An 87,000-nucleotide genomic window follows, 5' to 3' on the forward strand; every position below is an offset into this window, starting at 1 on the left:
AACCGGTCAGCGGCTGACCGGCCGATCATGCCCCGGGCCGCGCAACATTGCTGCGCGGCCCTTCTGTTTTCGGCAAAAGTGGAAGCGGGTCACGGTAAAGGGGTGTCTGGTCTGCGAGTCTTCGGCAACAGTCGTTTGTGCCGGCGTGCTGTGAACTCGCCGAATTCCATCTGCGGCACAATCGGCTCCACTTACGTGTCATGGAGGACCGATGAAGCCGATTTCTCTATCCGTTATGGCACTGTTCCTGGCCGGTATCGGCACCGCATGCGGAGCACGTTCGATGTCTGACCCGATCGCATCCAATCCTTACGCGGATGTAAAACACAGGGCGCCGCCGCAGCCCGAACTCAAGCGCAACCCCACGCCCACCCCGTACGAAATCACGGTGACTTTGAAAGACGCGCCGGGGCCATTCGCCTCGATCAAAGGCTTCATGCAGTACGAGACGAAACTGGCCGATCCCTGTCTGCCGGATCTGGGGGGCATGGCCGGTACGCGGATGCGGATCAAGGAAAACGTGCCGTTCGAACTGCAACAGGTCAATGTCGATACCTATCGTGGTGTGATCTATACCGATCTGTTCGAGGACCACGATTACTTTGGTCTGGGGAGCTGCCATGTGGGCCTTGTAGCAGCAAGGGTGGAGTTGCGGCCAACCGGAGCGACGACCGAAAGCGCATTTGTTGAATACCTGTCGCTGGATGAAATCCAGAAGCAGACTCCCATGCATTCGGGATTTCTGAAGCGTCAGTATCCCGCAGGGACGTTCGGTGGCGCATCTGTTCCTTCATTCCGGGAAGGAACCCAGATGCGCGCCAGAGTGGATGGGAAAGACCTCTTCGGCATCGAGCTTGTTGCCCATAAGCGGAACTGACCGGGCATGGACACGACCATCAATTCCAGGTTGGCCGTAGATGTGTATGAGGCGGCGAAGCCGCGTCAAGAAGAAGAATGGTTTGATCTTGATGGACACAGGATCAAGGTTGTCAGGCGCTTCGATGATGAATCCGGCTATCAGGGAGTTCTGTATGAAAGCCTGCAGACCGGTGAGCTGATCCTTGCCCACCGCGGCACCGAGTTCGACAAGCAACTGGTCAAGGATGGTCTTATCGCCGACGGTGGAATGGTGATGTTTGGAGCGAACAGCCAGGCCAAAGCTGCGATGAACGCAACAGAGTTCGCGTTGGAATATGCGAAGAACAATGCTGAAGCCTGTGGAGCAATGCCACTCTCAGTTGTTGGTCATTCTCTTGGTGGAACGCTGGCGCAGATCACCGCTTACCGCTATGGCCTGCGCGGTGAGACCTTCAACGCCTATGGTGCTGCAGGTCTGACCGCCGACCTGCATGAAGGGGGCAGCCAGATCATCAACCATGTGCGTGCGACCGACTTTGTGAGCGCTGCGAGTCGGCATGTCGGCGAAGTCCGTGTTTACGCCGCACAGAAGGATATTCAAGCATTGGAGTTGGCTGGGTACGCCAACGATGACCGTCGTTTCACTGATCTACGCAATCCGCTGGCCGTAGTGGCTGGCGTTGGCGTCGAGGCGCACTACAGCCGCAACTTCCTCGCGGACAATGATCTCGGTATCGGCGGCTCGATCACCGGTGCTGAGAATGCCGCCCGCTACGAACAGTACAAGCCGATGATCGATAAGTACCGCGCGGACGTGGCCACGCTCCACAACACACTGGCGCTGCCACGGAACGTTGTCGACGGTGTCGTTGACCGGGCCCGCAACGTGTTCGCCGGACGTGACATGCAGGAACAGCCCGCGGCATTGCGACAGACCGGCTGTGCATTGCCTGCATCCGTTGATGCCCGCGATCCTGCACACCCGGATCACGGGCTCTACGTGCAGATCCAGCAGGGCATGAGGGCGGTGGATGCCATTCTTGACCGGGTCCCGGACGCAGCGACAGATCGCGCCAGTGCGCGACTGTTCGCGGAGGCCAAGGCCGGTGGCATCACCCGTGCCGACCATGTGCTGATGAGCCCGGGAGGCGCTGCCCCTGTCGCAGGTCCCAACCTGTTTGTTGTCCAGGGCGCGTTGAATGACCCGGCGCACCTGCGCGTGCAGGTGAGTTCATCCGAAGCCGTGGCCACTGCCGTGGAGCAGTCTTTTGAGCGTGCTGCGCTCTTTGAAAAGCGGCAGGCCGCTTCGCCTTCGCAACAGATGCAACAACAGGAACAGGGCGCACCCCGTCTTTCGATGTGAGGGCGCGCGCTTGCCGATAGCACGGCGGGTGCGCGCCGATTCACTATTTCATCGCCTCTATCGCTGTCCGGCGGTGCGTCTCAACGGTGTAGTCCACAGGAACACCTGCACCCCCCCGACTTTTCGGATGCCGATGTCGAAAGCGTCTGGTTCCGATTCCGCAAAGGCGTTCTGCTTTCGTCCCGTTTGGATCAACGTGCCCGTCATGGAGGACTGATGAAATCGATACTTCGCATCCTTGGGGCGCTGCTGCTGAGCAGTGTGTTTACGGCATGCGGCGTTGGCTCTTTCACCTCAGGTGCCTACGCGGATGTGAGGCATAGAGCGCCGCCGCAGCCCGAACTCAAGCGCAACCCCACTCCCACCGCGTACGAACTGACGGTGACGCTGAAAGACGCGCCGGGTCCATTCGCCTCGATCAAAGGCTTCATGCAGTACGAGACGAAACTGGCCGACCCGTGTCTGCCGGATCTGGGGGGCATGGCCGGTACGCGGATGCGGATCAAGGAGAACGTGCCGTTCGAACTGCAACAGGTCGATGCCGATACCTATCGCGGTGTGATCTATACCGACCTGTTCGAGGACCACGATTACTTTGGTCTTGGTCCATGTCGCGTCGGCTTTGTCGAGGCGCGAATAGATCTAAATCCAGATGGCGGCAGTACTTCGACGCGTTTCATTGGTGGTGTCGATGGTGGCGAGATTGAAACGGAAAGCGCTGTTGACGTCTATTTCCCCCGTAGGCAATACGGTCGAAATGATATGGATGGCGTGGGTGTGCCGGGTATGCGGCCGGGAACCCCTTTTCATGAACGCTGGAAAGCTGAAGATCTGTTTTCCGTGGAGATGTCAGTCCTGAGGAAGCCATGAGTCCCTCAACGGATGCGATGGCCGTAATTGCCGTCGACAGCTACGTTGACCCACGCAGCCGTGGCGATGATGAGACGATCAAGATCGATGGACATGGGTTCCACGCGATCAACCACTTCAATAACCCGGCTGGATATCAGGTAGCCGACTATCAGGACGAGGTGACGGGCCAGCTGGTTGTCATCCATAGCTGTACGGCCTGCGACAAGTCACTTATCGAGGAGTGAGCACCGCTCCCGATACGATTCCCGCGAGCAACGAGAGGTAACGGTAAGAAGCGATGCGGGCAACGGAGTACGTCCTCAAGACACCGCTGCGGCAGATGATCCGGCAGCTTCCAGTTCATGCCGACTTTCGTCGTTGCGCTGCTCCTCGACCAGCCGCAGGAACAGCTGCGCCAGCGTCACCACATCCTGATGGTTGTGCTCACCGACACGGCGCAGGTTGCGGGCGCTGCCGCCGCGCAGATAGCCCAGCCACGCCGCCGGGGCTTCGGAGCCGGGCAGGTCATCCTCGCGGGCGATCTGCAGCAGCTGCCGTTCGATGGTGCCCAGCCTGCAGTTCTCCCAGGTGCCGCGATAACGGCGGCGGGTCGGGAACAGCAGGTCCACATGGTCCAACGCCGAAATGGGATCGCCACGCCGTGCCAGCCGGTAGCGCGTCTTCAGCAGCGGCGCGTCGTAGCAGCGGCCGTTGTAGCTGGACAGCACGGTGGACGGCGCCAGCCAGCTGGCGAACAGCTCCAGCATCGCGCTCTCGGCGGCCATCGTGGCCATCAGCAGCTGGCGCACACGCAGGCCTTCACCACGCGCGGCATCACGATGCCAGTCGGCGACGCCGACCATGAAGGCGCGGGTGCCGGTGCCGCCGGCCAGACCGGTGGTTTCGGTATCGAAGAACAGCAGATCGTGCGGGGCCACCGCCTCATCGGGGCGCTTGCTGAAAGCCAGCGACAGCGGCTGCGCGGGAATTGGCTGGGGCAGAAAGGCTTCGATCAGATGCAGGCCGGGCGCGATCTCGCTGCCGGGCAATTCGCGATCAACGGGGCCCGCAGGTTCGGCGCGCAACGGAGCGCCGGCAGCCCGCTTGCGGGTGGCGAGCAGGCGCCGCAACACGTCGCCATCCTGCGGCCGGCGCACAGCTGGCCGCGTGGAAGTTGCGGCAGGCGCACGCGGTGCCGCGACCGCTTTGTGCTGGATCTGCTCGACCCAGCCGAACACCGAGGTTTCGCGCGGCGCCGGTGGATGTTGTTGCGCGCGCGCTGTCGTATCGCCGTGCGCGGGCAATGGCGGTGTGGCGACATCTGCGATGGGGGAGGCGGTGGCGTTTTCCGCGGTCGATGTCGGCGACGTCGCTACCGTCGCCGCGTCTGCAATCGTCCCATCGCTGTCTGGTTGCGAAGAACCTCGCGCGTCCCTTGTCGTCGCTGAAAAAGCGGAAGCGGGTGACGTCGCTGCATCCACCACCAATGCGGAAGACGGCGCAAGCGCTGCCTTGTCCACATGCCCGGCCTGTTTCCGCAGCGCTTTGAGCTTGTCCAGGCTGATGCTCATGGCAGCAGGTCGAGCGCCTCGTCCACGTCATCGACCATCACGGCGGGCACCTGATCGCAGCGCTCGGCCGACAGCAGCGCCAGTACCCGCAGCGCCAGCGAACGCGGCGTGACGTCGTTGTTGTCCTCCTGCGCGGCCAGCACCGGACCGACACAGGCCGGGCAGCCGGCGCTGCAGTCGCAACGCTCGACCAGTTCCAACGCGCGCTGTACCAGCTCGTCCTGACGCTGCCACAGCGGCTCGCTCAGGCCCACGCCGCCGGGGAAGTTGTCGTACAGGTACACCGTCGGCACGAAACTCTGCATCAGTTCCACCGTGGTCTCGCCGGCGTCGTTGCCACGCAGCTGCCCGCGGCCGGTCTGGTCGGCGATTGCAAACCAGGCGCCATCGCCGCTGCCCACCGCCTTCTGCAGGTCGCGCGCATCGGCCATCACCGCCACCGTGGCGACGATGTGCAGCGCATAGGCCGCGCCGAGGAAACCATCCAGCGCGTCCTGCTTCTGCGCGAAGCTGCGCAGCAAGGTCGCCTGCGGCAACTGCCACCACACCGCGGTGGTATGCAGTTCCTGGTCGGGCAGGTTGACCGGGCCGTAGCCGATGTTCTCGTGCGTGTAGTAGCGGATCTTCTTGTAGCCGGCCACGCGCCGCACGACATGCACCTCGCCATGGTGCGAATCGCCGCGACCGGCGCCGTTGCCGTCGAAGCGGTCCAGCACCTTGAGCTTGGTGAAGTCGATGCTGTCGGTGTAGTAGTCCACGTGCGTGCGGGTGACGTAGGCCTTGCGCCCGTCCCAGTCCAGCCGCTCCACCTGGTAGGGCGTGCTCTGCACCATGTGGATCGCGCCTTCGTACAGGGTCAGCGCGGCGGCGGAATAGTCCACCTCGGCGATGATCTGCTGCTTGCCGTCGCTGCGGTCCACCACCACGAAGTTGCCATCGGCCACCGCGCGCAGGCTCACCGCGTTGGCGGGGTAGCTGTCGGCGATCCACTCCCAGCGGTCGCCTTCCTGGTGCACCACTTCGGTCTCGGCCAGCGCCTGCAGGAACACCAGCGGGTCGATCGGCCCGAACGGCTCGCCGGCCAGGAACGGCAGTTCGAAGGCGGCGCAGCGGATGTGGTCGAACAGGATCAGCGGCTGGTCCGGCGAGATGCGTGCGTGTTCGGGCGTGGCATTGGCGAAGAAATCCGGATGTCGCACCACGTACTGGTCCAGCGGCTGGCTGCTGGCCACCATCACGCCCAGCGCCGCCTGCTGACGCCGACCTGCGCGGCCGAAGCGCTGCCAGGTGGCGGCGACGCTGCCCGGGTAGCCGTTGAGGATGACCACATCCAGCGCACCGATATCCACGCCCAGCTCCAGCGCCGAGGTGCTGACGATGCCGTCGATGCTGCCCGCGCGCATCGCCCGTTCCACCTCGCGCCGTTCGGTCGGCAGGTAGCCGCCGCGGTAGGCGCGGATGCGGGCCGGCTTGCGCGGGTCGTTGTCAAAGATGTCCTTCAGGTACTTGGTCAGCACCTCGACCATCAAGCGCGTCTGTGCGAACACCAGCGTCTTCAGGCCGCTTTTGATCGCGATGCGGGCGATGCGGTTGGCCTGCGAGCGGGCGGAGGCGCGCAGGCCCAGATCGGCGTTGATCACCGGCGGGTTCCACAGCAGCACGTGCTTGGGTCCGCTCGGCGCGCCGGACTCGGTGATCGCATGCACCTTCTCTTCCACCAGCGCCTCGGCATGCGCATGCGGGTTGCCGATGGTGGCCGAGCACAGGATGAACTGCGGTTGCACGCCGTAGAACGCGCAGATGCGCTTGAGCCGGCGCAGCACATTGGTGACATGGCTGCCGAACACACCGCGATAGGTGTGGATCTCGTCGATCACCACATAGCGCAGGTTCTCGAAGAACTGCGCCCACTTGGTGTGATGCGGCAGGATCGCCTGGTGCAGCATGTCCGGGTTGCTGACCACGATATCGCCATGCAAACGGATCGCCTGCCGCGCATCGCCGGGCGTATCACCGTCGAAGGTGAAGGCCTTGACCCCAAGATCGCCGGCCCGGTTGAGCTCCAGCAGCTCGGCCACCTGGTCCTGCGCCAGCGCCTTGGTCGGGAACAGGTACAAGGCCTTGGCATTGCCCTGCATCGCCGCGCTTACCACCGGCAGCGTGTAGCACAGCGATTTGCCAGAGGCGGTCGGGGTGACGATGGCAACGTGCTCGCCGCGCTGGCTGGCGTCCCAGGCCTGCGCCTGGTGCGAGTACAGCTGCTCGATGCCGCGCGCCTTCAATGCGGCTTTCAGCGCCTCCGGCACGTCATCGGGAATCGGCGCGTAACTGCCTTCGCGGCCGGGAAGGGTGAAGCTGCCGGTCACCCGGTCCTTGTAGCGCCGGGCCAAGCGCTGGCCCAGCAGCGAGCCGTCACGCGAAGGCAGGCCATCGGTGGTTGCCAGCGCCCGTTCGCTGGCTTCGGTGCGGGGAGCGAGGGAGAACGCCATGCACGCAACTGCCGGTCAAAGGAGCGGCATGGAAGCACACCCCGATCTCAGCGTGTGAGACGGATTTGTTTTCTACGCTGAACAGGGCCGGGCATCCACCAACAAAATCTGAAGCCGCGCCGCCGTATCCTGCGCGCTCGGCGGAACAGGCGGACGTGGATGATGGTGGCAACACGTGGATGGCAGGCGATGATGGCCGGCCTGCTGTTGGCAGGGGCGGCGCAGGCGCAGCAGACGCCGCCGTCCGCACCGGCGTTCCCGGGAACCGCCGGGGTGGCGCCCCCCATCGCGCCGCCGGCTCCACCAACGCCGGCGCAGGACAAGGTCACCACCCTGGAAGAGGTGCGCGCGCTCAAGCCCGAGGACGAGCAGCCGCTGGACCTGTACCGCTTCAAGAGTCCGGTCGCACCTGCGCCCAACCGTTTCAGCAAATCCTGGAGCGAGCCGCCCACGCCCGAACAGGTCAGCCTCAGTGGTGGCTACCTTTTCATGGGCATCAACTACGGGCTGATGGCCGCGGCCAAGGGCCTGCATAAACTCACCAATGGCCGTGACCAGATCCAGTCCGCCATCGCCCGCCCGCCACCGGAGTTCGACGCAGAACAGCAGCGCCGCGCGCTGCTGTTCTGCCAGCAGCAGGGGGACTGCCCGGCGCCGCCGGGTTCGTGAGTCGAACGGTCCATGCCGACAGGAGGGTGCCCGCGGGGCTTCACCGGCGCTGGGTGGGCGCGGCGGGTTCCGTTAAAGTAGCGCCATGAACAAAGAAAAGATCACCGGCGGCCTGCTCATCGCCATCGAAGGCATTGATGGCGCTGGCAAATCCACCCTCGCGCGCAAACTGGCGGGGGTGCTGGAATCTGCCGGTGCGGAAGTCGTCCTGAGCAAGGAGCCGACCAATGGCCCCTGGGGGACGCGCCTGCGGGAAACCGCGGCTACCGGAAGGCTACGCCCGGAAGAGGAGGTGGAATACCTGCTTCTGGATCGCCAGCAGCATGTGGAAGAGATCATCAGGCCGGCGCTGGACAGGGGGCAGATCGTCATCCTGGATCGCTATTTCCCTTCGATGGTGGCGTATCAGGGCGCTGCGGGTCTGCCGGTGGAGCAAATGCTGCATTCCAATGATTTCGCACCCCGGCCGGATCTGCTGCTTTTGCTGGACCTGACGCCGGCACAAGGGCTGCAGCGGATCCGCGCGCGCGGTGATGTGCCCAATCATTTTGAAACGGCCCAGAATCTGGAGCGCTGCCGCGAGATCTTCAATCAGCTGGAGTTGCCCGGCAAAACGGTGATCGATGCCAGCCGGGGTGAAGCCGAAGTGCTGGGGGATGCACATGCCGCCACCGTGGCCGCCCTTACCAGGCGGATTGCGGAAGATGGGGGCCTGACGCCGGAAAATGTCCAGAAACTGGAGCGCCTCACGGCCGCGGTTGCCTCCTGACCTGCGGAAGCGGCGCCCGGTTCTCCCGGACCGGTGTCCACGCACTGCCCGTGTCTGCCGGGCGGTGGCGGCCCGGAGCGTTTGCGGTGGCTGCATCCCGCGCTCCCCATGGCGTCTAATACGTGCATGAATTCCCCACCCCCGCGCCCGTCACCGCGGCGTACCGCCGCCACGCCTGCCGCGGCGACGCCCGGCCTGCATCCCCGCAATCGCCACCAGGGCCGCTATGACCTGCCACGGCTGGTTGCCGCCAACCCGGCGCTGAAGGCGCACCTGGTCCGCACGCCGGCGGGCACGCAGAGCATCGATTTCAGCGATCCGCTGGCGGTGCGCGAGCTCAACCGCGCGCTGCTGGCCAGTGATTACGGCATCAGGCACTGGGATATTCCCGAAGGCTACCTGTGCCCGCCGGTGCCGGGCCGGGTGGACTACCTGCACGGACTGGCCGATCTGCTGGCCGCCGATGCCGGCGGCACGATCCCGCGCGGACCGCACGTGCGCGTGCTGGATATCGGCGTCGGTGCCAACTGCATCTATCCGCTGCTTGGGCAGGCCGAATACGGCTGGTCGTTCGTTGGCAGCGATATCGATCCGGACGCGTTGCAGTGCGCCGCCGCCAACCTCCAGGCCAACGGTCTGGCCAAGGTGATCGAGCTGCGCCAGCAGCATGCGCGTGGCAGCCTGTTCGCCGGACTGCTGCAGCCGCAGGACCGCTTCCAGCTGACCATGTGCAATCCGCCGTTCCACAGCTCGGCCAAAGAGGCCGCGCAGGGCAGCCAGCGCAAGCGCCGCAACCTCGGCAACGCGCGGGCGCCACGCGGCAGCCGGGCGCCGGCATTGAACTTCGGTGGCCAGGCCAACGAGCTGTGGTGCACCGGCGGCGAAGCCTCGTTCCTGCGCCGGATGATCAAGGAAAGCGTGGTGTTCCAGACGCAGGTGCTGTGGTTTTCCTCGCTGGTGGCCAAAAGCGAGCATCTGCCCGACCTGCACAAACAGCTGACCAAGGCCGGCGCCGCCGAGGTGCGCGAGGTCGCCATGGCCCAGGGCCACAAACAGAGCCGCTTCGTGGCGTGGAGTTTCCACGCGCCGGCCGCGCGCAGGGCGTGGTTGCAGGAGTAGGTCGCGGGGGGGAGGGATAAAACCTGCTTTGGCAACCGGCCCAGCCGCCCACAGCCCGGGCCAATGCCGACATTTCCGTCGGCGCCTGGCCGCACGCGGCGGGATGCCTGTCAGGCCGCCGGACCTCGCGCAGGTATTTCGGGTATACAGGAATGCGCTTTGCCCGCCGTTTCCCTGACCGACTTTCGAGGATCAACGTGCTGACCCATTACCGTGCTGGAAGACTCGTCGCCAAGATTTTCATCAGGCTGGCCTGGGCCATTTTGATGGCCTTCGCTCTCATCCTGTTGATCGGGTTGCCCGGCTATTTCCTGTTTACCGGCAACTCCATCGCCGGGAGTTTGCAGCTGCTTCCCCATTCTGTTTTTCCCCTGCTGCCGTTGACATATGCGTGTCTGGCGACCGTGCTGTTCGGCCATGTCGCGCTGGCGGTGTTCGACATGGCCGATGCGGCGCGGAAAACCGGCTGACGCCGCCCCGGCCGCCAGCGCTGGCGGTCGACTGGAACGGTGCCAACAGAAACCGCGGCCTCGGCCGCGGTTTTCCATTTCAGAAAACGTGCCGCCGCCGGACCCTGACGATCCCGCATCCCGCATCCATGCCCCCTGCAGCGTGCGCCGGGGACACTCGCGGCGCCGCCATCCGACTTCGTTTTCACATGAATGAATACGAGCGCGGTTATGTGCAATGCTCCGCTGCCCGCCCTCTGGGCGTCCACCTGTGGAGACCGGAAGACCCACCATGCTCAAGCCACTTGTCCTCTGCGCCGCGTTGTTCCCCGCCACCGTCTTCGCCTGGCCGACCCCGGAGCAGGCGCTGGACGCGTTTGTGAGATTCGAACTTTCCGGCGGCCGGCTGGAAACGGACCCGGACACGCTGGCGCCGCTGGTCCACGCCCCTGCCGACTACGAAACCATCGGCGCGGACACGATCTCCGTGGCCAGCACCCACCGCATCGGCAAACTGCGCTGCAGCACCGGCAGCTGCATCGCCGAGGTCGCCTACGTGCTGCCGGCCGCGGCCAAGTACGGCGATATTCCGCTGTACAACGGCACCCGCCAACGCACCGAGAAGGTCCGCTACCGGCTGCTCAACCGCGACGGCGACTGGCGCGTGGACGCCGGCTCGATCAGCGATGCGCCGATCGTGGATGAGGCGGCGCTGGCCGCGCACCTGGCCATGCTGCAGGAAGATGCTGGCGAGGCCGACGCCGAAGGCTGATCCCCCCGCGCGGAACCGGTCGTCGTAGCTCCACGCGTCGCGTTCGATTCCCGCCCGTCGCAACAAAAAGGGCTGCCTTCTGGCAGCCCTTTCGTTAGGTCGCGGTGTTGCGGCGACGGTTTATCGCCCGGTCGCCAGCCGCTCCTCCTCGGCGGTATAGGCCGAGTGTGTGCCGGCCGGGGCGCCGTCCATGCCGGTGGCGAAGTAGGCCACGCCGGTGCCGCTGGCCGGGTCGATCCACAGCCCCGAGCGCAGGCCGTAGGCGTTGCCCGAATGGCCCACGCGCACGATGCCGTCGCCGAACGGGTCATCGCCGCAGTCCGGGTGGCCGCTGGCCAGGGTGATGGTGGACAGGCCGTAGCGGCACATCGTGGCGCGCGGCTGGCCCGGCGGCGGCTCCGGCTCGCCGTCCTCCCAGGTCTGGCCGTTGCCCGGCGCGTACACCCACTGCGGGGTCAGCAGGGTCTGTACCGAGGCCGGACTGAGCACCCGCACCCCGTCGATCTCACCCTTGCCCAGCAGCAGCCGGCCGACCCGCGCCAGCGCGGTGGCGCTGATCCGCAGCCCGCCCTGCGGCGAGAACGCGCCGCCATTGCGGCCCGGCTGCCACAACGCCAGGTCACAGCTGCCGTTGGCGGCGCGGCGCACGTTGCATTCGGGTTTTGCGCCGCGGTTGTCATCCACCGCCGGCTTCCCTGCGGCGTCATACAGCACCACCGCACGCGCGGCGGTGGCGGCATTGCAGCTTTCCCAGCCGTAGCAGGCGGTGATCTTCGCCGGCTGCAGCACCAGCCGCTGCATCAGCAGGTCGAAGCGCTCGCCCGTGGCGCGCTCCATCATCGAGGCCACCAGCGGCGAGTTGAGGTTGGTGTAACGGAACCAGGTGCCCGGCGCGTGCGTATCCCAGGCGCGCGGATCGTCCAGAATCTCGCGGATGTCGCCATCCAGCGGTGTGGCCCAGTAGCCGGCGTCATCGGTCAGCCCGGAGCGGTGCGAGAGCATCAGCCGCAGGGTGATCGGGGTATCGGCAAAGCGCGGATGGCGCAGCGGCCAGCCCAGATAAGTCGACACGTCGGTATCCAGGTCGAAGGTGCCTTCCTCCACCAGCCGCATCACGCCGATAGCCAGCACCAGCTTGGAGATCGAGGCGATCCGCACCGGATCCTCCACGCTGAGCGCGCGCTGGGCCTGCACATCGGCCAGCCCCTGGGCCTGGGTGGCGGTGACGCCGTCGCGGTCGAAGGCCACCCGCGCGCTGGCGATGGGCTGGTGGGCCGCGGCGGGCAGGGCGAACAACAGCAGCGCGGCAAGGCTGCCGGACAGGACGGTACGCATGGTGATTCCCCGGTGATGTACCGGTGTTGATAGCCAGCCGGCGGGAAACCGTCAAGCCGGCGTGACGCCCGTCGCCCGGAAAGCCGGGGCCGACGTGGGGTGCGCGGAGCAATTTGCTCGGGCCGTCGAGCAAAAAGCCCGGCGTGCCGAGTAGGAGAGTTCGGCGTTTGGAGCAAATTGCTCGGGCTTCCGAGCAAAAAGCTCGACGCTCCGGGTAATTTGCTCGGGCTTCGGAGCAAAAAGCCCGGCGTGCCGGGCAGGGGAGCTCGGCGTTCGGAGCAAATTGCTCGGGTCTCCGAGTAAAAAGCTCGACGCTCCGGGCAAATCTGCTCGGGCTTCGGAGCAAAAAGCCCGGCGTGCCGGGTAGGGTAGCTCGGCGTTCGGAGCAAATTGCTCGGGTCTCCGGGCAAAAAGCTCGACGCTCCGGGCAAATCTGCTCGGGCTTCGGAGCAAAAAGCCCGGCGCGCCGGGTAGGGGAGCTCGGCGTTCGGAGCAGATTGCTTGGGCTTCCGAGCAAAAAGCTCGGTCGATGGAGCAATTAGCTCGACGCTCCAGGCAATATGCTTGGCTGTCCGAGCTCTGAGCTCGGAACAGTCATCCCCGGTGTGCCGCTGCGGTGCCGCGAAGCTTTCTGCTTTCCGCTGTTGACGTGCCCAAGCCGTGAAAGCATGCCGAGCATCGCAGCGGAGCGGGGGAATAAGGCGCGGGTGTCTGAGCGCAGCGAGTTCCGCGCCGCCCCGTTCCGCGAGAAGCGCAGGGCACCGATGCGGCTTTACCGCATCGGCATGCGTCCGGCGGAAGCGGTTTTGGTTCCTTTTGCCGCAACCAAAAGGAACCCGGCTGCGCAGCAGGCGGAAGCCTTTGCTCTCGTCTTTAAATCTTGAAAAGCCAAGGCAGAACAGCTTTCGTGCACCTGCGGTGCGCGAGTCACTTTGACCAGCCATTCGGCTGTTGAGGACCTTCTCTTTGTCTGTGCAAAGAAAAGTAACCAAAAGAGGCGCTTTTCCAACAGCCGAATGGCTGGTCAAGCACACCCGGGACGCATGCCCGCGCGATGCGCGGGTCCGCCAATGCCCGGCGCATTTTTCGACGGCACATCCATGTACCGGCGAAAAACGACGCGCTCCTGCGCGTCGCCCTGCGGGTATCCGAGCCGGTCATTGGCCATGCTCTACGGGGTGAACGTCAAAAGCGGAAAGCAGAAGCTTATAAGTCAACCTCACCCGGCTATCGTGACCCCGTTATAGCGAGTTCCCAGGATTTATTGTTGAAGCCAAGTCGCTAGCCTCTGGATAGTTGTTTTATCGCCTGCGTGATCGATATTTCCGTTAGTTTCAGTTTTGTACGCGAACTGAGCCTTGGCGGAGTTGGATTTTGGTATTCCCAAGTGCGACTCAATTGCGCCGCCTGGCCATATCCAAATATTCTTTGGAAGAAGCTTGCTATGCAGATTCATACAGCTTTGAGTGTTTGCACCAGCCATGATTGCATAAGCTTCTTCGGCCTTTATGGATGCGCCTGATTTTTCCGGGAGGCCGGCTTGGTTGAGGTTTATGTTGTGTGCTGCGCTATTTGTGGATAGCCAAGATAGGCATGCTAAGAGATCTGGATCGTTGTTTGATATCAATCCAATTGATGGGGCTAGCTTGAAAGCAAAATCCAGGTCATAGATGCACTTGGGTGAATATCCAAGACTCTCTAGCAATTCAGAGATTGGACGCGATCCGCTGCCTCCCCCGGCTTCAATGAGGGCGATGCTGGATTCTTGAAGTGTTTTGTTTGAACAGATTTTGTAGATTAATGGAAGTAGGGTTCTCTCCGTTTTTCCCTCTACGACAACCGGGCGGTCGGAGAATAGCCATTGAGAACTATGATTAAGCGAAAAAAGAACATCTGCAGAGTTGTTGTTGTTCAATGAGGCTAGCGCATTGGATGCCTTTGGACGGGCATTCGTTCCGCCATTTGGGCATTTCCAAAACACCATGGTTTGAGCAGCGTCTCCTGCTTCAATCATCAGTGGTGAGTGTGTTGAGAAAAATATCTGAAAGTCCCCATTTGATAGTGTCTTTAGCGCCGACTTGACCTTTCCTATTGCTTGGGGGTGTAGATAAAGCTCCGGCTCGTCAATTAAGATCAAGGTATTCGTGTTTGAGTGGGTGTTCTTGGTTGTTTCGGCGAGCAGGTTTATCAAGGCCATTTGCACGGTTCTTTGTGTGCCGTGACCGTAATCTGAAAAGTCTCGGTCTTGTCCGCCAATTTCCCTTAATTTTATTTTCGTTGCTTTTATTATTTCATCGATGCTTGGAGGGGGCATTTCTAGGTTTATAGAGATGCCGGGAAATAGCGAGTTGATGCTATTTGTTGCCCTTAGCTCAAGGTTGTTGATCTCATTTAATCTGTTTGGCCCGTTCAGATGTGCTCCCACTCTTGCTATATCAGATTCAAGAGTTTGGACCGACGCCTGGTTGTTGAGTCGAGCACTTTCCATTGCGAACTTTATTAGTAGTCCGATTGTGTTCCGCGCTCCGAATTTGGCAACGTCATCTTCAGCATCATCCATTGCTTTTATATATACCGGCTCTGGAAGGGCCTTCCCAATTGCGGTATCAAGCCCGGTAGGGTTGGCAGCCCACTGCCCGTTTCCGTCGAGGACTTCGATTTTTATATCTTTCGCAGAACAGTTTGGGCTCGGCTGAATTCTTCTAAATGTGATTTTGTCGTTTGCGATGAAGCTTTTGATTTGCCTTTGTTGGTTATCCGGGAGTACCGATATCATGCTCTGGGCATCATCTATGGTTGCGGATACCCATAGTTCGCTTCCTTGATCATTGAAGTCGCGTGCATCTAGAGTCGATTTCTTCAGGAGCCAGTAGATGGCCCTAATTAAGTTTGATTTTCCACTGTTGTTGTATCCAACAATTGGGTTGAAGTTGCTGGCATCTATTTCGAGAAATTTTATTGTTCTAAAGTTGCTTATTGAAAGTTTTATTATTTGAGACATTGGTTTTCCTTTCGTGAATATTGAGATTTCGGTGTTAATCCGAATTGGATTCACCCACCCCGACACCGCTGCCAGCCACCGGCTGCGGCGGATACCTGCTCCCAGCCATTGCTCAGGCGCTTGAATGCCTGCCCGCCGACGCAGGCATAGCCCAGCGTCTTGGCCGGCTCGGAGCCCAGCGGCGGTAGTTCGATGATGGAAGACGAGGGGGCGGGGCGGCCCTGCCGGCGGGCTTCGCCCTGCAGGGTCATGTTCTCGATGCCCTGGCAGTAACCGGCCATGCCCGGGTGCGGGTGGTGGCGGTACTGCTCGCAATTGAAGGGCGTGGTGTCGCGCGCCATCGAATTGTGTGGCTGCCGCGGCGGCGGAATGTATTGGCGCTGCTGCGTACCCACCGCCGCGCGCACCGTCTGCGCATGGGCGGCGGTGCTGCACAACATCCCGGTTATCACGATCCACCGCACGACAGCGCGTGCGGACAAAACACATTCCATGTGTCCCCCTGTGATTCCCTGCGGAATCGGACTTCGTGAAGACTCCTTCACCCCGGCCCTTATTTCAAGTCCGTGACTCTTACGATCAGGGCATTCCCCGCGTCGGCGTAGGAATTGTCGCGATTGGAATGTCGGTGGTTGCCGGGTGATGATGGCTCCAGAGCAACAGGGAGCGTGCAGGGAATGCTGGCCGAAGTCGTCGCTACGCCGCTGGTCGAGAACCGGCGCATCAATTACGTGCTGATCGATCACGAGAACGTGCAGCCCACCGATCTGCAGCTGCTGGACCGGGAGGATGTGCGCTTATGGGTGTTTGTGGGGGCCGGACAGGCCAGGTTGTCGGCCGATCTGGCAATCCAGATGCAGGCCATGCGCGAGCGGGCCGACTACGTGCGCATCTCGGGCAATGGTTCCAACGCGCTGGATTTCCACATCGCCTTCTACATCGGCCAGCTTGCGCGCGAAGACCCGCGTGGGTTCTTCCACATCATTTCCAGAGACACCGGCTTCGATCCGCTGATCGAACACCTGAAGGCGAAGAAGATATTTGCCTGCCGTTCGACGGCGATTGCGCAGATGCCCCTGTTCAAGCCGGTGGTGGCAAAAGCCGTTGCCGCATCGCCCGCGGTGACGCCGGAGGCGAAGCCAGTGGTCAAGCCCGCCGTGAATGCGGTGACGGTGATAGTGGAGAAGGCGTCCCAACAGTCGAAGCCAACGAAGATGGCGGCAGCCAAGGGGATGACAGCCGCGGAAAAGCTGGTGCGGATGAAAGAGCTGTTGGCCAAAGCGAAATCCGGCAAACCCGGAACCTTGGCGGCGTTGAAGAAGCACGTGGCGTCGCACTTTCAAAACCAGCTCAAGGCCGAGGAAGTGGATGCGCTGATTGCGGGGCTGACGAAGGCCGGCGTGGTGAAGGTGGAAGGCAGCAAGGTGCGGTATGCCTGAGGCCCACAGCGGGAGACGTCAAACAGCCAGCGCTCTGCATTCGGCGGTACTGGTCTATCTGCGATCCGGGACGCGCGGCGTCATGACGCCAGATGCGCAAGCGGCGCCGCCGCCGCGTGCGGGCTGGCGGTTCTTCATCGCCCGGCACCGGGTTCACGGCGGGCACATGGGGGCCGGCGCACCGTCGCTGGGGTTTTGCGGGCGCGCGTCCGGTCGCCGCGCCGTTGAGGAGAGGTGTTGATGGTCTTCCTGCTGATCGCCTACCTGGGCGGGGTACTCACGATCCTGAGCCCGTGCATCCTGCCGGTGCTGCCGTTCGTGTTCGCCCGCGCCGACCGCCCGTTCCGCCGCAACGGCCTGCCGCTGCTGATCGGCATGGGCGTGACCTTCGCGCTGGTGGCCAGCCTGGCCACGGTCGGTGGCGCGTGGGCGGTTCGGGCCAACCAGTACGGACGCTGGATCGCGCTGGCGGTGCTGGCGCTGTTGGGGCTGACGCTGTTGTCCGAGCGGGTGGCCGAATGGGTCAGCCGGCCGTTCGTGCGTATGGGCCAGCGCCTGTCGCAACGGGCCGATGCGGGCGGCGATTCGATCTGGGCCGCGCTCGGGCTGGGCGTGGCCACCGGCCTGTTGTGGGTGCCGTGCGCCGGGCCGATCCTCGGCCTGCTGCTGACCGCCGCGGCGATCAACGGGGCCAGCGTGGCCACCGCCTTGCTGCTGCTGGTGTACGCCGCCGGGGCCGCGACCTCGCTGGCACTGGCGTTGCTGATTGGCGGGCGCGTGTTCGCGGCAATGAAGCGCACCCTGGGCGCCGGGCAATGGTTGCGCCGCGCGCTGGGTGTACTGGTGCTGGCCGGGGTGGCGGCGATCGCCCTCGGGCTGGATACCGGGCTGCTGACCCGGGTGTCGCTGGCCAGCAATGGGCCACTGGAGCAGAAGCTGCTGGATACCTTGAAGCCGCCGCCGGGCGGCCCGGCGGTGGCGCAGCCGGCGTCCGAATCCGAGGTGCTGCTGGCCGACCTGGGCCCGATGCCGCCGCTGGCCGGCGCCACGCTGTGGTTGAACAGCCCGCCGCTGGACAATGCGGCGCTGCGCGGCAAGGTGGTGCTGGTCGATTTCTGGACCTACTCGTGCATCAACTGCCTGCGCGCGCTGCCGTATGTGCGCGCGTGGTCGGACAAATACGCCGCGCAGGGGCTGGTGGTGGTCGGCGTGCATGCCCCGGAATTCGCCTTCGAGAAGGACCCGGGCAACGTGCGCCGGGCGGTGCGCGAGCTGGGCATCGGCTATCCGGTGGCGTTGGACAACGACTATGCGATCTGGCGCGCGTTCAACAACCAGTACTGGCCGGCGCACTACTTCATCGATGCCAACGGCCGCGTGCGTTACCGGCATTTCGGCGAGGGCAACTATGCGCGCAGCGAGGCGGTGATCCGCCAGCTGCTGCGCGAGGCCGGCGATGCCGCGCTGCCGGCGGCCGGTACCGCGCCGCGCGCGGCCGGGGCGCAGGCCGCGCCTTCCACCGGCCTGCGGCAGTCGCCGGAAACCTATATCGGTTACGAACGTGCTGCCAACTTCGCCGGCGGCCGGCTGGTCTACGACGATGGCTGGGACTACCGCGCACCGTCGCAGCTGCGTCCGGACCAGTGGGCGCTGGACGGGCGCTGGAACGTGCAGCGTCAGTTCGCCCGCAACGAGGCCGCCGGGGCGCGCGTGCTGTACCGCTTCCGGGGCCGCGACCTGCATCTGGTGCTCGGCCCGGCCGGCGGTGGCAAGCCGCTGCGCTTCCGCATCCGTCTGGACGGGCAGGCGCCGGGCGCCGACCACGGCGTGGACACCGATGCCGACGGCCAGGGGGTGGTCACCGAGCACCGCCTGTACCAGCTGGTGCGGCAGCAGGCCGGCGGCGGCGAACGGCTGTTCGAGATCGAGTTCCTCGACCCGGGCATGAAGGTGTACGCCTTCACCTTCGGCTGAGCGGCAGCGGGTCAGATCCAGCGTCGACGTCGATGAATGCGGCGCGTTGGCATCACCGCAACATCGGCTGCGGCAGGGTGTCGATTCTTCGCGCTCTCGCGCGTCGAACACTGGAAGGCGGCCATTCCGGTCGCCATCAGCCCGGAGCTGCCCCATGTCGTATGTCGATGGTTTCGTCCTGGCCGTGCCCACGGCCAACAAGGAAAAATTCATTGCCCATGCCCGCACTGGCGATGCGGTGTTCATCGAGCTGGGCGCGCTGCGCGTGGTCGAATGCTGGGGCGACGACGTCCCGCACGGCACGCAGACCGATTTCTTCCGCTGTGTGCAGGCCAAGGACGATGAGACGGTGGTGTTCTCGTGGATCGAATGGCCGGACAAGGCCACCCGCGATGCGGCGATGGAAAAGATGATGGACGACCCGCGCATGGACCCGGCCAACAACCCGATGCCATTTGACGGCAAGCGGCTGATCTACGGTGGTTTCGCGCCGCTGGTGCAGCTGCAGGCCTAGCCGGGCCCGCCGGCCGCTGAACACCTTGCATGGCCGCGTATCGCGCGCCGGATGAATTCACATGCACCAAACCCGGCCGCGCGCAGCGTTCGCCCACGCCCCGCCGCCTGTGGCGGCCTTTCCTGGAGAACACGATGAAACGCATCGCTTCCACCCCGCTCGTGCTGGCCGGCCTGCTGCTGGCCGGGGCCGCCCACGCCGAAGAGAAAGCCCGCTCGATGGATGCCAACGGCGATGGCATGGTCTCGGCCAGCGAGCATGCCGACGCGGCCAGGATGAAGTTCGAGACGATGGATGCCAACAAGGACGGCTTCGTCACCGCCGCGGAGATGGACCAGTCCCCGATGGCGATGGGCAAGGACCGCCCGATGCGGCAGCCGCCCGCAGCCGACCGGATCAGGATGATGGACGGCGATGGTGATGGAAAACTCTCCGCCCCCGAGTACGCCGCCGCCACGAAGAAGATGTTCGACAGTACCGACACCGACAAGAACGGCATGATCAGCCGCGCGGAAATGGAAGCCAGCCACAAGCCGATGGCCGCCAGAGCCGGCGGCAACAAATGATCCAGCGCCGGGCGCCGCGGTCGCCGCGCTGACTGCCGCGACCGCTGGCACCAGCGCCGCCGCGCCCATGCCGTTCGGCTCATGCGCGCACGCGGCCATCACGACAGGATGGAAGGTCCTTCCTGATCGAGAACTGCGTGATGCGTGTACTGCAACTGGCGGCGTTGAGTGTGGCGTTGGTGACGGCCACGGGACTTGCCTCGGCCGCGCCGCGGGTGCCGGACACGGATGCACGCGGGGTGCGGATCAGCGAGGCGGCCTACCCGGGCACGATCCGGCTGGAAGTGGATGCCACCGCGCTGGGCCAGCGCGTGTTCAAGATCCGCCAGCAGGTGCCGGTGCGGGCCGGCCTGCAGCGCTTCCACTACCCTGCCTGGCTGCCCGGCAACCACGCCGCCAGCGGCGCGATCGAGAAGCTGGCCGGGCTGGTGATCACCGGCAACGGCCAGCGCCTGGACTGGGTGCGTGATCCGCTGGATGTGTTCACCTTCAACGTGCAGGTGCCCGAGGGCGTCACCGAACTGCACATGGACTACCAGTTCCTGAGTCCCACCGATCCGGCGCAGGGCCGCACGGTGATGACCCCGAACATGCTCAACCTGCAGTGGAACGCGATGCTGCTGTACCCGGCCGGGCATGCCGCGCACGCGATCACCTATGAAGCCAGTGCGCGCTATCCGCAGGGCTGGCAGGCGGCGTCCGCGCTGGAGGTGGCGCGCCGTGACGGCGACACGGTGCATTACGCGCCGGTCAATCTGGAAATCCTGATGGATTCGCCGGTGTTCGCCGGCCGCTACCACAAGACCTTCGATCTGGCCCCGGCCGGCACCCGCCCGGTGCGGCTGAACGTGTTCGCCGACCGCGCCAAGGATCTGGAGGCCAAGCCCGAGCACATCGACCAGCACCGCGCGCTGGTGACCCAGGCGCGCAAGCTGTTCGGCGCCGAGCACTACGACCACTACGATTTCCTGTTCGCGGTGACCAGCCAGCTCGGCGGCATCGGCCTGGAGCACCAGCGCTCCAGCGAGAACAGCGAGGACCGAGACTACTTCAGCGGCTGGGACGCCAAGCTCGGCAGCAGCGACCTGCTCGGCCACGAGTACACCCACTCGTGGGACGGCAAGTACCGGCGTCCGGCCGATCTGGCCACGCTGAACTACAACGTGCCGATGCAGGGCAGCCTGCTGTGGGTGTACGAGGGCCAGACCCAGTACTGGGGCAACGTGCTGACCGCGCGCTCGGGCATCCGCCCGCTGCAGGCCTCGCGCGATGCGCTGGCGATGGTGGCGGCCACCTACGCCGACAACCGTCCCGGCATGGCGTGGCGCTCGCTGGGCGATACCACCAACGATCCGGTGATCGCGCGGCGCAAGCCCAAGCCCTACCGCGGCTACCAGATGAGCGAGGACTACTACCAGGGCGGGCAGATGCTGTGGCTGGAAGCCGATGTGCGCATCCGCACGCTCAGCGGCGGCAAGCGCAGCCTGGACGATTTCGCCCGCGCGTTCTTCGGTAAGAACGACGGCCAGTGGCAGCGGCCGGACACCTACACCTTCGAGGACGTGGCCGCGACGCTGGAACAGGTGCAGCCCACCGGTGACTGGGCGCGGTTCCTGACCGAGCGCGTGGACGGCCGTCGTGGCCTGACCGATGGTCTCGAGGCGGCCGGCTGGAAGCTGGTCTACCAGGACACGCCCAGCGCCTACTTCAAGGCGATGATGAAGGGCCGCGGCGTCAACCTGATCTATTCGCTGGGCCTGAATGTGAGCCCGGCCGGGACGGTGACCGAAGTGCGCTGGGACAGCCCGGCGTTCAACGCCGGTATCGGCAGCGGCATGCAGCTGCTTGCGGTCAACGACCTGCAGTACAGCGCCGAGGAACTGGAAGGCGCGGTGCGCGCGGCCAAGGACGACACCGCGCCGATCCGCCTGCTGGTCAAGCAGATGGACGTGTACCGCACCTTCGAGATCGACTACCACGGCGGCCTGCGCTATCCGGTGCTGCAGCGGATCGAAGGCCGTCCCGATCACCTGACGCCGATCCTCAGCGCGAAGAAATGATCTCCGCGTAGTGCCGGGCAATGCCCGGCAGAGGGTGGATGGGAAGACCTTGTAGCCCGGGTAAGCGCAGCGCACCCGGGGCTCTACGCGAAAGGCTCCCGGGTGCGCTGCGCTTACCCGGGCTACGGCGAAGGCGTTTCAATGGACCGACGACGCTCCAGCCACCACAACAGGCTGGCGACCAGCACGAAGGCCAGCAGCCACGGCCAGCGCGGCCCGGGGACCGGCACGGGTACACCGCCCCCGCGGCCGGCGTGACCGCGCAGGGCGAAGGTGGCCTCGCGGGTCTGCTGGGCATGCAGGGCGCGGGCGTGGGCCGGATCGAGCAGCAGCACACCGGCCTGCGTGTCACCGGCGGTCAGCGTGTGCCAGCCCGGGCGGGTCGGCCACCAGCCGCTGCAGTGGCCGGCCTGCGGATCAGGCAGCAGGTCACTGCGACGGCCATCGGGGGCGATCACCTGCGCGCCTGCAGGCAGGTCGCACAGCGTGTTGTGCTCGCCGCTCCAGCCCCAGGCCGGTAGCGGTGACAGCGGGGCGGCGGGCAGTGGCCGGGCCAGCGTTGCCAGCACCTGGTTCCACAATTCGGCATGGCGATCACCATGGCCGGCCAGCACCAGCGTATAGCTGTCGCTGACCGGCAACAGCCCGAGGCGGCCCTGGCCCAGCGCCCGCCAGGCGCCGATGCCGCTGCCATCGGCGGCGTGCAGCAGCGGCACGGCCGCCTCGTCCTCGATTTCAAGCCGGAAGCGCTCCAGCGCCGGCAGCGAGGTGCTGGATGCGGTATCGCCAGCGCGGGAATCCCCAGGCAGTTTCAGCGGGCCGGTCTGTTCACCGCCGCGCGTGACCAGCCCCCAGTCGTGTAGTGCCCGGCGGGCGTTGCCCTCCAGCGGGCCGCCCATCCGTACCAGCACGCCCAGGCCCGTGCGCATGGCCTCGGTGAGGACCCCGCGCTGGGCCGATGACAGGGCGGCCAGCCGGCGCTCGTCGAGCAGCAGCAGATCCAGCCTTGCCAGGCTGGCAGCGTCCAGTGCCTGCGGCGCATCGCCCAGCTGCACACCGCCGCCCACTTGGATACCGGTCTGCAGCCGGGCGCCGGTGTCGCTGGCCCAGCGCTGCAGGTATTTCAGTTCCGGCCCCGGCGCCGCCGCCAGCAGCCGCAGCGTGGGTGCCGGGACCTCACGTACGCGCACCGGCACCGGCAGCTGGTCGAGCACCTTGCCGGTGCCATCGAGTACGCGCAGGGAAAATGCCACGTCGCCGGGCGCGCGCGCGCTGGCGTGCAGCCGCACGCGGCCGTCCGTATCAGGCGTGGCGATGGCCACCCGGTGGCCGGCCGGATCGCGCAGCTCCAACCGCACCTGCGCCAGGCCCTGCACGCGGCTGCCCACGCTGAAGCGGGCGCCGGGCGCGAGCGGTGGCGGGGCCTGCAGTTCGACCAGCCCGCGCGGGGCCGGGCCCGGCACGAACTGCAACGGCGGCAATGGCAGGTCGCGGTCACGCGCGGGCAGGCCGTCGCCGACGATCACCAGCGCCCGTGCACCGGGGTGCTGGCGCAAGGCGGTGGCCAGATCCGGTACCGGCGCCGCGCCGGCCAGTTGCGGCGCTTCGGGCAGCCGCAGCTGGATGGCCGCCGGCTGCGCGGCCAGCTGCGTGGCGGTGGCGCCGCGCGTGGCGATGACCAGGGTCTCGGCCTGGCCGGGGCGCTCCGGCGGCAGCAGGGTGAAATACAGCAACGCCGCGGCAAGCAGCTGTAACAGCAGCAGTACGCCCAGGCGCAGCGGTGCCGGACGCGGCGCGCGGCTCAGGCGCGCGCTGGCCAGCAGCACCGCCAGTGCGATCACGATCAACGGCAGCCAGGACATCATCGGGCGGGCTCCTGCGGTGCGGCCAAGGCGTCCAGATAGCGGCGCCCGGCGGTATCGGCGGGCGCGCGTCGTGCCGGCGGTCCCAACGGGCGCTGCAGCGCCGGCCACAGCTGGTCGCGCAACTGCACGCGGCAGCTGTGGCAGTCCGGCTGCTGGCGCAGCGCGTCGATGGCGGCGGCCACATCCAGCACCTCGGGAACCGCGTCGGGATGGGTATCGAGCCAGCGCGTGAGCGCGTCCAGATCCACCGGCGTCCCGGCCGTGGCCAATGCCCGCCAGGCCCCGCCGACCGTGCCATCGCCGGGCGGGCGCGCGGGCAGCGCCAGGCCGCGGTTGCCCAGTCCATCGCGCTTGCCGCTCATGCGCCGGGCCAGGTCGATCGGCGGCAGCTCATCGCCGACCCGCGCCAGATAGATGCGTTCGGCCTGCTGCACCTGCTTGATCAAACCCAGCGCCTTGTAGGCATACGGCAGCGCGTCGGCGGGCCGGCCCTGGCGCAGCTGGCCTTCGGACTGCCACATCTGGTCCAGCGCGGCCTTGAGGATGGCGCGGGTCTGCGGGTCGAGCAGCGTCGCCGCCTCGGCGTGGTCGTGGGTGTGGCCGTACTCGGCCAGCACATCGCTGGCGCTGCCGAATACCGGTGCGGCGTCGCGGCTGGCATCGCCGTGGTCGTGGCCATCGTCCTGCGCGTGTCCCTCGCCATGGCCCTCATCGGCACCGGCAACGGGCGCGTCGCTGGTCGGCGGCGGTTTGGCCCCGCCCTCGGCTTCCTCGCCGAGGAACTGGCCGTAGCGCAGGCGCAGGATGCGCTGGTCCACGCCGATCGCATCGGCGCGTTTGACGAAGGTGTCGGCATCGAGCGTGCGCTGCTGCTTCAACAGCGCCTCGGCGTCGATGATGATCTGCCGCTGGCTGCGGAAGTAGGCCGGCATCACTTTCTTGATCGCCCCTTCCAGGTCGCTGGCCTGCACCTGCTGCTCGCTGGGCAGGCGCAGGATCAGGCTGGCGCTGCGTGTCTCCTGCGGCTGCGGGCTGCGGTTGTCGCGTACGCTCAGGCGGGCGACCACTTCGTCGCCCGGTTCAAGGCCGAGTGCGGCCAGGTCGGCGGTGTAGGCGAAGCGCCGTGCGGTGACCGGTCCGCTACCGGCCAGGGTGAGCTGGCGCTGCTGGAAGGTGATGTTCTCGCCGCTGCCCTTGGCGGTGGTGATCGCCAGCGTCGCGGCACTGTTCACGCCGAAATCGTCGCTGGCCTCGAAGCGCAGCTGCCAGGTGCGCTGGCGCGGTGCGGCCTGGCTGAGCGTCTGTGCCGGCGTGATCACCTTCACCTGCGGCGGGCGATCCCCCACCACGTCGAGCCGATAGGCGCGTCCGGCCTCGGCCATGGCCGGTGTCGTGTGGAGGCGGTACAGGCCTGCGCGCAGCAACACGTCGCTGCCGCGCCAGTAGTCGCCATCGCGCCGCAGGGCGACCCGGCGACCATCATGGAACTGCAGCCACGCCTGTTGTGGCTGGGGGCCGAACTGCAGACGCCACTGCAGACGGCTGCCTTGCAGGGCGCGTGCATCGAGCGTGTCGCCGGCCGTTGCCGCCTGGCCGCTGTAGGCCGGCGGGGTGACCTGCAGCCAACGACCGCGCACTACGGGCGCGGTGTTCGCCGCGACGCGGCCAGCCAGGCTTGCATCAGCACCCGCGGGTGGATTGACCGCGTTGCGCGGCCATAGCAGCGCGGCAGCTGCCATCAGCACGGCAAACAGAAAGCACAGCAACACGCGCGGCCAGGGCCAGCGCGGGCGCAGGTCCGGCGGAACGCGTTGCAGGCGCTGCTCGATATGGCGGCGTTGGCGTTGCTGCAGCGGGTTGAGCGTGGCCGCTGCGGCGAACAGCAGATCGGCACTGTCCTCGAAGCGCGGATGATCGTTCAGACGTGCGACCAGCCAGCGCGTATCCAGGCGCCGTGCACGCCAGACCGCAATGCCCGCCGCCACCAGCAAGGCTGCCGTGGCGGTGATGTAACCGGCGTCGACGCCGAACATGCGCGCTGCCAGCACGCCGACCGCCAGGGCCAGCGGCAGGCCGGCGGACAACGCGATCAGCCGCGTGCGGCGTCGTGCGGCGCGCAGCAAAGTGGGGGCGTTCATGGCTGGCCCCGCCGGCGCGGCGCGCTGGCCAGCCAGCGCTCAAGCAGGAACAACAAGGCGATGGCCAACAGCAGCCAATGGCCCAGCTCGGTTGCGGGCTGCGGATAGGGCGTAGCACCGGTTTCCGGCGGTATCGTCGCGGCCGGGGCACGTTGCGGCGTGGGTGACGCCTGCAGTACCGAACGCAGCCCGGTGGGGAATTCGGCATCAAGCAGCACCGGCAGGCTTGCCGGCTGCAGTGGTGCTGCCCAGCGCAGCCATTGGCCGTGCGCCGTGCCAATCCGCTCCACGACCAGTACCCCGTTGGCGTCACGCCACAGCGGTGTGCGCTGGGCATCGGCAGGTACCGGTGTGCGTGCATCCACCAGCAGGCGGCCGCCGCGCTGCAGCCATGCGCTGGTGTCGGCGGGCAGCGGCTTGGCCGACAGCCAGACGCGTAGCGCGTTGTCGTCGCTGAAAGCGACCGTGTCATCCGCCGTCTGTGGCCTGGCGCCACGCCATGCGCTGGCGGCCGCATCGAGATAGCGCACGCCCGGCGTGCCAGCGTCGTCGTGACGGATCTGCAACTGCGGCGCAGCGACGGTCGTCGGCGTTTCCGTCGCGGCGGTCTGCTCCAGCACCTGCCACCGCACCGTGCGTGACAGCTGAGGACGTTGCGCGTCCAGCCCATCAAGCACCGATGGAACAACCACGGTGAGCGGGGCGCCGGCCGGCAGGCTGGCGTCCAGCTCGCGCAGCAGGCTGGACGGCGACTCCGAGTCCTGCGGAGCTGCGGTGTTGTCGATGGAGGGGAAGCCCGCTGCCAGCCACAACCACCGGGCATCGGCATGGCCAACGCTGCGTTGGGCGGCGGCAAGATCAACACCGGGCACTACCGCGATGCGCGGCCGGGTATCAGGCACACCGGTCAGTGCTGGCCGTGCCAACAGGACGGCCAGCAAGGCAAGCAGCAGCAAGCGCAGCACCAGCAGCGGCCATTCGTCGAAACGGATGCGGCGACGCGGGCGCGGCCTGGCCGACAGCCAGCGCAGCGCGGCGAAGTCGATGACGCGTTGCTCGCTGCGGCGGGCAAGATGGATCAGCAGCGGCAGCAACAGTGCCGCCAAGGCGATGAAGCCGGCTGGGAACAGCCACAGCAGGCTCATGCACCGCTCCCGGCACGGCGCCCGAACAGGCGCTGCAACGGTGCATCGATGGCTTCATCGAGATAGGCGGTGTCATGGCGGATGCCGGCGGCCTGCAGCCGTGCATCCAGCACGCGCTGTGCGTCCTTGAAGCGGGCGAGGTACTCGCCGCGTACCGTTGCGCCATCGCCCAGCAGCTCATCGCCGGTTTCCGGATCACGGAAACGGTGGCCGTCGCGGAACGGGAAATCACGCTCTTCCACCGTCAACAACTGCAGGTGGATCACATCGCGGCCGGCCCTGGCCAGGCGCTCGGCCAGCGCGATGCCGGCTTCGTCGAAACCGTCGCCGATCATCACCACCAGATCATTGCGGGCGATGCGCTCCCACAAGGGTGACAGCTTCAGTTGTGGCGGCCATTGCCCTGCAGCCTTCAATCCCTGCAGCTGCAGGTGCAGGCGGTCGCGTTGGCGCAGGCCGTTGCCGGCCGGCAGCAACTGCACGCCATCGCCGCCCAGTGCGATCAGGCCGAAGGCGTCCCCCTGCTGCATCGCCAGTTCGGCCACGCAGCCGGCCAGCGCCCTGGCCGCATCCAGCCGCTGCCAGTCCGGCCGCGTCTGGTCGGCCTGTGCCATCGAGGCACTGGCATCGAGCAGCAGCCAGACGGTGATCGGGCTTTCGCGCTCGGATTCGCGTACGAAGAAGCGGTCCGAGCGCGCATAGAGTTTCCAGTCGATCTGGCGCAGTTCATCGCCCGGTTCATAGGCGCGGTACTGCGCGAACTCCAAGCCGGCACCACGGCTGCGGCTGGCATGCGCGCCGATGCCACGGCTGCCGCTGGCCCGCTGCGGCCAAAGCCGCAGGCTGCGCAGGCGGCTGCGCACATCGGCGGGAATCAGCGGGGGCAGCGGGGCGGCCATTGCGAGCGGCGGGCGTATCGATCAGGCCGGGAACGGCACCGCGCGCAGCAGCGCGGCGATCACATCATCGGCACTCTTGTGCTCAGCCTCGGCGGCGAAGGACAACAGCAGGCGATGGCGCATCACCGGCGCGGCCAGTGCCTGCACATCCTCGCGGGTCGCGGCGAAGCGGCCCTGCAGCAGCGCACGCGCCTTGGCGGCCAGCACCAGCGATTGCCCGGCGCGCGGGCCGGCGCCCCATTTGATCCAGTTGTTCACCTCGGCCGGGGCACCCTCGCCGGGGCGGCTGGCGCGGACCAGTCGGGTGATCCAGCTGAGCAGGTCGGGGCTGACATGCACCTCGCGCACTGCCAGCTGCAGCGCCTTCACCGCATCGGCATCCATCACCTTGGGCACGGTGCCGCTGTGGCTGCCGGTGGTCTGGGCGAGGATGTCGCGTTCTTCGGCTTCGCTGGGGTAGTCGACGCGGACATGCAGCAGGAAGCGGTCCAGCTGGGCTTCCGGCAGCGGATAGGTGCCGGCCTGCTCGATCGGGTTCTGCGTGGCCAGCACGAAGAACGGCGCCGGCAGCGCGTAGGTGGTGCCGGCATAGCTGACGGTGCGCTCCTGCATCGCTTCCAGCAGCGCGGCCTGGGTCTTGGGCGGGGTGCGGTTGAGCTCGTCGGCCAGCAGCAGGTTGGTGAACACCGGCCCTTGCTGGAAGCGGAACGCGCGCTTGCCGGTGCCGTGGTCTTCTTCCAGCAGCTCGGTGCCGAGGATGTCGCTGGGCATCAGGTCGGGGGTGAACTGCACACGCCGGAACTGCAGCTCCAGCGCCTGGCCGAGCGAGCGCACCAACAGCGTCTTGCCCAGGCCGGGGGCCCCTTCGAGCAGGCAGTGGCCGCCGGCCAGCAGGCCGATCAGCAGGTGTTCGACCACCTCGTGCTGGCCGACCACGGCCTGTGCGAGCGCGCTGCGCAGCGTGTCCAGGCGCGGCAGCAGGGAGTCCAGATCGGTAGCGGTCATGCGGTCACCAGTGGGGTCAGTGCGTGAGTGCGTACATCACGATGTTCACGGCGAACTTCGTGTTGTCTTCGGCCAGGAAGCGTTTGTTGCGCCAGTCGTAATCCCATTCGCAGCCGTAGTCCTTGTTGCTGTAGAGCACGCCGAGCCGGCCATCGATCTCGATCCCTTTCAGGTAGTCGTGGACCAGGTCATCGCCCCAGCCGTTGAGCTCGAAGCCGGTGGCCGGTGGACCCTCGGGAAACCTGAAGAAGCTGTTGTACAGCGCATGGGTGTTTGGCAGCTTCTTCAGCGCGTTGGCACCGAAGATGCTGCGCATCTGCGCTTCAAACGAGGTGGCGAACAGGCCGTCGATGTCGTGGTTGCAGTCATCGACGAAGACGAAGCCGCCATTGCGCACGTAGCGCTCGAAGTTGCGGCGTTCGTCCGGATTGAACTCGACCAGCTTGTGTCCGGCCAGATAGCAGAACGGTGCGGCCAGCATCTTCGGATCGGCCAGCGCGATGACGTGTTCCTTCGGGTCAACGCGCAGCGTGGTGTAGTCCACCAGCGAGGTGAGCAGGTTGGATGGCATGCGCGCATCCACATCCCAGTCGCCGGAGTCGTACTTCAATCGGGTGAACCAGAAGTCGTAACGGCTGGCCTGGGCGTGGACCCGCCCCGGCAAGGCGGCCGCCACCGTGCCGCCCAGCAGCAGGTGGAGGAATTGCGCTCGCGTTAGACGGGGCTGGGACACAGACGTGGACATCTCGGGAGCAGGTCCCCCCTTGGGAAAAGGGGGCGTGGCGGCAGCCGCGGTGGAATCGGCCGGCCCGGAGCGCGGGACCCCGGGTTCCGCGCAAGCGCAACCCGGGGGCCAGGCCCGCGACGCGGATTTGCCTAGACCGCGTCCGACAACGAGGTGAAGGTGAAATCGCGCAGCTTCATCGGCGGGATCATCATCACCAGGCTGGACTCGTCACCGGCCACGCGCACCGGCTTGCCCAGCTCCTCGATGTTGTTGAGCATGATCACCGGCGACTCGTTGAAGCGGAAGTTCTTCACCGGATGCTTGATCTGGCCGTTCTCGATGTAGAACGTGCCGTCGCGGGTCAGTCCGGTCAGCAGCACGGTCTGCGGATCGACCATGCGGATGTACCAGGTGCGGGTGACCAGGATGCCCTTCTGCGTGCCCTTGACCAGCTCGGCGGTGGACTTGTCGCCACCGGCCATCAGCAGGTTGCCCGGCCGCGCGTTGGCGGTCTTGCCCTGCTTCTGCGCCCAGTAGCGCGAATAGTTGAGGTTGGCGATCCTGCCCTTGTCGATGATCGCCAGCTTCTCGCGCGGCATGCCTTCGCCATCCCACGGCAGCACCGGGGCGTCCGGGTGCCACGGATCGGCGAGCATGGTCACGCGCGGGTCGTAGACCTGCTCGCCGAGCTTGTTGCCACCGCCCTTCCTGGACAGGAAGCTGCGGCCTTCGTCGGCCGCGCGCGCGTCGAAGAAATTCATCATGAAGCTGATCAGGCCGGCGGCGGCGGCCGGCTCCAGGATGACCGTGTACTTGCCCGGCTCCAGCGCCTTGGCCTCGGCCGATTCGATCGCCTTGCGCTTGGCGATCTCGATTTCCTGGCTGGCCCTGAAATCGGCCGCGTCCTTGAGGTTGCGCCCGACCCAGCCCGAGCCACGGCCGTCCTCGGTGCGCACGGTGCAGGTGTAGTTGAAGTTGGTCGCCTGCTGGTAGCCGAAATTGCCGTTGCTGTTGGCGGTGGCGATGAAGCTGTTGCCATCCTCCAGGAAGCCGGCGGCGACCAGGCCGTTGCCGCGGCAGGGCGTGATCGAATCGGCGGCCACCTGGGCGCGGAACTCCGGGTCGATCGCGGCGGTGGAGGCGCTGAAGGTCGGGCTGGGCGTGTACTGCTGCTTGCCGATGGCCGGCATGAACTCCGGGTTCTCCGGCGCCAGGCGGGCCAGGTCTTCGGCGCGGCGCACCACGCGCTCCAGCGAGGCGTCGTCGAACTCGTTGATCGAGGCGGTGCCCACGCGCTTGCCGAAGGCCACCTGCACGGCCAGCTCGGCATTGCTGACGATGCCGCTGGTGGAGACGTTGTTCAGCGCGAAGCGGATGTTGCCATCGACCGAGCCGGCCAGCGTGGCGGTGCATTCATCGGCCTTGGACAGCGCGATGACCTTGTCCAGGATGGCCTTGGCTTCCTGTTCGGTGAAGATGCTCATGGTTCAGGGGCTCCTTACCGGTCAGCCGAGGCTGCGGGCGGTGTTGATGACGTTGATGCCGTTGAAACGGGCGGTGGAAGAACCGTGCGAAACCGCCGAGACCTGGCCCGGCTGGCCCTTGCCGTCGAAGAACGAACCGCCCAGGCGGTAGTCGCGTTCATCGGCCACGGCCACGCAGGCGTTCCAGAATTCCGGCGTGCGGATCTGGTAGGCCACGTCTTCGAGCATGCCGGTGATCTGGCCGTTCTTGATCTCGTAGAACAGCTGGCCGCCGAACTGCGCGTTGTAGCGCTGCTGGTCGATCGAGAACGAGCCGTCGCCGATGATGTAGATGCCGTTCTCCACGTCCTTGACCAGCTCGGCCACCGACAGCGGGGTCTTGCCCGGCGCCATCGACACGTTCGCCATGCGCTGGAACTGCACCGAGGACCACGAATCGGCATAGCAGCAGCCGTCCGATTCGGTCTTGCCCAGGATGTGGGCCTGGTCGCGGATGGTCTGGTAGTCCACCAGCTTGCCGTCGGTGATCAGGTTCCAGCGCTTGGTCTTGACACCTTCATCGTCGTAGCCGACCGCGCCCAGCGAACCGGGCTGGGTCTTGTCGGCGAACATGGTGACCTTGTCGCTGCCGTACTGGAAACGCTGCTCGCGCTTGTCCAGCGTGGCGAAGCTGGTGCCGGCGTAATTGGCTTCGTAGCCGAGCACGCGGTCCAGCTCCAGCGGGTGGCCGACCGCTTCGTGGATGGTCAGCCAAGTGTGCGACGGATCGAGCACGAGGTCGTACTTGCCCGGTTTCACCGACGGCGCCTTGAGCTTCTCCTGCGCCTGCTTGGCCGCGGCGATGGCGTCCTCGCGCATGTCGTAGGACTGGCCGTAGACCACCACGCCATTGGGCAGCACGGTCTTGCCGGAGGCGTCGCCGTCCAGGTACTCGAAGCCCAGCCCCATCGGCGAGGACAGCCCGCCCCGGGTACGGAACTTGCCGCTGCTCTTGTCGATGGCGGTGACCGTCATCGGCGCCCAGATCCGGTGCACGTCCTGGTCGATGTAGGAGCCGTCGGTGGAGGCGAAGTATTTCTGCTCGTTGACCAGGAACAGCATCGAGTTGACGAAGCTGGCACCGGCCTCCATGGCGGCGGCATTCACCCCCAGCAGCAGGTCGGCCTTGTCCTTGAGCGGCACTTCCATCGCGTTCTTCCGGATCGGGGTCTTCCACGACACCTCGCCATACCCCGGCGCCTTGGCCAGCTGCACCGGCGCGGTCTGCACCCGGGCATTGGCCCGGGCGATGGCCGCGGCCTGCTGCGCGGCCTTGACCACACCGGCCGGGGACAGGTCGTTGGTCGCGGCAAAGCCCCAGGCGCCGTTGACGATCACGCGGATGCCGGTGCCGGTGGACTCGGTGTTGACCACGTTCTGCACCTTGTCCTCGCGGGTGATCACGAACTGGCGCAGGTAGCGGCCGATGCGCACGTCGCAGTAGGTGGCGCCGGCGGCGCGGGCGGCGTTCAGCGCATCATCGGCCAGGCGCTTCTTCAGCGCCGGGTCGAGCACGGTGAGCAGCTGTTCGGCGGCGATGGCCTTGCCGAAGATCGACGGCAGCATCAGGCCGCCTGCGGTAAGCCCGGTCAGGGCGAGGAAGTCACGTCTTTGCAAGGCTGCTCTCCAAGGGACACGGCCCGCGCGGCGGGCGTTACGGCAACAAACGACGATGGCTTCGCGGTGCTCTGCGAACGGTTCGATTTTTGCGGGGACCTCGCTGCAGCGGTAGTGACTTTCGACATGCACCCCGGTTGCGAGTGCGCACTTGCCGCCATTCCCCGCCGGTTTGCGTGGACGCGGCTCAGCCCAGGCTGCGGGCGGTGTTGATGATGTTGATCCCGTCAAAGCGGGTGGTGGCCGAACCGTGCGAGACCGCCGACACCTGCGAGGGCTGGCCCTTGCCGTCGAAGAATGAGCCGCCCAGACGGAAGTCGCGTTCATCGCAGATCGCGCTGCAGGCGTTCCAGAATTCCGGCGTGCGGATCTGGTAGGCGGCGTCTTCGACCATGCCGGTGATCTGGCCATCTTTGATCTGGTAGTACAGCTGGCCGCCGAACTGCGCGTTGTAACGCTGCTGGTCGATCGAGTAGGAGCCGCGGCCGTGGATGTAGATGCCGTTCTCCACGTCCTTGACCATCTGCGCCGGGGTCAGCGGGGTCTTGCCCGGCGCCAGCGAGACGTTGGCCATGCGCTGGAACTGCACGCTCTTCCACGAATCGGCGTAGCTGCAGCCGTGCGAGGCGTTCTCACCGAGGATGTGCACCTCGTCGCGGGTGGCCATGTAATTGACCAGCTTGCCGTCGGTGACCAGATCCCAGCGCCGGGTCTTGACCCCTTCATCATCGTAGCCGACCGCGCCCAGCGAGCCGGGCTGGGTCTTGTCGGCGAAGAAATTGACGATGTCGCTGCCGTACTGGAAACGCTGCTCACGCTTGTCCAGGGTGGCGAAACTGGTGCCGGCGTAGTTGGCTTCGTAGCCGAGCACGCGGTCCAGCTCCAGCGGATGGCCGACGTTCTCGTGGATGGTCAAAAACAGGTTGGACGGGTCCAGTACCAGGTCGTACCTGCCCGGTTTGACCGACGGTGCGCTGAGCTTGGCACGCGCCTGCCGGGCCGCGGCGATGGCGTCTTCGACCGGATCGTAGGAGGCGCCGTAGCCGATCACCCCGCCGGGCAGCGGATGCTTGTCGGCGGCGTTGCCGTCGAGGAACTCCCAGCCGCGACCGGCCGGTGCGGACAGCCCGGCGCGGGTGCGGAATTTGCCGCTGGCCTTGTCGATGGCGGTGGCGGTGAACGGCAGCCAGATGCGGTGCACGTCCTGGTCGATCCACGAACCGTCGGACGAGGCGAAATACTTCTGTTCGTTGACCAGGAACAGCTGCGAGTTGATGAAATCGGCGCCGGCATTGATCGCCGCGGCGTTGATCGACAGCAGCAGCTCCACCTTGTCCTTGACCGGTACCGCCATCGCGTTGCGGACGATCGGCGTCTTCCATTGCACCTCGCCCACGCCCGGCGTCGGCGCCAGTTGCACCGGCCGGCTCTGGATCTTCGCATTGGCACGGGCAATGGCGATGGCCTGGGTCACGGCGTCGGCCACGCCCTGCGCGCTGGACTGGTTGCTGGCGGCGAAGCCCCAGGCACCATTGACTAGCACGCGGATGCCAACCCCGGCCGATTCGCTGTTGGTGACGTTCTGCACCTTGTCTTCGCGGGTGACGATGGCCTGGTTGAGATAGCGGCCGATGCGCACGTCGCAGTAACTGGCGCCGCCGCGCCTGGCCAGTGCCAGCACGGTGTCGGCCAGGGCCTTCTTCTTGGCCACGTCCGCCGGTGCGAGCAGCTCCTCGGCGGCGATCAGGCGGGCGTTGGGCAGCAGCATCCCGGCAAGGCCGAGGCCGGAAAGGGTGAGGAACTGGCGGCGTTGCATGGCAGGCGGGGCTCCGGGGCAGCGATGCCGGGCATCGCACAGGACTTCCGAATCTGGGCTGCCATGCAGTCCGGACACAAGTGACCATGGTCATGCGTGGCCGAAACCGGCACTGCGGCACAATCGGATCTGCTTTCCAGATCCCCCACCGTGATGATCCCCAAACCCTACGCCGAATCCTGCGAGCGCAACCGCGCGCCGATCCTGTCGGTGCTGCAGCGCTATCTGGGCGATGCCCGCCAGGTACTGGAGATTGGCAGCGGCACGGGCCAGCACGCGGTGCATTTCGCCGCGGCGCTGCCGTGGCTGCGCTGGCAGGCCAGTGACCATGCCGATCACCTGCCCGGTATCCGGCAGTGGCTGGAGGAGGCGGCGTTGCCGAACACGCCGCCCCCGTTCGCGCTGCAGGCGGTGGCCGGTGCATCGCCAGGATTGCAGCCGCTCCCCCCGGAGCCGGAGGACCGGTGCTTCGATGCGGTGTTCACCGCCAACACGCTGCACATCATGGGCTGGGACAACGTGCAGGCGCTGTTCGCCGGTCTGCCGGCGCTGATGGCGCCTGCCGCGCTGTTCATCGCCTACGGACCGTTCAATTACGGCGGCGCTTTCACCAGTGACAGCAACCGCGCCTTCGATGGCTGGTTGAAGGCGCGCGATGCGCGCTCGGGCATCCGCGACTTCGAGGCGGTCGATGCGCTGGCGCAGGCGCAGGGAATGCGGCTGTTGGAGGATGTGGCAATGCCGGCCAACAACCGGCTGCTGGTGTGGCAACGCCTGCAGCGCTGAAGGCGGGCTAGGATGCGATCACTTCTGGCGAGGATGGGGGCGTGGTGAAGCACGGACGTAACTGGTGGTTGGTGATGGCGCTGGGCGTCGCGCCCTGGTGGGTGCAGGCACAGCAGCACGATGCCCCGCGCAGCGACCCGCGGCAGGTGGCGATGCAGGTGCAGCCCCGCTATCCGGGCGTGATCGAACTTGAAGTGGACGCCCGTGATATCGAGCGGCGCATCCAGCGTGTGCGCCAGCGCATTCCGGTGTCGGCCGGCGCGCTGACCCTGTGGTATCCGCAATGGATCCCCGGCAACCATGCACCCACCGGGCCGATCAACCAGATGGCCGGGCTGGTCATCCGCGGCAACGGCCAGTCGCTGCAATGGACACGTGATTCCGGCGACATGTATGCCTTCACGCTGCAGGTACCAGAGGGCGTGAGCATGCTGGAGGTCGAGTTCCAGTACCTGTCGCCGACCGCCGCCGACCAGGGCCGGGTGGCGATGACACCCAATCTGCTGGATCTGCAATGGCACCGGGTGGTGCTGTATCCGGCCGGAGTGGATGCGCGGGGCATCCAGATCAAGCCGTCCTTGCGCCTGCCGGCGGGCTGGCAAAGCGGCAGCGCGCTGGAGCTGGTGCGCCGTGACGGCGACACCGAGCACTACGCAACGCTGCCGTTGATGACGCTGATCGATTCGCCGGTGTTCGCCGGTCGCCATTTCAGGCGGTTCGCACTGGATGACAGCGCACGGCAGCCGGTGTGGCTGGAGGTGGTGGCGGAGAATCCGCAGGCGCTGCAGGCCGACGCCACGGTGCTGGAGGCGCATCGCGCGCTGGTGCGCGAGGCCGATGCGGTCTTCGGTTCGCGCCCTTACAGCCGCTACAACTTCCTGCTGGCGGTATCGGACGTGTTCAGCGGCATCGGCCTGGAGCATGCGCAGTCCAGCGAGAACGGCATGCACGACGGGTACCTGCGCGGCGAGCGTCCGTTCCTCGACAACGACCTGCTGCCACACGAGTATGCCCATGCGTGGATAGGCAAGGCCTGGCGGCCGCGGCCGACTTGGGTGCCGCACTACAACGCGCCGATGCACAACGACGAGCTGTGGATGTACGAAGGCCAGACCCAGTACTGGGCGGTGGTCCTGGCCGCACGCGCCGGGCTGTGGAAGCCGGACTACGCGCTGGGCATGCTGGCGCAGCTGCAGGCCAACTACGCCACCCAGCCGGGCCGGCAATGGCGCGACCTGCACGACACCGTGCATCAGGGCATCCTCGACTTCAATTCAAAGCCGCAGGCCTGGGCCGACTGGCAGCGTGCGTTCGAGTTCTACAACGAGAGCACGCTGCTATGGCTGGGCGTGGATGCACGCCTGCGCAGCCTCTCGAAGGGCAAGGTAACGCTGGACGATTTCGCCAAGCGTTTCCACCAGGGTGGCAAGCCGGGCGAGATCCGCCTGTACGACCGCAGCGACGTGATGCAGGCGCTGGAAGCGGTGCAACCCGGCAACTGGGATGCGTTCATCGGCCAACGGCTGCAAGCACGCGATGGCCGGGCGCCGGAGGGTCTGGAGGCCGCGGGCTGGGAGGTGTATTTCAGCGATCTGCCGAATCCGGTGATCGCCGATGGCGAGGCCGAGGGGCTCACCGATCTGCAGTATTCGCTGGGAATGAAGGTCGGCAGCGATGGCGTGCTGCAATCGGTGGGCTGGGAAAGTGCCGCATTCAAGGCAGGCCTGGCCAAGGACATGACGCTGCTGGCGGTCAACGGGCTGGCCTACAGCGGTGCGCGTCTGAAGCAGGCGGTAACCGACGCCAAGGGCGGCGCGCCGGTCGAGCTGATCGTGCGGCAGGCCGACAGCTTCCGCACCGTGCGCATCGACTACCGCGGCGGCCTGCGCTATCCGCATCTGCGTCGTATCGGCGGCAGGCCGGATCTGCTGACGAAGATTCTTGCGCCGCGACGCTGATCTTCGGGCCTGAAAACAACAACGCCCCGCATTGCGGGGCGTTGTTGGTCAGGCAGCGTCGCCGCGTCTTAGCTGGCGTGCACGATATGCAGCGCTTTGGGGTTGCGCCAGGTTGCCAGCAGCGTGGCTTCGCGGGCCTTGGCCTCGTGCAGGTGTGCTTCCTTGACGTGGCCGTAGCCGCGGATGTGCTCGGGGATGCTGGCGATCTCCACCGCCAACGCCAGCCGACGTGCGTCCAGCGAGCCGATCAGTTCCTGCAGGGTCTTTTCGTAGTCACTGATCAGCTGGCGTTCGCTGCGGCGTTCTTCGGTGTAACCGAACACGTCGAAGCGGCCGCCGCGCAGGAACTTCAGCTTGGCCAGCAGGCCGAAGGCCTTGAACATCCACGGCCCGTATTCCTTCTTCTGCAGCTGGCCGTGTTCGTCGCGCTTGGCGAACAGCGGCGGGGCCAGATGGAAGCGCACCTGGTAGTCGCCTTCGAACTTCTCTGCCACACGCTTGGCGAAGTCGCCACTGGTGTACAGCCGGGCCACTTCGTATTCGTCCTTGTAGGCCATCAGCTTGAAGAAGTAGCGCGCGGTGGCTTCGCTCAAGGCGGTGCTGCCGGGAATGGACCGCTGCTCGGCGCTGCGCACCGTCTCCACCAGGGTGCGGTAGCGGTTGGCGTAGGCGGCGTCCTGGTAGTCGGTGAGGAAGCTGCTGCGGCGGGCGATCAGTTCGTCCAGCGAGCGCGACAGGCGGGTGTCGTCCAGCGGGGCGAAGCTGGCTTCACCACGGGTCGGGCTGGCGGCCGGCAGGCCGCGCACATCCGGCTCGTTGTCCGGGTTGCGCGGTGCCGACGGGGCGCCGGCTTCGCTGCCTTCCCAGTCGCCCGGCGGCAGTTCGCGCAGTGCATGCGGCTTGCGCTCGGCCTCGGTCGGCGCGTTGTGGATCAGGCCGGCAGCCTGCTGCACGGCCTGCGGATCGATCGCGGCCAGGCGGCCCCAGGCGAACGCGGTCTGGTTCATGGCCACGGCGGCGCCGTTGAGCTCCACCGCGCGCATCAGCGATTCCAGCGACAGCGGCACCAGCCCCTGCTGCCAGGCGAAGCCGAGGATGAACAGGTTGGAGGCGATCGCGTCGCCGAGCAGCGCGGTGGCCAGCTGGGTGGCGTCGAGCAGGATCGGGTCGCGACCGCCCAGTGCCAGCTTCACCCCGGCAATGATGTCGGCGGCCGGGAACTGCATGTCCGGGTGCGTGGTGAAGGTGCCGGGCATCGCTTCGTAGGTGTTCAACACCACCTGGGTGCGCTCGCCGCGCACCTTGGACAGCGCCCAGTAGTCGTTGACCACCACCATGTCGCAGCCCAGCACCAGGTCGGCTTCACCGGCGGCGATGCGCACGGCGTGGATGTCGGCCGGGCGGTTGGCGATGCGGATATGGGTGGTCACCGCGCCGCCCTTCTGCGCCAGGCCGGTCTGGTCGAGCACGCTGGCGCCCTTGCCTTCGAGGTGGCCGGCCATGCCGAGCAGCGCGCCGATGGTCACCACGCCGGTGCCGCCGACGCCGGTGATCAGGATGTTCCAGGGCTGCGAGAAATCGGTGCGGAAGGTCGGCGCCGGCAGGTTGTCGAGCAGGCTGGCAGCCTTGCTCTTGCTGCCCTTGCGCAGCTGGCCGCCGTGCACGGTGACGAAGCTCGGGCAGAAGCCCGTCGTGCAGGTGAAGTCCTTGTTGCAGTTGGACTGGTCGATGTCGCGCTTGCGTCCGAACTCGGTTTCCTTCGGCAGTACCGACACGCAGAAGCTCTTCTCACCACAGTCACCGCAGCCTTCGCAGACCAGCGAGTTGATCATGGTGCGCTTGGCCGGGTCGACGATCTTGCCGCGCTTGCGGCGGCGGCGCTTCTCGGTGGCGCAGGTCTGTTCAAAGATTAGGATGCTGGTGCCCTTTACCGTGCGCAGCTGCTGCTGCACGGCATCGAGCTCGGCGCGGTCGTGGAATTCCACATCACTCGGGAACTCGTGACGACGCGACTTCCACTTCTGGATGTCATCGGACAGCAGCACGATGGTGTGCACGCCTTCGGCACGCATCTGGTGGGCGATCTGCGGCACGGTCAGGGTGCCGTCCACCGGCTGGCCGCCGGTCATCGCCACCGCATCGTTGTAGAGGATCTTGTAGGTGATGTTGACGCCCGCGGCGATGGCCTGGCGGATCGCCAGCGAGCCGCTGTGGAAATAGGTGCCGTCGCCGAGGTTCTGGAACACGTGCCCGGTGTCGGTGAACGCGGCCTGGCCGGCCCAAGTGACGCCTTCGCCGCCCATGTGGGTGAAGGTGTCGGTGTCGCGGTCCATCCACGTCACCATGTAGTGGCAACCGATGCCGGCCAGCGCACGCGAGCCTTCGGGCACCTTGGTGGAGGTGTTGTGCGGGCAGCCGGAGCAGTAATGTGGCACGCGCGGGAACTGCGCGCGCGGCAGCGCCATCTCGGCTTCCTTGACGTCCATCCAGCGCAGGCGTTCTTCAATCGACTCGGTGTTGAAGAAACGCTGGATGCGGCGGCCGATCACGCCGGCAATCGTGGCCGGGGTCAGCTCGCCGGTGGACGGCAGGATCCACTGGCCCTGCTCGTCGTACTTGCCGACGATGGACGGGCGCGCCCCCCAGTTGGCCGGCCAGTTGTAGAAGTACTCCTTCATCTGCCGCTCGATGAAGGCCTTCTTCTCCTCCACCACGACGATGTCTTCCAGGCCGCGGGCGAACTCACCGATGCCCTGCGGCTCCAGCGGCCAGGTCATGCCCACCTTGTAGACGCGGATGCCGATGTCGGCGCAGGCCTTCTCGTCCAGGCCCAGGTATTCCAGCGCCTGCAGCACGTCCAGGTAGCTCTTGCCGGTGGTGACGATGCCCAGCCGCGCCTGCGGCGAATCCATCACCACCTTGTCGATGCCGTTTGCGCGGGCGAACGCCTGCGCGGCCTTCACCGCGTAACGGTGCAGGCGCATTTCCTGTTCCAGCGGCGGGTCCGGCCAGCGGATGTTGAGGCCGGCGGCCGGCATCTCGAAATCTTCCGGCAGGAGGACCTGGCGGGCGAACGGGTTGACGTCCACCGACGCGGAGGACTCCACCGTCTCGGCAATGGTCTTGAAGCCGATCCAGCGGCCGGTGTAGCGGCTCATCGCCCAGCCGACCAGGCCCATGTCGAGGATGTCCTGCACGCCGGCCGGGTTCAGTACCGGCATCATCGCGCTGACGAATTCCTCTTCGCTGCCGTGCGGCAGGGTGGAGCTGCGGCAGGCGTGGTCGTCGGCGGCCAGCGCCAGCACGCCACCGTGCTTCGAGGTGCCGGCGGCATTGGCGTGTTTGAACACGTCACCGCAGCGGTCCACGCCCGGGCCCTTGCCGTACCACATGCCGAACACGCCATCGACGTTGGCGCCGGGGAACAGGTTGGTCTGCTGCGTCCCCCACACCATGGTCGCGCCCAGGTCCTCGTTGAGGCCGGGCACGAACTTCACCTTGGCCGCTTCCAAGTGCTTGCGCGCGCGCCACAGCTCCAGGTCGAAGCCACCCAGCGGCGAGCCGCGGTAGCCGCTGACGAAGCCGCCGGTGTTCAGCCCGGCGGCGGCATCGCGCTGCTGCTGCATCAGCGGCAGGCGTACCAGTGCCTGGACCCCGCTCAGATAGATGCGGCCGTCGGTGCGCGTGTACTTGTGTTCCAGGGTGTAATCGGAATCACGCACGCCGATCAGGGGATCGTTGGCGGAAGCTGGCGAGGTAAGTTCGGCGGTGCTGGTCATGGCTGGCCCATTGCAGGAACGGCTGGCGGCGGAGGCCTTCACACAGGCTCCCGGCAGCCGGCAAGTGTAGCAGTGCGGTTTTCCCCGCCGCCGGTGTTGCAGTCGCACATGGGCAGCCGTGCAGGTTAGGATCGGGGGCAGGGTGGGGGACAACCGAGATACGGGGGAGCAAGTGATGGGGATGACAATGCGCCTGGCAGCGGGAGTGCTGCTGGCCGGTTTTTTGCTTTCGACGGCGCAGGCGCAAAGCCTGCCCAAGATTGCCGAGTTCTACTTCGATGAAGACGTGGCCGCCAAGCCGCTCCAGGCATTGCCCGTCGATCAGCCCGGGCTGGTGGACCAGCTGATGAAACTGCGTGAGCGCGGGCGCAAGGCCGTCGAAGCCAGCGTGCAGCTGGCCTCCATTGCCTATGCCGAAGGTCGCAGTGAACTGGCGAACAAGCTTTACGGCGAAGCGCTGGGTGCGGTGGGCGATACCTCCGCGCAGGCGCGTGCCATCCGCTGGAATCACGCGTGGGATCTGTACCGGCAGGGCGATGCCGAAGCGGCCCTGGCGCTGTGGGCTGCCGCCGCCGAAGGCACCCGCGGGAACGCGGCCTGGGTGCCGCCGACACTGGCGTTGGCGCTGTGGAAGCTCGACCGCAAGGACGAGGCGGTCAGCTGGTTCGCCGCCGCGGTGCGTACCGAGCCGGAGCAGTGGAACGATGTCTCACGCTTTGCCCAGTTGCTGCCCCACTGGCAGGACGGCGAGCGCGCGCAGCTGGCTGAAGTGCAGCAGGCCTGGGCGGCCAGTCCACCGGCCTGGCCCTGAGCCGCGTGCTGTCCGGGTGGCCTGTTGCCGCGGACACCGCGCGGTAACCCAGCGCAGCGTCCCTGCCCGGGACAGGGCGTCGGGCACGCAGGAATGAGCGGGCAGGGCGAGCGCTTCGTCCGATCCTAGTCGGATGCCGGTTCCCTCACCGGTATGGTCAGTGCATGCTTGTGCCATGGCCTTTGATGCTTTCGCGCTGATCCTGGCCATGCTCGCGTTGGGCATGGTTTTCGCAAGGTTGCGCACCTTTCCCGACAACGCCGCCGACACGCTCAACAAGGTCGTGCTGTATGTGTGCCTGCCGGCGGCGGTGCTGACCTATGTGCCGCGGTTGCAGCTGGATACCGCGCTGCTCGGCCTGATGCTCACACCCTGGGTGTTGATGGGGTTGACGCTGGCGCTGGTCAGCCTGGCCACCCGGCTGTTCGGCTTCGAACGGCAGGTGCATGCGGTGTTGCTGCTGTGCGTGGCGTTGTGCAACTCCAGCTTCATCGGCTACCCGATGGTGCGCGCGCTGCTGGGTGACCACGCCTTGCCGTATGCGGTGGTCTACGACCAGTTCGGCACCTTCGTGCTGCTGTCCACGTTCGGGCTGTATGTGCTGGCGCGTTACAGCGGCGATGCGCCACCGGGCGGACGTGCGATCGTGCTGCGGATCCTGAAGTTCCCGCCGCTGTGGGCACTGGGGTTCGCGCTGGTGCTGATGCCGGCCAGTCCGCCGGCCTGGATCGCATTGGCGTTGAAGAACCTGGCTGATGCGATGCTGCCGCTGGTGATGCTGGCCGTCGGCTTGACCATCCAGCTGCGGCTGACGCGTGCTGAACTTGCGCCGTTGGGGGTGGGGCTGCTGCTCAAGCTGGTGGTGCTGCCGGCGGCGGCCCTGCCGCTGTCGTGGGCGTTTGGATTGCAGGGCGAGATGTTGCGGGTCAACGTGCTGGAAACCGCCATGCCGACCATGATCACCGCGGCCGCGCTGGCGATCTCGCACCGGCTGGCGCCGCGACTGGCCGCCGCGCTGGTCGGTTACGGCATCGTGTTGTCGCTTGTCACCTTGCCGGTCTGGGTGTGGGTGTTGCACCGGGTTTCCTGATACAACGTGTCCGGGAGCCGCTACCGCTCCCTCCACTTCCAGGAAGGAGTTGGCTGATGAAGGGCAACAAAGCGTTCTTTCTCTTGTTTGGCACGTTGCTGTCGGTCCCCGGTCTGGCTGGCGGATCAACGTCTCCCGAACCTACCGTCGAGTCGGGGGCGAACGACTTTCACGCACCGATGCTGCAGAAAGCGCAGGAGCTGGCAGCCAGCGGGCAGCCACTGGCGTTGCTGGTAGCATCACGCTTGGCCTTGCCGACCGAGCTGTCGGCGCAGCCACACCCATCGTCCGTTCCCCGCCAGAGTGATGCTTGGCTGGAGCAGGCCATCCGCGAGGGCAGCGAGCAGCCTGTGATAGCGCGCGCGGCGGTGAGCCGTTGCATCAGCGCGGGACAGTGCGACATCCCCCTGGCGATTCGTATACTGAAAACGCAGGAAGCCGATGAAGCAATTGCACAGCTGCTTTTATGGCGCATGGCCGTGGCTTTGGGCGATACCGAGGAGGCGTCGCTGGCATGGACGCGCGCGACCCAAGCGACCCGCTTTGTTGATGAATATGCCGAAGGACTGGACATGCTCGATCGCATGACCCGCGGCATGCGTATTCCAGTGCACTCCACGGCGGTGCAGACCGATCCGGAACAGGCGCGCCTGATCATGGTGTATGCCTTGGCCTCGGCCTTCTCCATGACAGCGCTGGGTGAGGTGCAGCAGCAATGTCCAGCACCTGTCGACGCTACGCGCAGCGAGGGATGTCGAAACCTCCTGACGTTGCTGGCCGGCAGCAATGCGCTGCTGGCCAGCAGCTATGGAAGCGCAAGGATGCAGGTATATGCCCGGGATGCGACTGAGCGTGAATACTGGCAGCAACGCCGGCGCGAAGTGGCCTGGATCTCCGGGCAGGCGCTGGGTTTGCTGTCGCACCAGGCCGATGGAGGCACCGTGGCGGAAATGCAGCAGTACCTGCGCTGGAACGTGGTATCGGGCGAATTGGGTGCGATGCGGCAACTGTTGGCGGCGAACGATATCCCGCCAACGCCGCCGCTGAACTGGCAGCCGGAAAAGGTTCTCTAAGGCCTCACCCGCCTGCGGGGGAGGCGGCAGGGCCTCAATCCGCCGACACCGTGCGTTCGCGTGCCCACGCACGCAGCGCCTGCACCGGTTCGGCCATCAGCACCGACAGCGGCCTTGTGCTGCGGATCTCGGCCATCAGCAGTTCGGTGTCCAGGGGCTTCTGCTCGGCGTGGGCGGCGTACAGGCCGGCGACGATGGCCTGCTCGATTTCGGCACCGGAGAAGCCTTCGCTGGCTGCGGCCAGGGCCGGCAGCGCGAAATTCCCGGCAACGAGGCCGCGCTTGCCCAGGTGCAGGCGCAGCAGCTCCACGCGGGTGTCCGGCGAGGGCAGGTCGACAAAGAAGATCTCGTCGAAACGGCCCTTGCGCAGCAGCTCGGCCGGCAGTTCCTGTACCTGGTTGGCGGTGGCGACGATGAACACCGGCGCCTTGCGCTCGGCCATCCAGGTCAGCAGATAGCCCAGGACGCGGCGTGACACACCGCCGTCCTCGCCGTTGCTGGCCAGCCCTTTTTCGATCTCGTCGATCCACAGCACGCACGGCGCCAGCTGCTCGGCCGAGGCCAGCGCATCGCGCAGGTTCTTTTCGGTTTCGCCGTGGTACTTGTTGTAGAGCATGCCGAAGTCCAGCCGCAGCAACGGCACGCCGAACCCGGTGGCGGTGGCCTTGGCCAGCATCGACTTGCCGCAGCCCTGCACGCCCAGCAGCAGCATGCCCCTGGGCGGGTCCAGTCCGGGTGGTGCGGTGCCGGCGACGAACACCGCGCGGCGCTGCGCGATCCAGCGTTTCAGCCGGGCCGCGCCGGCGACGTCGCCGAACCGCGCGCTGTCGTATTCATAGTGCAGGTGGCCGCTGCGGTTGAGCAGCTCGAACTTCAGCTTGGCCAGTTGCGGCAGGTCGTTGGGTCCCAGCGCGCCGTCGTCGTAGATCAGCTGGCGGGCGATGCGGCGGGCATCGGGCAGGCTCAGGCCCTGCAGGTTGCGCAGGATCTGCCGCACCGCGTCCTGGTCCACCTCCACGCGCCGGCCGCCGTGCTCGCCGGCATAGGCGCCGGCTTCCTCGCGCAGCATCTTCAACAACGCGTTGGCATCGGGCAGGCGCGGGTTGAAGCGGGTTGCCAGCGCCTCCAGTTCGGCCGGCAGTTCGACCTTGCTGCCGACCAGCACCAGCACATGCGGCTGGCTGTGCCGGCGCTGCACGATGTCGCGCAGCAGCCGTTGATGGCTGGCGTAACCCAGGTAGGGATGGATGTCGAGCAGCAGGTAGATACCGCGCTGGTCGGCGTCCTGGATCATCCGCAACACCGCGCTGGCATCGGGGGGACCGATGGCATCGTCCTCGCGGTCCATGTCGATGCGGCGCAGGCCTTCGGTGATCGACCAGCGGTACAGGGCGCGCCACACCTGCATCAGCGCCTGCCGGAACAGCTCCACGATCCGTGTTTCGTCCTGGGTCTGGATGACGATCAGCGGCGTGTTGGCGCGGATCAGTGCGGTGAGGTCCTGCAGCTCGCTCATGGTGGTTCCATCCCCGGGGCGCACACGATAGCAAAGCCGGACCGGGCCGCTGGCGGACGTTCCTGATCCGGTGACTACCGTTGGCAATGCGCCGCGGTGTACGCTGCGGACAAGTCCCGCGCAAAACGAGGCGTGCATGAAGACGATCCTGGTAGCCGGCTCCAAAGGCGGTGTCGGCAAGACCACCATCGCCACCCATCTGGCCGCGCAATCGGCGTTGGCCGGCACTGCCACGGTGATCGCCGACGCCGACCCGCAGGGCTCCAGCACCCGCTGGGCGCAGCGCCGCTCGGTGCTCGACAGCGCCGTGCTGCCGTTGGACGTGTACCGCAAGAAGCACTGGGAAAAACGCATTCCCGATGGCACCGGGCAGGTGATCATCGATGCGCCCGCCGGCGCGTATGCCGAGGATCTGGAGCACTTCCTCGACGTGGCCGATGCGGTGGTGGTGCCGGTGCTGCCCTCGGCGCTGGATATCGAGGCGATCGTCGGCTTTCTGAACAGTCTGGCCAAAATCCCGCGCGTGCATTCGCGCGCGCTGCCCGTGGGGCTGGTGCTCAACCGCACCAAGCCATGGACGCAGACCTCGCAGCAGGCCCAACAGATGTTGGCGCAATGGCCGTATGAAGTGGTCGCGCAGCTGCGCGACAGCCAGAGTTACGTGGTGATGGTCGGGCTCGGGCGCAGCCTGTTCGACTATCACTCCGCCCAGGTACGCGAGCACCAGCACGACTGGGCGCCGCTGCTCAAATGGTTGAACAAGGTCTGACAGGAGTATTCCCCGACCATGCGTGAACTGATCCTGCTGCGACATGCCCACGCCGAACCGGCGGCCACTGGCCAGGCCGATATCGACCGTCCCCTTTCCCCGCATGGCCTGGCCGAAGCCGAAGCCGCCGGGCGCTGGTTGCTGGAACACAAGTTGACCCCGGACCGGGTGCTGTGCTCACCGGCGCGACGCACGCGCGAGACGCTCGAAGCGGTGCTGGAACGGACCGGCTACGTCGAACAGCGCCTGGACGAGCGCATTTACGACGCGGTCCCCGGCACGCTGGCCGCGCTGGCCGATGAGCACCGTGAAGTGGAGCGCCTGCTGATTGTCGGCCACAACCCGGGGCTGGAGCAGCTGGTGGCGCTGATGCACAGCGGCCAGTCCGGCGACTACCGCGGCATGCCGCCGGCGGCGGTGGCGGTGTTGTCCTTGCCGATGGAGGCGGCGATCGAGCCGGGTATCGCCCGGCTGACCGCGTTCTGGTGGCCCTAACCCCATGGCGGCGGCGCGGGGAGGGCTGCTGCTGAGTCTGGTACTGCTGGCCAGCTCGGCTTTCGCGGGCGAGCCGCTGCAGTTTGACACCGCCCATTCCCGGTTCGGTTTCGAGATACGCACCCGCTTCGGGCAGACGATCGAGGGCGTGTTTCCGCGATTCGAGGGCTGGATCACGGTGCTGCCCGACGGCAGCCACCAGGTGCGGCTGCGCATGTTCACCCAGTACGTGGAGATCCCGGGCAAGCCGCGCTACACCGGCTGGATGCGCGGGGAGGACTTCTTCGATGCCGTCCATCATCCGCTGGTGGAGTTCGAGTCCGATCCCTACCGGCCGGAGATCGCCGAGCACGGCGGCAAGATCGACGGACGGCTGAGTATCCGCGGCATCAGCCGGCGTGAAACGCTGCATCTGCTGAAGCCTGAATGCGCAAGGCCCGGCTATGATTGCGACCTCATCAGTCGTGGCACCGTCCAACGCGGGCGCTACGGCATGGATAGCTGGCAGATGGCAGTGAGTGACCGAGTGACCTTTGTATTGCGTACGCGCCTGACCCGCGCCCCTGGACCGTGAATTTCCTGTTGCGTCTGCTGCTGCTCGGCGCCGCGGTGCTGGGCGCTGGCTGTGCCTCGCTGTCGCCGCAGCAGAAGGACCGTGCCCAAGGGATCGCCATCGCCGCGCGCTCCAGCACGGTGACGTGCGATCTTCCCGACCGCTGCGCGCTGGATTCGCCGCTGCGCGCGCTCGGCGGCCAGGCGATCGCCGGCTCGCAACCGGAGTTGCCGCTGCACTACGCCACCATCCTGGACGAGGGCGAGCTGTCGCTGGTGGCGCGCCTGAACCTGATCCGCAGCGCCACCCGCAGCATCGATCTGCAGACCTACATCTTCGACACCGACGACAGTGCGCGGCTGGTACTGGACGAGCTGCTGGCCGCCGCCCGGCGCGGGGTCCAGGTGCGGTTGCTGATCGACCAGCTCTCGGCGATTTCCGACCTGGAGGTGCTCGGCGCCCTGTCCACCGCGCACGTGAACTTCCAGCTGCGCGTCTACAACCCCGCCTTCGGCAAGGCCAAGCTCAACTATCTGGATTACGCCGGCAGCGTGCTGTGCTGCTTCCGCCGCTTCAACCAGCGCATGCACAACAAGCTGCTGGTGATTGATGACGTGATCGGCGTGGTCGGCGGGCGCAACTACCAGGACGACTATTACGACTGGGACCACGAGTACAACTTCCGCGACCGCGACGTGCTGGTGGCCGGCCCCGAGGCGCGCGAGATGGCGGCCAATTTCCAGGCGTTCTGGAACGCGCGGCGCAGCGTGGATGCCGAGCGCCTGAATGATGTGGGCCGCACGCTGCTCCGGCAGGGGCCGCCGCCGATGCCGCCGGCACGCTTCCGGCGTCCGGAGCGCATCGCGCGGGTGGATGCCGAGGCGTCGGACCCGGCGTTCATCGCCCGCCAGTTCGTGGATACCGCGCTGCCGGTGCGCTCGGTCAGCTATGTGGCCGATCTGCCACGCAAGCACCGCCGCGACCGCAGCGATTCGGCCTTGGCCGGCCAGCACCTGACCGAGCCGCGGCTGGATGCGCTGATCGCCGGCGCCGAGCGCGAAGTGCTGCTGCAGACCCCGTACCTGGTGCTGTCCGAGCCGGCACAGACGCTGTTCAAGGACCTGCGCCGGCGCGCGACGCCGCCGCGGGTGGTGGTCTCCACCAACAGCCTGGCCGCCACCGACAACCCGATCGTCTATGCGCTGTCCTACAAGTACAAACGCCGCAACCTGCGCGAGCTGGGTTTCAACATCTACGAATACAAGCCGTTTCCGCTGGATGCGCCGGTGGCTTCTTTCAATATCGTGCCCCCGCCGTTGCCCGGCGAGCGGGAGGAACAGCACCGCAGCCGCGTGCTGGGCGGCAGTGCCGCCGGCAGCAATGTGCGCGGCAGTGGATCGGGCCGGCGCCTGAGCGCCGATGGCAGCGAGGTGGAATACGAGCTGCTGCGCACCGAGACCCGTCCCTCCTTCCTCGGCACGCGGGCGGTGAACCGGCCGCTGCCGGTGACCCGCCGTGGCGCGCGCATGGGCCTGCACGCCAAGTCGCTGGTGGTGGACCGCCGCATCGGGGTGATCGGCACCCACAACTTCGACCCGCGCAGCGAGAACTACAACACCGAAGGAGCGGTGATCATCGAGGATCCGGTGTTCGCTGAACGGCTGGCGCAGAGCATCCTGCGCGATGTGCATCCGGACAATTCCTGGGTGGTGGCGCCACGGCAGAAGGCGCCGGTGCTGTCAGGACTGAACTACAGCCTGGGCAAGGCCTCCGAGGCGCTGCCGGTGCTCGATTTCTGGCCATGGCGCTATGCCACCGACTATGCGTTCCAGCCCGGCCCGGACTGTCCGCAGCCGCTGCCCCGGCAGGATCCGGATTTCCACCGTTGCTACACCGCCGTGGGCGATTTCCCGGAGGTGGATGTCGGCCCGAAATGGCTGCTGGTGCGGATGCTGACCGCCTTCGGCGCCGGTCTGGTACCGATCCTGTAACGCCTTCCTTGGTCTTTGAACAGGTTATGCGCATGTCCCGAGTATTCCACCAGCCGGTCGATCTGCAGCAGCTCAACGCGCTCAGCCGCAACACGCTGATCGAGCATCTGGGCATCGTCTTCACCGCCGCCGGCGAGGACTGGCTGCAGGCGACGATGCCGGTGGACGAGCGTACCCGGCAACCGTATGGCCTGCTGCACGGCGGCGCCTCGGTGGTGCTGGCCGAAACACTGGGCAGTAGCGCCGGCAATCTGTGCGTGGACCCGGACCGGCAGGTCTGCGTCGGTCTGGAAATCAATGCCAACCACCTGCGCGCCGCACGTTCGGGGATGGTGACCGGCACCGCCCGCGCGCTGCATGTCGGGCGCACCACGCAGGTGTGGGAGATCCGCATCGAGAACGAGGCCGGCAAGCCGGTGTGCGTCTCGCGGCTGACGCTGGCGGTGGTGGCGTCAGCCTGAGGCGTTGGCGCCGGCTCAGCAGCTCACGGCCGGCGCTACGGGTGCTGCCAGGTGCTCGCGCACCCACTGTGCCAGTGCCGGCGCAGGCAGCGCCGCGGTGAAGTGGAAGCCCTGGGCGATCTGGTAGCCCTGCTGGCCGAGCAGGCGCAACTGCGCCTGGCTCTCCACGCCTTCGGCCACCACTTTGAGTTGCAGGCTCTGGCCGATATGCGCGATCGCCTGGGTCAAGGCGCACGCGATCGGGTCCTCCTCGATCCCGCAGACGAAGCTGCGGTCGAGTTTGAGTTCGCTGATCGGCAACTGCCGCAGGTAGCTCAGGCTGGAGTAGCCGGTGCCGAAGTCATCCATCGACAGCCGTACCCCCAGCGCATGCACTTCGTGCAGGGTGCGCAAGGTGGTGGGATCGGTGTCGAGCAGGATGTCCTCGGTGATCTCCACGGTCAGGTCCGTGGCCACCAGGGCCTCGCGCTGCAGGATCTGCGCGATCCGTGCCGGCAGCCCGGCGTCGTGGAAGTCGGTCGGTGACAGGTTCACCGCCACTGACGGCACCTGCAGCCCGTCGCGGCGCCAGCTGGCCAGCTGCTTACATGCTTGGGCGAGTGCCCATTGCCCGATTTCGCCGATCAGGCCGCACTCCTCGGCCAGCGCGATGAAACGTATCGGCGGCACCGTGCCCAGCGTTGGATGCTGCCAGCGCGCCAGCGCCTCGACGCTGTGCAGGTGGCCGTCGGCGATGTCGATCTGCGGCTGGTAATGCAGCTGCAGCTGGTGGTGCTGGAGCGCCTCGCGCAGGGCCGCCTCCATGGTCAGCCGTTCCTGTGCGCTCTGGTTCATTTCCGGGCAGTAGAAGCGCACCCGCGCGCGGCCGCTGTGTTTGGCCTGGTACATGGCCATGTCCGCGTTCTGCAGCAGTGTCTCCATGTCGCCGCCATCGTGCGGAAACACGCTGATGCCGATGCTGGCCGAGGACCGCACCTCCACCTCGCCCAGCTGCCACGGTTGGGACAGCGCGTGCAGTAGGCGCTCACCGCGCTCCAGGGCGGCCTGCGCATCGCATGGGGCCAGTACCACCACGAATTCGTCGCCGGACAGACGCCCGACGATGTCCCTGGGCCCGGCTTCCTCCTGCAGCCGTCGCGCGACGGTGCGCAGCAGGGTGTCGCCCCCGGGATGGCCCATCGAGTCGTTGACCTGCTTGAAGCGGTCCAGGTCGATGAACAGCACCGCCAGTTCCTGCCCGGCATGGCCGGCCGCGCTGATCGCCTGGTCGGCCTGGGCATGCAGCAGGCTGCGGTTGGGCAGCCCGGTCAGATCGTCATAGAACGCCAGCCGGCGGATGCGGTTGCGCGCCTCCTCGCGCTCCAGCGCCAACGCGCACAGATGCACGATGACGGCCACCAGCCGGTGATGGAACTCGTCCGGATCATGCGGCTGGCGGTAGTAGAAGGCGAAGGTGCCCAGCACGCGGCCGTCGCTGGCCTTGATCGGTGTGGACCAGCAGGCGGCCAGGCCGTGGGCCAGGGCCACGGCCCGGTGGGGAATGTCGGCCCAGTTCGGATCGGTGGCGATATCGCGGGCGATCACGGTTTCGCCGGTATACGCAGCGGTGCCGCAGCTGCCCGTGCGCGGGCCGGCGATCACGCCATCGACCAGGCGGCTGAAGGGGTCGGGCAGGCTGGGGCCGGCCAGGGTACGCAGCTTGCCGTCCTCGACCCGCAGCACCGAGCTGATCACCTCCGGCGCGATGCGTTCGACCTCCAGGCACATCATCTGCAGCACTTCGGCGGTGGGCACCTCGCGGACCAGCGCATCGAGCATCTTGTGCTGCAGCAGCTCGTGCACTTTGGTGCGGGTGATGTCCATCAGCACCACCACCTGGTTCACCAGTGTGCCGTAGTCATCGAAGATCGGGTTGGTGCTGACCGAGCACCACAGCGGTTGCCCGTTGTGCCGGTACAGACGCTCGTCGCGCTGGATCGGCTCTCCGGCCTTGAGCTGCCGCGTATCGGCGTCCATCTGCGCGGCGCCATGACTGCCCGGGGCCAGCAGCGCCGGCAGGTACTGGCCGATGGCTTGGTGCTCGGCAAAGCCGAACAGCCGGCCAAAGCCCTTGTTGAGCTGCACGATGCGCCCTTCACCGTCGGTGATCAGTACCGCGCTGTGGGTCTCATCAAAGCCCAGTGACAGCAGGCGGCCGCGTTCCTGCTGCTGGCGTTGCACGGTGACGTCGCGGATCAGTGCCATACGCAGGCTGTCCGTGCCGGCGCTGAGCGTGGACAGCGCCACGCTGATCCAGCACTCGCTGCCATCCGCGCGGACCAGCTTGATGTCATGCGGCTGGGCGGACAGCTCGCTGATCCGGTTGCGGTCGCCGGGATACAGGCGGGTGTCGTAGCGCTCGCGCACCGCCGGCGGCGCCAGCACGCCCAGGTTGCGGCCGAGCAGCTGCGCGCGCGGCCAGCCGCAGATCGCCTCCATCGCCGCGTTGACGTACATGATGCGGTTCTGCTCGTCGAACAGGATCACCCCGTTGCCGATCTGTTCCAGCGCGGCCGAGAAGAACGGCAGCATCGCGCTGGCCGGTCCGGGTGTGTTTTGCTCCATCCTGCGGCTCCCCATGTCCATGGCTCCCCATGCCCGGCGGCAGACCGTGAAGGGTGTGACGCAGCCAGCATAAGCCAAATGTCCCGGGTCCCTGCAGCGGTGTTGGCGGCGGCATTGTCCGTGCGACGGAGGGGGCTGGCGCCGGCGGCGGTGTTCGCGCTGGCGAAAGCCGGACCGCATCCGGTATCGTGCGCGGATGACTTTCCCCCGATCCGCCGGCCATGGCGGTGTGGTCCGCGTGTTCCGCTACCTGTACCGCGTCCCGCTGCTGCTGGTCCACATCGTGCTGTTCCTGCCGCTGATCCTGCTGCTGATGCTGCCCCCGTGGGGCCGTCTCGGTGCGGCGGACGATCCGCTGGAACATCGCGTGGTGCGCGGGTGGTCGACCATGTTCATGTGGATATTCGGCTTCCGCCTGCAGCGCTATGGCCAGCCGCTGCCCGGTGCGGTGCTGTTCGTGGCCAACCATGTCGGCTGGGTCGACATCTGCATGATCCACAGCCAGAAGATGGTCGGTTTTGTCGCCAAACGCGAAATCGCCAGCTGGCCGCTGGTGGGCTGGGTGGCCTCGCGCGGACACACCATCTATCACCAGCGCGGCAACACCGAATCGCTGGGCGGGGTGATGGAGGAAATGGTCAAGCGCCTGCAGGAACAGCGTCCGGTGGCGGTGTTCCCGGAAGGCCGCACCCGCGGTGGCCAGCAGGTGGGCCCGTTCCACGCGCGTATTTTCCAGGCCGCGGTGGAGACCGGGGTGCCGGTACAGCCGGTGGCGCTGCGCTATGGCGAGCGCGGCGATGCGCAGACCACGGTGGCGTTCGCGCCGGGTGAGAGCTTCCTCGGCAACTTCCTGCGGCTGCTGGGTGAACCGGTGCGACGGGCCGAGGTGCATTTTCTCGAGCCGATCGGCAGCGTGGATCTGGAAGGCCGGCGCCGTCTCGCCGAGACCGCGCGCGCGCGCATCGTGGCGGTGATGGAAGGGCCCTGAGTGATGCGGGTTGTTCACGCCCTCTGGCTCCGGTGCGGCGCAGCCTGTCGGCCATGTTGAGTGCCGCCAACTACCTGCCGCCGCCCTGGCTGCGCAATCCGCACCTGCAGTCGATGCTGGCGTCCAGCCGGCTGCGGCTGCGCCGCGGCGAGCAGCTGCTCGCGGCCAGTGGCGCACAGTCGCGCGAACTGATCCTCGATGGCGGCGACGGTGTGCGCCTGCAGGCGTTGCACAGCCGGATTCCGGCGCAGCGTGAACCGGTCGGGCTGGCACTGCTGCTGCATGGCTGGGAGGGCAGCACCCAATCCAGCTACATGCGCATGACCGCCGCACGGCTGTTGGAGCAGGGCTTCGAGGTGGTGCGGCTGAATTTCCGCGATCATGGCAACACCCATCACCTGAATCCGGGCATCTTCCATTCCTGCCGGATCGACGAGGTGGTGCACGCGGCCGCGGATGTGGCGCGGCGTTTCCCGCACCTGCCGCTGGTGGCGGCCGGCTATTCGCTGGGCGGCAACTTCGTGTTGCGGCTGGCCTTGCGCGCACCGGCCGCCGGGATACCGCTGGTGCGGGTGGCCTCGGTCTGTCCGGTGCTGGATCCGGCGGTGACGATGGACAGCATCGAGCGTGGTCCAGCGATGTACGACTGGTATTTCCATCGCAAATGGACCGGCTCGCTGCGCCGCAAGCGCGCGCTGTTCCCGGAGCTGGCCGACTGCGATGACGGGGTGCTGAGACTGGACATCCGCGCGCTGACCGGCTGGCTGGTGGAACGGCATACCGATTACGGCTCGCTGCAGGCGTATTTCGACGGCTACTCCATTGCCGGCGGGCGGCTGGCCACCCTGCAGCTGCCGGCCGACATCCTGATGGCCAAGGACGATCCGGTGATTCCCTTCACCACGTTCGACCAGTGGCAGCTGCCGGCGCAGGCGCGACTGGAGATCGCCGACTGGGGCGGACATTGCGGCTTCCTGGAAAACCTGCGCGGCGACGGCTTTGCCGAGCGCTGGGTGGCGCAGCACCTGCGCCGGGCCGTGACCGACTGAACCGGCACGGGCCGGACGCATGCGCGCTGCCGGCTACAATGCGGGTTTGCGCTAACGCCGGACCGTCATGCAAGAGAACATCATTCAAGCCCTGCGCCGTAACGCCGCCGATGAGGCCGTGTCGCTGGCGCGCGAATGGACCGCTGCCGAGCCGCAGCAGCCGCAGGCCCACCGTTGGCTGGCGCTGGCACTGCAGCAGCAGGGCAATCACGCCGATGCGCAGGCCGCGCTGGGCCAGGCGCTGGCGCTGGCGCCGGACGATGCCGCCTTGCACCTGCAGCATGCCGGCCTGCTGCTGGCGCAGCGCCAGCTCGAGGCTGCCGGCCAGGCGCTGGACAAGACCACCGCGCTCAACCCCAACGAATTTGCCGCCTACCTGATGCAGGCGCATCTGGCGCTGGCCCGCGACGACGTCGATGAGGCCGACCGCCTGGGCCGGCTGGCCGCGCGCGTGGAGCCGGACAGCCCGGAGCTGGCCGCGGTCGAAGGTATGGTGGCGTTGCGCCGTGGCGAGGTGGACCGTGCGCTGGCGGTGCTGTCGTCGGCCAGCCAGGCGCTGCCCAACGATCCGCGCCTGCTGTATGCGCTGGGCTTTGCCTATCTGGGCAAGGACATGCTGGCCTTCGCCGAGCAGGCGTTCCGCCGTGTGGTCGAATTGAACCCGTCCAACCATGCCTTGCGCGGCCTGCTGGTGCAGCTGGCGCTGCGCCAGGGCAATACCGAAGGTGCTGCTGAAACGATGCGCCAGGTGCTGGCCACGGCCGAGGGCGACACCCCGGGCATGCGCCGCCTGGCCGGTGAGCTGGAACTGGCTTCCGGCCAGCCGCTGCAGGCGCTGGAACACCTGCGTCCGCTGCTGGCCGCGTTGCCGGGCGACCGGCCGACGCTGCAGATGCTGCTGGTGGCCTGGCAGCGGCTGGGCCGCGACGAGGAAGCGCGCACCGAGCTGGACGCGGTGCTTGCCAACCACACTCAGCTGCACGATCTGTGGCTGGCCCGCCTGGCGGTGGCGCCGGTCGGCAGCGCCGAAGCGGTGGAGGTGGTCGAACGCTGGCTGACGGCCATGCCCGAACACCTGCCGGCGCTGGAAACGCGCATGCGTCTGCACGACATGAACCAGGAAGCCGACGCGGCCGAAGCCGTGGCGCGGCGCATCGTCGCGCTGGAGCCGGGCCGGGTCAGTGGCGAACAGCGCATCGTCGAAGCGCTGCTGGCGCGCGAGCCGGCAGCGGCGGTGGCGCATGTGCAGGCCCTGCTCGACAACGCGCCGGCCGAAGTGCGCCCGGCGCTGCGCACGTGGCTGGGCGCCGTGCAGGATCGCGCCGGGGAACCGGCCGCCGCACTGAAAACCTGGTTGGAGCTGCACGCCGAGCTGGCGCCCTCGCGGCTGCCGTTGCCGCCGCAGGCCAAGGCGCCGGCGAGCTGGCCCGAGCAGGGCAGTGTCGCTGAGGATCACCCGGTCCGGCCGATCTTCGTCTGGGGCGCGCCGGGTTCCGGTGTGGAGCGGGTGGTGGAAGTGATGGCCGCCGGCAGCCCGGTGCTGCGTGCCGACCGCTTCGGGCCGAACCCGCCCGACGATGGCTTCCAGAATTTCCATACCCTGCAGCGTCTGGCCACCGACGAACTCACCCCCGGGCAGCTGGTGCAGCAGTGGCGTGAGCAGCTGCCGGCGCGTGGCATCAGCGACGGCAACGTGATCGACTGGCTGCTGTGGTGGGACAACGCGCTGCTGTGGGCGCTGCGCCCGCAGTTGCCCGAAGGCCGGCTGGTGGTGGTGGTGCGCGATCCGCGCGACATGCTGGTGGAATGGCTGGCGCTGGGGGCACCGGCACCGCTGGCGGTGAATTCGGCCAGCGAGGCGGCCCAATGGCTGGCGCGTTCGCTGGAGCAGGTGGTGCAGCTGCACGAGCAGGAGCTGTACACCCACCTGATCGTGCGTACCGACGATGCGGTCAACGACCCGGCGGCGATGGGCGCGCTGCTGGAACAGGCCTTCGGCCTGCGTTTCCCGCCGGTGCGCAGTCTCGGACCGACCACCCTCGCTGCCGGCCACTGGCGCAAGTACGCGCAGGTGCTGGCCGGCGAGTTCGCCAAGCTGACCCCGGTCGCGGTGCGGCTGGGTTATCCCGAAGTCTGAGCGACAGGAGCACGCATGAAACTGGACAGCCAGAGTTTCCACAACGGCCAGCCGATTCCGGCCGAATTCGCCGCCGGCGATGCCACCGGTTTTGCCGGCAACCGCAATCCGCAGCTGGCCTGGCGCGAGGTGCCCGACGGCACACGCTCGTTCGTGCTGCTGTGCGTGGACCCGGATGTACCGACGGTGGCCGAGACCGTCGGCCGCAGCGACATGACCGTGCCGCTGGACCAGCCGCGCGGAGAGTTCGTGCACTGGGTGATGGTGGATATCCCCGCGCAGCTGCGGGAGATCGCCGCCGGCAGCTGCAGCGAAGGCTTCAGCGTGGGTGGCAAGGCGCAGCTGGCCGGTCCGGCCGGTGCCCGTCAAGGTCTGAACGACTACACCGGCTGGTTTGCCGGGGACGCGCAGATGGGCGGCACCTACCGCGGCTATGATGGCCCGTACCCGCCGTTCAACGACGAGCGGCTGCACCGCTACTTCTTCCGCCTGTTCGCGCTGGATATCGCGCAGCTGCCGGTGGACGGCGATTTCACCGCGGCGCAGGTGCTGCGGGCGATGCAGGGCCATGTACTGGCCGAAGCCAGCGTGCATGGCACCTACACGCTGAACCCGGCACTGGGCTGAGGCGGCGCAGCGGCAAAAGAAAAGGGCGCCGCAAGGCGCCCTTTCTGTATCGGCCGGTGGTTACGGCTTGACCTGTTCCGAGCCGACCACCATGTCCAGCACATAGGCCTGCGAGGCGCCATCGGCCGGCGGGTTCTTGACCTCGTAGCGCTTCACGCGCAGCACATTGCGCACGCCCGGCTGATGGGTGTAACCCTCGATGTTGCCGTAGAAGTTCTCCCAGGCGCCGCGCTGGCCCTGTTCCAGGCCCTGGTCGTCGTACTTCACTTCACGCACCTGCAGGCAGGTGGCGTCCTTCATCAGCGGGTGGGAGCACGGCTTGCTCTGCGCGTCCACTTCCAGGAACACCGTCTCGCCCTGGCCGCCGTAACGGGTTTCCGCGGTGGGCGCGCCGGCAAACACCAGCACATCGCCGCTGGCGGTGACCAGGGTCAGCTTGCTGGCATCGAGCGAACGCACGGTCAGCTTGCCGCCCTGCAGGCGCTCGCTCACCAGCCCATCCAGCGCCATCAGCTCCGGCTCGCAGGCCATGTTGGTGGACATCAGGCTGCCCATGGACAGCGCGTCCCCTTCCAGCGTGTAGCTGCCGCCCAGGCCGTTGCAGGTGTTGCTGACGGCGACGCGGCCGTCGGTGAAGTCCAGCGTGACCGGCTTGTCGGTGCGTACGAACAGGCCATCGATGCGCTTGCCACTGGCGTCGGTCGCGGTTTCCAGCGTCCAGTGGCGGGTGCCCAGCAGGGCGCCGTCGATGCCGGCGGCGGCCGGCGCACTGGCCGCTGGCGCGGTGGTCGCCTCACCGGTGGTCGCCGGCGGATTGCTGCAGGCGGTCATCAGGGCGAAGGGAAGTGCCAGCAGGAGGATGCGCTTCATGGGGAACTCCTTGGAGCTTTGGAAAGAGGTGGCACGGTAAACGGGCAGGCGTACCTGGCGGGGTTGCCGACGTTTTGCCTATTCAGTTTCCAGCAGGCAAAAACAGCAGCAGGCCGATGCCCAGTGCGATGCGGTATAGCGCAAAGCCCGTGAAGGGACGGCGCTTGATGTAGTCCAGCAACCACTTCACCACGATGAAACCGGTGACCACCGCGGCGGCGAAGGCCACGCCCACCTCGCCCCAGTTCTCGCTACCGAGCGCTCCGTCCCTGGCAAGTTCCATGAACGCGTAGCCACTGGCGGCGAACATGGTGGGAATGCCGACCAGGAACACGAATTCGGCCGCGGCTGCGCGGCGCGTCAGGCCCAGCAGCATGGCCAGGAAAATGGCCGCCGCCGAGCGCGAGGTGCCGGGAAACACGCCGGCGATCACCTGGGCCAGGCCCACGGCGATGGCGACTTTCCAGGTCACCGTCTCGCTGTCGGGCAGGCGTGACGCCAGGCGCTCGGCCACCAGCATCCAGACCCCGCCGATCAGCACCGCCCACGCGATGGGGGTGACGGTTTCAGGCAGCTGCCAGCCAGCCAGCCGCACCGGCAGCCCGACCAGCGCGGTGACCAGGAAGGCCACGCCCAGCTTCATCACGTAGTCGCGGTTCTCACGCTGGTCCAGGCCGTTGGCCAAGGTCCACAGCCGCTCGCGGAAGGCCAGGGTCACCGCGAGAATCGCGCCGGCCTGGATGACGATGTTGAAGAAGTCCGAACGGGCACCGAGCCAGTGCTGGGAGATCAGCAGGTGGCCGGTACTGGAGATGGGGAGGAATTCGGTGAGGCCTTCGAGGATGCCCAGCAACAGGGCGGAGAGCAGGTCTGACATGAAAAGAGTGTGTGAAAAAGGCGCCGACAGCATAGTGCATGCCCGTGGTTGCACCAGTTTGGTGCTTCAGCTGCGGTTTGCACTATTTTGGTGCAAGTGCCTCGCGCGGGAAGGCGGCTGTATCCAATAAAAACAAACGCTTGCGATGGTTTGAAAGTTGGCATGCAAGCTGCTTAGGTACCCGTACATCATCCATCCGAGGTTGCACCCGATGTCCCTGGAAAACGTTGAGAAGCTGATCAAGGACAACCAGATCGAGTTCATCGACCTGCGTTTTGTCGACATGCGTGGCATCGAGCAGCACCTGACCTTCCCGGTGTCGATCATCGAGCCGTCGCTGTTCGAGGAAGGCAAGATGTTCGATGGCAGCTCGATCGCCGGCTGGAAGGGCATCGCCGAATCGGACATGGTGCTGCTGCCGGACGCTGACAGCGCCTACGTGGACCCGTTCTACGCCGATCCGACTCTGGTGCTGATCTGCGACGTGCTCGATCCGGCCACCATGCAGGGCTACGGCCGCTGCCCGCGCGGCATCGCCAAGCGCGCCGAGGTCTACCTGAAGTCCTCGGGCATCGCCGATCTGGCCTTCTTCGGTCCGGAACCGGAATTCTTCATCTTCGACTCGGTCCAGTTCGCCAACGACATGGGCCACACCTTCTTCAAGATCAACTCCGAGGAAGGCGCCTGGAACACCGGCAAGAGCTATGACGGCACCAACACCGGCTACCGCCCGAGCGTGAAAGGCGGCTACTTCCCGGTGCCGCCGACCGATTCGCTGCACGATATCCGCGCCGAGATGTGCAAGGTGCTGGAAAAGGTCGGCATCGAAGTGGAAGTGCACCACCACGAAGTGGCCAATGCCGGCCAGTGCGAGATCGGCGCCAAGTTCAACACCCTGGTGACCAAGGCCGATGAACTGCAGCGCATGAAGCACGTCATCAAGAACGTGGCGCACCGCAACGGCAAGACCGTCACCTTCATGCCCAAGCCGCTGGTCGGCGACAACGGCAGCGGCATGCACGTGCACCAGTCGCTGGCCAAGGGCGGCACCAACCTGTTCTCCGGGGACGGTTATGGCGGCCTGAGCCAGATGGCGCTGTGGTACATCGGCGGCATCTTCAAGCACGCTCGCGCCATCAACGCCTTCACCAACGCCGGTACCAACAGCTACAAGCGGCTGGTGCCGGGCTTCGAGGCACCGGTGATGCTGGCCTATTCGGCCCGCAACCGTTCGGCGTCGTGCCGCATTCCGTGGGTGTCCAATCCGAAGGCGCGCCGCATCGAGATGCGCTTCCCCGATCCGATCCAGTCCGGCTACCTGACCTTCACCGCGCTGATGATGGCCGGCCTGGACGGCATCCGGAACCAGATCGACCCGGGCGCACCGAGCGACAAGGATCTGTACGACCTGCCGCCGGAAGAAGAGAAGCTGATCCCGCAGGTCTGCTCCTCGCTGGACCAGGCGCTGGAAGCGCTGGACAAGGACCGCGAGTTCCTCAAGGCCGGTGGCGTGATGAGCGACGACTTCATCGATGCCTACATCGCGTTGAAGATGAAGGAAGTCACCGCGTTCCGCGCGGCGACCCACCCGCTGGAATACCAGCTGTACTACGCCAGCTGAGGACCGTCTGAAGTAACGGCGGCCCACGCAGGGCGTTGGCCGCCGGCATCACCGGATACCGTTTGCCGCTGTTGTCAGGTGGCGATGGCGAAGACCTTCCCCCTCCCATCTTCGCCATCGCCGCCGCCTTTGTTGCCCGGGGAGCGCAGGGGCGCTGCAACCGCCGTCAACGCATCCGCAGGCGCAACGCACGCCGCGCGCGACATGGGTGAGGACTCTGCCCGTGGGCACGTGGTGGTCGGCGGGCAACGCCGGTCGTCACCGCCGAGGTCTCGCAGCGTTCGGCGCAACAGGCAGTGGCCCTACCGCGGCAGCTGCAAGACACGATCCCGGCCCGCAGCCGCAGGCCGGTCTCCTCCACATCGGGACATGCGCATGAAACTGATCTCCGCGATCATCCGGCCGTTCAAGCTCGACGACGTGCGTGAGGCCCTGGGCGCCGCTGGCGTTTCCGGCATCACCGTCACCGAGGTCAAGGGGTTTGGCCGGCAGAAGGGCCACACCGAGCTGTACCGTGGTGCCGAGTACGTCGTCGATTTCCTGCCCAAGATCCGCATCGAAACCGCCGTCACCGACGACAACGTCGAGGCGGTGATCGAAGCCCTGCAGGGGGCGGCCGGTACCGGCAAGATCGGTGACGGCAAGATCTTCGTTACCGCGCTTGAGCAGGTGGTGCGGATCCGCACCGGCGAAACAGGCGCCGACGCGCTGTAAGAAGAACCCGCTCCCGACCTGTCCTCCGGCGGCAGCGACCGCCAGGTGACAAGAGGTCGCTGGCAGGTTCCACCCCCACAACCGGAGTCGACAATGCGAACGGAATTTTTCACCGGGTTGAACGCCCGGCTCGGAGGCCTGTGCCTGTCTTTCCTGCTCAGCGCGGCGATGCTGGGCATGTTTTCCAGCAGCGCCTGGGCACAGCCAGCACAATCCCAGCCGCTGGCGGCAGCGGAAGTGCACGCCCAGGCGGTGGATGCCGCCGCAGCCCCGGCAGCCGCGGTGGCAGATGCAGTGCCCGGCTTCGACAAGGGCGATGTGGCGTGGATGCTCACCGCCACCTTGCTGGTACTGATGATGGTGGTGCCCGGCCTGGCGCTGTTCTACGGCGGCCTGGTGCGCGCCAAGAACGTGCTGTCGGTGCTCAGCCAGGTGCTGGTGGTGTTCTCGCTGGTGCTGCTGCTGTGGGTGGCCTATGGCTACAGCGCGGTGTTCAGCGCCGGCAACGCGTTTTTCGGTTCGTTCACCCAGTTCGCCTTTCTCAAGGGCTTCACCCCGGACTCGGTGGGCAACACGCCGATCGCCGGCCTGCCGGACTTCCTGTTCGTGGCCTTCCAGTCGACCTTCGCCGGCATCACCACCGCGCTGATCGTCGGTGCCTTCGCCGAGCGCATCAGGTTCCGCGCGGTGCTGCTGTTCTCGGCGTTGTGGTTCACCTTCAGCTACATCCCGATGGCGCACATCGTCTGGGGCGGCGGTTATCTCGGTGAGATGGGCGCGATCGATTTTGCCGGTGGCACCGTGGTGCACATCAACGCCGGTGTCGCCGGCCTGGTGGCGGCGTGGTTCGTCGGCAAGCGCATCGGCTATGGCCAGACCGCGCTGAAGCCGCACAACCTGCCGCTGACCTGGATCGGCGCGATGCTGCTGTGGGTGGGCTGGTTCGGCTTCAACGCCGGCTCGGCGGCCGCCGCCGATACCGTGGCGGCGCTGGCCTTCATCAATACGGTGCTGGCGACGGCTGCCGCGGTGTTGGGCTGGACGCTGGTGGAAGCCGTCACCAAGGGCCATCCCTCGGCACTGGGGGCGGCCTCGGGCGCGGTGGCCGGCCTGGTCGGGGTAACCCCGGCCTGCGGCAGCGTGGGTCCAATGGGTGCCATCGTGATTGGTTTTGTCACCGGCATCATCTGCGTCTGGGGTGTTACCGGGTTGAAGCGGCTGCTGAAGGCCGATGACACCGCCGACGTGTTCGGCGTGCACGGCGTGGGCGGCATCGTCGGCGCCCTCCTCACCGGTGTGTTCAGCGCGCAGTCGCTGGGCGGCACCAAGGCCGATCTGGATATCGCCCACCAGGTGTGGGTGCAGGTGGTCAGCGTCGGCTTCACCGTGCTGTGGTCGGCCGTGGTCACCGCGGTGATCCTGCTGGTGGTGCGCGCGCTGGTCGGCCTGCGGGTCAGCGAGGATGCCGAACGCACCGGGTTGGACGTCACCACTCATGGCGAATCGGCCTACGAGGTCTGAGGTGCAGCATAGCCCCTCTCCCTGTCGGGGGAGGGGGTACAGGCGCCCGCACCGACGCGACCTGCGCGGTCGCATCGGTGCGGCCCGGCGGATGCCGAAGGCGCCCGGGGCCGCGCTTTGCCGGTGGTGCACAAGCCGTGCCGCGGTCGCTTTGCACTATATTGGTGCAATGACCGCAGCCGAGTTCACCCCGTCGCCGGAACTGATGGCCACGCCGCTGGTGTGGAGTGGCGCGGACGGCCGCATCCAGGGGGCCAATCCGGCGTTCTGCCGCTGGCTCGGGGTCAGCGTCCGGCGCCTGCTCGGCCAGCCGCTGGTCTCGCTGGAAACCCAGGGTGAGGCGCTGGCGGTGCGGCTGACCACCGCCGGCAGCGAGACCACCCGGCTGCCCAGGCTGGCGCTGGCGCTGCCTGGCGAGGCGCCGCGCTTTGCCGATGGCTGGCTGAGCGTGATCGACGCGGGGGGCTGGCTGCTGGAGGCGCATCCGGTGGACGAGTTCCAGGGGGCCGATCCGGCGCAGCTGCTGCCGGGCGCGTTCAGCGCCGCGCTCAAGGGGTTGGCGCACGAACTGCGCAATCCGCTGGCCGGCCTGAAAGGGGCGGCGCAATTGCTGGCCCGGCGCGCGCATGGGCGCGATGCCGAGGAAAGCGAGCTGATCGACCTGATCGGCACGGAGATCGAGCGCCTGAACACCCTGCTCGAACAGCTGCTCTCGCCGGCACCGCAGCGCCCGCATGCGCCGCTGAACATCCACGCCGCGCTGGAGCGGGTACTGCGCCTGGCCGAGAACGAGGCCGGCTGGTCGGTGCGGCTGCTGCGCGACTACGATCCCAGCATTCCCGAATTCCCCGGCGATGCCGACCGGCTGACCCAGGCGCTGCTCAACCTGGTGCGCAATGCGATGCAGTCCGGCGCCACCACGGTCACCGTGCGTACCCGGGTCGAGCACGGCCTGCGCATCGCCGAGCAGCCCCACCCGTTGGCGCTGCGCCTGGAAGTGGCCGATGACGGCCGTGGCGTGCCCGAGGAGCTAACCGAACACCTGTTCCTGCCGCTGGTCAGTGGCCGTGCCGAGGGCACCGGGCTGGGCCTGGCGCTGGCCCAGCAGGTGGCGCGCGAACACCGTGGCACGCTGAGCTACCGCTCGCGTCCCGGCCGCACCGTGTTCACCGTGCTGCTGCCCCTGCCGCTTGCCGAACAAGCCCCGGCGGAGATGGAGATGAGCGATGTCTGATCCAACCGCGCAGGGCGCCACCATCTGGGTGGTCGACGACGACCGCTCGGTGCGCTTCGTCCTGACCACCGCCCTGCGCGACGCCGGCTACGGCGTGGAAGGGTTCGACAGTGCCGCGGCCGCGCTGGCGGCGCTGGCGCTGCGGCCGGTGCCCGACCTGCTGTTCACCGATGTGCGCATGCCCGGCGATGACGGCCTGGTACTGCTGGAAAAGCTCAAGGCCGCGCACCCGCAGCTGCCGGTGATCGTGATGTCGGCCTACACCGATGTGGCCAGCACCGCGGGCGCGTTCCGCGGGGGGGCCCATGAATTCCTGTCCAAGCCGTTCGATCTGGATGACGCGGTCGAGCTGGCGCGGCGCGCCTTGCCGGAGCGCGACGCGCTGCCGGTCCCCGTCGTACCGCTCGCCCGGGAGGAGGGGCCGCCGCAGCTGATCGGCGACAGCCCGGCGATGCGCGCACTGTTCCGCAGTATCGGCCGGCTGGCGCAGGCGCCGCTGTCGGTGCTGATCAATGGCGAGACCGGCACCGGCAAGGAGCTGGTGGCCAACGCGCTGCACCGCGAATCGCCACGAGCCAAGGGTCCCTTCGTCGCGCTCAACACCGCCGCCATTCCCGCCGAGCTGCTGGAAAGCGAATTGTTCGGCCACGAGGCCGGAGCCTTCACCGGTGCGACCAAGCGCCATATCGGCCGCTTCGAACAGGCCAACGGTGGCACCTTGTTCCTGGATGAAATCGGCGACATGCCGCTGCCGTTGCAGACCCGCCTGCTGCGGGTGCTGGCCGAAGGCGAGTTCTTCCGCGTCGGTGGCCGCGAGCTGATCCGCGTGGATGTGCGGGTGGTGGCCGCCACCCACCAGGATCTGGAGGCCCTGGTCGAGCAGGGCCGGTTCCGCGCCGATCTGTTGCACCGGCTGGACATGGTGCGGCTGTGGCTGCCGCCGTTGCGCGAGCGCGTCGATGATGTGCCGCAACTGGCCGAGACCTTCCTGGCCAATGCCGCGCGCCGCCTGGAAATGCCGGTCAAGCGCCTGTCGGCGCCGGCGATCACGGCGCTGCGCGGCTACGCCTGGCCAGGCAACGTGCGCGAGCTGGAGAACGTGTGCTGGCGCCTGGCCGCGCTGGCCGCGGCCGATACCGTATCGGCCGAGGATGTGCAGGCGGCGCTGGCCCGTGGCGGTCGCGGACCGCGCCATCCTGCGGTGGCCGTGCCCGAGCACTGGGATCGCGCCCTGGCGGTGTGGGCGCAGCAGCGGCTGGCCGAAGGCGCCAGCGGCCTGCACGCCGAGGCGCGCGCGCGGCTGGACGCGGTGCTGCTGGAGGTGGCGTTGACGTTCACCGACGGGCATCGCGGCGATGCCGCCACCCGGCTGGGACTGGGCCGTAACACCATCACCCGCAAACTGGGACCGGGCCGCTTCGGCGAGAGTTGAGCGCCGGCGGCCGGATCCGTTACTGACAGGAGTTATCGATGCGTCTGATTCTTCCCTTGCTGGCGACGGCCACTGCGCTCGCGCTCGGCGCCTGCGGTTCCAGCGCCCCGGTCAAACCGGCCGCGCCGGCGCCGGTGGCGGCGGTCAGTACCGCGCAGCTGGCCGAGGCCAATCTGGCGCCGGCCTCGGCCAGCCTGGTCAGCGGGCGGCTGGTACTGGTGCCTGAAGCCGGCGGCGTGCATATCACCGGCACCATTGGCAGCCTGCCGCGCAGCCAGCCGGCCGCCTTCCACGTGCATGAAAAAGGCGATTGCAGCGCGGTGGATGCCAGCAGCGCCGGGCCCCATTTCAATCCGCTGTCGCAGCCGCACGGCCGCGCCGGTGCCGGTGCGCACCACGCCGGCGATATGGACAACCTGCAGGCCAATGCCGAGGGCGTGGCGCAGGTGGATGTGCACCTGCGCGGGGTCACCCTCGGCGGCGGTGCGGCCAATGACATCGCCGGTCGCGCGCTCATCGTGCACGCCGGCGCCGACGATTACCGCAGCCAGCCGGCCGGCAATGCCGGTGCGCGGGTGGCCTGCGCGGTGATCCGTGTGGTGCGTTGAGCGCCCTGTATCCGTCTTTTTTTACCCAGCCCAGCAAGGGAGTAGCACCATGCGTCTGATCCACAGCACTTTGTTTCTGGCCAGTGCCCTGGCGCTGAGCGCCTGCAAGCCTGCCGCCGAACCCGCGGCGGCCCCGGCCGATACCGCCGCCACACCGGCGGCCGCCGATCCGGCCGCGCCGCCGGCGATGGGCAGCCCGCTCGCCATTGCCGAGCTGCAGCCGACCCAGGGCAGCTCGGTCAAAGGCACCATCCACTTCCTGCTGGTGGACGGCAAGCTGCGCGCCAGCGGCGACATCAGCGGCTTGAAGCCCGACAGCCAGCATGGCTTCCATATCCACGAGAAGGGTGATTGCAGTGCGCCGGACGGTAGCAGCGCCGGTGGCCACTTCAATCCCGGCAGCAGCGAGCATGGCAGTGTTGATGCGGTCGCCCATCACGGCGGCGACATGCCCAACATCAGCGCCGATGCGCAGGGCAATGCCCACATCGACGGCCCGGTGGCGAGCAACGTCAATGCCGGCAAGGGCGATGCGTTCGACATCATCGGCCGTGGTCTGATCGTCCACGCCGATGCGGACGACTACCAGACCCAGCCCACCGGCAACGCCGGCGCCCGGCTGGCCTGTGCGGTGATCACCGCCGCGCGGTAAGCGGCTCTGCAATGGAATGGAAAACGCCGGCAGTGGCCGGCGTTTTTCCCTGCGGCAGCGCGCTGGTGACTCAGTGCGCCAGCAGCGCCCTGGCATCCTGGCCGGCATGCACATGCACGTACAGCACGTCGACGCCATGGGCTTCGAGCACCGCGGCCATCTGCCGCTGGCGCATCAGGTACTGCTCGTAGATCCGCTGCAGGCGCTCGCCATCGCGGTTGTCGTGCGCGTAGTGCGCGCACCAGCCGGCCGGATCGAACAGCGCCATGCGCACCTCGCCGCCGACATAGCGCAGCAGCGGCTCGGGTCCGGTTTCCAGCCAATGCTCTTCGCCCGGCGCGAACATCGCCGTTTCCAGCAGCGGCCACAGATCGCCCAGCCCCTGGTTGTCGTACTGCATGGCCATCATCGCGGCCAGATCGTTCACCGTGAAATAGCGGGCGTGCTCGACCTGCGCGCCAAAGGCGTTCTGTGCCAGCAGCGCGGTGTCGGGCTGGGCCATGCCGTTGGCCAGCAGCAGCTCTTCCAAGGCCTGGCGACAGTCGTGCAGCACAGCGGTATCGGTGCCGGTCAGCACAAACGGCAGCACCCGCAGTCCACCGCCGGTCAATGCCGGATCGGCCTGCAGTGGCAGCGGCACCTCGCCTTTGGCATCGGCGCCGAAGGCCAGCAGACGCGGGCCCTGATGACGGCCGGGCGCGCGCATCTGCAGTTCTTCCAAGCGACGGTGGATCGGCCAGCCCGGGCGCAGCACTTCGGCCGGATCGAAATGCGCGGCGGCAAATACCAGATCCAGTTCACTTGCCTGTGGCACCAGCTTGGCCAGATCGCGGCCGATCAATGCGGCCAGTTCGCCGGCTTGAGCCGAGCCCAACGCGGCCTGTGTGGGTTGTTGGCCGCCGGCCAGTTCCAGCGCTACGACGCCCAGCGCATTCATGTCAGGGTTGGAATTGCTCATGGTTTGCGGTTGGCCCGTCACTGGCTCGAAGCTACACTCAACTCCATTATGCCTGCTATCACGTGCAGGCCACGTCGCACACACTTTCCCATGTCAGGTATCCGCATGCCCAGCGCCCGTCCCGTCGCCATTCTCGGTGGTGTCCGCATTCCGTTTTGCCGCCAGAACACCGCCTATTCGGACGTTGGCAACCTTGGCATGTCGGTCCGTACGCTCGGTGCGCTGGTGGAGCGCTTCGGCCTGCACGGGCAGCAGCTGGGTGAAGTGGCGATGGGCGCGGTGATCAAGCATCCCAGTGACTGGAATCTGGGCCGTGAAGCGGCGCTGTCCTCCGGGCTGTCGCCGCTGACGCCGGGCATCACCCTGCAGCGCGCCTGCGGCACCTCGCTGGATACGATCATCACCGTGGCCAACAAGATCGCACTGGGCCAGATCGACTCGGGCATCGGCGGCGGTTCGGATACCACCTCGGATGTGCCGATCGTCTATGGCAAGAAGCTGCGCGCGCGGCTGCTGGCGGCCAATCGCGCCAAGAGCACCGGCGACAAGTTCCGCGCGCTGACGGCGGGCTTCAAGTTCTCCGAGCTCAAGCCCGAGTTCCCCGGCGTGGCCGAGCCGCGTACCGGCAAGAGCATGGGCGAGCACTGCGAGGACATGGCCAAGGAGTGGAACATCTCGCGCGATTCGCAGGACGAATGGGCGGTGGCCTCGCACAGGAAGCTGGCCGCCGCCTATGAGCGCGGTTTCTTCAACGACCTGATCGCGCCGTTCCGCGGCGTGGAGCGTGACAACATCCTGCGTTCGGACACCTCGCTGGAAAAGCTGGCGACGTTGAAGCCGGCCTTCGACAAGACCTCCGGCCGCGGCACCCTGACCGCCGCCAACTCCACGCCGCTCACCGATGGCGCCTCGGCGGTGCTGCTGGCCAGCGAGGATTGGGCGCGCGCGCACGGCCACGAGCCGCTGGCGTACCTGCGTGACTCGCAGGTGGCGGCGGTGGATTTCGTCCATGGCGAGGGCCTGCTGATGGCACCGACCATCGCCGTGCCGGAAATGCTCAAGCGCAACGGCCTGACCCTGCAGGATTTCGATCTCTACGAGATCCACGAGGCCTTCGCCGCCCAGGTGCTGTGCACGCTGCGGGCGTGGGAGAGCGAGGACTACTGCCGCAACCGGCTGGGCCTGGACGCGGCGCTGGGCAAGATCGATCCGGACAAGATCAACCCGCTGGGTTCCTCGCTGGCCACCGGCCATCCGTTCGCCGCCACCGGCGCGCGGGTGATCGCCACGGCCGCCAAGCAGCTGGCCGAACGCGGCGGTGGCCGCGCGCTGGTGTCGATCTGCACCGCCGGCGGCATGGGCGTGGTGGCGATCGTCGAGCGCTGATCTGCCGGAGCGTGTCCACACGGAGGTGGGCGGGCACCTGATCGCACGGGAAACCGCCGCGCCGCTGCTGCGCCGGCGACATGGCCGATACCCCTCCACTCCCTGACCGCTGTCTGGACGGGTCGATGGTGGCGGTTGCTGCGCATCGATCCGTGGGCCGTTGCCGGCGGTGCGCTCCGGACCGATCCCATTCCAGGCGCCGCGGCGTGGCACGGCCCTGGTGCCGACTTCCATGTCGTGTCCTGCGGCGGCGACCGGAGCGGGCACCGCTGGAACTGTGCCGGGGATTTTGGCGCGCGGCCGCTGACGGGCGCTGGCAGCGGAGCCCGCCGCACCGGTCCTGGACCCTGCCGCGATCCCCTGGCTGACTGCTATCGTCGCCGCTTCAGCGGACACGGGGGACGGGGTATGAAGCGCATCACGATCGGTCTGGGCGTGCTGTTGGCGATGCTGGCGGCGCCGGCGGCGGCAATGACCTTCATGACGGTGGATTACGTCTGCCCGGTGGGGGGCGAGCGCTTCAGCGCCAGCACCATGGGCTCGGGCACGGCGTTCGGCCATTTCCTGGATGGGCGCGCCTATGGCGCCATCCAGTCGCCGTGGCCGCTGGTGGAGTGCCCGGGCAACGGCTTTTTGCTGTTCCGCGAGGCGTACAGCCAGGCCGAGCGGAAGGCGCTGGGCGCCTATGTGCAAAGCGACGACTACCAGCGCCTGCGTGGCACGGAGACCAGCTACTGGCGGCTGGCGCAGCTGCTGCAGGTGATCGATGCGCCGGCCGCCGAGCAGGCCGGCGCGTTGCAGCGGGCCAGCTGGCAGGCCTCGCCGGCGCAGTACCCGCGCTACGTGGCGGCCGCCGCGGCCGCGTTCGCCCGGCAATGCCCGGATGACAGGGCCGTGCGCGATGGCCAGTGGCTGTATTGCCAGATGCTGCTGGGCGAATGGGAGCGGCGGCTGTCACGGTTCGAACCGGCGCGGGCGCGGTTCATACGCCTGCAGCCGCAAGTGGCCCCACTGGTGGCAGGCCAGGACCGCGAGCGGGTGGCCAGGCAGTTCGCCGCCGAGATCGCCCAGCAGCTGCAGCTCATCGAAGCGGGCGACAGCCGGGCGACGATGGCGGTGGATGCCGATGCGCCGGCAGCTGCCACGGCCGGCGCGCAACCCGGTTTCCCGGACGACGCGGCATCGGCGGCCGATACCGCCGCATCTCCGGCCGGAACGACGGCGGACACCGCTGCAATGGCGGCCGACGCGGCCGCCGAAGCGGCGCGTGATGCCGCGGCCGATGCTGCCGCCGGCGAAGGGGATCGCTGAGCGCTCACGCCGGGCGTGCCTGCGCCCTGATCAATCCGCCTCGGGGCGACGAGGGCGTCCTGCAATGGATGCGTTTCTGCATGAGATGTGACGCGCCCGCGGCCGAATACCGCAAGCGCGGCGTCTGCTGGCATTCGCCATGGGGGTACCTGGTTGATCCTGGTGCAGAGGTTGGTCCATCCCATGGGTGCGCTGGTCGTGCGCAAGCGACCCGCCCCAGGTCGGGCTGTGCGCTGCGCACCAGGGCCAGCGCCGGCGGTACATCCTGATGGCGTGGCTGTCGCTGCACGGCGGTTTCGTGCTGGAGAGCGGCCCGCCGGTGCTGCTGGATATCCTCGCCTCGTTGGTGAGGCGGTTCTGGGGCCTGATCGGAATACGCATCCTCAAGCCCCGGCGGATCACCCCGGAACGGGCGGTCTACCGCGGTGTCTCGCCCTGTTTTGCGGGTGCGGCCGCCATCCTGTCCGTACCGGCATGAATGAGCGTTGCGGCCGCTGCACGGTAGAGGTTTGCGGGTACGTGTCGCGTGCCCGGGAGCGTTGCCTCAGTGCCGATCGGCCGGGGAGGCGTGATCGAGCAGGAACTGGCGGATATCGCGGCGCAGCGGCAGGTCATCGGTGCGGCCGGCGAAGCCGTCGGCCTGCCGCGCGTAATCGCGGGCGGCCTCGGGTTCGTCCAGATTGACGTGGCGTTCGGCCAGCGCCAGGCAGATCGATGCGGCGTACCCGCACGCGTCGGCGGCGGTGGCCAGCGGCAGGGCGCGCAGGTACAGGGCGATGGCCAGGCGGTCATCGCCGGTGAAGTCGGCCAGGGTTTCCCACAGGAACGGATGGTCGCGGCCCTCGGCAGCCACGGCATGGCCGTAGTCGGCCAGTGCGCGGTACGCGGCTTGCGCGGCCTCGGCATCGCCGGACTGACCGGCGTGGAGGATGGTGTCGGTCAGTTCCACGACGCGGGCGTGGATATCCGGAGGTATGTTCATTGGGACTGCTGGCAGAGACGGGGGGCGGATTCTACGGACTCAGCCCGGCAGCCGCGGGAAGCCGTGTTCATCGCGCTCCTCGGCCACCGCCTGGTCCTGGATCTGCTGGCGCAGGTCACGGCGATTGAGGGGCAGCGGGATCTCGCCCCGCCGCTGGCGCAACGCGTTGAGCAGGCAGTGCCGGGCCAGCGCGTCGTCGCCCTGTTCGGCGAAGCCTTCGCCCAGCGCTTCCCACGCCTGCGGACCGGCACCCTGGGCGATGGCCCGGTGCAGGAACTCCTCGGCCTGCGGCCACTGCGCCTGTGCGCGGGCAAAGCGGGCCAGCGCCAGCAGCAGGGCCGGGCTGGAGGGGTGGGTCTGCAGCCAGCGCTGCGCGTTGGCGCGCCGCGCGTCGAACCGGTCCACCGGCAGCTCGGCATAGAGCGTGACCAGCGCTTCATCCCACTGGCTGTCCAGGGTCTGCTCGACCACCCGCATGGCCACCTCCTCCCAGTCCAGCGCGACCGCGCGGCGGGCGTAATGGGCCACCGCCTGCGGCGAGACGCGCACAGTCTTGGGCAGCGCGTCCCAGCGGGCGGCCAGCGCGTTGACGTCGGCCGCTTCATCGAGCATCTGCAATGCCAGCGCGGTTTCCAGCGCGGCCAATGATTCGGCCGGCATCACCTGGGTCTGGCGCAGCGCGCCCAGCTGGCCGAATGCCTCCTCGGCGCGGCCGGCGCGGGCCAGCGCCTCGGTGCGCAACCACAGCCCGCGTGGCGGCAGCGGCTGGATCGCGGGCAGGTCCAGGGCGTTGATCGCCTCCAGCGGCTTGTCCTGCTGCAGCCAGCGCTCGGCACTGTGCAGGGCATGCAGAGTCGGTTCGGCAGTCGCCAGCTGCTGCAGGTGTTGGCCGGCACTGGCGCTGTCGGCGCGCGCCTCGGCCGCCCGCATCGCCGCGACCAGCGCGATCGGGCGTACCTGCTGCTCGGTGGCGGCGCTTTGCAGCAGTTTTTCCGCGCGCTGCCAGTGGCCGGCGTCCAGCGCGTGCAGGCCATCGAGCAACCGTGCCCGGCCTTGCCGGCGTCGGTAACGGCCCCAGGCACGGAACGGCGCGCTGAGCAGCGTGCCCAACAGCCACAGCAGCAGCAGCGCGATCAGCCCGGCCAGTGCGGCCTGTGGCAGCGTGGCGATGTAGTCGTTGCCGCCGGCGCGGACGATGACCTCGCCCAGGTCGCGCTGCGATTCCTGCCCCAGCCACTGCGCGCCCAGAATGCCCAGGGCCGCGACCAGCAGGACGACCAGCAGTGAACGGAACGCTTTCATGGTGTCTCCTTGGGGGCGTGCTGGCTGCGCAGTTGCTGCAGGGTGCTGCCCAGTTCGGGCAGGGCCGGGCGCAGATCCAGCGCACGCAGGGCCTGCAGCCGCGTGCGCAGGGCCTGACGTTGCGGCGAGTCTGGCCACAGCCGTTGCAGCCAGGTGTCCATCCGCCCCAGCGCCGCCGCCCAGGCCGGTGTGTCGCCACGTTCGAGCGCGGCCCGGGCCAGGCTCAGTTCGATCTGCAGGGAATCGTTGGCGCTGACCCGCTCGGAGCGGGCGATCAGCACCTGGCTGTCGGCCGGGCGGATCTGCACCAGCGGCGAGAGCAGCTGCTGCCACCACGGCCGGGTGGCGCCGGTGGCCTGCGGCAGTTGTTCGGGCAGGGTTTCCAGGGCATTGGCCCATTGCGTCAGCTGTTCGGCCGCCTGCGCACGCACGCCCGGGCCCAGTGCATCGAGCGCGTTGCGCTCCTGGATCAGCGCCTGGCGCAGGTTGAGGTAGTCCGGACTGTCGATGCTTTCCAGCACCCCGGCTGCCAGGCCATACAGGCGTCGCGCCCCGTCCAGATCGCCGGCATAGATCAGCCGTTGCTGGGCCTGGCTGAGCAGCAGCTCGGCCTCCTCGCGGCGCACGGCCTGCACCCCCTGGCGCGAACGGTCGGCCAGACGGGCGAGGTTTTCCTCCAGCAGTGCGTTGCGCTGGCCAAGGCCCAGCACTTCGTCGCGCAACACCCGGTTGGTCGCGGCCGCGTCCTGGATGCTGCGGGCATTGGCGCGCTGGTCGCGACGCAGGGCGTCCACGCTCTGCGCCAGCGCGCTGAGCTGGAGGGCGGCCGCTGCCCGGCTCTGGTCGGTCTGCGCCAGACGGGCCTGCCAGCTGCGATAGCCGAGCCAGACCGCAGCGGCCACGGCCAGCAGGGCGACCACGGCCAGCAGCCCGCGCACGGCACGGCGGGGCGGGGAAGAGGTGGAAACGTCATTCATGGGGGCACAGCATCCTTGGCAGGCATGCCATCGCCACAGGCGTCACGGCGACGGTGATGCGCGGCAAGCATGGCCTGCGACGTGGCCGCGCTGCAAGCCGGCGGCATACAGCTAGGGTGCCGGATCCTGCGGATGCAGCACGGCGTAGGCGGCGCTGGCCAGTTGTGCCGGCATGGGCCCGGCGGCCACGTGGACCTGTCCGAAGCCGAGCGATCTGGCCAGTTCCGCCAGCCGCGCGCTGGCACTGACCACCGGCGCGGCGCGCCAGCGCTCGATCAGCGGTTCCGGCAGCTGGGTGAGCAGGTGTTCCAGCGCCTCGCCGCTGCTCAGCGCCAGCACGGTAATACCCTGCAGCGCCTGCAGGCGGGCCACGGTGGCCGCGCTGACCGGCAGTGGCACCCGGTCGTAGACGTCCGCCCGCAGCAGTTGCGCGCCCATGGCCTGGACCTGGGCGGCAATCATCCCGCGCCCGCCCGGGGCCGTGACCAGCGCCACCCGCTTGCCCTGCAGGTGGCGCATGGCCGGCAATGCCAGCAGGCCCTCGCTGTCCATGCGCGAGGGCGCCTGAACCCCGGCGACCCCGCGCCGGCGCAGTTCGCGCGCGGTGCCTTCGCCCACGGTCACTGCGTGCCCGGGCGGTATCTGCGCCAGCGGCAGCAGCCGCGCGGCGGCATCCACCGCGGCCGGGCTGGTGAATACGATCCGGTCGCAGGCCAGCGCCTGCGCCAGCTGCGCGCGGGTGGCCGCATCGTTGCGCAGGCGCAGCCGCCACGGCGACAGCGCCACGGTACGCGCGCCAATGCGGGCGGCGGCACGGCGCAGCGCATCATGTTGTCCCTGCGGCCGCAGCGAGATCAGGTGCCAGGGCGTGTCGGTTGGCACATAGGCGGGAGCGTTCATTGCATGCATTATGCGGGCGCTTTCCGATTGCCGATGTTCATTCATGCCCGAATTGCCCCCCTGTTCCCCGTTGCTGTCCCAGCTGCAGTCCACGCTCGATGCGATGCCGCCGGTGGCGGCGATGGGTATCCGTATCGCCGGCTATGAGAACGGCGTACTGCGCATGCAGGCGCCGCTGGCGGCCAACGTCAACGACAAGGGCAACGCCTTTGGCGGCAGCCTGGCGTCGGTGATGACGCTGGGCGGCTGGGCGCTGGTCAGCCTGCGCCTGGCCCTGGCCGGGCACGATGCCGAAGTCTATGTGGCCGACAGCAGCATCCGCTACAAAGCGCCGGTGTACGGGGCGCTGCAGGCCAGTGCCTGCGCCGCGCCGGACCAGGACTGGGAGGCGTTTCTGGCGCTGCTGGCCAAGCGCGGGCGGGCGCGGATGACCGTGCACGCGCAGATCGAAGGTGGCGCGGCCGAGCTGGAAGGGCGTTTCGTCGCGCTGCGCAAAGGCTAGGATGGGCCACTACCAAGGGGGTCCCATGTATCGACGTCTCACTCAGTCCGCATTGATGGTGCTGCTGCTGGTGGCCGGGGTGGCCTCGGCGGCGGGTCCCGGCCGTGCCCAGCGCGCCAAACTCGTGCCGACCCAGGACGCCTATGTGGCCGCGCTGCGCTGGAGCGATTTTGAAACCGCCGAAGGCTTCATCGATCCGGAATACCTCCGTGCCCATCCGCTCACCGAGATGCAGCGCGAGCGCTACAGGCAGCTGCAGGTGTCCAGCTACCGCGAGCGCGGCAGCAGCGCCACGGCCGATGGCAGCATCGAGCGCCGCATCGAAATGGGCGTGATCAACCGCAACACCCAGGCCGAACGCACCCTCACCCTGACCGAGCGCTGGCGCTGGGATCCGCAGGCCAAGCGCTGGTGGCAGGCGGCCGGGCTGCCGGACCTGTGGCAGGGCCAGTAAGCCGTCGGGCGCCGGGTTGCCGGCATATGCGACAATCCCTGCCCGCTTAAAACGACCTGTGACCTGAGTGAACTACGAAGAGTTGCTGGCCTTCGCCGGCCGAAATCCGATGCTGTCGCTGGCCCTGGTCGGCCTGACCGTGGCCATCATCGCCACCGAGATCGCGCGCCTGTTTCGCGGTTACAAATCGCTCAAGCCGGCCGAGCTGACCCACATGATCAACGCCGGCAATGCCGTGGTGATCGATCTGTCGGCCAGTGCCGAGTTCGAGAAGGGCCATATCGTCGGCAGCCGCAACCTGCAGCCGGCGCAGCTGACCCCCTCGCACAAGCTGCTGGCCAACGCCAAGCAGTCGCCGGTGGTGCTGCTGTGCCGGACCGGCAATGCCTCGGCCACTGCCGCCAAGGCGCTGAAAAAGGCCGGTTTCGAGCAGGTCTATGTGCTCGAGGGTGGTCTTCCGGCCTGGCAGGCGGCCGATCTGCCGCTGGTCAAAGGCCGCGGCTGAGCCGTCAATTTTCGTTCAGGCCTTGTATAGGCGGGCGGCAGCCCCCATCGCTGGTCTGGTACCAATCCCAATCATTGAACAATCTGTTCTGGAGTCCTGAGAAATGTCCGAAGAGAACACCAACGGCGTCGCCCCGGCTGAAGCCAACAACGGCCCGGCGTTCACCATCGAGAAGATCTACGTCAAGGACGTTTCTTTCGAATCCCCGAACTCGCCGACGATCTTCAACGAGAACGTGCAGCCGGACCTGCAGCTGAACCTGAACCAGAAGGTGCAGCGCCTGTCCGACACCGCCTTTGAAGTGGTGTTGGGCGTGACCCTGACCTGCAAGGCCGGCGACAAGACCGCCTATGTGGCCGAAGTGGAGCAGGCCGGCGTGTTCGGCCTGATCGGCCTGGAGCCGCAGGCGATCGACGTGCTGCTCGGCACCCAGTGCCCGAACATCCTGTTCCCGTATGTGCGCTCGATGGTGTCGGACCTGATCCAGGCCGGCGGCTTCCCGCCGTTCTACCTGCAGCCGATCAACTTCGAAGGCCTGTACGCCGAAACCCTGCGTCAGCGTCAGCAGCAGGCCGACGGTGCCTCGCTGGCCGACTCCGAGCCGGCCGGCAACGCCTGATCGGCGTCTGCACTTCCGTATGAGTACGAACGACGCGAACAAGATCGCCGTTCTCGGCGCGGGCTCCTGGGGCACCGCGCTGGCCACCTTGCTGGCCCGGCACGGTCACCCGACCGTGCTGTGGGGACGTGATGCCGCCGTCATCGAGGCGATCGACCAGCGTCATGAGAATCCCCGGTACCTGCCGGGGATTCCCTTGCCCGGCTCCCTGCGGGCCAGCACCGACCTGGCGGCCACCGTGCAAGGAGCAGCCTGGATTCTGGTGGTGGTGCCCTCGCATGCCTTTGCCGAAACCGTGCGTGCGCTGGCGCCGCTGCGGCCGGCCGGGGCCGGTGTGGCCTGGGCGACCAAGGGCTTCGAGCCCGGCTCCGGCCGTTTCCTGCATGAAGTGGCGCGTGACGTGCTGGGCCCGGACGTGCCGCTGGCCGTGGTCACCGGCCCGTCCTTCGCCAAGGAAGTCACCCTGGGCCTGCCCACCGCCATCACCGTCCACGGTGATGACGAAGGGTTCTCCCAGCAGGTGGCCGATGCCATGCACGGCCCGGCATTCCGCGCCTACACCGGTGACGACATGGTCGGCGCCGAGCTGGGCGGGGCGATGAAGAACGTGCTGGCGGTGGCCACCGGCGTGGCCGATGGCATGCAACTGGGCTTGAATGCCCGTGCCGGCCTGATCACCCGCGGCCTGAACGAGATGTTGCGGCTGGCCGCCGCCATCGGGGGCAAGCCCGAGACCCTGATGGGTCTGGCCGGCCTGGGCGATCTGGTGCTGACCAGCACCGGCGACCTGTCGCGCAACCGCCGCCTGGGCTTGGCGTTGGGTCGCGGCCAGAGCCTGCCCGATGCAGTGAAGGAAATCGGCCAGGTGGTGGAATCGGTGCAGACCGCCGATGAAGTCATGCGCCAGGCCGATCGCCATGGCATCGATCTGCCGATCTCCAAGGCGGTGCAGTCGGTGCTGCATGGCGACCTGAGCCCGGCCGAAGGCCTGCAGCAGCTGCTGGCGCGGGAACAGAAACCGGAATATCCGGATACGCTGTTCAAGTGAACATCAGCGACGATCAACGAAAAAGCCCGGCAATGCCGGGCTTTTTTGTGGCTGGAGGCAGGCCGGGAGCGGCCACCGCAACGGCTTGTCCGACACCGTGCATCGCCATCGCCATCGGCCGTTCAGCCGATCCGGCGTCGGTGGGGCGTGTGGTGCCGTTCTGCGACCGCCGCAGCCAGGGGCGTGCCCTCCGCTTGCACGCAAAAAAGAAGCCCGGTCTGGGGGAGACCGGGCTTCCAGCGGCGCGGGGGAGAGAGAGCACGCGCCGTACAACAACCTCCGTTAGGAGGTACCGCTTACCAGCTGAAGCGCGGGCCGACGAACCATTCCTTGTCGCCACCCTTGGCCAGCTTGACCTCACCGCTCACGCCCCAGTTGGCGTTGAACTTGGCCAGGCCACCGACGCGGCCGTAGAACTCGCCGTCCGGGTTGATGCCGTGCTTCTTGGTGAAATCCTCGTAACCGGCCAGTGCATAGCCCTCGAACATCGGGGTGAAGGCCTTGCGCACGCCGACTTCGGCGCTGTAGCCGTTGAAGTCCAGGCCCAGCTCCGGATCGAACTTCTGGTAGGCCACACGGGCCAGCAGATCGGTGTCCTTGGCGAGGGTGTGGTTGTAGCCCACGCCCAGACGCCACTGGTCCACATCAACCTTGCCCGCATCGGTTTCCTGCTGGGTGTAGTCACCGAAGACATGGAAGTTCGGCGCCACGGCGACCGAGCCCTTCACGCCAAAGCCGTCGGCGTCGCCGCCCTTGGCATCGGTGTTCACATAGCCGCCTTCCACATAGTTGTAGGACAGGCCGTCGGCGGCCGAAGCGGCGAACGGCAGGGCGGCCAGCAGGCCAAGCGCAATCAGGGAAGTCTTCATAATCGGGATTACCTTTTTTATTGGTTTGATCGAAGCGGCGGTGAAAACGTTTGCGGCTTCGACAGGTGTGAATTATCCGTTAGGCGACGGAATGCCCCCTGAATATAAAACTGACCAGTACATGAATTAATCCGCACCGGCGGGAACTTCCGCAGATGCCGGCCGGGCGTTCGCCTGCGCCAGACCACGGCGGCAGTTCAGCCGCTGTGCCCCGGGCGCCGAGGGCGCGCCTGCCGTGCCGACGGCGCGGTTGGAGCCTGTGCAAGCGCCACCGGTGCCGGTCCGCTTCCTCTGCGCCACGCACGGGCGGTGCTTTCACCCCGGTTTTCGCCCGGTTCCTGCACATTGCCGGCTCTGTCCCCCCGGGAGACGGCAAGCGTTGCGCGGGAGCCTGCCGACAGGCCGGTCCCGCGCGGCGTGCCATGACCGGGCACGCGCACGTCAATCCGGAGAACGCAGCCCATGAGCCCGCAATCGCATTTCGATCTCAGTGGAAAAGTCGCCATCGTCACCGGTGGTGGCAATGGCATCGGTCGCGCCAGTGCATTGATGCTGGCCGCTTATGGCGCGGCGGTGACGATCGCCGATCTGAAACTGGCCGATGCCGAGAAGGTCGCCGCCGAGATCACCGCCCACGGTGGCAGGGCGCTGGCGCTGGAGTGCAACGTGCTCAAGGACGAGGACCTGGTGCGGACGGTGGAGCGCACCGCCGCCGAGCTGGGCGGCATCCACATCCTGGTCAACAACGCCGGTGGCGGCGGGGCCGGGCGCGAGAGCCCGTTCGAGATCACCGTGCAGCAGTTCGAGCGGCCGTTCCAGATCAACGTGTTCAGCGCGTGGCGGCTGGCCCAGCTGTGCGCCCCGCACATGAAGAAGGGCGGTTATGGCTCGATCATCAACATGTCCTCGATGAGCTCGATCAACAAGAGCCCGGCGATCAGCGCCTATGCCGCCTCCAAGGCCGCGATCAACCACATGACCGCCAACCTGGCCCACGACTATGGCCCGGATAACATCCGCATCAACGCCGTCGGTCCCGGAGCGGTGCGTACCGCGGCGCTGGCCACCGTGCTGACCCCGGAGATCGAGCAGCGGATGCTGTCGCATACGCCGATCAAGCGCCTGGGCGAGGCCGACGACATCGCCGGGGCGGTGCTGTATTTCGCCGCGCCGATCTCCAGCTGGGTCAGCGGGCAGATCCTGTTCGTCAATGGCGGTGGCGTGCAGACCCTGGACTGACGCGACAGCCGGCGCGGATCACTCCGGCAGCGAGGACAGGTATTCGATCACCGCCCGGCGACGCGCCGGGTCGGCGGTGGCGTTGACCATCTTGCTGCCCGGTACCCGCTTGGAGGGCGAGGCCAGGAAGGCATCCAGCGTCTGCGCGTCCCAGATGATGCCGCTGGCGCTCATCGCCTCCGAATACACATAGCCCGGCGCAGTGCCGGCCTTGCGGCCGATCACCCCGTGCAGGTTGGGGCCGACGCGGTGGCCCAGATCGGGGCGGGTGTCATGGCAGCCGGCGCAGATGGCGAAGGCGCGTTCCAGCTCGCGCTGATGCGGATCGGCACTGGCCGAATGGTTGAACGCATCGCGCTGGCCACAGGCGCCCAGCAGCAGGCAGAGAAGTCCCGGCAGTGGCAGGCGTGACATCGATTCCTCGTTGCGGCAAATGGCCCCGGTGGCCAGGCGTGGGCATGATCGCCGCCGGCCACGGCGAACGCAAAGCGCACCATGAAAAACCCCGCCGCGGTGGGCGGCGGGGTCGGGTCAGCTGGCGCAGCGCTGATCGCCGGCGCGTTGCAGGCGCCGCGCTTACATTGCCGGGTAGTTCGGACCACCACCGCCCTGCGGGGTCACCCAGACAATGTTCTGGGTCGGGTCCTTGATGTCGCAGGTCTTGCAGTGCACGCAGTTCTGCGCGTTGATCTGCAGGCGGGTATCGCTGCCTTCGCCGACGAACTCGTAGACGCCGGCCGGGCAGTAACGCGCTTCCGGGCCGCCGTAGGTGGCCAGGTTCACGCTCACCGGAATGCTCGGGTCCTTCAGGGTCAGATGGCTGGGCTGGTCTTCCTCGTGGTTGGTCGAGGACAGGAACACCGAGCTCAGCCGGTCGAAGGTCAGCACGTTGTCCGGCTTCGGGTACTCGATCTTCGGCTGGCTGGCCGCCGGCTGCAGGCACTCGTGGTCGGCCTGGGTGCGATGGATGGTCCACGGCGCATTGCGGATGCCCAGCTTGGGCAGCAGCCACTGCTCGATGCCGGTCATCAGCGTGGCGATGGTGCGGCCCTTCTTGAACCACTGTTTGAAGTTCTTGGACTGCAGCAGCTCGGCTTTCAGCCAGCTGTTCTCGAAGGCTTCCGGATAGGCGCTCAGCTCATCGCGCGAGCGGCCGGCGACCAGCGCCTCGAACGCGGCCTCGGCGGCCAGCATGCCGGTCTTGATCGCGGCGTGGCTGCCCTTGATGCGGCTGACATTGAGGTAGCCGGCTTCGCAGCCGACCAGCGCGCCGCCCGGGAACACGGTCTTGGGCAGCGACAGGATGCCGCCGGCGGTGATCGCACGCGCGCCATAGGCGATGCGCTTGCCGCCTTCCAGGTGCTTGCGGATGGCCGGGTGGGTCTTGAAGCGCTGGAATTCCTCGAACGGGCTCAGCCACGGGTTCTTGTAGTCCAGGCCGACCACATAGCCGATCGAGACCTTGCCGCCCTCGGCGTGGTACAGGAACGCGCCGCCGTAGGTGTCGTTGTCCAGCGGCCAGCCAGCGGCGTGCACCACCAGGCCCGGCTCATGCTTGGCCGGGTCGATCTGCCACAGCTCCTTGATGCCGATGCCGTAGGACTGCGGGTCGCGGCCTTCGTCGAGCTTGAAGCGGCTGATCAGCTGGCGGCCGAGGTGGCCGCGCGAGCCTTCGGCGAACACCGTGTACTTGGCATGCAGCTCCATGCCGCGCTCGAAGTTCGGGCCCGGCGTGCCGTCCTTGTGGATGCCCATGTCGCCGGTGGCCACGCCCATCACCGCACCGGTCTCGTCGTACAGCACTTCGGCGGCGGCAAAGCCCGGGAAGATCGCCACCTCCAGCGCCTCGGCCTGCTGCGCCAGCCAGCGGCTCACTTCACCGAGGCTGACGATGTAGTTGCCGTCGTTGTGGAAGCACTCCGGCAGCAGCGCGTGCGGGGTTGCCTTGGCGCCGGTTTCGTCCAGGAACAGGAACTCGTCGCGGGTCACGGCCTGCTTCAGCGGCGCGCCGCGTTCTTTCCAGTCCGGGAACAGCTCGGTGAGCGCGCGCGGATCCATGATCGCGCCGGACAGGATGTGCGCGCCCGGCTCGGAGCCCTTCTCCAGCACGCACACCGACAGCTCCTGGCCCTTTTCCACGGCCAGCTGGCGCAGGCGGATGGCCGTGGCCAGCCCGGCAGGGCCGGCACCGACGATGACGACGTCGAACTCCATCGCTTCGCGCGGCGGCAGGGCGGTGTTGCTTTCAGTGTTCATGCAAGAGCTCTTGGGTAAAGGTCGGCGCGGTGGCGACGACGGTTGCCTGGAACCATCGCCCCGAAAAGAGGCGACGATGATCTGTGAAGGTACCGCAGTTCCACCCCGACCGACCCGCCCTGCGCCCTTGGCAGACACGCGGCGCAGCGGGCAGATGCGGCACGGGCCGCCCCGGATCCTGTGAAGGACGGGGCAGCAGGGCAGACGAGCGGGCCGCCGCACTGCAGTCCCTCCGGCTGGAAAGCGCAGGCCTCGTCCCTGATCGGCCGCTCCGGCCTCGATATCGCGATTTTCGCCGACGATCAGCCGATCGTCCAAGGCTTGCGCCTGCGGCCGGCAGCTGTCGGCCGAATCATCCCCAAGACTTGCGCCGGTGTCCGGCACGGGGTGGCCGACCACGGCGCTGCACGCACTCGCATCCGGTAGGCCAGATCCCGGCCGGTCCGGTGCGTTGCCGGCCGGGCGGCCCCGGTCAAGCCGCCGTGTCGGGCGTCACCCCGTATCGCCTTCAAAGGCGCAGCCCTGCACTTGCCAGCAGGGACGAAAGGCTCCCGCAGCACCGCCTGGAGTCTCAACGGAACAGCAAAAAGCCTTAACGAAACAGCTCAGAAGCTATCCGGAGTAGCAAAAAGCCTCAACGGAGCAGCTCAGAAGCTATCGGGAATAGCAAAAAGCCTTAATGGAGTAGCTCAGAAGCTATCCGGAGTAGTAAAAAGCCTCAAAGGACAAGCAAAAAGCCTTAATCGTTCAGCAAAAAGCCGCAACGACGCAGCAAAAAGTCTCACCGCATAAACAAATAGCCTTGATGGGCCGCTCGCGGCTCGAGGGCCCGCCGCTCGGCTTTGGGCCATTGAAAGCCCGCGCCGCACGCTGCCCTGCCTGCTGCGGGCCGCTCAGCGAAGCGTTTAAGCCGACCGCCACAAAGCCGGTGCCGGATCCGTCGCGTACACCGATGGCGAGGATAAGGCGCGGAACGCCCATCTTTGCCCCGGCCAACGGTGTCCATAACGGTGCGGAACCGTGCGATGCCGAATGCAAAGTGGATTCAGTCCGAAAACCAACACGTACAAGACAGTTGCTGAGTTAAGCCGACTGGCGAAGCCAATTCGGCTTGAATGAATTGTTAGGGGGCAGTCGATTGACATCAATGCGAGGCTGTTTAAGCAGTTGCAGGCTAGCCACAATATTGTCTGGATCTTCTGTGCTCAGACCAGCGCCGATCAACTCGTCTCTCCAAATAGCTAAGCTTGAGTATATGCGACCAAGAAGAAACGAGGCGGCCTTGCGGTGATCGCTGTAACTGGCGTAGTCAAATTCATCGAAGCCAGAAGAATCCGTGGAGGCGATGTCCTGCAACGGTAGTCGTTGACGGCGAATGAACGAGTACTCACGAAAGAAGGCGCTGAGCTGCCTCTTTAATGTGCGTGTCCAGAGGTGTCGGTGAAGCTCTAACTCTTCTTCTGCGACGAGTGCTGCGGTAAGAGGACGCATGTACTCAACGCAGTTTCCAGACGTCCAATTGCCGACAATGGCCTTCACGAGCGCTGCATATTCCTTTTTGGAGAGCCAGTTGTCCCGAATGGTCTCATAGGCTTCTTGCATCCGCTTCCGATGGTCTGTGCTATCACCGGATCGCATTGCAGCGCCGTGCTCTTTGAAGAATCGCGCGGTACTCACCACTGCCCCCTAACGCCAGAATTAAGCCGCGTTGCGAAGCAACGTCGGCTTGGATGACTTGTTAGGCAGTTAGTGGCCAGAACGGTTTGATGCTGCAACCGTGCTCCCCAGCACTGCCGCCTTTTGCCGAGCTTGCCACAGACTGCAGGACGGGGCTTGCCCGGTGAACCTTGAAGTGCGGTGCGACCGAAGCCGTGGCCAGGTTGTACCGGGAAACTGCCGAAGCGGAAACCACCTGAAGGTTTTGTTCCACCACGGCCTAACGCTGGAATTAAGCCGCGCCGTGGAACGGCGTCAGCTTGAATGAATTGTTAGACCACAGAGCGCTGAAAGTAGCGGCAGCCGCAATTGCGCCAATAACGATAGCTGCAAGAGCGCTACCGGCATAGGTAAGTCCGGAGAGCACGGCAATAGTTGAGATTGCTGCTATGCAGAAGCTGGCGAGCGCGACAAACGCATTTGCTGCTCGTGTAATGAGCAGCGCCGCAAATTGGATGACCAGGGCTGGTAGAAAAGCGCCAATGCCGAACACTACGAGAGCGCTCCATAGCGCGACGGGCCATCCGGATGGCATGGCTATTGCGGCAGTTGCACCAATCGCTGGCACCGCTAAGTAGCTAGTGATGATCCCGGAAATAGCGCCAGCCAGTATGCTTTTGAGCGAATCCGTCATAACGCTTCTCCTGTAGTCTAACGCCTGAATTAAGCCGACCCGTGAAGCGGGTTCGGCTTGAATAAATTGTTAGAGGTCACAGCCAACGAACCACAAGCCCTGAAACCAATAACAGCACGCCAGCCATGCCAAGCCAGTCAACAGGCGAGACTTTGATGAACTTAAGATCGGGGTTGGCGAAGCTAATGGGACTGAAGAATGCTTGTGGTGCTGCCAACAGAAAGCCAGCACCCATGAGCAAGCGACCCATTTCTGTCTCGGGGCTTCGCAGGCCATCCGTAACGTAGATGATCCCCATCACCGTGAAAAAAGTGGCCCAAATCCATCCTCGCTTTTTACGGCTGCTCGTATCTTCCATGTGGCCTCTAACGCCTGAATTAAGCCGAGCCGCGAAGCGGCTTCGGCTTGAATGAATTGTTAGGCATCAACCAGATTTGGCCGCGCCCAGTAGGACAAGTATGACAGCGGCTGACGATCCCATGCCCAGAAACGCGGTAACGGCTGACAGCGCATAGGCTAAGAGCTTGCGAAGCGGCCCGGACGACAAACGACTACCCCGAAAGAACATGACGGATGCCGGCAACATGAGCAAGCCCACTAAGCTCATGTAGAAGAAGGTGGTGAAACCATCCGGCTTAGGAAGCAGGCCACGGCCGAGCGCGACCATCGCCGCTAGGGCGATGAGAGAAAGTGCATATGCAAATGCCAGAGATCTCGCCATTGATGCCTAACTCTGGAATTAAGCCGCGCCGCGTGGCGGCGTCGGCTTGAATGAATTGTTAGCTGCCGCCCGAGAAGCTAAGGACGGCGCTGCTTGAACCACCCTTGGGATCATAGCCCGACCAAACAGAGCCCCAAGCGTAAGTTTTGCCGGGTGTAAGGCCTTTGCTGAGTAGCCATCTGTCGTTCGCCTCTTTGCGCCGAAGCTCAGCCTCGTGGCTCCAGGGCGCGGAGTCGGCGTCAACAATGGCCAGATGCATGGCTTGAATGGATTCGCCATTGAAGAAAACCGCCAGGACTAACGACTCGGCCTGAACCGCAAACTTGAACGAGCACCAGGGCTCGTTCCGGACGAGCATGGACGAAGCTGCGCCCTCGGGAGAGCGAAGAAAGTCAGAGCGAGTTGTGCGAGGGGAGAGGACTGTGCCGCTTTCAAGGACGATCTCACCGGTTTCGCGATTGGCAATCATAGGCGGTTAACGCCAGAATTAAGCCGAGTTGCGAAGCAACTTCGGCTTGAATGATTTGTTAGGTGGGATTGGCCGAAATGTTGATTTGCAAGCCAAACCCGCCCGCCTGAACTGCACAACGAAGGTCGATAGTGCCACAGCTTGCGGGACCGGGGCTTGCCACAGAAACCATGCCGCGCGGAACCGCCGAAGCCAACTGCAATGATTGTGCGGCGGCGCCGAAGCTAGGGCCGAAGCCGTGAACTTGCCGATGCCTAAAACATTGAAGAGCGGTGTCCGGAGCCGACTGGCAAACAGCCGATGAACTGGCCGAAGCAGAAACCACCCCTAATTTTTACCAATGCCACCTAACACCTGAATTAAGCCGACCCGCGAAGCGGGTTCGGCTTGAATGAATTGTTAGCGCTCAGCCCGCTACGCGTCACCATCATCGTAGAACCACCCTTCTTCTGTTGAACGCCCCCAATCATCTCTACTCCCATATACCTCGTTCCGAAGCTCTTCTTGTTCTTTGTTCAACTCTTCGTCTATGGGGTCGTAGTAATCGTCATCATCATCCTCTGGATCATCATCAACGTCCGATGGCTTGGGGGCTGGCGGCGGCGGATCAAGAATTTCGCTCTTAACCCAGAGTGGAACAAGAATCTTGAAGTTGCTGTCCTCTCGCTTTACCCGGACCAACCCCTCGTACGTTCTGGCGAGTTGCTTGGCTCTGCGGCTTGCTTGGCTGAAGTCCTGGAAAAGCTCGAGAAAGTGGTACTCATTAGCAAGATGGTCATCATCACTCTCAGTCATGATCAGAACTCAATGAGCGCTAACGCCAGAATTAAGCCGCGTTGCGAAGCAACGTCGGCTTGGATGACTTGTTAGGCAGTGAGTGGCCAGAACGGTTTGATGCTGCAACCGTGCTCCCCAGCACTGCCACCTTTTGCCGAGCTTGCCACAGACTGCGGGACGGGGCTCGCCCGCTGAGCCTTGAAGCGCGGTGCGACCGAAGCCGTGGCCAGGTGGTACCGGGAAACTGCCGAAGCGGAAACCACCAGAAGGTTTAGCTCCACCACGGCCTAACGCCTGAATTAAGCCGCGCCGCGAAGCGGCGTCGGCTTGAATGAATTGTTAGGCCCCGGCCAGCGATTGCCAGAACCCTGACCACTCTTGCGACTCAGGATACTTTGCCCGAACAGACAAATGGACTGGGCGAGGTTGACGCGACCACCATGTGTCAAAACTATCCCGATACGCCTCGCCCATGCCCATACGCCAGCCGGAAGACTTGCGAGGAAGGTTGGGAAATTTGATCCACGGCGGGTGCATGTACCCGTCAGCATCAAAGTCCTGAATTGGCGGATCTGGCCAAGGATCTACCTTGGGATTCTCGATATGGCTCATACGGGGCCTAAC

78 protein-coding genes are annotated in these 87,000 nt (G+C 66.7%); 45 read left to right on the forward strand and 33 right to left on the reverse strand.

Translation table 11 applies throughout. The features are described 5' to 3' along the window. Window positions 1-211 precede the first annotated feature (211 nt). The 4 genes from ARC78_RS06120 to ARC78_RS06135 all read left to right on the forward strand — a co-directional run bounded on the left by ARC78_RS06120 (window position 212) and on the right by ARC78_RS06135 (window position 3,318). Window positions 212-877, forward strand: a complete 666-nt coding sequence (locus ARC78_RS06120; protein ID WP_057505925.1) for a hypothetical protein — start codon at window positions 212-214, stop codon at window positions 875-877. 6 nt (window positions 878-883) lie between these two features. After that, a complete protein-coding gene (locus ARC78_RS06125) occupies window positions 884-2,221 on the forward strand; it encodes an XVIPCD domain-containing protein (RefSeq protein WP_054658836.1) in 1,338 nt (445 codons plus the stop codon). A gap of 216 nt (window positions 2,222-2,437) precedes the next feature. After that, window positions 2,438-3,091 carry a hypothetical protein gene (locus tag ARC78_RS06130; RefSeq protein ID WP_054658834.1) on the forward strand — a complete coding sequence of 218 codons (654 nt, stop codon included), beginning with the start codon at window positions 2,438-2,440 and terminating at the stop codon, window positions 3,089-3,091. Next, window positions 3,088-3,318: a hypothetical protein gene (locus tag ARC78_RS06135; RefSeq protein ID WP_145974287.1), complete on the forward strand. Its 231-nt coding sequence runs from the start codon at window positions 3,088-3,090 to the stop codon at window positions 3,316-3,318. Before ARC78_RS06130 ends, ARC78_RS06135 begins: the two co-directional genes overlap by 4 nt. 75 nt (window positions 3,319-3,393) lie before the next feature. Here ARC78_RS06135 and ARC78_RS06140 read toward each other — a convergent pair whose 3' ends face one another. Together ARC78_RS06140 and ARC78_RS06145 are read right to left on the reverse strand one after the other, a co-directional pair. Beyond that, window positions 3,394-4,644, reverse strand: a complete 1,251-nt coding sequence (locus tag ARC78_RS06140) for a ribonuclease H-like domain-containing protein (RefSeq protein WP_083468461.1) — start codon at window positions 4,642-4,644, stop codon at window positions 3,394-3,396. Further along, window positions 4,641-7,133 (reverse strand): DEAD/DEAH box helicase, encoded by a 2,493-nt coding sequence (locus ARC78_RS06145; protein WP_054658828.1) that lies wholly within the window; start codon window positions 7,131-7,133, stop codon window positions 4,641-4,643. Before ARC78_RS06145 ends, ARC78_RS06140 begins: the two co-directional genes overlap by 4 nt. A gap of 159 nt (window positions 7,134-7,292) precedes the next feature. Here ARC78_RS06145 and ARC78_RS06150 point away from each other — a divergent pair, with 159 nt between their 5' ends. The 5 genes from ARC78_RS06150 (at window position 7,293) to ARC78_RS06170 (ending at window position 10,911) form a co-directional block, all read left to right on the forward strand. Next, window positions 7,293-7,802 carry a hypothetical protein gene (locus tag ARC78_RS06150; RefSeq protein ID WP_057505926.1) on the forward strand — a complete coding sequence of 170 codons (510 nt, stop codon included), beginning with the start codon at window positions 7,293-7,295 and terminating at the stop codon, window positions 7,800-7,802. Between the two features lie 85 nt (window positions 7,803-7,887). Next, entirely contained in the window at window positions 7,888-8,571 is a 684-nt protein-coding gene (tmk, locus tag ARC78_RS06155; protein ID WP_057505927.1) for a dTMP kinase, read from the forward strand. Between the two features lie 126 nt (window positions 8,572-8,697). After that, the gene (rlmF, locus tag ARC78_RS06160; RefSeq protein ID WP_096144915.1) at window positions 8,698-9,690 is read left to right on the forward strand and encodes a 23S rRNA (adenine(1618)-N(6))-methyltransferase RlmF; all 993 of its coding nucleotides are present in this window, start codon (window positions 8,698-8,700) and stop codon (window positions 9,688-9,690) included. A gap of 152 nt (window positions 9,691-9,842) precedes the next feature. After that, complete coding sequence (locus ARC78_RS06165) at window positions 9,843-10,160, forward strand: hypothetical protein (RefSeq protein WP_054660386.1); 318 nt, start codon at window positions 9,843-9,845, stop codon at window positions 10,158-10,160. A 271-nt stretch (window positions 10,161-10,431) separates the two neighbouring features. Further along, entirely contained in the window at window positions 10,432-10,911 is a 480-nt protein-coding gene (locus ARC78_RS06170) for a hypothetical protein (RefSeq protein WP_054660384.1), read from the forward strand. Window positions 10,912-11,031: 120 nt separating this feature from the next. Here the strand turns inward: ARC78_RS06170 and ARC78_RS06175 are convergent, their stop codons facing one another. Next, window positions 11,032-12,246 carry a serine hydrolase domain-containing protein gene (locus ARC78_RS06175; protein ID WP_057505928.1) on the reverse strand — a complete coding sequence of 405 codons (1,215 nt, stop codon included), beginning with the start codon at window positions 12,244-12,246 and terminating at the stop codon, window positions 11,032-11,034. 707 nt (window positions 12,247-12,953) lie between these two features. Here ARC78_RS06175 and ARC78_RS06180 point away from each other — a divergent pair. Beyond that, the gene (locus ARC78_RS06180) at window positions 12,954-13,130 is read left to right on the forward strand and encodes a hypothetical protein (protein ID WP_158499978.1); all 177 of its coding nucleotides are present in this window, start codon (window positions 12,954-12,956) and stop codon (window positions 13,128-13,130) included. 377 nt (window positions 13,131-13,507) lie between these two features. On the opposite strand, the gene ARC78_RS16280 is transcribed toward ARC78_RS06180, so the two are convergent. After that, entirely contained in the window at window positions 13,508-15,247 is a 1,740-nt protein-coding gene (locus ARC78_RS16280; protein WP_083468501.1) for an ATP-dependent nuclease, read from the reverse strand. Window positions 15,248-15,297: 50 nt separating this feature from the next. Next, window positions 15,298-15,687, reverse strand: coding sequence for a hypothetical protein (locus ARC78_RS06185; RefSeq protein WP_425478343.1), 390 nt, complete (start codon window positions 15,685-15,687; stop codon window positions 15,298-15,300). 237 nt (window positions 15,688-15,924) lie between these two features. Here ARC78_RS06185 and ARC78_RS06190 point away from each other — a divergent pair, with 237 nt between their 5' ends. The 5 genes from ARC78_RS06190 (at window position 15,925) to ARC78_RS06210 (ending at window position 21,800) form a co-directional block, all read left to right on the forward strand. After that, complete coding sequence (locus tag ARC78_RS06190) at window positions 15,925-16,686, forward strand: PIN domain-containing protein (RefSeq protein ID WP_054659530.1); 762 nt, start codon at window positions 15,925-15,927, stop codon at window positions 16,684-16,686. A 240-nt stretch (window positions 16,687-16,926) separates the two neighbouring features. After that, complete coding sequence (locus tag ARC78_RS06195) at window positions 16,927-18,660, forward strand: cytochrome c biogenesis protein DipZ (RefSeq protein ID WP_057505930.1); 1,734 nt, start codon at window positions 16,927-16,929, stop codon at window positions 18,658-18,660. A gap of 154 nt (window positions 18,661-18,814) precedes the next feature. Continuing rightward, entirely contained in the window at window positions 18,815-19,174 is a 360-nt protein-coding gene (locus tag ARC78_RS06200) for a DUF1428 domain-containing protein (RefSeq protein ID WP_054660754.1), read from the forward strand. A 134-nt stretch (window positions 19,175-19,308) separates the two neighbouring features. After that, the gene (locus tag ARC78_RS06205) at window positions 19,309-19,740 is read left to right on the forward strand and encodes an EF-hand domain-containing protein (protein WP_158499979.1); all 432 of its coding nucleotides are present in this window, start codon (window positions 19,309-19,311) and stop codon (window positions 19,738-19,740) included. 140 nt (window positions 19,741-19,880) lie between these two features. Next, window positions 19,881-21,800, forward strand: a complete 1,920-nt coding sequence (locus tag ARC78_RS06210) for a M61 family metallopeptidase (protein ID WP_054660511.1) — start codon at window positions 19,881-19,883, stop codon at window positions 21,798-21,800. Between the two features lie 122 nt (window positions 21,801-21,922). On the opposite strand, the gene ARC78_RS06215 is transcribed toward ARC78_RS06210, so the two are convergent. From ARC78_RS06215 to ARC78_RS06255, 9 genes are all read right to left on the reverse strand, one after another. After that, the gene (locus ARC78_RS06215) at window positions 21,923-23,665 is read right to left on the reverse strand and encodes a hypothetical protein (protein WP_057505931.1); all 1,743 of its coding nucleotides are present in this window, start codon (window positions 23,663-23,665) and stop codon (window positions 21,923-21,925) included. Continuing rightward, window positions 23,662-25,803, reverse strand: a complete 2,142-nt coding sequence (locus ARC78_RS06220) for a hypothetical protein (RefSeq protein ID WP_057505932.1) — start codon at window positions 25,801-25,803, stop codon at window positions 23,662-23,664. Before ARC78_RS06220 ends, ARC78_RS06215 begins: the two co-directional genes overlap by 4 nt. Beyond that, window positions 25,800-26,948, reverse strand: a complete 1,149-nt coding sequence (locus ARC78_RS06225) for a BatA domain-containing protein (protein WP_054660572.1) — start codon at window positions 26,946-26,948, stop codon at window positions 25,800-25,802. Before ARC78_RS06225 ends, ARC78_RS06220 begins: the two co-directional genes overlap by 4 nt. Continuing rightward, a complete protein-coding gene (locus ARC78_RS06230; protein WP_057505933.1) occupies window positions 26,945-27,847 on the reverse strand; it encodes a DUF58 domain-containing protein in 903 nt (300 codons plus the stop codon). Before ARC78_RS06230 ends, ARC78_RS06225 begins: the two co-directional genes overlap by 4 nt. A 21-nt stretch (window positions 27,848-27,868) precedes the next feature. Then, on the reverse strand, window positions 27,869-28,852 hold the full coding sequence (locus ARC78_RS06235) for an AAA family ATPase (RefSeq protein ID WP_057505934.1): 984 nt from the start codon (window positions 28,850-28,852) through the stop codon (window positions 27,869-27,871). A 16-nt stretch (window positions 28,853-28,868) separates the two neighbouring features. Further along, entirely contained in the window at window positions 28,869-29,597 is a 729-nt protein-coding gene (locus ARC78_RS06240) for a DUF4159 domain-containing protein (RefSeq protein WP_054658391.1), read from the reverse strand. A 131-nt stretch (window positions 29,598-29,728) separates the two neighbouring features. Continuing rightward, the gene (locus ARC78_RS06245) at window positions 29,729-31,063 is read right to left on the reverse strand and encodes a TldD/PmbA family protein (protein ID WP_054658393.1); all 1,335 of its coding nucleotides are present in this window, start codon (window positions 31,061-31,063) and stop codon (window positions 29,729-29,731) included. A gap of 21 nt (window positions 31,064-31,084) precedes the next feature. Further along, on the reverse strand, window positions 31,085-32,719 hold the full coding sequence (locus ARC78_RS06250) for a TldD/PmbA family protein (protein WP_054658395.1): 1,635 nt from the start codon (window positions 32,717-32,719) through the stop codon (window positions 31,085-31,087). Window positions 32,720-32,906: 187 nt separating this feature from the next. Further along, on the reverse strand, window positions 32,907-34,535 hold the full coding sequence (locus tag ARC78_RS06255) for a TldD/PmbA family protein (RefSeq protein WP_054658397.1): 1,629 nt from the start codon (window positions 34,533-34,535) through the stop codon (window positions 32,907-32,909). Between the two features lie 156 nt (window positions 34,536-34,691). Between ARC78_RS06255 and ARC78_RS06260 the strand changes: the two genes are divergently transcribed. Then, window positions 34,692-35,321: a DUF938 domain-containing protein gene (locus ARC78_RS06260; RefSeq protein WP_054658403.1), complete on the forward strand. Its 630-nt coding sequence runs from the start codon at window positions 34,692-34,694 to the stop codon at window positions 35,319-35,321. Between the two features lie 44 nt (window positions 35,322-35,365). Then, window positions 35,366-37,279 (forward strand): M61 family metallopeptidase, encoded by a 1,914-nt coding sequence (locus ARC78_RS06265; protein ID WP_241772686.1) that lies wholly within the window; start codon window positions 35,366-35,368, stop codon window positions 37,277-37,279. Between the two features lie 68 nt (window positions 37,280-37,347). Here ARC78_RS06265 and ARC78_RS06270 read toward each other — a convergent pair whose 3' ends face one another. Further along, window positions 37,348-41,058 (reverse strand): indolepyruvate ferredoxin oxidoreductase family protein, encoded by a 3,711-nt coding sequence (locus ARC78_RS06270; RefSeq protein WP_057505936.1) that lies wholly within the window; start codon window positions 41,056-41,058, stop codon window positions 37,348-37,350. A 175-nt stretch (window positions 41,059-41,233) separates the two neighbouring features. Between ARC78_RS06270 and ARC78_RS06275 the strand changes: the two genes are divergently transcribed. The 3 genes from ARC78_RS06275 to ARC78_RS06285 all read left to right on the forward strand — a co-directional run bounded on the left by ARC78_RS06275 (window position 41,234) and on the right by ARC78_RS06285 (window position 44,032). Then, window positions 41,234-41,869: a tetratricopeptide repeat protein gene (locus tag ARC78_RS06275; RefSeq protein WP_057505937.1), complete on the forward strand. Its 636-nt coding sequence runs from the start codon at window positions 41,234-41,236 to the stop codon at window positions 41,867-41,869. Window positions 41,870-42,044: 175 nt separating this feature from the next. Continuing rightward, window positions 42,045-42,959: an AEC family transporter gene (locus tag ARC78_RS06280; RefSeq protein WP_054660235.1), complete on the forward strand. Its 915-nt coding sequence runs from the start codon at window positions 42,045-42,047 to the stop codon at window positions 42,957-42,959. A 56-nt stretch (window positions 42,960-43,015) separates the two neighbouring features. Next, window positions 43,016-44,032, forward strand: coding sequence for a hypothetical protein (locus ARC78_RS06285; protein WP_054660233.1), 1,017 nt, complete (start codon window positions 43,016-43,018; stop codon window positions 44,030-44,032). Window positions 44,033-44,066: 34 nt separating this feature from the next. Here ARC78_RS06285 and ARC78_RS06290 read toward each other — a convergent pair whose 3' ends face one another. Further along, window positions 44,067-45,548, reverse strand: coding sequence for an AAA family ATPase (locus ARC78_RS06290; protein WP_057505938.1), 1,482 nt, complete (start codon window positions 45,546-45,548; stop codon window positions 44,067-44,069). A 136-nt stretch (window positions 45,549-45,684) separates the two neighbouring features. Here ARC78_RS06290 and ARC78_RS06295 point away from each other — a divergent pair, with 136 nt between their 5' ends. From ARC78_RS06295 to ARC78_RS06315, 5 genes are read left to right on the forward strand one after another with little or no spacing between them, the layout of a single operon-like run. Then, on the forward strand, window positions 45,685-46,317 hold the full coding sequence (locus ARC78_RS06295) for a ParA family protein (RefSeq protein ID WP_057505939.1): 633 nt from the start codon (window positions 45,685-45,687) through the stop codon (window positions 46,315-46,317). Window positions 46,318-46,335: 18 nt separating this feature from the next. Then, window positions 46,336-46,812, forward strand: a complete 477-nt coding sequence (locus tag ARC78_RS06300) for a SixA phosphatase family protein (RefSeq protein WP_054660137.1) — start codon at window positions 46,336-46,338, stop codon at window positions 46,810-46,812. Window positions 46,813-46,816: 4 nt separating this feature from the next. Then, on the forward strand, window positions 46,817-47,386 hold the full coding sequence (locus ARC78_RS06305; protein WP_054660139.1) for a YceI family protein: 570 nt from the start codon (window positions 46,817-46,819) through the stop codon (window positions 47,384-47,386). Further along, on the forward strand, window positions 47,383-49,356 hold the full coding sequence (locus tag ARC78_RS06310) for a phospholipase D family protein (protein ID WP_057505940.1): 1,974 nt from the start codon (window positions 47,383-47,385) through the stop codon (window positions 49,354-49,356). The genes ARC78_RS06305 and ARC78_RS06310 overlap by 4 nt, the downstream gene beginning before the upstream one ends. Window positions 49,357-49,388: 32 nt before the next feature. Beyond that, window positions 49,389-49,817, forward strand: coding sequence for a hotdog fold thioesterase (locus tag ARC78_RS06315; protein WP_054660033.1), 429 nt, complete (start codon window positions 49,389-49,391; stop codon window positions 49,815-49,817). A gap of 15 nt (window positions 49,818-49,832) precedes the next feature. Here ARC78_RS06315 and ARC78_RS06320 read toward each other — a convergent pair whose 3' ends face one another. Further along, window positions 49,833-52,421, reverse strand: coding sequence for a sensor domain-containing protein (locus ARC78_RS06320; protein WP_199398898.1), 2,589 nt, complete (start codon window positions 52,419-52,421; stop codon window positions 49,833-49,835). Between the two features lie 196 nt (window positions 52,422-52,617). On the opposite strand from ARC78_RS06320, the gene ARC78_RS06325 reads away from it, so the two are divergent. From ARC78_RS06325 to ARC78_RS06340, 4 genes are all read left to right on the forward strand, one after another. Then, complete coding sequence (locus ARC78_RS06325; RefSeq protein ID WP_054660890.1) at window positions 52,618-53,409, forward strand: lysophospholipid acyltransferase family protein; 792 nt, start codon at window positions 52,618-52,620, stop codon at window positions 53,407-53,409. A gap of 56 nt (window positions 53,410-53,465) precedes the next feature. After that, entirely contained in the window at window positions 53,466-54,458 is a 993-nt protein-coding gene (locus ARC78_RS06330; protein ID WP_057505961.1) for a YheT family hydrolase, read from the forward strand. A 67-nt stretch (window positions 54,459-54,525) separates the two neighbouring features. Beyond that, entirely contained in the window at window positions 54,526-56,595 is a 2,070-nt protein-coding gene (locus tag ARC78_RS06335; protein ID WP_057505942.1) for a tetratricopeptide repeat protein, read from the forward strand. A 15-nt stretch (window positions 56,596-56,610) separates the two neighbouring features. Then, on the forward strand, window positions 56,611-57,222 hold the full coding sequence (locus ARC78_RS06340) for a YbhB/YbcL family Raf kinase inhibitor-like protein (protein WP_054660544.1): 612 nt from the start codon (window positions 56,611-56,613) through the stop codon (window positions 57,220-57,222). A 60-nt stretch (window positions 57,223-57,282) separates the two neighbouring features. Here the strand turns inward: ARC78_RS06340 and ARC78_RS06345 are convergent, their stop codons facing one another. After that, complete coding sequence (locus tag ARC78_RS06345) at window positions 57,283-58,092, reverse strand: META and DUF4377 domain-containing protein (protein WP_057505943.1); 810 nt, start codon at window positions 58,090-58,092, stop codon at window positions 57,283-57,285. An 82-nt stretch (window positions 58,093-58,174) separates the two neighbouring features. After that, window positions 58,175-58,969: an undecaprenyl-diphosphate phosphatase gene (locus ARC78_RS06350; protein ID WP_054659582.1), complete on the reverse strand. Its 795-nt coding sequence runs from the start codon at window positions 58,967-58,969 to the stop codon at window positions 58,175-58,177. A gap of 211 nt (window positions 58,970-59,180) precedes the next feature. On the opposite strand from ARC78_RS06350, the gene glnA reads away from it, so the two are divergent. The 7 genes from glnA to ARC78_RS06385 all read left to right on the forward strand — a co-directional run bounded on the left by glnA (window position 59,181) and on the right by ARC78_RS06385 (window position 66,751). Further along, the gene (gene glnA / locus ARC78_RS06355) at window positions 59,181-60,590 is read left to right on the forward strand and encodes a type I glutamate--ammonia ligase (RefSeq protein WP_054659580.1); all 1,410 of its coding nucleotides are present in this window, start codon (window positions 59,181-59,183) and stop codon (window positions 60,588-60,590) included. A 375-nt stretch (window positions 60,591-60,965) separates the two neighbouring features. Beyond that, a complete protein-coding gene (locus tag ARC78_RS06360; RefSeq protein WP_054659584.1) occupies window positions 60,966-61,304 on the forward strand; it encodes a P-II family nitrogen regulator in 339 nt (112 codons plus the stop codon). A gap of 93 nt (window positions 61,305-61,397) precedes the next feature. Then, window positions 61,398-62,825, forward strand: a complete 1,428-nt coding sequence (locus ARC78_RS06365; RefSeq protein ID WP_057505944.1) for an ammonium transporter — start codon at window positions 61,398-61,400, stop codon at window positions 62,823-62,825. 169 nt (window positions 62,826-62,994) lie between these two features. Continuing rightward, the gene (locus ARC78_RS06370) at window positions 62,995-64,059 is read left to right on the forward strand and encodes a two-component system sensor histidine kinase NtrB (protein ID WP_057505945.1); all 1,065 of its coding nucleotides are present in this window, start codon (window positions 62,995-62,997) and stop codon (window positions 64,057-64,059) included. Beyond that, window positions 64,052-65,491: a nitrogen regulation protein NR(I) gene (gene ntrC, locus ARC78_RS06375; protein ID WP_057505946.1), complete on the forward strand. Its 1,440-nt coding sequence runs from the start codon at window positions 64,052-64,054 to the stop codon at window positions 65,489-65,491. Before ARC78_RS06370 ends, ntrC begins: the two co-directional genes overlap by 8 nt. 38 nt (window positions 65,492-65,529) lie before the next feature. Next, window positions 65,530-66,099, forward strand: a complete 570-nt coding sequence (locus ARC78_RS06380) for a superoxide dismutase family protein (RefSeq protein WP_057505947.1) — start codon at window positions 65,530-65,532, stop codon at window positions 66,097-66,099. A 49-nt stretch (window positions 66,100-66,148) separates the two neighbouring features. Next, window positions 66,149-66,751 carry a superoxide dismutase family protein gene (locus ARC78_RS06385; RefSeq protein ID WP_057505948.1) on the forward strand — a complete coding sequence of 201 codons (603 nt, stop codon included), beginning with the start codon at window positions 66,149-66,151 and terminating at the stop codon, window positions 66,749-66,751. Between the two features lie 70 nt (window positions 66,752-66,821). Here ARC78_RS06385 and ARC78_RS06390 read toward each other — a convergent pair whose 3' ends face one another. Beyond that, on the reverse strand, window positions 66,822-67,709 hold the full coding sequence (locus tag ARC78_RS06390; RefSeq protein WP_054660334.1) for a hypothetical protein: 888 nt from the start codon (window positions 67,707-67,709) through the stop codon (window positions 66,822-66,824). A gap of 90 nt (window positions 67,710-67,799) precedes the next feature. On the opposite strand from ARC78_RS06390, the gene ARC78_RS06395 reads away from it, so the two are divergent. The 3 genes from ARC78_RS06395 (at window position 67,800) to ARC78_RS06405 (ending at window position 70,884) form a co-directional block, all read left to right on the forward strand. After that, window positions 67,800-69,095, forward strand: coding sequence for an acetyl-CoA C-acetyltransferase (locus ARC78_RS06395; RefSeq protein ID WP_096144916.1), 1,296 nt, complete (start codon window positions 67,800-67,802; stop codon window positions 69,093-69,095). A 408-nt stretch (window positions 69,096-69,503) separates the two neighbouring features. Next, window positions 69,504-70,406 (forward strand): hypothetical protein, encoded by a 903-nt coding sequence (locus ARC78_RS16755; protein WP_057505950.1) that lies wholly within the window; start codon window positions 69,504-69,506, stop codon window positions 70,404-70,406. Window positions 70,407-70,674: 268 nt separating this feature from the next. Continuing rightward, window positions 70,675-70,884 (forward strand): hypothetical protein, encoded by a 210-nt coding sequence (locus tag ARC78_RS06405; protein WP_054661041.1) that lies wholly within the window; start codon window positions 70,675-70,677, stop codon window positions 70,882-70,884. A gap of 66 nt (window positions 70,885-70,950) precedes the next feature. On the opposite strand, the gene ARC78_RS06410 is transcribed toward ARC78_RS06405, so the two are convergent. The 4 genes from ARC78_RS06410 to ARC78_RS06425 all read right to left on the reverse strand — a co-directional run bounded on the left by ARC78_RS06410 (window position 70,951) and on the right by ARC78_RS06425 (window position 74,567). After that, complete coding sequence (locus tag ARC78_RS06410; protein WP_057505951.1) at window positions 70,951-71,388, reverse strand: hypothetical protein; 438 nt, start codon at window positions 71,386-71,388, stop codon at window positions 70,951-70,953. A gap of 39 nt (window positions 71,389-71,427) precedes the next feature. Further along, complete coding sequence (locus tag ARC78_RS06415) at window positions 71,428-72,690, reverse strand: heme biosynthesis protein HemY (RefSeq protein WP_057505952.1); 1,263 nt, start codon at window positions 72,688-72,690, stop codon at window positions 71,428-71,430. Continuing rightward, window positions 72,687-73,667, reverse strand: a complete 981-nt coding sequence (locus tag ARC78_RS06420; protein ID WP_057505953.1) for a uroporphyrinogen-III C-methyltransferase — start codon at window positions 73,665-73,667, stop codon at window positions 72,687-72,689. The genes ARC78_RS06415 and ARC78_RS06420 overlap by 4 nt, the downstream gene beginning before the upstream one ends. Before the next feature lie 111 nt (window positions 73,668-73,778). Then, window positions 73,779-74,567, reverse strand: coding sequence for a uroporphyrinogen-III synthase (locus ARC78_RS06425; RefSeq protein ID WP_425480554.1), 789 nt, complete (start codon window positions 74,565-74,567; stop codon window positions 73,779-73,781). 43 nt (window positions 74,568-74,610) lie between these two features. On the opposite strand from ARC78_RS06425, the gene ARC78_RS06430 reads away from it, so the two are divergent. The 5 genes from ARC78_RS06430 to ARC78_RS06450 all read left to right on the forward strand — a co-directional run bounded on the left by ARC78_RS06430 (window position 74,611) and on the right by ARC78_RS06450 (window position 77,695). Continuing rightward, the gene (locus ARC78_RS06430; protein ID WP_054660449.1) at window positions 74,611-75,069 is read left to right on the forward strand and encodes a YiiD C-terminal domain-containing protein; all 459 of its coding nucleotides are present in this window, start codon (window positions 74,611-74,613) and stop codon (window positions 75,067-75,069) included. Between the two features lie 25 nt (window positions 75,070-75,094). Continuing rightward, window positions 75,095-75,523, forward strand: coding sequence for a hypothetical protein (locus ARC78_RS06435; protein WP_054660451.1), 429 nt, complete (start codon window positions 75,095-75,097; stop codon window positions 75,521-75,523). Window positions 75,524-75,590: 67 nt separating this feature from the next. Continuing rightward, window positions 75,591-76,028 (forward strand): rhodanese-like domain-containing protein, encoded by a 438-nt coding sequence (locus tag ARC78_RS06440; RefSeq protein ID WP_057505955.1) that lies wholly within the window; start codon window positions 75,591-75,593, stop codon window positions 76,026-76,028. Window positions 76,029-76,131: 103 nt separating this feature from the next. After that, the gene (secB, locus tag ARC78_RS06445; RefSeq protein ID WP_054660447.1) at window positions 76,132-76,647 is read left to right on the forward strand and encodes a protein-export chaperone SecB; all 516 of its coding nucleotides are present in this window, start codon (window positions 76,132-76,134) and stop codon (window positions 76,645-76,647) included. A gap of 19 nt (window positions 76,648-76,666) precedes the next feature. After that, window positions 76,667-77,695 carry an NAD(P)H-dependent glycerol-3-phosphate dehydrogenase gene (locus ARC78_RS06450; RefSeq protein WP_057505956.1) on the forward strand — a complete coding sequence of 343 codons (1,029 nt, stop codon included), beginning with the start codon at window positions 76,667-76,669 and terminating at the stop codon, window positions 77,693-77,695. A gap of 296 nt (window positions 77,696-77,991) precedes the next feature. Here the strand turns inward: ARC78_RS06450 and ARC78_RS06455 are convergent, their stop codons facing one another. Then, window positions 77,992-78,564: an OmpO family porin gene (locus ARC78_RS06455; RefSeq protein WP_054660648.1), complete on the reverse strand. Its 573-nt coding sequence runs from the start codon at window positions 78,562-78,564 to the stop codon at window positions 77,992-77,994. A 462-nt stretch (window positions 78,565-79,026) separates the two neighbouring features. Here ARC78_RS06455 and ARC78_RS06460 point away from each other — a divergent pair, with 462 nt between their 5' ends. Beyond that, a complete protein-coding gene (locus ARC78_RS06460; protein WP_054658876.1) occupies window positions 79,027-79,803 on the forward strand; it encodes a glucose 1-dehydrogenase in 777 nt (258 codons plus the stop codon). Between the two features lie 18 nt (window positions 79,804-79,821). Here ARC78_RS06460 and ARC78_RS06465 read toward each other — a convergent pair whose 3' ends face one another. The 8 genes from ARC78_RS06465 to ARC78_RS06500 form a co-directional block, all read right to left on the reverse strand. Next, window positions 79,822-80,217 (reverse strand): c-type cytochrome, encoded by a 396-nt coding sequence (locus ARC78_RS06465; protein ID WP_054658877.1) that lies wholly within the window; start codon window positions 80,215-80,217, stop codon window positions 79,822-79,824. A gap of 162 nt (window positions 80,218-80,379) precedes the next feature. Continuing rightward, a complete protein-coding gene (locus ARC78_RS06470; protein WP_057505957.1) occupies window positions 80,380-82,059 on the reverse strand; it encodes an electron transfer flavoprotein-ubiquinone oxidoreductase in 1,680 nt (559 codons plus the stop codon). Window positions 82,060-83,142: 1,083 nt separating this feature from the next. Then, window positions 83,143-83,661 (reverse strand): hypothetical protein, encoded by a 519-nt coding sequence (locus ARC78_RS16570; RefSeq protein ID WP_145974288.1) that lies wholly within the window; start codon window positions 83,659-83,661, stop codon window positions 83,143-83,145. A 346-nt stretch (window positions 83,662-84,007) separates the two neighbouring features. Then, on the reverse strand, window positions 84,008-84,409 hold the full coding sequence (locus ARC78_RS06480; protein WP_057505958.1) for a hypothetical protein: 402 nt from the start codon (window positions 84,407-84,409) through the stop codon (window positions 84,008-84,010). A 76-nt stretch (window positions 84,410-84,485) separates the two neighbouring features. Continuing rightward, window positions 84,486-84,767 carry a hypothetical protein gene (locus ARC78_RS06485; RefSeq protein WP_057505959.1) on the reverse strand — a complete coding sequence of 94 codons (282 nt, stop codon included), beginning with the start codon at window positions 84,765-84,767 and terminating at the stop codon, window positions 84,486-84,488. A 66-nt stretch (window positions 84,768-84,833) separates the two neighbouring features. Further along, complete coding sequence (locus ARC78_RS06490; protein ID WP_054658880.1) at window positions 84,834-85,130, reverse strand: hypothetical protein; 297 nt, start codon at window positions 85,128-85,130, stop codon at window positions 84,834-84,836. 58 nt (window positions 85,131-85,188) lie between these two features. Continuing rightward, on the reverse strand, window positions 85,189-85,599 hold the full coding sequence (locus tag ARC78_RS06495; protein WP_057634224.1) for a hypothetical protein: 411 nt from the start codon (window positions 85,597-85,599) through the stop codon (window positions 85,189-85,191). A 414-nt stretch (window positions 85,600-86,013) separates the two neighbouring features. Next, window positions 86,014-86,394, reverse strand: coding sequence for a hypothetical protein (locus ARC78_RS06500; protein WP_054658882.1), 381 nt, complete (start codon window positions 86,392-86,394; stop codon window positions 86,014-86,016). Window positions 86,395-87,000 lie beyond the last annotated feature (606 nt).

It is taken from the genome of Stenotrophomonas pictorum JCM 9942 (assembly GCF_001431585.1).
GTDB classification, from domain to species: Bacteria; Pseudomonadota; Gammaproteobacteria; order Xanthomonadales; family Xanthomonadaceae; genus Stenotrophomonas; species Stenotrophomonas pictorum.

Coding starts and splice junctions, on each gene's coding strand:
- ARC78_RS06120 (WP_057505925.1), top strand. CDS start 212: ATGAAGCCGATTTCTCTATCCGTTATGGCACTGTTCCTGGCCGGTATC.
- ARC78_RS06125 (WP_054658836.1), top strand. CDS start 884: ATGGACACGACCATCAATTCCAGGTTGGCCGTAGATGTGTATGAGGCG.
- ARC78_RS06130 (WP_054658834.1), top strand. CDS start 2,438: ATGAAATCGATACTTCGCATCCTTGGGGCGCTGCTGCTGAGCAGTGTG.
- ARC78_RS06135 (WP_145974287.1), top strand. CDS start 3,088: ATGAGTCCCTCAACGGATGCGATGGCCGTAATTGCCGTCGACAGCTAC.
- ARC78_RS06140 (WP_083468461.1), bottom strand. CDS start 4,644: ATGAGCATCAGCCTGGACAAGCTCAAAGCGCTGCGGAAACAGGCCGGG.
- ARC78_RS06145 (WP_054658828.1), bottom strand. CDS start 7,133: ATGGCGTTCTCCCTCGCTCCCCGCACCGAAGCCAGCGAACGGGCGCTG.
- ARC78_RS06150 (WP_057505926.1), top strand. CDS start 7,293: ATGATGGTGGCAACACGTGGATGGCAGGCGATGATGGCCGGCCTGCTG.
- tmk (WP_057505927.1), top strand. CDS start 7,888: ATGAACAAAGAAAAGATCACCGGCGGCCTGCTCATCGCCATCGAAGGC.
- rlmF (WP_096144915.1), top strand. CDS start 8,698: ATGAATTCCCCACCCCCGCGCCCGTCACCGCGGCGTACCGCCGCCACG.
- ARC78_RS06165 (WP_054660386.1), top strand. CDS start 9,843: ATGCGCTTTGCCCGCCGTTTCCCTGACCGACTTTCGAGGATCAACGTG.
- ARC78_RS06170 (WP_054660384.1), top strand. CDS start 10,432: ATGCTCAAGCCACTTGTCCTCTGCGCCGCGTTGTTCCCCGCCACCGTC.
- ARC78_RS06175 (WP_057505928.1), bottom strand. CDS start 12,246: ATGCGTACCGTCCTGTCCGGCAGCCTTGCCGCGCTGCTGTTGTTCGCC.
- ARC78_RS16280 (WP_083468501.1), bottom strand. CDS start 15,247: ATGTCTCAAATAATAAAACTTTCAATAAGCAACTTTAGAACAATAAAA.
- ARC78_RS06185 (WP_425478343.1), bottom strand. CDS start 15,687: ATGTTGTGCAGCACCGCCGCCCATGCGCAGACGGTGCGCGCGGCGGTG.
- ARC78_RS06190 (WP_054659530.1), top strand. CDS start 15,925: ATGCTGGCCGAAGTCGTCGCTACGCCGCTGGTCGAGAACCGGCGCATC.
- ARC78_RS06195 (WP_057505930.1), top strand. CDS start 16,927: ATGGTCTTCCTGCTGATCGCCTACCTGGGCGGGGTACTCACGATCCTG.
- ARC78_RS06200 (WP_054660754.1), top strand. CDS start 18,815: ATGTCGTATGTCGATGGTTTCGTCCTGGCCGTGCCCACGGCCAACAAG.
- ARC78_RS06205 (WP_158499979.1), top strand. CDS start 19,309: ATGAAACGCATCGCTTCCACCCCGCTCGTGCTGGCCGGCCTGCTGCTG.
- ARC78_RS06210 (WP_054660511.1), top strand. CDS start 19,881: ATGCGTGTACTGCAACTGGCGGCGTTGAGTGTGGCGTTGGTGACGGCC.
- ARC78_RS06215 (WP_057505931.1), bottom strand. CDS start 23,665: ATGATGTCCTGGCTGCCGTTGATCGTGATCGCACTGGCGGTGCTGCTG.
- ARC78_RS06220 (WP_057505932.1), bottom strand. CDS start 25,803: ATGAACGCCCCCACTTTGCTGCGCGCCGCACGACGCCGCACGCGGCTG.
- ARC78_RS06225 (WP_054660572.1), bottom strand. CDS start 26,948: ATGAGCCTGCTGTGGCTGTTCCCAGCCGGCTTCATCGCCTTGGCGGCA.
- ARC78_RS06230 (WP_057505933.1), bottom strand. CDS start 27,847: ATGGCCGCCCCGCTGCCCCCGCTGATTCCCGCCGATGTGCGCAGCCGC.
- ARC78_RS06235 (WP_057505934.1), bottom strand. CDS start 28,852: ATGACCGCTACCGATCTGGACTCCCTGCTGCCGCGCCTGGACACGCTG.
- ARC78_RS06240 (WP_054658391.1), bottom strand. CDS start 29,597: ATGTCCACGTCTGTGTCCCAGCCCCGTCTAACGCGAGCGCAATTCCTC.
- ARC78_RS06245 (WP_054658393.1), bottom strand. CDS start 31,063: ATGAGCATCTTCACCGAACAGGAAGCCAAGGCCATCCTGGACAAGGTC.
- ARC78_RS06255 (WP_054658397.1), bottom strand. CDS start 34,535: ATGCAACGCCGCCAGTTCCTCACCCTTTCCGGCCTCGGCCTTGCCGGG.
- ARC78_RS06270 (WP_057505936.1), bottom strand. CDS start 41,058: ATGACCAGCACCGCCGAACTTACCTCGCCAGCTTCCGCCAACGATCCC.
- ARC78_RS06275 (WP_057505937.1), top strand. CDS start 41,234: ATGGGGATGACAATGCGCCTGGCAGCGGGAGTGCTGCTGGCCGGTTTT.
- ARC78_RS06280 (WP_054660235.1), top strand. CDS start 42,045: ATGGCCTTTGATGCTTTCGCGCTGATCCTGGCCATGCTCGCGTTGGGC.
- ARC78_RS06285 (WP_054660233.1), top strand. CDS start 43,016: ATGAAGGGCAACAAAGCGTTCTTTCTCTTGTTTGGCACGTTGCTGTCG.
- ARC78_RS06290 (WP_057505938.1), bottom strand. CDS start 45,548: ATGAGCGAGCTGCAGGACCTCACCGCACTGATCCGCGCCAACACGCCG.
- ARC78_RS06295 (WP_057505939.1), top strand. CDS start 45,685: ATGAAGACGATCCTGGTAGCCGGCTCCAAAGGCGGTGTCGGCAAGACC.
- ARC78_RS06300 (WP_054660137.1), top strand. CDS start 46,336: ATGCGTGAACTGATCCTGCTGCGACATGCCCACGCCGAACCGGCGGCC.
- ARC78_RS06305 (WP_054660139.1), top strand. CDS start 46,817: ATGGCGGCGGCGCGGGGAGGGCTGCTGCTGAGTCTGGTACTGCTGGCC.
- ARC78_RS06315 (WP_054660033.1), top strand. CDS start 49,389: ATGTCCCGAGTATTCCACCAGCCGGTCGATCTGCAGCAGCTCAACGCG.
- ARC78_RS06320 (WP_199398898.1), bottom strand. CDS start 52,421: ATGGAGCAAAACACACCCGGACCGGCCAGCGCGATGCTGCCGTTCTTC.
- ARC78_RS06325 (WP_054660890.1), top strand. CDS start 52,618: ATGACTTTCCCCCGATCCGCCGGCCATGGCGGTGTGGTCCGCGTGTTC.
- ARC78_RS06335 (WP_057505942.1), top strand. CDS start 54,526: ATGCAAGAGAACATCATTCAAGCCCTGCGCCGTAACGCCGCCGATGAG.
- ARC78_RS06340 (WP_054660544.1), top strand. CDS start 56,611: ATGAAACTGGACAGCCAGAGTTTCCACAACGGCCAGCCGATTCCGGCC.
- ARC78_RS06345 (WP_057505943.1), bottom strand. CDS start 58,092: ATGAAGCGCATCCTCCTGCTGGCACTTCCCTTCGCCCTGATGACCGCC.
- ARC78_RS06350 (WP_054659582.1), bottom strand. CDS start 58,969: ATGTCAGACCTGCTCTCCGCCCTGTTGCTGGGCATCCTCGAAGGCCTC.
- glnA (WP_054659580.1), top strand. CDS start 59,181: ATGTCCCTGGAAAACGTTGAGAAGCTGATCAAGGACAACCAGATCGAG.
- ARC78_RS06360 (WP_054659584.1), top strand. CDS start 60,966: ATGAAACTGATCTCCGCGATCATCCGGCCGTTCAAGCTCGACGACGTG.
- ARC78_RS06365 (WP_057505944.1), top strand. CDS start 61,398: ATGCGAACGGAATTTTTCACCGGGTTGAACGCCCGGCTCGGAGGCCTG.
- ARC78_RS06370 (WP_057505945.1), top strand. CDS start 62,995: ATGACCGCAGCCGAGTTCACCCCGTCGCCGGAACTGATGGCCACGCCG.
- ntrC (WP_057505946.1), top strand. CDS start 64,052: ATGTCTGATCCAACCGCGCAGGGCGCCACCATCTGGGTGGTCGACGAC.
- ARC78_RS06380 (WP_057505947.1), top strand. CDS start 65,530: ATGCGTCTGATTCTTCCCTTGCTGGCGACGGCCACTGCGCTCGCGCTC.
- ARC78_RS06385 (WP_057505948.1), top strand. CDS start 66,149: ATGCGTCTGATCCACAGCACTTTGTTTCTGGCCAGTGCCCTGGCGCTG.
- ARC78_RS06390 (WP_054660334.1), bottom strand. CDS start 67,709: ATGAGCAATTCCAACCCTGACATGAATGCGCTGGGCGTCGTAGCGCTG.
- ARC78_RS06395 (WP_096144916.1), top strand. CDS start 67,800: ATGTCAGGTATCCGCATGCCCAGCGCCCGTCCCGTCGCCATTCTCGGT.
- ARC78_RS16755 (WP_057505950.1), top strand. CDS start 69,504: ATGAAGCGCATCACGATCGGTCTGGGCGTGCTGTTGGCGATGCTGGCG.
- ARC78_RS06405 (WP_054661041.1), top strand. CDS start 70,675: ATGGCGTGGCTGTCGCTGCACGGCGGTTTCGTGCTGGAGAGCGGCCCG.
- ARC78_RS06410 (WP_057505951.1), bottom strand. CDS start 71,388: ATGAACATACCTCCGGATATCCACGCCCGCGTCGTGGAACTGACCGAC.
- ARC78_RS06415 (WP_057505952.1), bottom strand. CDS start 72,690: ATGAAAGCGTTCCGTTCACTGCTGGTCGTCCTGCTGGTCGCGGCCCTG.
- ARC78_RS06420 (WP_057505953.1), bottom strand. CDS start 73,667: ATGAATGACGTTTCCACCTCTTCCCCGCCCCGCCGTGCCGTGCGCGGG.
- ARC78_RS06425 (WP_425480554.1), bottom strand. CDS start 74,567: ATGAACGCTCCCGCCTATGTGCCAACCGACACGCCCTGGCACCTGATC.
- ARC78_RS06430 (WP_054660449.1), top strand. CDS start 74,611: ATGCCCGAATTGCCCCCCTGTTCCCCGTTGCTGTCCCAGCTGCAGTCC.
- ARC78_RS06435 (WP_054660451.1), top strand. CDS start 75,095: ATGTATCGACGTCTCACTCAGTCCGCATTGATGGTGCTGCTGCTGGTG.
- secB (WP_054660447.1), top strand. CDS start 76,132: ATGTCCGAAGAGAACACCAACGGCGTCGCCCCGGCTGAAGCCAACAAC.
- ARC78_RS06450 (WP_057505956.1), top strand. CDS start 76,667: ATGAGTACGAACGACGCGAACAAGATCGCCGTTCTCGGCGCGGGCTCC.
- ARC78_RS06455 (WP_054660648.1), bottom strand. CDS start 78,564: ATGAAGACTTCCCTGATTGCGCTTGGCCTGCTGGCCGCCCTGCCGTTC.
- ARC78_RS06460 (WP_054658876.1), top strand. CDS start 79,027: ATGAGCCCGCAATCGCATTTCGATCTCAGTGGAAAAGTCGCCATCGTC.
- ARC78_RS06465 (WP_054658877.1), bottom strand. CDS start 80,217: ATGTCACGCCTGCCACTGCCGGGACTTCTCTGCCTGCTGCTGGGCGCC.
- ARC78_RS06470 (WP_057505957.1), bottom strand. CDS start 82,059: ATGAACACTGAAAGCAACACCGCCCTGCCGCCGCGCGAAGCGATGGAG.
- ARC78_RS16570 (WP_145974288.1), bottom strand. CDS start 83,661: ATGCAAGAAGCCTATGAGACCATTCGGGACAACTGGCTCTCCAAAAAG.
- ARC78_RS06480 (WP_057505958.1), bottom strand. CDS start 84,409: ATGACGGATTCGCTCAAAAGCATACTGGCTGGCGCTATTTCCGGGATC.
- ARC78_RS06485 (WP_057505959.1), bottom strand. CDS start 84,767: ATGGAAGATACGAGCAGCCGTAAAAAGCGAGGATGGATTTGGGCCACT.
- ARC78_RS06490 (WP_054658880.1), bottom strand. CDS start 85,130: ATGGCGAGATCTCTGGCATTTGCATATGCACTTTCTCTCATCGCCCTA.
- ARC78_RS06495 (WP_057634224.1), bottom strand. CDS start 85,599: ATGATTGCCAATCGCGAAACCGGTGAGATCGTCCTTGAAAGCGGCACA.
- ARC78_RS06500 (WP_054658882.1), bottom strand. CDS start 86,394: ATGACTGAGAGTGATGATGACCATCTTGCTAATGAGTACCACTTTCTC.